This is a genomic window from Pseudoclavibacter sp. 13-3 (genome assembly GCF_021168475.1).
Lineage (GTDB): Bacteria > Actinomycetota > Actinomycetes > Actinomycetales > Microbacteriaceae > Pseudoclavibacter_A.
The window spans coordinates 115344-230686 of sequence record NZ_JAJOZT010000004.1; the positions used below are offsets into that span (position 1 = coordinate 115344).

Annotated in this window: 104 protein-coding genes, 2 tRNA genes and 3 pseudogenes (2 of these 109 cut by a window edge); 19 read left to right on the forward strand and 90 right to left on the reverse strand. The window is 66.2% G+C overall.

The genetic code is table 11. The annotated features are described in order from the left end of the window. The 42 genes and pseudogenes from trpB to LRX77_RS08245 all read right to left on the reverse strand — a co-directional run. Positions 1-556, reverse strand: the 5' portion of a protein-coding gene (trpB, locus tag LRX77_RS08035; RefSeq protein ID WP_231832392.1) for a tryptophan synthase subunit beta. Its footprint begins 716 nt before the window's first position; the window shows 556 of its 1272 coding nt (coding positions 1-556); it begins with the start codon at positions 554-556; its stop codon lies off the left edge, out of view. A 173-nt stretch (positions 557-729) separates the two neighbouring features. After that, positions 730-1500 carry an indole-3-glycerol phosphate synthase TrpC gene (locus LRX77_RS08040; RefSeq protein ID WP_442961626.1) on the reverse strand — a complete coding sequence of 257 codons (771 nt, stop codon included), beginning with the start codon at positions 1498-1500 and terminating at the stop codon, positions 730-732. A gap of 10 nt (positions 1501-1510) precedes the next feature. Further along, positions 1511-1750 carry a DUF6704 family protein gene (locus LRX77_RS08045; protein ID WP_231832394.1) on the reverse strand — a complete coding sequence of 80 codons (240 nt, stop codon included), beginning with the start codon at positions 1748-1750 and terminating at the stop codon, positions 1511-1513. Next, positions 1747-2490 (reverse strand): Trp biosynthesis-associated membrane protein, encoded by a 744-nt coding sequence (locus LRX77_RS08050; protein ID WP_231832395.1) that lies wholly within the window; start codon positions 2488-2490, stop codon positions 1747-1749. The genes LRX77_RS08045 and LRX77_RS08050 overlap by 4 nt, the downstream gene beginning before the upstream one ends. Continuing rightward, positions 2487-4055 carry an anthranilate synthase component I gene (gene trpE / locus LRX77_RS08055; RefSeq protein WP_231832396.1) on the reverse strand — a complete coding sequence of 523 codons (1569 nt, stop codon included), beginning with the start codon at positions 4053-4055 and terminating at the stop codon, positions 2487-2489. The genes LRX77_RS08050 and trpE overlap by 4 nt, the downstream gene beginning before the upstream one ends. Then, positions 4052-4393 carry a phosphoribosyl-AMP cyclohydrolase gene (gene hisI / locus LRX77_RS08060; protein ID WP_231832397.1) on the reverse strand — a complete coding sequence of 114 codons (342 nt, stop codon included), beginning with the start codon at positions 4391-4393 and terminating at the stop codon, positions 4052-4054. The genes trpE and hisI overlap by 4 nt, the downstream gene beginning before the upstream one ends. 2 nt (positions 4394-4395) lie before the next feature. Further along, positions 4396-5238, reverse strand: a complete 843-nt coding sequence (hisF, locus tag LRX77_RS08065; RefSeq protein ID WP_269453786.1) for an imidazole glycerol phosphate synthase subunit HisF — start codon at positions 5236-5238, stop codon at positions 4396-4398. Further along, positions 5239-6096 (reverse strand): ATP phosphoribosyltransferase, encoded by an 858-nt coding sequence (hisG, locus tag LRX77_RS08070; protein WP_231832398.1) that lies wholly within the window; start codon positions 6094-6096, stop codon positions 5239-5241. A gap of 151 nt (positions 6097-6247) precedes the next feature. Then, positions 6248-6511, reverse strand: a complete 264-nt coding sequence (locus LRX77_RS08075) for a phosphoribosyl-ATP diphosphatase (RefSeq protein ID WP_158031560.1) — start codon at positions 6509-6511, stop codon at positions 6248-6250. Positions 6512-6575: 64 nt separating this feature from the next. After that, positions 6576-7259: a ribulose-phosphate 3-epimerase gene (gene rpe, locus LRX77_RS08080; protein WP_231832399.1), complete on the reverse strand. Its 684-nt coding sequence runs from the start codon at positions 7257-7259 to the stop codon at positions 6576-6578. Positions 7260-7321: 62 nt separating this feature from the next. Continuing rightward, complete coding sequence (locus LRX77_RS08085; RefSeq protein ID WP_231832536.1) at positions 7322-8704, reverse strand: sugar porter family MFS transporter; 1383 nt, start codon at positions 8702-8704, stop codon at positions 7322-7324. Between the two features lie 106 nt (positions 8705-8810). After that, on the reverse strand, positions 8811-9806 hold the full coding sequence (rarD, locus tag LRX77_RS08090) for an EamA family transporter RarD (protein ID WP_231832400.1): 996 nt from the start codon (positions 9804-9806) through the stop codon (positions 8811-8813). Next, the gene (locus tag LRX77_RS08095; RefSeq protein ID WP_231832401.1) at positions 9806-11341 is read right to left on the reverse strand and encodes an RsmB/NOP family class I SAM-dependent RNA methyltransferase; all 1536 of its coding nucleotides are present in this window, start codon (positions 11339-11341) and stop codon (positions 9806-9808) included. Before LRX77_RS08095 ends, rarD begins: the two co-directional genes overlap by 1 nt. Next, entirely contained in the window at positions 11338-12294 is a 957-nt protein-coding gene (fmt, locus tag LRX77_RS08100) for a methionyl-tRNA formyltransferase (RefSeq protein ID WP_231832402.1), read from the reverse strand. Before fmt ends, LRX77_RS08095 begins: the two co-directional genes overlap by 4 nt. A gap of 102 nt (positions 12295-12396) precedes the next feature. Next, positions 12397-13542: a baeRF3 domain-containing protein gene (locus LRX77_RS08105; RefSeq protein WP_231832403.1), complete on the reverse strand. Its 1146-nt coding sequence runs from the start codon at positions 13540-13542 to the stop codon at positions 12397-12399. Between the two features lie 135 nt (positions 13543-13677). Beyond that, a complete protein-coding gene (locus LRX77_RS08110) occupies positions 13678-15531 on the reverse strand; it encodes a hypothetical protein (protein ID WP_231832404.1) in 1854 nt (617 codons plus the stop codon). 70 nt (positions 15532-15601) lie between these two features. Then, positions 15602-16804: a methionine adenosyltransferase gene (gene metK, locus LRX77_RS08115; protein WP_231832405.1), complete on the reverse strand. Its 1203-nt coding sequence runs from the start codon at positions 16802-16804 to the stop codon at positions 15602-15604. Positions 16805-17021: 217 nt separating this feature from the next. Then, a complete protein-coding gene (gene coaBC / locus LRX77_RS08120; protein WP_231832406.1) occupies positions 17022-18206 on the reverse strand; it encodes a bifunctional phosphopantothenoylcysteine decarboxylase/phosphopantothenate--cysteine ligase CoaBC in 1185 nt (394 codons plus the stop codon). A 134-nt stretch (positions 18207-18340) separates the two neighbouring features. After that, positions 18341-18592, reverse strand: a pseudogene (rpoZ, locus tag LRX77_RS08125) (DNA-directed RNA polymerase subunit omega); the annotation flags it as partial. A gap of 2 nt (positions 18593-18594) precedes the next feature. Beyond that, a pseudogene (gmk, locus tag LRX77_RS08130) lies at positions 18595-19161 on the reverse strand (guanylate kinase); the annotation flags it as partial. 29 nt (positions 19162-19190) lie between these two features. After that, entirely contained in the window at positions 19191-20087 is an 897-nt protein-coding gene (pyrF, locus tag LRX77_RS08135) for an orotidine-5'-phosphate decarboxylase (RefSeq protein ID WP_231832407.1), read from the reverse strand. Further along, positions 20084-23386, reverse strand: a complete 3303-nt coding sequence (gene carB / locus LRX77_RS08140) for a carbamoyl-phosphate synthase large subunit (RefSeq protein ID WP_231832408.1) — start codon at positions 23384-23386, stop codon at positions 20084-20086. The genes pyrF and carB overlap by 4 nt, the downstream gene beginning before the upstream one ends. Then, entirely contained in the window at positions 23386-24558 is a 1173-nt protein-coding gene (carA, locus tag LRX77_RS08145) for a glutamine-hydrolyzing carbamoyl-phosphate synthase small subunit (RefSeq protein WP_231832409.1), read from the reverse strand. Before carA ends, carB begins: the two co-directional genes overlap by 1 nt. Positions 24559-24677: 119 nt before the next feature. After that, complete coding sequence (locus tag LRX77_RS08150; RefSeq protein ID WP_231832410.1) at positions 24678-25220, reverse strand: PH-like domain-containing protein; 543 nt, start codon at positions 25218-25220, stop codon at positions 24678-24680. Further along, positions 25211-26560: a dihydroorotase gene (locus LRX77_RS08155; protein ID WP_231832411.1), complete on the reverse strand. Its 1350-nt coding sequence runs from the start codon at positions 26558-26560 to the stop codon at positions 25211-25213. The genes LRX77_RS08150 and LRX77_RS08155 overlap by 10 nt, the downstream gene beginning before the upstream one ends. Then, positions 26557-27525, reverse strand: coding sequence for an aspartate carbamoyltransferase catalytic subunit (locus LRX77_RS08160; protein WP_231832412.1), 969 nt, complete (start codon positions 27523-27525; stop codon positions 26557-26559). Before LRX77_RS08160 ends, LRX77_RS08155 begins: the two co-directional genes overlap by 4 nt. Continuing rightward, on the reverse strand, positions 27522-28040 hold the full coding sequence (gene pyrR, locus LRX77_RS08165; protein ID WP_231832537.1) for a bifunctional pyr operon transcriptional regulator/uracil phosphoribosyltransferase PyrR: 519 nt from the start codon (positions 28038-28040) through the stop codon (positions 27522-27524). The genes LRX77_RS08160 and pyrR overlap by 4 nt, the downstream gene beginning before the upstream one ends. A 35-nt stretch (positions 28041-28075) precedes the next feature. Then, on the reverse strand, positions 28076-28483 hold the full coding sequence (locus LRX77_RS08170; RefSeq protein WP_231832413.1) for a hypothetical protein: 408 nt from the start codon (positions 28481-28483) through the stop codon (positions 28076-28078). Between the two features lie 324 nt (positions 28484-28807). Then, positions 28808-30043 (reverse strand): 23S rRNA (adenine(2503)-C(2))-methyltransferase RlmN, encoded by a 1236-nt coding sequence (gene rlmN / locus LRX77_RS08175; RefSeq protein WP_442961624.1) that lies wholly within the window; start codon positions 30041-30043, stop codon positions 28808-28810. Continuing rightward, positions 30040-30555, reverse strand: coding sequence for a transcription antitermination factor NusB (nusB, locus tag LRX77_RS08180; RefSeq protein ID WP_231832414.1), 516 nt, complete (start codon positions 30553-30555; stop codon positions 30040-30042). Before nusB ends, rlmN begins: the two co-directional genes overlap by 4 nt. Continuing rightward, positions 30555-31118: an elongation factor P gene (efp, locus tag LRX77_RS08185; RefSeq protein WP_158031577.1), complete on the reverse strand. Its 564-nt coding sequence runs from the start codon at positions 31116-31118 to the stop codon at positions 30555-30557. The genes nusB and efp overlap by 1 nt, the downstream gene beginning before the upstream one ends. Positions 31119-31277: 159 nt before the next feature. Beyond that, positions 31278-31751 (reverse strand): type II 3-dehydroquinate dehydratase, encoded by a 474-nt coding sequence (locus LRX77_RS08190; protein WP_231832415.1) that lies wholly within the window; start codon positions 31749-31751, stop codon positions 31278-31280. Next, positions 31748-33409 carry a 3-dehydroquinate synthase gene (gene aroB / locus LRX77_RS08195; protein ID WP_269453787.1) on the reverse strand — a complete coding sequence of 554 codons (1662 nt, stop codon included), beginning with the start codon at positions 33407-33409 and terminating at the stop codon, positions 31748-31750. The genes LRX77_RS08190 and aroB overlap by 4 nt, the downstream gene beginning before the upstream one ends. Further along, positions 33403-34623, reverse strand: coding sequence for a chorismate synthase (gene aroC, locus LRX77_RS08205; RefSeq protein ID WP_231832416.1), 1221 nt, complete (start codon positions 34621-34623; stop codon positions 33403-33405). Before aroC ends, aroB begins: the two co-directional genes overlap by 7 nt. An 82-nt stretch (positions 34624-34705) precedes the next feature. After that, on the reverse strand, positions 34706-35596 hold the full coding sequence (locus tag LRX77_RS08210; protein ID WP_231832417.1) for a shikimate dehydrogenase: 891 nt from the start codon (positions 35594-35596) through the stop codon (positions 34706-34708). Next, the gene (gene mltG / locus LRX77_RS08215; protein ID WP_231832418.1) at positions 35596-36681 is read right to left on the reverse strand and encodes an endolytic transglycosylase MltG; all 1086 of its coding nucleotides are present in this window, start codon (positions 36679-36681) and stop codon (positions 35596-35598) included. Before mltG ends, LRX77_RS08210 begins: the two co-directional genes overlap by 1 nt. Further along, on the reverse strand, positions 36678-37157 hold the full coding sequence (gene ruvX, locus LRX77_RS08220; RefSeq protein WP_231832419.1) for a Holliday junction resolvase RuvX: 480 nt from the start codon (positions 37155-37157) through the stop codon (positions 36678-36680). The genes mltG and ruvX overlap by 4 nt, the downstream gene beginning before the upstream one ends. Next, a complete protein-coding gene (alaS, locus tag LRX77_RS08225) occupies positions 37154-39817 on the reverse strand; it encodes an alanine--tRNA ligase (RefSeq protein ID WP_231832420.1) in 2664 nt (887 codons plus the stop codon). Before alaS ends, ruvX begins: the two co-directional genes overlap by 4 nt. A gap of 114 nt (positions 39818-39931) precedes the next feature. Then, positions 39932-40141, reverse strand: coding sequence for a hypothetical protein (locus LRX77_RS08230; RefSeq protein ID WP_231832421.1), 210 nt, complete (start codon positions 40139-40141; stop codon positions 39932-39934). Between the two features lie 6 nt (positions 40142-40147). Further along, positions 40148-40525 carry a DUF948 domain-containing protein gene (locus LRX77_RS08235; protein WP_231832422.1) on the reverse strand — a complete coding sequence of 126 codons (378 nt, stop codon included), beginning with the start codon at positions 40523-40525 and terminating at the stop codon, positions 40148-40150. 45 nt (positions 40526-40570) lie between these two features. Then, entirely contained in the window at positions 40571-41200 is a 630-nt protein-coding gene (gene rpsD, locus LRX77_RS08240; RefSeq protein ID WP_158031588.1) for a 30S ribosomal protein S4, read from the reverse strand. Between the two features lie 159 nt (positions 41201-41359). Next, on the reverse strand, positions 41360-42823 hold the full coding sequence (locus LRX77_RS08245; protein ID WP_231832423.1) for a replication-associated recombination protein A: 1464 nt from the start codon (positions 42821-42823) through the stop codon (positions 41360-41362). A 126-nt stretch (positions 42824-42949) separates the two neighbouring features. On the opposite strand from LRX77_RS08245, the gene LRX77_RS08250 reads away from it, so the two are divergent. Next, entirely contained in the window at positions 42950-44185 is a 1236-nt protein-coding gene (locus LRX77_RS08250; protein WP_231832424.1) for a DUF349 domain-containing protein, read from the forward strand. Positions 44186-44307: 122 nt separating this feature from the next. After that, the gene (locus LRX77_RS08255) at positions 44308-44922 is read left to right on the forward strand and encodes a hypothetical protein (protein WP_231832425.1); all 615 of its coding nucleotides are present in this window, start codon (positions 44308-44310) and stop codon (positions 44920-44922) included. On the opposite strand, the gene LRX77_RS08260 is transcribed toward LRX77_RS08255, so the two are convergent. The 9 genes from LRX77_RS08260 to thrS form a co-directional block, all read right to left on the reverse strand. Continuing rightward, positions 44912-47179: a RelA/SpoT family protein gene (locus LRX77_RS08260; RefSeq protein ID WP_231832426.1), complete on the reverse strand. Its 2268-nt coding sequence runs from the start codon at positions 47177-47179 to the stop codon at positions 44912-44914. The two genes, LRX77_RS08255 and LRX77_RS08260, sit on opposite strands and share 11 nt — an antisense overlap. Before the next feature lie 41 nt (positions 47180-47220). Continuing rightward, positions 47221-48288: a protein translocase subunit SecF gene (gene secF, locus LRX77_RS08265; RefSeq protein ID WP_231832427.1), complete on the reverse strand. Its 1068-nt coding sequence runs from the start codon at positions 48286-48288 to the stop codon at positions 47221-47223. After that, positions 48288-50207, reverse strand: a complete 1920-nt coding sequence (secD, locus tag LRX77_RS08270) for a protein translocase subunit SecD (protein WP_231832428.1) — start codon at positions 50205-50207, stop codon at positions 48288-48290. The genes secF and secD overlap by 1 nt, the downstream gene beginning before the upstream one ends. 156 nt (positions 50208-50363) lie before the next feature. Continuing rightward, entirely contained in the window at positions 50364-50822 is a 459-nt protein-coding gene (gene yajC / locus LRX77_RS08275; RefSeq protein ID WP_231832429.1) for a preprotein translocase subunit YajC, read from the reverse strand. 78 nt (positions 50823-50900) lie between these two features. After that, positions 50901-52007: a Holliday junction branch migration DNA helicase RuvB gene (ruvB, locus tag LRX77_RS08280; RefSeq protein ID WP_231832430.1), complete on the reverse strand. Its 1107-nt coding sequence runs from the start codon at positions 52005-52007 to the stop codon at positions 50901-50903. Further along, positions 52004-52603 carry a Holliday junction branch migration protein RuvA gene (gene ruvA, locus LRX77_RS08285; protein ID WP_231832431.1) on the reverse strand — a complete coding sequence of 200 codons (600 nt, stop codon included), beginning with the start codon at positions 52601-52603 and terminating at the stop codon, positions 52004-52006. Before ruvA ends, ruvB begins: the two co-directional genes overlap by 4 nt. Then, entirely contained in the window at positions 52600-53220 is a 621-nt protein-coding gene (ruvC, locus tag LRX77_RS08290) for a crossover junction endodeoxyribonuclease RuvC (RefSeq protein ID WP_231832432.1), read from the reverse strand. The genes ruvA and ruvC overlap by 4 nt, the downstream gene beginning before the upstream one ends. A 1-nt stretch (position 53221) precedes the next feature. After that, a complete protein-coding gene (locus LRX77_RS08295; protein WP_231832433.1) occupies positions 53222-53983 on the reverse strand; it encodes a YebC/PmpR family DNA-binding transcriptional regulator in 762 nt (253 codons plus the stop codon). 144 nt (positions 53984-54127) lie between these two features. Further along, positions 54128-56230, reverse strand: coding sequence for a threonine--tRNA ligase (thrS, locus tag LRX77_RS08300; protein WP_231832434.1), 2103 nt, complete (start codon positions 56228-56230; stop codon positions 54128-54130). A 181-nt stretch (positions 56231-56411) separates the two neighbouring features. On the opposite strand from thrS, the gene LRX77_RS08305 reads away from it, so the two are divergent. Both LRX77_RS08305 and LRX77_RS08310 read left to right on the forward strand, forming a co-directional pair. Further along, positions 56412-56485 (forward strand) — tRNA-Val (locus LRX77_RS08305). Positions 56486-56820: 335 nt separating this feature from the next. Further along, a complete protein-coding gene (locus tag LRX77_RS08310) occupies positions 56821-57210 on the forward strand; it encodes a hypothetical protein (RefSeq protein ID WP_231832435.1) in 390 nt (129 codons plus the stop codon). A gap of 84 nt (positions 57211-57294) precedes the next feature. Here the strand turns inward: LRX77_RS08310 and ctaF are convergent, their stop codons facing one another. The 4 genes from ctaF to LRX77_RS08330 all read right to left on the reverse strand — a co-directional run bounded on the left by ctaF (position 57295) and on the right by LRX77_RS08330 (position 61049). Then, positions 57295-57741 carry an aa3-type cytochrome oxidase subunit IV gene (ctaF, locus tag LRX77_RS08315; RefSeq protein ID WP_231832436.1) on the reverse strand — a complete coding sequence of 149 codons (447 nt, stop codon included), beginning with the start codon at positions 57739-57741 and terminating at the stop codon, positions 57295-57297. 2 nt (positions 57742-57743) lie between these two features. After that, entirely contained in the window at positions 57744-59471 is a 1728-nt protein-coding gene (gene ctaD, locus LRX77_RS08320; protein WP_231832437.1) for an aa3-type cytochrome oxidase subunit I, read from the reverse strand. A gap of 13 nt (positions 59472-59484) precedes the next feature. After that, complete coding sequence (ctaC, locus tag LRX77_RS08325; RefSeq protein WP_269453789.1) at positions 59485-60402, reverse strand: aa3-type cytochrome oxidase subunit II; 918 nt, start codon at positions 60400-60402, stop codon at positions 59485-59487. 296 nt (positions 60403-60698) lie between these two features. Continuing rightward, on the reverse strand, positions 60699-61049 hold the full coding sequence (locus LRX77_RS08330; RefSeq protein WP_318655640.1) for a HesB/IscA family protein: 351 nt from the start codon (positions 61047-61049) through the stop codon (positions 60699-60701). Positions 61050-61313: 264 nt separating this feature from the next. On the opposite strand from LRX77_RS08330, the gene LRX77_RS08335 reads away from it, so the two are divergent. Further along, positions 61314-61898 carry a DUF3043 domain-containing protein gene (locus LRX77_RS08335; RefSeq protein ID WP_231832440.1) on the forward strand — a complete coding sequence of 195 codons (585 nt, stop codon included), beginning with the start codon at positions 61314-61316 and terminating at the stop codon, positions 61896-61898. Position 61899: 1 nt separating this feature from the next. Here the strand turns inward: LRX77_RS08335 and LRX77_RS08340 are convergent, their stop codons facing one another. The 24 genes from LRX77_RS08340 to LRX77_RS08455 form a co-directional block, all read right to left on the reverse strand. After that, complete coding sequence (locus LRX77_RS08340; RefSeq protein ID WP_231832540.1) at positions 61900-62973, reverse strand: quinone-dependent dihydroorotate dehydrogenase; 1074 nt, start codon at positions 62971-62973, stop codon at positions 61900-61902. Further along, a complete protein-coding gene (nrdR, locus tag LRX77_RS08345) occupies positions 62973-63485 on the reverse strand; it encodes a transcriptional regulator NrdR (RefSeq protein ID WP_231832441.1) in 513 nt (170 codons plus the stop codon). Before nrdR ends, LRX77_RS08340 begins: the two co-directional genes overlap by 1 nt. A gap of 7 nt (positions 63486-63492) precedes the next feature. Beyond that, complete coding sequence (gene hisD, locus LRX77_RS08350; RefSeq protein WP_231832541.1) at positions 63493-64803, reverse strand: histidinol dehydrogenase; 1311 nt, start codon at positions 64801-64803, stop codon at positions 63493-63495. Positions 64804-64870: 67 nt separating this feature from the next. Beyond that, complete coding sequence (gene dnaE, locus LRX77_RS08355; protein WP_269453791.1) at positions 64871-68398, reverse strand: DNA polymerase III subunit alpha; 3528 nt, start codon at positions 68396-68398, stop codon at positions 64871-64873. A 46-nt stretch (positions 68399-68444) separates the two neighbouring features. Next, the gene (locus LRX77_RS08360; RefSeq protein ID WP_231832442.1) at positions 68445-69371 is read right to left on the reverse strand and encodes an RluA family pseudouridine synthase; all 927 of its coding nucleotides are present in this window, start codon (positions 69369-69371) and stop codon (positions 68445-68447) included. Then, positions 69361-69954, reverse strand: a complete 594-nt coding sequence (lspA, locus tag LRX77_RS08365) for a signal peptidase II (RefSeq protein WP_231832443.1) — start codon at positions 69952-69954, stop codon at positions 69361-69363. Before lspA ends, LRX77_RS08360 begins: the two co-directional genes overlap by 11 nt. A gap of 8 nt (positions 69955-69962) precedes the next feature. Beyond that, complete coding sequence (locus LRX77_RS08370) at positions 69963-70631, reverse strand: DivIVA domain-containing protein (RefSeq protein WP_231832444.1); 669 nt, start codon at positions 70629-70631, stop codon at positions 69963-69965. Positions 70632-70695: 64 nt separating this feature from the next. Beyond that, the gene (locus tag LRX77_RS08375; protein WP_231832445.1) at positions 70696-70983 is read right to left on the reverse strand and encodes a YggT family protein; all 288 of its coding nucleotides are present in this window, start codon (positions 70981-70983) and stop codon (positions 70696-70698) included. A 19-nt stretch (positions 70984-71002) separates the two neighbouring features. Next, a complete protein-coding gene (locus tag LRX77_RS08380) occupies positions 71003-71488 on the reverse strand; it encodes a cell division protein SepF (RefSeq protein WP_231832446.1) in 486 nt (161 codons plus the stop codon). Positions 71489-71517: 29 nt separating this feature from the next. Next, entirely contained in the window at positions 71518-72291 is a 774-nt protein-coding gene (locus LRX77_RS08385; protein ID WP_231832447.1) for a YggS family pyridoxal phosphate-dependent enzyme, read from the reverse strand. Continuing rightward, positions 72288-73502: a cell division protein FtsZ gene (ftsZ, locus tag LRX77_RS08390; RefSeq protein ID WP_231832448.1), complete on the reverse strand. Its 1215-nt coding sequence runs from the start codon at positions 73500-73502 to the stop codon at positions 72288-72290. The genes LRX77_RS08385 and ftsZ overlap by 4 nt, the downstream gene beginning before the upstream one ends. A gap of 166 nt (positions 73503-73668) precedes the next feature. Then, positions 73669-74727 carry an FtsQ-type POTRA domain-containing protein gene (locus LRX77_RS10540; protein ID WP_231832449.1) on the reverse strand — a complete coding sequence of 353 codons (1059 nt, stop codon included), beginning with the start codon at positions 74725-74727 and terminating at the stop codon, positions 73669-73671. After that, positions 74717-76129: a UDP-N-acetylmuramate--L-alanine ligase gene (gene murC / locus LRX77_RS08400; RefSeq protein ID WP_231832450.1), complete on the reverse strand. Its 1413-nt coding sequence runs from the start codon at positions 76127-76129 to the stop codon at positions 74717-74719. The genes LRX77_RS10540 and murC overlap by 11 nt, the downstream gene beginning before the upstream one ends. 10 nt (positions 76130-76139) lie before the next feature. After that, on the reverse strand, positions 76140-77237 hold the full coding sequence (locus tag LRX77_RS08405) for a UDP-N-acetylglucosamine--N-acetylmuramyl-(pentapeptide) pyrophosphoryl-undecaprenol N-acetylglucosamine transferase (protein WP_231832451.1): 1098 nt from the start codon (positions 77235-77237) through the stop codon (positions 76140-76142). After that, a complete protein-coding gene (gene ftsW, locus LRX77_RS08410) occupies positions 77234-78385 on the reverse strand; it encodes a putative lipid II flippase FtsW (protein ID WP_231832452.1) in 1152 nt (383 codons plus the stop codon). The genes LRX77_RS08405 and ftsW overlap by 4 nt, the downstream gene beginning before the upstream one ends. Continuing rightward, positions 78385-79881, reverse strand: coding sequence for a UDP-N-acetylmuramoyl-L-alanine--D-glutamate ligase (gene murD / locus LRX77_RS08415; RefSeq protein ID WP_231832453.1), 1497 nt, complete (start codon positions 79879-79881; stop codon positions 78385-78387). Before murD ends, ftsW begins: the two co-directional genes overlap by 1 nt. After that, positions 79878-80972 carry a phospho-N-acetylmuramoyl-pentapeptide-transferase gene (mraY, locus tag LRX77_RS08420; RefSeq protein WP_231832454.1) on the reverse strand — a complete coding sequence of 365 codons (1095 nt, stop codon included), beginning with the start codon at positions 80970-80972 and terminating at the stop codon, positions 79878-79880. Before mraY ends, murD begins: the two co-directional genes overlap by 4 nt. Next, the gene (locus tag LRX77_RS08425; RefSeq protein ID WP_231832455.1) at positions 80969-82378 is read right to left on the reverse strand and encodes a UDP-N-acetylmuramoyl-tripeptide--D-alanyl-D-alanine ligase; all 1410 of its coding nucleotides are present in this window, start codon (positions 82376-82378) and stop codon (positions 80969-80971) included. Before LRX77_RS08425 ends, mraY begins: the two co-directional genes overlap by 4 nt. Continuing rightward, on the reverse strand, positions 82375-84054 hold the full coding sequence (locus LRX77_RS08430; RefSeq protein WP_231832456.1) for a Mur ligase family protein: 1680 nt from the start codon (positions 84052-84054) through the stop codon (positions 82375-82377). The genes LRX77_RS08425 and LRX77_RS08430 overlap by 4 nt, the downstream gene beginning before the upstream one ends. An 18-nt stretch (positions 84055-84072) precedes the next feature. Then, positions 84073-85833, reverse strand: a complete 1761-nt coding sequence (locus LRX77_RS08435) for a peptidoglycan D,D-transpeptidase FtsI family protein (RefSeq protein ID WP_231832457.1) — start codon at positions 85831-85833, stop codon at positions 84073-84075. 48 nt (positions 85834-85881) lie between these two features. Then, entirely contained in the window at positions 85882-86460 is a 579-nt protein-coding gene (locus LRX77_RS08440; protein WP_231832458.1) for a septum formation initiator family protein, read from the reverse strand. Then, positions 86457-87446, reverse strand: a complete 990-nt coding sequence (rsmH, locus tag LRX77_RS08445; protein ID WP_331716150.1) for a 16S rRNA (cytosine(1402)-N(4))-methyltransferase RsmH — start codon at positions 87444-87446, stop codon at positions 86457-86459. The genes LRX77_RS08440 and rsmH overlap by 4 nt, the downstream gene beginning before the upstream one ends. Then, positions 87436-87867 (reverse strand): division/cell wall cluster transcriptional repressor MraZ, encoded by a 432-nt coding sequence (gene mraZ / locus LRX77_RS08450; RefSeq protein ID WP_231832459.1) that lies wholly within the window; start codon positions 87865-87867, stop codon positions 87436-87438. Before mraZ ends, rsmH begins: the two co-directional genes overlap by 11 nt. Positions 87868-88192: 325 nt before the next feature. Beyond that, positions 88193-88579, reverse strand: coding sequence for a DUF3040 domain-containing protein (locus tag LRX77_RS08455; RefSeq protein WP_231832460.1), 387 nt, complete (start codon positions 88577-88579; stop codon positions 88193-88195). Positions 88580-88666: 87 nt separating this feature from the next. Between LRX77_RS08455 and LRX77_RS08460 the strand changes: the two genes are divergently transcribed. Both LRX77_RS08460 and LRX77_RS08465 read left to right on the forward strand, forming a co-directional pair. Then, positions 88667-89770, forward strand: coding sequence for a polyprenyl synthetase family protein (locus LRX77_RS08460; protein WP_231832461.1), 1104 nt, complete (start codon positions 88667-88669; stop codon positions 89768-89770). 36 nt (positions 89771-89806) lie between these two features. After that, complete coding sequence (locus LRX77_RS08465) at positions 89807-91993, forward strand: protein kinase domain-containing protein (RefSeq protein ID WP_442961625.1); 2187 nt, start codon at positions 89807-89809, stop codon at positions 91991-91993. A 94-nt stretch (positions 91994-92087) separates the two neighbouring features. On the opposite strand, the gene LRX77_RS08470 is transcribed toward LRX77_RS08465, so the two are convergent. Beyond that, positions 92088-93425, reverse strand: a complete 1338-nt coding sequence (locus tag LRX77_RS08470; protein ID WP_231832545.1) for a class II 3-deoxy-7-phosphoheptulonate synthase — start codon at positions 93423-93425, stop codon at positions 92088-92090. 133 nt (positions 93426-93558) lie between these two features. Then, positions 93559-94248, reverse strand: coding sequence for a lysophospholipid acyltransferase family protein (locus LRX77_RS08475; RefSeq protein ID WP_231832546.1), 690 nt, complete (start codon positions 94246-94248; stop codon positions 93559-93561). A 161-nt stretch (positions 94249-94409) separates the two neighbouring features. Between LRX77_RS08475 and LRX77_RS08480 the strand changes: the two genes are divergently transcribed. Next, positions 94410-95903, forward strand: coding sequence for an LssY C-terminal domain-containing protein (locus tag LRX77_RS08480; RefSeq protein WP_231832462.1), 1494 nt, complete (start codon positions 94410-94412; stop codon positions 95901-95903). Between the two features lie 61 nt (positions 95904-95964). Here the strand turns inward: LRX77_RS08480 and def are convergent, their stop codons facing one another. Further along, entirely contained in the window at positions 95965-96456 is a 492-nt protein-coding gene (gene def / locus LRX77_RS08485; RefSeq protein WP_231832463.1) for a peptide deformylase, read from the reverse strand. 1 nt (position 96457) lies between these two features. Continuing rightward, complete coding sequence (locus LRX77_RS08490; protein ID WP_231832464.1) at positions 96458-99889, reverse strand: pyruvate carboxylase; 3432 nt, start codon at positions 99887-99889, stop codon at positions 96458-96460. A gap of 130 nt (positions 99890-100019) precedes the next feature. On the opposite strand from LRX77_RS08490, the gene LRX77_RS08495 reads away from it, so the two are divergent. Beyond that, positions 100020-100871, forward strand: a complete 852-nt coding sequence (locus LRX77_RS08495) for a ParA family protein (RefSeq protein ID WP_231832465.1) — start codon at positions 100020-100022, stop codon at positions 100869-100871. 71 nt (positions 100872-100942) lie between these two features. On the opposite strand, the gene LRX77_RS08500 is transcribed toward LRX77_RS08495, so the two are convergent. The 3 genes from LRX77_RS08500 to LRX77_RS08510 all read right to left on the reverse strand — a co-directional run bounded on the left by LRX77_RS08500 (position 100943) and on the right by LRX77_RS08510 (position 102938). After that, a complete protein-coding gene (locus LRX77_RS08500; RefSeq protein WP_158031866.1) occupies positions 100943-101494 on the reverse strand; it encodes a MerR family transcriptional regulator in 552 nt (183 codons plus the stop codon). A gap of 167 nt (positions 101495-101661) precedes the next feature. Then, the gene (ftsR, locus tag LRX77_RS08505) at positions 101662-102399 is read right to left on the reverse strand and encodes a transcriptional regulator FtsR (protein WP_231832466.1); all 738 of its coding nucleotides are present in this window, start codon (positions 102397-102399) and stop codon (positions 101662-101664) included. After that, positions 102399-102938 (reverse strand): FHA domain-containing protein, encoded by a 540-nt coding sequence (locus tag LRX77_RS08510; RefSeq protein ID WP_269453794.1) that lies wholly within the window; start codon positions 102936-102938, stop codon positions 102399-102401. Before LRX77_RS08510 ends, ftsR begins: the two co-directional genes overlap by 1 nt. 158 nt (positions 102939-103096) lie before the next feature. Between LRX77_RS08510 and LRX77_RS08515 the strand changes: the two genes are divergently transcribed. Continuing rightward, positions 103097-103170 (forward strand) — tRNA-Pro (locus LRX77_RS08515). A gap of 281 nt (positions 103171-103451) precedes the next feature. Here LRX77_RS08515 and LRX77_RS08520 read toward each other — a convergent pair. Beyond that, positions 103452-104608: pseudogene (locus tag LRX77_RS08520) on the reverse strand (IS3 family transposase). Between LRX77_RS08520 and LRX77_RS08525 the strand changes: the two are divergent. The 3 genes from LRX77_RS08525 (at position 104580) to LRX77_RS08535 (ending at position 108441) form a co-directional block, all read left to right on the forward strand. After that, positions 104580-104924, forward strand: a complete 345-nt coding sequence (locus LRX77_RS08525) for a site-specific integrase (RefSeq protein WP_231832467.1) — start codon at positions 104580-104582, stop codon at positions 104922-104924. The pseudogene LRX77_RS08520 and the gene LRX77_RS08525 sit on opposite strands and share 29 nt — an antisense overlap. Before the next feature lie 174 nt (positions 104925-105098). Further along, a complete protein-coding gene (locus tag LRX77_RS08530) occupies positions 105099-105974 on the forward strand; it encodes a hypothetical protein (protein ID WP_231832468.1) in 876 nt (291 codons plus the stop codon). Further along, on the forward strand, positions 105958-108441 hold the full coding sequence (locus tag LRX77_RS08535) for a DEAD/DEAH box helicase (protein ID WP_231832469.1): 2484 nt from the start codon (positions 105958-105960) through the stop codon (positions 108439-108441). Before LRX77_RS08530 ends, LRX77_RS08535 begins: the two co-directional genes overlap by 17 nt. 1451 nt (positions 108442-109892) lie before the next feature. Here the strand turns inward: LRX77_RS08535 and LRX77_RS08540 are convergent. Continuing rightward, positions 109893-110144, reverse strand: a complete 252-nt coding sequence (locus LRX77_RS08540; RefSeq protein ID WP_231832470.1) for a hypothetical protein — start codon at positions 110142-110144, stop codon at positions 109893-109895. Between the two features lie 105 nt (positions 110145-110249). Between LRX77_RS08540 and LRX77_RS10615 the strand changes: the two genes are divergently transcribed. Together LRX77_RS10615 and LRX77_RS08545 are read left to right on the forward strand one after the other, a co-directional pair. Beyond that, on the forward strand, positions 110250-110411 hold the full coding sequence (locus LRX77_RS10615; RefSeq protein WP_442961627.1) for a TetR family transcriptional regulator: 162 nt from the start codon (positions 110250-110252) through the stop codon (positions 110409-110411). After that, entirely contained in the window at positions 110408-110782 is a 375-nt protein-coding gene (locus LRX77_RS08545) for a hypothetical protein (RefSeq protein ID WP_231832471.1), read from the forward strand. The genes LRX77_RS10615 and LRX77_RS08545 overlap by 4 nt, the downstream gene beginning before the upstream one ends. On the opposite strand, the gene LRX77_RS08550 is transcribed toward LRX77_RS08545, so the two are convergent. Continuing rightward, positions 110783-111340, reverse strand: a complete 558-nt coding sequence (locus tag LRX77_RS08550; RefSeq protein WP_231832472.1) for a helix-turn-helix domain-containing protein — start codon at positions 111338-111340, stop codon at positions 110783-110785. 44 nt (positions 111341-111384) lie between these two features. Between LRX77_RS08550 and LRX77_RS08555 the strand changes: the two genes are divergently transcribed. The 3 genes from LRX77_RS08555 (at position 111385) to LRX77_RS08565 (ending at position 113766) form a co-directional block, all read left to right on the forward strand. Then, positions 111385-111744 (forward strand): hypothetical protein, encoded by a 360-nt coding sequence (locus LRX77_RS08555; protein ID WP_231832473.1) that lies wholly within the window; start codon positions 111385-111387, stop codon positions 111742-111744. An 85-nt stretch (positions 111745-111829) separates the two neighbouring features. Further along, positions 111830-112558 carry an NUDIX hydrolase gene (locus LRX77_RS08560; protein ID WP_231832474.1) on the forward strand — a complete coding sequence of 243 codons (729 nt, stop codon included), beginning with the start codon at positions 111830-111832 and terminating at the stop codon, positions 112556-112558. A gap of 161 nt (positions 112559-112719) precedes the next feature. Next, positions 112720-113766 carry a hypothetical protein gene (locus tag LRX77_RS08565; RefSeq protein ID WP_231832475.1) on the forward strand — a complete coding sequence of 349 codons (1047 nt, stop codon included), beginning with the start codon at positions 112720-112722 and terminating at the stop codon, positions 113764-113766. 7 nt (positions 113767-113773) lie between these two features. Here LRX77_RS08565 and LRX77_RS08570 read toward each other — a convergent pair whose 3' ends face one another. Further along, positions 113774-114628 carry a carbon-nitrogen hydrolase family protein gene (locus LRX77_RS08570; protein ID WP_231832476.1) on the reverse strand — a complete coding sequence of 285 codons (855 nt, stop codon included), beginning with the start codon at positions 114626-114628 and terminating at the stop codon, positions 113774-113776. Positions 114629-114758: 130 nt separating this feature from the next. Here LRX77_RS08570 and LRX77_RS08575 point away from each other — a divergent pair, with 130 nt between their 5' ends. Then, positions 114759-115343, forward strand: partial view of a class I adenylate-forming enzyme family protein gene (locus LRX77_RS08575; RefSeq protein ID WP_231832477.1) — the start only. Its footprint extends 954 nt past the window's final position; 585 of the gene's 1539 nt are visible here — the first part of the coding sequence; it begins with the start codon at positions 114759-114761; its stop codon lies off the right edge, out of view.

Sequence of the window (115343 nt, forward strand, 5' to 3'; positions counted from 1 at the left end):
CGAGGTTGGCGACCCAGTCGCGCAGCCCCTCGTTGATGGCGTCTTTGAGTGTGCGAGAACCGGTGCGCGCGGGTACCACCTCAGCGCCCAGCAGCTCCATGCGAGCCACGTTGAGCGCCTGGCGCTCGATGTCGACCTCACCCATGTAGATCTGGCATTCGAAGCCGAACACGGCCGCGGCGGTCGCTGTGGCGACGCCATGCTGGCCCGCCCCGGTCTCGGCGATCAGGCGGGTCTTGCCCATGCGCTTGGCGAGCAGAGCCTGCCCGAGCACGTTGTTGATCTTGTGGGCGCCGGTGTGGTTGAGGTCTTCACGCTTGAGCCAGATCTTCGCGCCGCCGGCGAGCTCGCTGAGCCGCGGGGCGAAGGTGAGCAGCGACGGTCGACCGGTGTAGTCACGGGCGAGCCGATCGATCTCGGCCTGGAACTCGGGGTCGGCCTGCGCCTCGTGCCAGGTGCGGTCGAGCTCGTCGAGTGCGGTGATGAGCGGCTCGGGCACGAACCTGCCGCCAAAGGCGCCGAAGTATGGTCCTGTCGTCTCGCTGAGCTTCGTCATGTGTTCCTTCCACACTGTTCGGTCACCCACACGATTGTCCTCTGTGTGCGGGTGTGTCACAAGAATCTGTTCGACCCGGTCGGTCTCACGCCCGGTCGGTCGCCCGGAGACCGTTCGATCGGCTGCCCCTCGACGTCTGGTGCGAGTGCACGGCCGGCCCGGTCGACTCGAGGTCAGACTCCGATGAACTGCGGCAGCAGTTCAGCCGGGTCTCCGGTGACCAGCGCCTGACCCACCAGCACGGCATCTGCGCCTGCGGCACGATAGCCGCGCACGTCGTCGACGGTGCGCACCGCCGATTCGGCGACCTTCACGACGTCGTCGGGAATCTGCGCGGCGAGGGCCGAGAACCGCGACGGGTCTTCGGCGAAGTCTGTGAGATCACGCGCGTTGACGCCGATGATGCGCGCACCGCTGGCCACGGCTGCCCGCACTTCGTCGTCGTTGTGGGTCTCGACCAGCGCATGCATGCCCAGCGACTCGGCCAGCTCGCGCAGCGCACGCAGCTGATGCTCGGTGAGACCGGCGACGATGAGCAGCACCAGGTCGGCACCCGCGGCACGGGCCTCGACGATCTGGTATTCGGTGGCGATGAAGTCTTTGCGCAGCACCGGCACGTGCACTCGCTCGCGCACCACGCGCAGGTCGTCGAGCGACCCCTTGAACCGGGTGCGCTCGGTGAGCACCGAGATGACCGAGGCACCGTTCGCGGCGTAGGTCTCGGCGAGCAGCGCCGCATCGGGAATGGCGGCAAGATCGCCGCGCGAGGGGCTGGCGCGCTTCACCTCGGCGATCACGTGGATGTGATCGCCTGTGTTCAGCGCCGCATAGGCATCGCGAGCCGGCGGCTGCGCCGCGGCCTGCACCAAGACCTCGGCGAGCGGCGTCTGCGCCTCACGCACAGCGGCGTCGCCCAGCGCAGCCTCGTACAGGCTGTCAAGAATGGTCATCGAGTCAGTGCGACTTGTGCGCATACCGCGGGCTGTGCGCGCCGAGCCCCATCTTCGAGAGCACCACACCGACGATCACACCCACCGCAGCGACGATCGCAGCGATCAGCACACCCACCGGTTGACCTGCGACGAACGTGATGGTGCCGATGACGAACGCCGCCAGCACGATGATCACCGCCGTCCATGCGGCCGGCGAGTTGCCGTGGCCGGGGTTGATGATTTCTTCGCTGATCTCGCTCATTGCTCTCCTCGAGGTCTCGGATTCTGTTCAAGTGTACCCGGATCGCCCGGGCTGCCGTTCCGCCCGCGCAGGCTGCGGTCGATCCCGTCATCGATGTCGCCGTCGTTCTCGGTCGGATCGATTCCCACCGAGAAGGCGTCCCAGGTCTGGGCCGACTCTGCCGCATCCACCGGGCTCGGGCCCGAGACCGACGCGGCGGTCGGCTTCTGAAAGCGACGCACTGTTCGCTTCCAGCGCCCGGCGACCACGAAGACCCACACCGCGTGCACCACGATCAGCGCCGCTGCAGCCACCGCCGCCCAGACCCAGCCGGTCGTCGACGACTCGCTCACCAAGGTGGCCAGGGTTCGGGGCCCGGAGACCCCGGTCGCCTCGGCGAGCTGGTTGAGGCTGACGGCCAGCGGATCGCTCCACACCGTCTGCACCGACCAGAGCGCAGTCGCTCCGAGCGCGGCCTCGATAACTGCGAGCACGCGGGTGAACACGACGCCGCTGAGCCCCATCACCGCGGTGACGGCGAGCACTGTGAGCCCGTAGGCCTGCACGGCTCCGACGGCCTGCTGCCCGGTGACATGGACGGCACCATGAGCCGACCCGATCGACCAGTCGAGCCAGGGCTGCGACGCCGAGAGGGTCAGCACGCCGGCGAGAAGCAGTCCGAGGACGACGGCTCCGCCACGACTGCTCCCCCGTGACGCGGTCGGCTGCGCCGCGTCGGCCTCGCCAGGATGCTGGCTCATGCCTGATCCGTTCGCTCTCGTCGATCGGCTGCCGGTCGCACGGTGGAGGCGATGGCCACCGCCCGCAGCGGAGCGGCGGCCTTGTTGCGCGACTCCTGGTACTCGCTCTCGGGCACCGAGTCGGCGACGATGCCGGCCCCGGCCTGGACGGTGGCTCGGCCGCCGCTCAGCACGGCGGTGCGGATGGCGATGGCCAGGTCGGCGTTGCCGGCGAAGTCGAAGTAGCCGACCACTCCTCCGTAGACGCCACGACCGACGGGTTCGAGGTCTTCGATGATCTCGAGCGCCCTCGGTTTGGGGGCGCCGCTGAGCGTCCCGGCTGGGAACGTCGCCGCCAGCACGTCGACGGCGTCGACGCCGGCACGGGTCACGCCCTCGACCGACGAGCTGATGTGCATGATGTGACTGAAGCGCTCGATGATCATGAACTCGCTGACCCGCACGCTCTGCGGCTCGCAGACTTTGAGCAGATCGTTGCGGGCGAGGTCGACGAGCATGAGGTGCTCCGAGCGCTCCTTCTCATCGGAGAGCAGCTCCTCGGCCAGGCGCGCGTCGCGCTCCGGGGTGGTTCCGCGAGGCCGCGAGCCGGCGATCGGATGCGACACGACTGCTCCGTCGGTCACCTTGACCAGTGCCTCGGGCGATGATCCGACCACGTGCAGCAGTTCGCCATCTGTGCCGCGGTGCGTCTGCAGGTACATGTAGGGACTGGGGTTCAGCGTGCGCAGCACGCGATAGACGTCGAGTGGGTCGGCCTGCGTCTCGAGGTCGAAACGCTGGCTGATCACCACCTGGAAGATGTCGCCGGCGACGATGTGCTGTTTGGACTGCGCGACAGCAGAGAGAAAGTCGTCTGCGTCGGTACGGTGGTCAGCCTGCGCCTCGACGTCGAAGTCGACGTCGTCGATCGTGGCCGGGGACGGCTTCGCGAGATCGTCGATCAGCGAGCCCAGGGCATCCTGCGCCTCGTGCCACAGCGCGTCGATGTCGCTGTCGGCGTCGACCAGCGCATTGTGCACCAGCCAGATCGTGCCGTAGCGGTGATCGATCGCGACGAGATCGCGCACGAACGACAGGCTCACCACCGGGGCGTTCGTCTCAGGCGGGTTACGACGGTCGATGTGCTCCAGCTCGCGGATGGCATCCCACGCGACGAACCCGACCAGACCGCTGGTCAGCGGCGGCACACCGGGTACGGGTGCCGTGCGCCAGCGGCGCACGATGGTCTGAATCGCGTCGAACGCACGCTCGGGCGTGCCGCCGCCGAAGGCCCGCTCTGCACTCAGCGACTCGGCGTTCCACCCCGGGCGGCCTGCGGCATCCGTCGTCAGCGTGCCATAGGACGACGCGCCGACGAACGAGAACCGGCCCCACTCGCCGGCGCTGTCTGCCGATTCCAGCAGGAACGTGCCCGGCCGCGCGTCGGCCAGCTTGCGGTAGACGCCCATCGGGGTCTCGGAGTCGCCCAGCACGCGACGCACCACCGGCACGATCGAGTGGCTCTGGGCGAGTTCGCTAAACCGCTCGCGCGTGGTGGCGGCCGAACCGAATGCGGTAGACATCATGACTCCTCGATCTCGCCCCACAGGCGACGGCCGGTGAAGCAGGTTCGCGTGCCGGTGTGGCAGGCCGCGCCGACCTGGTCGACCCGTGCGAGCAGCGTGTCGCCGTCGCAGTCGGCGTCGAGGGTGACGAGGCGCTGGGTGTGGCCGCTGGTCTCGCCCTTGCGCCAGATCTGCTGCCGCGACCGCGACCAGAACACGGTGCGCCCCTCGGCCATGGTGAGTCGCACGGTCTCGGCGTTCATCCATGCCATCATGAGCACCTCACCTGTGTCATGCTGCTGCACGACGACCGGCACCAGGCCCTGGTCGTTGTAGCGGATGTCGTCGAGCGTGGTCATGGTCAGTCCTGGTTCTGGGATGCTGCTGCAGCCGAGTCTGCGGCGAAATCGGTGGTGCCCAGCCCGTCACGGGGGTCGGGCACGGCCCGGACCTCGAAGCCGGCGTCGGCCAGGGCCTGTTTGACATCGGGGATGGCGACCTGCTGGCGGTGGAAGACGCTTGCGGCGAGCACGGCGTCTGCTCCTGCCCGGGCGGCTTCGACGAAGTGCACGACGGTGCCCGCGCCGCCGGAGGCGATGATGGGTGCGGCGACCAGATCGCGCAGTCGTGTGATCAGATCGAGGTCGAAGCCGTTCTGAGTGCCGTCTGCGTCGATCGAGTTGACCAGCAGCTCGCCGGCTCCCAGGTCGACGGCGCGCTGTGCCCAGTCGAGTGCGTCGATGTCGGTCTCGGTGCGACCGCCGTGGGTCGTCACGACGAAGCCGGATGCGGTGCACGAGCTGCGCTTGATGTCGAGTGAGAGCACGGTCACCTGCGCTCCGAACCGGTCGGCGATCTCGGTGAGCACCTCGGGTCGGGCGATGGCTGCGGAGTTGATGCCGATCTTGTCGGCGCCGGAGGCCAGCAGCCGGGCGACCTGATCGACGCCGCGCACGCCGCCGCCCACGGTGAGCGGGATGAACACCTGTTCGGCGGTGCGCTGCACGACGTCGTACATCGTGGCGCGGTTCTCGACCGTCGCGGTGACATCGAGGAAGGTCACCTCGTCGGCGCCTTCGTGGTAGTAGCGGGCGGCCAGTTCGACGGGGTCGCCCTCGTCACGCAGATTCTTGAAGTTGACGCCCTTGACCACGCGGCCGTCGGCGACGTCGAGGCATGGAATGACTCGGATCGCGAGAGCCATCTAGATTCTCGCCGTGTTCAGGGTGCTGACCAGAATGGCTCGGGCACCGATCCGGTAGAGCTCGTCGACCGCGTCGTTGATGTGCTCGCGCGGAGCCATCGCCCGCACGGCCACCCAGTCTGCGCGCGCCAACGGAGAGACCGTCGGTGACTCGAGCCCCGGGGTGAGCCGAATGGCGGCGTCGAGATCGGTCTTCGGCACGTCGTAGTCGAGCAGTACGTACTCGCGTGCCACCCGCACGCCCTGCAGACGCTCGCTGAGCACGCGGGCTTCGTCTTTGAGACGGCCGTCGGTCAGCGACTGCGGCGCCCCGATGAGCACGGCAGACGAGGCCAGAATGATCGGGCCGAAGACCTGCAGCCCCGCGTAGCGCAGCGTCGTGCCGGTCTCGACCACGTCGGCGACGACATCGGCCACACCGAGGCGGATGGCATTCTCGACGGCACCGTCCAGGTGCACGAGCTTCACCGCGATGCCGCGCGGGGCCAGGTAGTCGGCCAGCAGCTTCGGGTAGCTCGTGGCGACGCGCAGCCCGTCGATGTCTTCGAGTGCGCTGAACCTGCCCTGCGGCCCGGCCAGACGAAACTTCGAGCGACCGAACTGCAGATTGTCGACCTCGGTGGCCTCGGTGTCGGAGTCGAGCAGGAAGTCACGACCGGTGATGCCCACGTCGAGCGCGCCGGCACCGACGTACGTGGCGATGTCGCGGGGGCGCAGGTAGAAGAACTCGACGCCGTTGTGCTCGTCGAGCACGTAGAGGTCTTTGGTGTCGCGGCGGGTGGCGTACCCGGCCTGTTTCAGCATGTCGAGCGCTGCCTGGCTCAGCACGCCCTTGTTCGGAATCGCTACACGCAGCACGTTCGGTCTTTCTCGTGGGACGAGGCACCGGCTCGGGCGGAGCGAGCCGCGGGCCTCTGATCAGGTTGTGAGGGTGTGAGATCTGGGCTGGTGCCGATCACACCGAAGACGATGCGACCCGGCTCCGCCGTATCGTGTTCGAACGCTCGGCTCAGAGTTCGCGGTAGACGTCTTCGAGGCTGATGCCCTTCTTGATGAGCATCACCTGCAGATGGTAGATCAGCTGGCTGGCCTCCATCGCGAGCGCCTGGTCGGTCTCATGCTCGGCGGCGAGCCATACCTCGGCGGCCTCTTCGACGATCTTCTTGCCAATGGCGTGCACGCCCGCGTCGAGTTCGACGACGGTCTTCGACCCCTCGGGGCGAGTGGCGGCCTTCTCGGTCAGTTCGCTGAACAGCTCTTCAAACGTCTTCATCGTGTTCAAGCCTACCGCGTGAATCCCTCCTGCGTGCATGCGGCGCGCACCGCGCCGGGTGCGGTCAGCGAACGCGAGCGCTCTCGGCGGCCGCGCGCAGGTCGGCGATCGCAGCCTGAGCATCCGCCGTCCTGAAGACGCTGGAGCCGGCGACCAGAGAATCTGCACCGGCCGACACCGCGATCGCGCCGGTGTGCGCGTTGACTCCCCCGTCGACCTGCAGCACGAGCTCGTCGAGTCCCTGCTGCTCGGCGCGTTCGCGCAGCAGCCGCAGCTTTCTCGTCGTGCCCGCCTCGATGTAGGACTGCCCGCCGAAGCCCGGCTCGACGGTCATCACCAGCACGCGGTCGAAGTATTCGAGCAGGTCGATGATCGTCTCGACCGGCGTGGCCGGCTTCAGCGCGATGCCGGCCTGCGCGCCGAGCGACCGCAGCGTGCGCGCCACGCTCAGCGGCGAGGTCGCGGCCTCGAGGTGGAAGGTCACGGCGTGCGCGCCGAGTTCGGCATAGGCCGGCGCCCACCGGTCGGGATCATCGATCATCAGATGCACATCGAGCGGAATCGGCGAGTACTGCTGGATGAACTGCACGACTGGCGCGCCGAAGGTGAGGTTCGGCACGAAGTGGTTGTCCATCACGTCGATGTGCGCGGTGTCTGCCGTGATGATCTGCTGCAGCGTGCCCTTCAGGTCACCGAGGTCTGCGTTGAGGATGCTGGGGCTGATCTGCACGGGGCGGGTGGCGGTCATATGGTCAAGTCTAGGCTGCTGCAGCCCGACCCAGCCTTCGCGCCGGTGCAGACGCAGGCCTGTCACCGCTGTGCTGATCTGCCAGGCCGCGCGGCCACACCGCGAGCGAAGATCGCCTCGGTCTGCTCGAGCGCAGCGCCCTTCGTCTCCGGAATGCGCCGCAGCACGAAGAAGAACGAGAACAGTGCGACCAGCGCGTAGATTCCGTAGGTGGTCGGCAGCGACCACGCACCCATCGAGGGAAACGACACCGTCACCAAGAAGTTCGCCACCCACTGCGCCGCGGCAGCGAGGCCGAGCGCCCGACCGCGAATGCGGCTCGGGAAGATCTCGCCGAGCAGCACCCACACCAGCGGCCCCCACGAGGCCCCGAACCCGATCACGAAGAGGTTGGCTGCGACGAGCGCGATGACGCCCCACGGTGCCGGCAGGCTGGGTGCGCCGTTCACGTCGACCGCGAACGAGAAGCTCAGCGCCATGGCCCCCAGCGACACCGCCATCAGCACCGAACCGCTCAGCAGAATCGGCCGCCGCCCGACGCGGTCCACCAGCACGATCGCGATGATCGTCACCAGCACATTCGTCACCGAGGTGATCACACTGATCGTCAGCGAGTCGCTCTCGGTGAACCCGACTGCCTTCCACAGCGTGGTCGAGTAGTAGAAGATCACGTTGATGCCGACGAACTGCTGCAGCACCGACAGCACGATGCCGATCCACACGATCGGCTGCAGCCCGAGCCGGGGCCCGCGCAGCGACGCCTTCGACTGGCTGCGATCGGTGGCGATGGCCGCCTCGAGCTCGCCGATCGTGCCCTCCAGCGAACGACTCGGGGTCAGCTGCGCCAGCACCGCTCGCGCAGCCTGCTCACGACCCACCGCCACCAGATAGCGCGGCGACTCCGGCAGCACCACCGCGAGCACGCCGTAGACGGCGGCCGGAATCACGCCGACCAGCAGCATCCACCGCCAGGCCGGCATGCCGAGCCACAGCGCCTGCGACGCGCCTCCCGCCCCATGGGCCAGCAGCGAGTCAGAGAGCAGCGCCGCGAAGATGCCGAGCGTGACCGCGAGCTGCTGCAGCGACCCCAGGCCGCCGCGAATGCGCTGCGGAGCGATCTCGGCGATGTACGCCGGCGCCACCACCGATGCGATGCCCACACCGACGCCGCTCATCACGCGCCACAGAATCAGGTCGGGTACGCTCACCGTGAAGGCGGCGCCGATCGAGCTGACGAAGAACATGATCGCGCCGATGCGCATCACCCAGAGCCGCCCCCAGCGGTCGGCGAGGGCGCCCGCGAACATCGCTCCCGCGGCCGATCCGAGCAGCGCGACGGCGACCACGAATCCGGTCAGCGCCTCGCCCAGGGCGAAGTGATGGTTGACCGAGTCGACCGCACCGTTGATCACCGACGAGTCGAATCCGAAGAGAAAGCCGCCCATCGCCGCGGCCGACGCGAGCACGACGGCCCGTCGGCGAAAGCGCGGCTCGAGGGTCGCCTCGCTCTGTCTCTGGCTCTGGTTCTCGGGCCGCGGGCTCACTGGTCTGTCAGGCACGGGCACCGAGTCTAGCAATGCGGTGGCGACGCCCCTGCACGAGCCCGTCGACGATCAGCAGGGCAATCGACGCCCAGATCAGCACGAAGCCGATGAGGCGGCTCGCCGGCATCGGCTCGTGCAGCACGGCGACGCCGATGATGAACTGCAGCGTCGGGCCCAGGTACTGCAGAAAGCCGATCCAGCTGAGCGGCAGTCGACGCGATGCCGCGGCGAACGTGATCAGCGGCACCGCGGTGACCACACCGGCAGACGCCAGCAGCAGCGAGTGGCCGAGGCCGGTGCGCCCGAAGGTGAGGCCCGCTCCGGCGAACTCCACCACCACCAGCACCACCACGGCGATCGGCAGCAGCAGTGCGGTCTCGATGGTGAGCCCGCTGAGCGCGTCGACGCGCTCGCCGACCTGCGACTTGATCAGACCGTAGAAGCCGAAGCTGAACGCCAGGCCGAGCCCGATCCAGGGCATCTGCCCGTAGGCCACCACGAGCACGACGACAGCGACCGCACCCAGTGCGACAGCAGTCCACTGCATGCGCCCGAGCCGGTCGTGCTGCACGAACACCGCGAGCAGAATCGTCACGATCGGGTTGATGAAGTAGCCGAGCGACGCCTCGAGCACGTGCTCGGTGGTCACGGCGATCACGTAGAGCTGCCAGTTGGCATAGATCAGCAGAGCGGCGGCGGTGAGCGTCAGCAGCACCCGCGTGTCTCGGAACAGCGCGACCAGATGGCGCCACTGCCGGGTCACGGTCACCAGCAGCGCGCAGAACACCGCTGAGAAGACCACTCGCGCGGCCACGAGCTCGAACGGCCCGGTCGGTGCCATCAGCATGAAGTAGAGCGGCAGCGACCCCCAGATCAGATAGGTGCCGATGCCGAGCATCAGGCCACTGCGGCGCGGCTGTCGCGAGAACTGCCGTGACCTGTCGGCTCCCTCGGGCAGTGCGATGGGCCCGGTCGCCATCTCTGGCGAGCTGTGCGGGGCCATCAGCGCCGCCTCAGCACCGAGACGAACATGCCGTCGCTCGCATGCACGTGGGGCCAGAGCTGCAGCCCGGGAGCACCGGAGCCGACCAGGGGCCTGTCACTCGCACCGAGGCCCAAGGCGTCGTCGAGGCGCGTTGCCGCGCCGGGAGCGAGCCCCGCGCCCGCATCGATGAGGATGCCGGCGGTGTCGAGCACGTCGAGCGCGCCCGCCTGCCGCGACAGCAGCCCGTCGATCTGTCTGCGGGTCTCGGCCAGATGCGGCGAGCAGGTCACATAGGCGATCAGCGCCCCGGAGCGCGCCGAGGCGACGGCCGAGTCGAGCAGCCGCTGCTGCAGCGCGGTGAGATCGCGCAGATCGGTCGGCTGTTTGCGCCAGCGAGACTCGGGCCGACGTCGCAGCGCTCCCAGCCCGGTGCACGGTGCGTCGATCAGCAGCCGCTGCCACTGACCTGACACCCGTTCGAGCTCGGTGGCGCCGTCGTGCTGGTCGACGGTGACGGCTCCGAACCCGGATTCCTCCAGAGCACGCCGCACCAGATCGGCACGGTGCGGCACAGGTTCGTTCGCGCGCAGCGCCGCCCGCGGGTCGCGCTGAGCGGCGAGAGCGGCGAGCAGGGCGGTCTTGCCGCCGGGCCCGGCGCACAGGTCGAGCCAGCGTTCGCCATGATCGTGGGCGGATGCACCGGCCCCGTCGCCGGAGTCGGGCGCAGCCGCGATCGCGACGGCAGCCAGTTGCGAGCCGACGTCCTGCACTCGCACGCCGGGGCGGCACAGCTCGATCGGATCGCCGTGTTCGAGCACCGCGCCGAACGGCGACAGCGGGCTGGGCGTCGTGCCCGGGATGTCGCCGCGATCGGCGACACCGGGCAGCGCGACGAGGTTGACGGCCGGCGCCGCGTTGTCGGCGGCCAGCAGCGCTTCGAGGTCTCCGTCGCGTCCGTCGGCGGCGAGCGACTTGCGCAGTGCGCGCACGATCCACTCGGGGTGCGACCAGCGCACGCTGAGGTATCGGTCGGCAGGCAGGTCGGCCTGCAGCACGATGACCCACTCGTCGAGGCTGCGCTCGGTGAGTCGGCGCATGACGGCGTTGATCAGGCCGGCGGCCTTCGCCTCGCGCACACGCTTCGCCAACGACACCGTCTCGTTGACCGCGGCGTGGCCGGGCACCCGCATGTGCAGCGCCTGGTGTGCGCCGAGGCGCAGGATGTCACGCACGCGTCGGTCGAGCCCGCTCGCGTCGCGTCGTGCGGCGCGGCTGATCAGCTCGTCGTAGAGCCCTCGCCAGCGCAGGGTGCCGTAGACGAGTTCGGTGACGAAGCCTCGATCGCGCGGTTCGAGACCGCTGTCGGCCAGGCGGGCTGGCAGCAGCAGGTTCGCGTAGGCGTCGTTGGCATCGACCTCTTCGAGCACGCCGAGCGCGAGTCGCCGCGGGTCGGCGCGACGTGACTGGGGGCGCTCGGTGCGACGCTCATGACGCTCGGAATCGTGCCGGCGGCGACTCGGCGACCGATCTGATCGGCGATCGTTCTGGCTCATGCGAACACCGCCAGAGTCTGGTCGGCCGCGGCGCCCTGCTGGCGCAGACCGTTCGCCCAGTCATGGGCGGCCATCCCCCGTTTGCCGGCAGGCTGCACCACGAGCAGTTCGAGCCAGCCGTCTGCGGCTGCGACGAGCACGCGGCGCTGCCACAGCATGACGCTGCCGGCCACGCGGAGGGGCGGCATCAGGGCGGTGGGATCTGTTCTGCCGAGCCGCAGGATCTTGCAGGTGTCACCGTCGATCGTCGTCCATGCGCCGGGTTCGGGCGTCGCCGCGCGCCAGCGGTCGAACACCTTGGCGGCAGGCTGGGCCCATGCCAGGCGGCCGAACTCCCGATCGAGTTTTGCGGCCACTGTCACCTCCCCGCTCTGCGGAACAGGCTGTGTGGTGCCGGCGGCCAGTGCATCCGCCACGGCCACGACCCTGTCGGCGCCCTCGACGCCCATGCGCTGCAGCACCTCGCCAGCCGTCGCATCGTCGAGGCCCGGCACCGCCTGCTGCTCGTAGACGTCACCGGCGTCGAGCTCGCTCGTCACACCGATGACCGAGAAGCCGAGCGGGGCGTCCCCCGCTGCGATCGCCCGCTGCACGGGGGCGGCGCCGCGCCAGCGCGGCAGCAGCGAGACGTGCAGGTTGATCCAGCCGTGCGTCGGCAGGTCGAGCAGGTCATCGGGCAGGATCGCACCGTAGGCGACGACAACGCCGAGATCGACCGAGCCGGCGGTCGCGCGGATCTCGGCGAGCGCCTCGGCCGTGATGCGCGTGGTGCGGACGACGGGCAGCCCCTCGGCTTCGGCCAGTGCGGCAACGGGGCTCGGCGTCAGTCGTCGTCGGCGTCCCAGCGGAGCGTCAGGGCGGGTCACCACGGCGGCGACCTCGTGAGGCGAGTCGATGAGTCGGCGCAGCACGGTGGCTGCGATCTCGGGGGTTCCGGCAAAGATGATGCGCACCGAACCAGTGTACGTGGCGCGGTGCGCATCGGGTCATGCGCGCAGCGGATGCGCACCGGCGGCCTGGTCGCAGACGCCTGCGCCGCGATCAGCGACCGTCGGTCAGGCGGGGAAGCGACGCAGGGCGACGACCGGTCCCGTCCAGTAGTCCTGGTCGAGCACGGCCCCCCGCACGGCGGACACCGCGCCGCCGAGGCGCAGCACGGTCAGCGCGATCTCGCCGAGCACGTCGTCGGAGCCTTGGTCCAGGGTCAGCTCGCCGGTCTCACCGTCGTAGTTGCCGTGCACGTGACTGGTGATGTCGTAGTAGAGCGTGTCGATCGCTCCCTGGGCTGCCGCCCGGCCCACGGCGGCAAGATCGCGTTCGACGCGCGACCCGTCGCCCTCACCGAGGCTGCGCAGCCCCGCATCGACGGTCTCGATGTTGTAGCGGGCGAGAAAGTGGCGGATGCGCTCGTCGACGGCAGCGGCCTGCAGATGATCTGCCGCCTGTTCGATGACGGTGACGTCGCGCCCCGTGCTGTCGCTCGCCGCGAAGTGCTGCGGGAACAGCTCGGCCAGCGGGCTCACCGCGAAGACCACGAGCGGCACCCGGCCTCTGGCGTCGACGCGCTGCAGCTCGGCTGCAGTGGCACGGGCCACCTCGCGGGCGTAGGCCGCGTAGTAGAGCGAGCGGTGGTTCTCGATCTTGCTCGGCCGGCTCGCCCGATCTTTGCCGCCATCGAGATCGGGGCTGCCGTTCGCCTCTTCGGCATCGGCCGGCCAGTCGCCCTCGGGCACGATCCGCTCGGCCCGGGTCTCCGGCGTAGCATGCCACAGCGACCAGCCCTTGGCCGAGAGCGTCAGCGCGTAGGCCTCCTGCAGCTGGCTGACCGCACGCAGCAGCGGCCCGACGGCGAATCGATTGCTCACGAAGACGGCGTCGTCGATGCGACTGGGCAGCACGAAGACGTCGCTGAAATCGGGCGAGACGAAGATGGCGAGCGATCGTGCGAGGTCAGCCCAGACGTCGTTCTCGGCGAGCACTTCGTCACGGCGGGCGTGAATCGCGTCGATGACGCTCTGGGGCTCACCGGCCACTTTCAGCTGCGACACGGCTTCGTCGAAGAGACTCTTCACGGCAGTCTGCGCGCGCTCGCGTTCGGTCACCGTCGGCTGGGCGTCGACATAGACCGTGACCGCTGCCGGGTGCTCGCCGGCGAGCTCCTGCAGAATCTCTGTGGTGGGAAGGGTGTACCGAATGGTCATGATCGCAACCTTTCACGCTGCGCAGAGCAGCGATGTTGGACGACGACGGCCGATCACAGGTTTGCGCTGGCCGCGCATCGTGTGTGCTCACCTCCATGGTACCGGTCAGCAGGTCGGCCGCCAGCGACGATCTGATCAGCTCGTGCGCAGCATGCGCTCGTCGTCGGCGTGCACGCGCAGGCGGTGCTGCTGACGCACCGGCCCGGTGGTCGCCCGCACCACCGCGGCCTTCAACGCCTGCGCGGTGCGGGCTCCGACTGAGAACGGCACCCGCAGCAGCGTCACCTCTTCGAGCGCCGGTTCGCCCTCGCCCGGTTCGCCGGGCAGCAGCTGCGTCTGAATCACTTCGACGCCCTCGGGCAGGTGTGCGTCTTCAAGAGCCGCCTGTGTGCCCCCCTGCGCCGTCGAGATCGAGAAGAAGCGGACGGCAGGCGGAAACCCCAGTGCGACGCGCTGAGCCAGTTCGTCTTGGGCGAACCGTCCGGCATCCCACTGCACCAGGGCATCGGCGAGCCTGCCCTGCACGCCGGTGAGCACGACTGTGGCGTCGGGGCGAGCCAGTGCGGCTGCGGCGAACCAGTGCCGCATGGCGTCTTCGCTGGCCGTCAGCCCTTCTCGCGAGACGATGGAAAGCGCATCGAGCAGCAGGACCGCACCATACCCGCTCGGACACCGCGGCTCGCTGCCAGCGGTTGCCACGACCAGCGCGGGGCTCGCCCCCACCTGTTCGCGAGGCTGCTCGGCGGTGGCCACGACGACCGGCACCCCGCTGAATGCCCGACCGAGTTCATCGGCCGTGCGCCCGGCACCGGCCAACGACCGCGTGCCCTCGTCGGTGGCGACCTCGCGCTGGTAGCCGGCACGAGCCACCTGCACGAGCACCGGCCCGCTGGCCAACGCCTGACGGGCAATCGTGTACGCGATCTGCGGCACGCGCGCGAGCTGCAGCATCGGGTCGTCGCCCCAGATCGCTGCAGCCGGAATCACCCGAGGGTGCACCACCGGTGCGCCCGGCTCGACATAGTCGATGTCGATCAGACGCTGCACGGCGACCGATCGCGACGACGAGAGGAACACCAGACGGCAGCCGCTCTGCTGCTGCCGGATCAGAGCCACGTCGCGCAGATGCGCATAGGGAGCGTGTGGTTCGACATACGAGGGGTCGCCGTCGTCGACCACGATCAGCTGCCCCAAGTGCTGCGCCGGTGCGTAGACCGCCGAGCGCGTGGCGACGACGATGCGTGCGACGCCGCCGAGCACATCGAGAAACGACCGGTACCGGGCATCGTCGTCGACCCCTCCGTCGAGTCTGGCGACGGTCTCGTCAGGAAACCGTTCGACGAGCGCCCCGTGCACCTGACCGACGTCGCGCTGGTCGGGCACCGCGACGATCGTCGACTCGTCACGCGTGAGTGCTTCGCGAACCAGACCGACCACGTCGGTCACCCAGGCCGAGACCACGCGATTGTTCGAGATGAGGTCACAGCCCACATGCGGCTGCTGATGCACACGTGGATGCTCCCAGGTTGCCGCGAGCTCGGTCGCATCGTGCGCAGAGCCGTCAGAATCTGGCCGAGGCTCGGCGACGAGACGTGCAGCGGCTTCAGCATGCTGCGTCAGCCAGGTGCGTTCGGCCCGCGCATGACGTGGCGGCACCGCGAGTCGCAGCACATCGGCAGCGGTGCCTGCCTGCCGGTCGGCCACTGCACGGGTCAGGGCCCAGACGTCAGGATCGAGCGGCGGAATCCTGCCGACCACCTTGCGGATCGGCTGCAGCTGCCCGTCGTAAGAGGCGACGGCAGTGAGCGCGGTCACCCAGCCGTCGAGCTGACGGCGGTGCCCGAACGGCACTTTCACCCGGCTGCCGACGCGAATCTGGCCGATGAGGTCGGTGGGAACCGCATACTCGAAGTCACGATCGAGATGCGGCAGCGGCGAGTCGATGCAGACGTGCGCGATGCGGGGCGTCGACGTCGCGTCTGAGATCATGCTGTCACACTACTCGACCCTTCCGACACGCCCCGGCCGAACAGCCGAGAGACCGCACCGGCGGTCGTCGTCAGAGGCCGGCGACCTCGCGCAGCCGGTCGACTCTGTCGAGACGTTCCCAGGTGAACCCGGGCTCGTCACGGCCGAAGTGCCCGTAGGCGGCCGTGCGCTGATACACCGGCTGACGCAGTTCGAGATTCTCGAGAATCGCCTCGGGGCGCAGGTCGAACACGTCGAGCAGCACCTCGGCGATGCGTCGATCGCTGCCGAGCGTGCCCGTGCCGAACGAATCGGCGTAGAGGCCCACCGGACGCGCCTTGCCGATCGCATAGGCCACCTGAATCTCCAGACGCTTCGCCAGGCCGGCGGCCACCGCGTTCTTCGCGGCATGACGCAGCGCGTAGGCCGCCGAGCGGTCGACCTTGGAGGGATCCTTGCCGCTGAACGCACCGCCGCCATGGTGTGCGGCTCCGCCATACGTGTCGACGATGATCTTGCGGCCGGTCAGCCCCGCGTCGGAGCCCGGGCCGCCTTCGATGAAACTGCCAGACGGGTTGATGTACGCGGTCATTCCCGCTGCGTCGAGCCCGCTCTCGGCCAGTACCGGGTCGATCACGTGACGACGCACGGCCTCGTGAATCTCGGCCGTCGTGCGGTCGGGATCATGCTGGGTCGAGACGACCACCGCATCCACCGTGCGCGGCACGGCGCCCTCATAGCCGAGGGTGACCTGGGCCTTGCCGTCTGGGCGCAGCCAGGGCAGCTCGCCGGTGTGCCGCAGCTCGGCCAGCCGGCGGGTGAGTTTGTGCGCCATCGCGATCGGGGCCGGCATGTACTCAGGCGTCTCGTCGGTGGCGTAGCCGAACATGATGCCCTGATCACCGGCACCCTGACGGTCGAAGGGATCGGTCGAGCCGAGCTCGCGCACCTCATACGAGGTGAGCACGCCGTCGCGTATCTCCTGCGACTGCTGCCCGATCGACAGCGAGACCCCGCAGCTGCGACCGTCGAAGCCGACGTCGCTCGAGGTGTAGCCGATGCCGGTGATGACGTCTCGCACGATCTGCGGAATCTCGACGTATCCCTCGGTCTTGATCTCGCCGACGACGTGCACGAGCCCCCGGGTCGCCACAGTCTCGATGGCCGTCAGCGACTCTTCGTCGACCTCGAGCAGTGCGTCGAGAATCGCGTCGGAGACCTGGTCGCAGACCTTGTCGGGGTGCCCCTCGGTGACCGACTCGCTGCTGATCAGTCGCAGTTCACTCTCACTCATGCGTCGTCCTCTACATCCGTTCGTCTTGCTCAGGTTCTCGTGTGCCCGTCCGTGCTCGGGTGCGGGCAGGCGTCGCCGATGGCCACCGTCAGGTCGGTGCTTCGTCGCGACATCGTCGGCGGGTGATCGTCACAGGCGACTCTGTCACCGGGATCGGGCACACCGTCAACCAGTGTGCGACACCGCGCCCGAGAAAGCCAGCGTGTGACGCCGCGGGTCAGATTGCCAGGGCGACCTGGTCGATCAGCACCTCGGCGACTTCGCGCTTGGGGCCGTTCACCTCGGCGACGATCTGCCCCTCGGCATCGAGGATGGTCACATCGGTGTCGTCGAAGCCGAAGGTCTTGCCCTCGCCGACCTCGTTGACCACCAGCAGGTCACAGCCCTTGCGCGCGATCTTTGCCCGACCCAGTTCGAGCAGCTCGTCGCCGGAGGCGGTCTCGGCGGCGAAGCCGACGATGAGATTGCTGCGGCCCGAGCGGTGCGAGATCTCGGCGAGGATGTCGGGGTTGGCGATCAGCCGCAGGTTCAGCTCGCTGCCCTCCTGCGATTTCTTCAGCTTCGCGCTGGCCGGGTCGGCAGGTCGGTAGTCGGCGATGGCGGCGGCCATGATGATGCAGTCGGCCTCGTCGGCGAGAGACTCGATCGCCTGCCGCATCGACTCGGTGTAACGGGCCTTGATGACCTCGGCCCCGCGCGGGGTGTGCACGTCGAGATGCCCGGCCACGATGATGACCTCGGCGCCCCGGGCGAGCGCCTCTTCGGCGATGGCCACGCCCTGCTTGCCCGACGAGTCATTACCCAGGAATCGCACCGGATCGACGCGCTCGCGGGTGCCGCCGGCGCTGATCACGATCGTGCGACCGACCAGGTCTTTGGGGCGCAGACTGCGCTCGACCGCCTCGGCGATGATCTCGGGCTCGACCATGCGGCCGATGCCCTGATCGTCGCCGGTCAGCTGACCGACGTCTGGCCCGAGAATGCTCACTCCCCGATCGCGCAGCGTCTGGATGTTGGCCTGCGTCGCCGGGTGCCGCCACATCTGAGAGTGCATGGCCGGAACGAAGATGACCGGCGCCTCTGCGACCAGCAGCGACGAGGTGAGCAGGTCGTCCGCCTGCCCCTGCACCGCGCGAGCGATGACGTCTGCTGTCGCCGGGGCGACCACGACCAGATCGGCCTGTTCGCCGATCGAGACGTGCCGCACCCGCGAGACCTCGTCGAACAGCTCGGTCGAGACCGGATTGCGCGAGATGGCCTCCCACGTCGGCAGCCCGACGAACCGCAGCGCATTCGCCGTGGGCACGACGTGCACGTCATGACCGGCCTTGACCAGCAGACGAACGGCCTGCACGGCCTTGTACGCGGCGATGCCGCCGGCCACGCCGAAGAGGATGCGCACGAGGATTAGTCCGTGGTGGTTTCGGCAGCAGCCGAGTCGGCGGAGTCAGCCGGGATGTCGCCCGCCTCGCCGGCCACCGCGTCGGCGGCTGCGGCGTCGAGGGCGGCCTGCTTGGCTGCTGCCTCTTCGGCCGGATCGATCTTGGTGAGCTCGAGCTTGTCTTCGGCGATCTCGCGCAGGGCGATCGACAGCGACTCGTCTTCGACGTTCGCGTCGACCAGCGGGCCGACGTTGTTGAACAGGCTGCCGTCATGCAGGTCGGAGTAGTAGTCGTTGATCTGGCGCGCCCGCTTCGAGGCGAAGATCACCAGCCCGAACTTCGAGTCGACGCGCTTCAGCAGCTCGTCGATGGGCGGGTTGATGATGCCTTCGTACGTGTTGGCCATATTCAGCGGGTCTCCTTCTGGGGATGAATTCCCATCAAGTGTACGACTTCGTTCGCGGCACGTGCCACGGAGTCGTTCACAACTTCGTCATCGAACTCGCTTCGTGCGGCGAGTTCGACCTTTGCGGTCTCAAGTCTGCGCTGCTGCTCTTCGGCGGTCTCGGTGCCGCGGCCGGCCAGGCGTCGCACCAGCTCGGCCCACGAGGGCGGCGAGAGAAAGACGAGACGCGCATCAGGCGCGTTCGCGCGCACCTGACGTGCACCCTGCAGGTCGATCTCGAGCAGCACGGGTCGGCCTTCGGCGAGGGCCTTGCGCACCGGAGCCTCTGGCGTGCCGTAGCGGTACGAGTTGTGCACCGTGGCGTATTCGAGCAGCTCATGCTGTGCGATCATGCGATTGAACTCGGCGTCGTCGACGAAGTAGTAGTGCACTCCGTCGATCTCGCCCGGCCGCGGCCTGCGGGTGGTCGCCGACACCGACAGGCACACCTGCGGGCAGTGCTCGCGAATGTAGGCGGCGACGGTGCCCTTGCCGACGGCGGTGGGGCCGGCGAGCACGGTCAGTCGTGCAGGGGTGATCTCGGATTCTGCGGCGGTCGTCATGCCTGCAATTCTCCCACAGCCTCGGCGATGCGATCGGTCAGCCCCTCAGCGCCGCCACGCAGCACCGACCGCGAGACGTTCGCGACGACCCGGTGGCGGGCGCTGGGAAACAGCGTGTCGAGCTCGCCGAGCTGCGCCCCCTGCGCCCCGAAACCGGGCACCAGCAGCGGCAGCGTGCCCGGAGTCTCGCGGATGTCGAGCCCGCGTGACACCGGAGCGTGCGTCGCGCCGAACACGATGCCGAACGAGCCGAGCTCAGACGCAGGGCCGCAGTCTCCGGCGGCGTTCCAGCCTGCCACGGCATCCGCCACCGACTCGGCCGCGGTGCGCTCACGCTGCGCGTCGCCGACCGCTCCTCCGGCGACGATCGCCGACTGCAGCGCCTCGGCCTCGGGATTGCTCGTCGCGGCGAGCACGAACAGACCGGCGCTCTCGGCGCGCGCCACATCGACCAGCGGTGCCAGCGCATCCACACCCAGATAGGGCGAGATGGTCAGCGCGTCACTGGCCAGCGGCGCCTCGGCGGCCAGCCAGGCCGCGGCATAGCCCGCATTCGTCGAACCGATGTCGCCGCGTTTCGCGTCGGCGATCACGAGCAGACCGGCCGACCGGGCCGCGGCGATCACACGCTCCAGCGCAGCGAGACCGCTCGATCCGAAACGCTCGAAGAGCGCGACCTGCGGTTTGACGATGCCGACGCGGCCCGCCGCCGCGTCGACCACGGTCAGGCCGAAGCGCTCGAGCGAGGCCGCACTGTCGGTGAGCCCCCACTGCTCGACGAGCGCGGGGTGCGGGTCGATGCCCACGCACAGCCCGCCGAGACGCGTGATGGTCTCGGCGAGCCGTGCGCCGAAGGGGCGCCGACCGGCGCCCGACTGGTCTGCCCCGGTCACCGTGCTGCGGCCTCGGTACGCAGCTGATCGAACTCCTGCAGCGAGTGCACGTCGAACGGCCCGTCGACGACCTCCAGCGAGGTCACCAGCGCGTTGAGCGCGGCGATCGTCGTGAACACGGGCACGCCATGGGCGGTCGCCGCAGCACGAATCTCGTAGCCGTCGGTGCGACCGGTGCGGCCCTCGGGCGTGTTGATCACCAGTGCGATCCTGCCGGCGGTGATCAGGTCGACGATGTCTTCCTTCTCATCGTTCAGCTTGTGCACCAGAGAGGCCTCGATGCCGTTGCGGCGCAGCACCTGCAGGGTGCCCGCGGTCGCGACGATGTCGTAGCCCATGGTCTGCAGGCGCAGCACCGGCAGCACCACGTTGCGCTTGTCGTCGTCGGCGACCGAGACGAACACGGTGCCGCTGCGCGGCAGCGGGCCGTTGCTCGCGGTCTCGGCCTTGGCGAAGGCGACCGGGAAGTTCCAGTCGATGCCCATGACCTCACCGGTCGAGCGCATCTCGGGGCCGAGCAGCGAGTCGACCACCTTGCCCTCGGGCGTGGTGAAGCGGTTGAAGGGCAACACGGCTTCTTTCACCGAGATCGGCGACGAGGCGGGCACGAAGGTGCTGTCCTGCTCGGGCAGCACGCCCTGCTCGCGCAGGTCGGCGATCGACTGACCGGCCATGATGAGGCTGGCCGCCTTCGCCAGCGGCAGACCCAGCGCCTTCGACACGAACGGCACCGTGCGGCTGGCGCGGGGGTTCGCCTCGATCACGTAGAGCACGCCTGCGGCGATCGCGTACTGCACGTTCAGCAGCCCGTCGACGCCGATGCCTCGGGCGATGCCCAGGGTCGCCTGGCGCACGGCCCGCAGGTGCGACTCGCCGAGGCTGACCGCCGGCAGCGAGCAGCTCGAGTCGCCCGAATGGATGCCGGCCTCTTCGATGTGCTCCATGATGCCGCCGATGAAGAGCTCTTCGCCGTCGTACAGCGCATCGACGTCGAGCTCGACTGCGTCGTCCAGAAAGCGATCGACGAGCAGCGGGTTCTCGGCGCTGACCAGGGCCTGGTCGCCGATGCGCTCGAAGTAGTCGATGATCGACTCCCGGTCGTAGACGATCTCCATGCCGCGGCCGCCGAGCACGAACGACGGGCGCACGAGCACGGGAAAACCGATGTGCTCGGCGACCGAGAGTGCCTCCTCGACGTTCGTCGCGATGCCGTTGCGAGGTGCCAGCAGGTTCGCCTGCTCGAGGATCTCGGCGAACAGGCCGCGCTCCTCGGCCAGGTCGATCGCCTCTGGCGTCGTGCCGAGAATCGGCACGCCAGCCGCCTTCAGCCCCTTCGCCAGGCCCAGCGGAGTCTGACCGCCGAGCTGCACGATCACGCCGACGAGCTCGCCGGCCTCGCTCTCGGCATGGATGACCTCGAGCACGTCTTCAAGCGTGAGCGGCTCGAAGTACAGACGGTCAGAGGTGTCGTAGTCGGTCGACACGGTCTCGGGGTTGCAGTTGACCATGATGGTCTCGTAGCCCGCGTCGTGCAGTGCGAACGAGGCGTGCACGCACGAGAAGTCGAACTCGACGCCCTGACCGATGCGGTTCGGGCCCGAACCGAGAATCACGATGCGCTTCTTGCCCGACTTCGCGACCTCGGTCTCCTGCTCATAGGTCGAGTAGTGATAGGGCGTTCGTGCGGGGAACTCACCGGCGCAGGTGTCGACCGTCTTGTAGACCGGGCGCAGCCCGAAGCCGTGCCTGGCATCGCGCACCTGCTGCTCGGTCAGGCCGCGCAGCTGCGCGATCTGCACGTCGCTGAAGCCCTCCTCTTTGGCGATGCGCAGCACGTGCTCGTCGAGCTCGACCGCCTCGGCGATCCAGTCGGCGGTCTCGTTGATGTGCTGGATCTGCTCGAGGTACCACGGATCGATACCGGTCGCCTCGTGGGCCTGCTCGATCGACGCACCCGCGCGCATCGCCTGCTGCAGCGTCACGATGCGGCCATCGGTCGGGCGCTTCGCGATGCGCAGCAGCTCGTCGGCAGTGCTGGGCTGCCCGTCGGCGTCGGTCGGCAGCTCGCCCCAGTGGAAGGTCGAGCCCTTCTTCTCGACCGAGCGCAGCGCCTTCTGCAGCGCCTGCGTGAAGGTGCGGCCGATGGCCATGGCCTCGCCGACCGACTTCATGGTCGTGGTGAGCGTGTCGTCCGCAGCCGGGAACTTCTCGAACGCGAAGCGGGGCACCTTGACGACGACGTAGTCGAGCGTCGGCTCGAAGCTCGCCGGCGTCACCTGTGTGATGTCGTTGGGAATCTCGTCGAGACGGTAGCCGATGGCCAGCTTGGCGGCGATCTTGGCGATCGGGAAGCCGGTCGCCTTCGAGGCCAGCGCCGACGAGCGCGAGACACGGGGGTTCATCTCGATCACGATGATGCGCCCGGTCTCGGGGTTGATCGCGAACTGGATGTTGCAGCCGCCGGTGTCCACGCCGACGGCGCGGATGATGTCGATGCCGATGTCGCGCATCTTCTGGTATTCGACGTCGGTGAGCGTCAGCGACGGGGCGACCGTGATCGAATCGCCGGTGTGCACGCCGACCGGGTCGAAGTTCTCGATCGAGCAGACCACCACCGTGTTGTCGGCGTTGTCGCGCATCAGCTCGAGCTCGTATTCCTTCCAGCCCAGAATCGACTCTTCGAGCAGCACCTCGGCCGTCGGCGAGTAGTCGAGGCCGGCGCCGGCGATGCGGCGCAGGTCGTCTTCGTCGTAGGCGAAGCCCGAGCCGAGCCCCCCCATGGTGAACGAGGGGCGCACGACGACCGGGTAGTGCAGGTCTTCGACGGCCTCGAGGCAGTCTTCCAGCGTGTGGCAGATGTGCGAACGGGCCACGTCTGCACCGCATTCGACGACGAGCTCTTTGAAGATCTCTCGGTTCTCACCGCGCTCGATGGCGTCGACCTTCGCTCCGATCAGCTCGACGTCGTACTTCTCGAGAATGCCTGCCTTGTCGAGTTGGATGGCCGCGTTGAGCGCCGTCTGACCGCCCAGCGTGGGCAGAATCGCGTCGGGCTTCTCTTTCGCGATGACGGTCTCGAGCACCTCGGTGGTGATCGGCTCGATGTAGGTCGCGTCGGCGAAGTCGGGATCGGTCATGATCGTGGCCGGGTTCGAGTTCACGAGGATGACGCGGATGCCCTCGGCGCGCAGCACACGGCACGCCTGGGTGCCGGAGTAGTCGAACTCGCAGGCCTGGCCGATGACGATCGGGCCCGAGCCGATGACGAGCACACTGTTGATGTCTGTTCTGCGTGGCATTACTTGTCGTCTCCTTCCAGGCCCGAAGCCTGAACGTCTGTGGCGGTGCCCTGCCCGTTGAGCACCAGCTCGCGGAAGCGGTCGAAGAGGTAGCTCGCGTCGTGCGGGCCGGCGGTGGCCTCGGGGTGGTACTGCACCGAGAACGCCGGGATGTCGAGGCAGCGCAGCCCTTCGACGACCTGGTCGTTCAGACCGATGTGGCTGACCTCGACGCGGCCGAAGCCCTCGGGCGAGTCGATGACGCCCTCGGTCTCGGCCTGCACCGCGAAGCCGTGGTTCTGCGCGGTGATCTCGACGCGACCTGTGGCCTTGTCGAGCACCGGCTGGTTGATGCCACGGTGACCGAACGGCAGCTTGTACGTGCCGAGGCCGAGCGCGCGGCCGAGCAGCTGGTTGCCGAAGCAGATGCCGAAGAAGGGGATGCGATGGCCCAGCACCTCGCGCAGCGTGCCGATGACGTCGTCGCTGGCTGCGGGGTCGCCCGGGCCGTTCGAGAAGAAGACGCCGACCGGCTCGAGCCGCTGGATGTCTGCGAAGGTCGCCGTGTAGGGCAGCACGTGCACGTCGAAGCCCTGTGCGGCGATCTTGCGCACCGTCGCGCGCTTGACCCCGAGATCGATGATCGCGATGCTGCCATGCGACTGGCCGACGGCGGGCTCGACATAGGCCTCAGGAGTGGTCACCTGGGCCGAGAGATTCTGCCCGGCCATGTGCGGCGAGGCCAGCACCTGTCTCAGCTGCTCGTCCGCGGTCAGCGAGGCGGCGTCTCCCGAGAAGATGCCGGCGCGCATCGCGCCCTTGTCGCGCAGGTGACGAGTGAGCGCACGCGTGTCGATGTGCGAGATGCCGATGATGCTCTGGCGCACGAGCTCGTCGTCCAGGCTCGAGGTGGCGCGCCAGTTCGACACGATGCGGCTGGGCTCGCGCACGGCGTAGCCGGCGACCCAGATTCGACGCGACTCGTTGTCTTCGTCGTTCACGCCGGTGTTGCCGATCTGGGGCGCCGTCTGAACGACGATCTGCCCCGCGTACGACGGGTCGGTGAGGGTCTCTTGATAGCCGGTCATGCCGGTGGCGAAGACCGCCTCGCCGAAGGTGGTGCCCTGTGCTCCGTAGGCGCGCCCGGTGTAGCGGGTGCCGTCTTCGAGCACGAGAATTGCTGGTTCAAACACTGGTGAGTGCTCCTTGCTCTGAATGGTCTCTGTGACGTTCGTGACGTCGTCGGTCTGATGGATGCTGGTGCAGGGGGCTGCGGATGTGCCGAAGCGCTGCGGTCTCGGTCTGCGTCTGATCAGAACATGAGATCGCGAGCCCTCCGAGCGGCAGACTGCGGTGGGGCGATGGTCCGGACGGCCGTGATGATGGCAGGGCCGTCCTTGGGTCGTCGCATGCGGAAGAACGAGGTGACCTCACGGTCGCCCCAACGCCAGTCGATGCCGGTCAGGCCGCCCTTCTCAACGCCCTTGTCGACCGCGTAGTTCTCAAGCCCGGCCCCGTCGAGGCTCTGCTTCGAGATGAACAGTGGCTGCGCGCCGTCGCGTTCGACGACGACGCCCTGGGCATGGACGCGCACGGTCGCGTGTGCGCGGAACCCCAGGTCGCCCGCGGTGATGCGGTTCAACGGGTCGTCAGCCTCAGTCGTCGCGACATAGAGCGCGTGGCCCGCGGCCATCGGATCGCCCAGCTGGTCGACCGCTGGCATCGGCTCGAGCCCGGGCAGCTGCGCCTCCTGCCGGCGTGTGCGCCGCCGCCAGCCGACCCACATGCCGGTGAACGCTGCGATCACCAGCAGCAGCGTCACGACAGTGGGGATGACTTTGGGATCTAGATCCACGTGCACACCGCCTCTGGCGCGCACAGTGCACCGTCGAGCACGGTCGGCACGCCACGGCTGATCGTCGCCACGACGCGTCCCGGCAGCTGCTTCCCCAGACAGGGCGAGTTCCACGACAGACTCGCGATGTCGTCGCGCTGCAGCGTGGTGCTGCCCAGAGGATCGATCAGCACGAGGTTGGCGATCGCTTCGGCGGTGAGCTGCTGTCCCTGTTCGGCGTCGCCGGCGATCGCGGCCGGCGCGCTGCTCAGCACGCGGGCGAGATCGCCCCAGCTCAGCACGCCGGTGTCGACCAGCGCAGCCTGTGCGACGTGCAGGGCGGTCTGCAGCCCGAGCATCCCCGGTTCGGCGTGCGCCCATTCGCACTCTTTCGCCTCAGGCGGCTGCGGCGCGTGATCGGTCGCGATCGCATCGATGGTCCCGTCGGCCAGGCCCTCGCGCAGCGCCTCGACGTCGGCCTGGGCGCGCAGCGGCGGGTTGACCTTGTAACGCGGGTCGTAGCCGGCGATGAGTTCTTCGGTCAGAGCGAGGTGATGCGGGGTGACGTCTGCGGTCACGTCGATGCCGCGCTGTTTGGCCCAGCGCAGCACGTCGACGCTGCCTTTCGCCGAGACGTGCCGAACGTGCAGTCGGGCTCCGACGTGGTCGGCCAGCAGCACGTCGCGCGCGATGACCGCGGCCTCGGCGACGGCCGGCCAGCCGTGCAGCCCGAGACGGCTCGACAGCTCGCCCTCGTTCATCTCGGCGTCTGTGGTCAGCACGGGATCTTGCGCATGCTGTGCGATCACCCCGTCGAAGGGCTTGACGTACTCGAGCGCGCGGCGCAGCAGCAGCGAGTCGGTGATGCCCGTCTCGCTGTCGCTGAACACCCGCACCTGTGCGGCGGAGTGCGCCATCGCGCCGATCTCGGCGAGGCGTTCGCCGCGCATGCCGACCGTGACGGCGCCGATCGGGCGCACGTCGACATAACCGGCGTCCAGACCCAGCCGGTGCACGAGTTCGACGTTGCCGGCCGTGTCTGCGACCGGGTCGGTGTCGGGCAGGGCGTGCACCGCGGTGAACCCGCCGAGCGCGGCCGCCTGCGAAGCCGAGGCCACGGTCTCGACCTGTTCGAGGCCGGGCTGGCGCAGGTGGGCGCCGAGGTCGACCAGACCGGGCAGCGCGATGAGTCCCGAGCCGTCGATGACGAGGACGGCGTCATGACCGCTGTCGTGATCGGCGGCGGATGCCATGGTCGCGCCCGTCGGCTCGACCGAGACGATCCGTCGGCCCGAGATGCAGATGTCGACGGCGTCGCGGCCGAGCAGACGCACATTGGTGATGACGATGTCGCGACTCATGCGAGGCCTCCATTCGTATCGCCGAGGCCGGCGGTGCCGAGCAGCGAGTACAAGACGGCCATGCGCACCGAGACGCCGTTGGCGACCTGCTCGCGCACGGTGGCCTGCGCCGAATCCGCGGCGAACGAGCTGATCTCGAGACCGCGGTTCATCGGGCCCGGGTGCATGACCAGCGCCTGTTCGCCGAGACGGCGCAGGCGCTGCTCGCCGAGCCCCCAGAGCCGGGTGTACTCCTCGCTGGTGGGGAAGAACGCGTCGTGCATGCGCTCCAGCTGGATGCGCAGCATGATCACAACGTCGAACCCGGCGGCGATCGCCTCGTCGAAGTCGTCGTACACACGAACCGGCCAGCTGTCGATGCCGAAGGGGATCAGCGTGGGCGGCCCGGCGAAGGCGACCTCGGCTCCCAGCGTCGTGAGCAGCCAGAGATCGCTGCGCGCGACGCGGGAGTGGTCGATGTCGCCGACGATGAGCACGCGCACGCCGTCCAGAGCGCGACCGCGCGAGGCGTCGCCGTGCAGGCGTTTGCGGATCGTGAAGGCGTCGAGCAGCGCCTGAGTGGGGTGCTCGTGCGTGCCGTCGCCCGCGTTCACGACGCTGGCGTCGATCCAGTCGGTCTGCGCGAGGCGGTGAGCGGCACCGTCGGCGCTGTGCCTGATGACCACGCCGTCGGCGCCGATGGCGGTGAGCGTCTGGGCCGTGTCTTTGAGCGACTCTCCCTTGGTGACGCTCGAGCCCTTGGCCGTGAAATTGATCACATCGGCCGAGAGACGTTTCGCAGCGGCCTCGAACGAGATGCGGGTGCGCGTCGAGTTCTCGTAGAAGAGGTTGACCACAGTGCGACCGCGCAGCGTCGGGAGCTTCTTGATCTCGCGGCGGTTGACCGCGTCCATGTCTTCGGCGATGTCGAGCAGGCCGACGGCAGTCGACTGGTCGAGGTCGCGTGTGCTGAGCAGATGCTTCACGAGATCACCACCTCGTCGGTGGCGTCGAGCGGCTCGAGATGCACCTGCACCTGCTCGCTGCGCGAGGTCGGCAGGTTCTTGCCGACGAAGTCGGCGCGAATCGGCAGCTGACGATGCCCGCGATCGACCAGCACCGCGAGGCGGACGACCTCGGGCCGCCCCAGCTCGCCCAGCGCATCCAGCGCCGCGCGCACGCTGCGGCCGGAGTAGAGCACGTCGTCGACCAGCACCACGGTCTTGCCGTCGATGCCGCTGAGCGGCACCTGTGTCGGCTGCGGATGCTTCAGCGGTTTGGCGCGAAGATCGTCGCGATACATGGTGATGTCGATCGAGCCGACGAGCGCGTCGGGATCGGCAAGCGACTCGGTCTTCGCGATCTTGGCGGCGAGTCGCCGGGCCAAGGGCACTCCCCTGCTCGGAATGCCGAGCAGCACCAGATTGTCTGAGCCTTTGTTGCCCTCGAGAATCTCGAAGGCAATGCGTGTCAGGGCGCGATCGATGTCGCCCGCCTGCATCACAGTTGTTGCCACGGGTGTCTTCCTTTCCCGCCTCACAGGACGGTCGTTAAAGGATGTTCAACCGAGTGTACCACTGGCATCGGACCGGCAGCCTGCCCGGTCTCTCGTGTGGCTGATTCGCTGAGAATCGGGCTCGCAGCGCGGCTACTGAATTGGGCTGACGAAGCCTGCGCGTAAGTCGCATCCATGTCGACGAGCCAGCTGCCGTCGGTCTGCCGGGCGAGCATCAGGTTGCGCGGGTTCCCCCGATAGGTGATCGGCACCGTCGCGGCGTCGCCGTCGATCGTCTCGGCACCGTACGATACGGCGGCCGCGTCGAGGCCTGCACCCTCGCCGTCTGTGCACTCAGAGGAGTCGAGAGACGTCGAGTCGGGAACTACAGCGCTGCGGACCGCGGCGCAGTCGCCGTTCTCGAGGGCCTGGACGAATCGCTGTGCCACTTGCGTCGGCGAGTCAACGGTCGCCGACGCCTGCTACTCCGACGAGTCAGCGGGCACTCCGGACTGACCTGTGGTGGAGTCTGATGACTGACCGGTGCAGCCGGTCAGTGTGCAGACAGTGACGACAGCGAGCGCGAGCAGCCCTCTACGCATATGAGTTGCCCCTGAATACAGTATCTCTCTGGAAGAGACGCGAATTGACCGCATCAGTCTACATGTCTGCAGGCACGGTGCTGTCACCCACACCCAGGGTCGGCGCTGCCGCGCCCCGGCGGGCACGGTCGGCATCCGTCATCGCGAACGGCCGGCGGGGCTGAACCGCGACTACTCCGCGGCGGCCAGCTGACCGCAGGCTCCGTCGATCTCTTTGCCGCGGGTGTCGCGCAGCGAGGCCGCGACGCCGGCGGCTTCGAGGCGGCGGATGAACTCTCTGGTGGCGGCAGGCGTCGATGCCGTCCAGACTGAGCCCGGCGTGGGATTCAGCGGGATCGGATTCACATGCGCCCACCCCTGCCCGCGCTCGTTGAGCTTCTCGGCGAGCAGATCGGCTCGCCAGCCGTGGTCGTTCATGTCTTTGATCAGCGCATACTCGATCGACACTCGCCGACCGGTCGCCTCGTAGTAGTGGTAGGCGGCGTCGAGAGCCTCGTCCACCTTCCAGCGGCTGTTCACCGGGATCAGTTCGTCGCGCAGCTCGTCGTCCGGCGCGTGCAGCGAGAGCGCGAAGGTCACCGGAATGCCCTCGTCGGCGAGCTTGCGGATGGCCGGGGCGAGCCCGACCGACGACACCGTGATCTGGCGTGCAGCCATGTTCATGCCCTCGGGTTCGGGATCGACCATGCGGTGCACGGCCCCCATCACCCGCTTGTAGTTGGCGAGGGGCTCGCCCATGCCCATGAACACGACGTTGCTCACGCGCTCGTCGTCACGCGTTCCGCCCTTGAGCGCCCCGCTGGCGATGACGGCGTTGGCCGCGACGATCTGGGCGACGATCTCGGCCGTCGAGAGGTTGCGGGTGAGCCCTGCCTGGCCGGTGGCGCAGAACGGGCAGTTCATGCCGCAGCCCGCCTCGCTCGAGACACAGAGGGTGATTCGCCCCGGGTACCGCATGAGCACAGACTCGACGAGCGCGCCGTCGAAGAGCTTCCAGAGAAACTTGATCGTGTCACCGCGGTCGGTGATCAGGCGGCGCTCTTCGGTGAGCAGCTGTGGCAGCACTGCGGCCACCAGCTCGTCACGCCCCTCTTTGGGCAGATCGCTCATCTTCGCCGGGTCGGCGGTATGGTGCACGAACCAGTGCTTCGACAGCTGCTTCGCCCGAAAGCCCGGCACGCCGAGTTCGGTGAGCCACGCTTTGCGCTCGGCCAGAGTGAGGTCGGCAAGGTGCTGCGGCGGCTTCTGCACCCGCGGCTTGGTGGCGAACTGCAGCACCGGGCGGCCGTCGGCCGCCACCTGCTGAGTCCAGCCTTCGGTGCGCGGGCGCACCTGTCGGTGCGCACGACGCGATTCGGCGTCGGCATGTGCACGTTCGCCGCGAGCCGCAGGCCGCTGCTCGGTCACTCTGCCTCGGCAATCGCGTGCAGCACGCCGCTCACGAACCGCGGGGAGCTGTCGGTGCTGAGCTCTGCGGCGAGCTTCGACGCCTCTGAGATAGCGACCACTGCCGGCACCTCGTCGTTGTAGAGCACTTCCCACACGCCGACGCGCAGAATCGCGAGGTCGACCTTGGGCAGGCGCGCCAGCGTCCAGTCTTTGGCATAGCTCTCGATGAGCTCGTCGATGCTCGACTGATGATCACCCACGCCCGAGGCGATCTGTCGTGCGTAGGTATAGGTGTCGAGATGGTCAAGCTCACGCTCGGCCTCGAGCTGCCGCAGCCCTGCCGACTCGCTCTGCGGGCGGCTGTTCGCGAGATTGTCTCTCGCGTTGCTCAGCCAGGCCTCGATCGCCTCGGCGACGGACTGCCCGCGCAGGTCGGCGGCGTACAGCACATCGACGGCACGCTGACGAGCCAGCGTGCGCCCGCTGAACGGGCGCCGCGTGCTGTCTTCGGTCTGGTCGCTGACGGCCATCAGTCGGTCACGCGGCCGAGATACTCGCTGGTGCGGGTGTCGACCTTCACCTTGGTGCCGGTCTCGAGGAACAGCGGCACCTGAATCTCATAGCCGGTCTCGAGGGTGGCGGCCTTCGTGCCGGCGCTCGAGCGATCGCCCTGCAGGCCGGGCTCGGTGTAGGTGACCTCGAGGGTCACCGAAGCGGGCAGCTCGACGTAGAGCGGCGAGCCCTCGTGGAACGCCACGGTGGCCTCCTGGTTCTCGAGCAGGAAGTGCTCTGCGTCGCCGACGACGTTGGCCGGCAGCGTGATGAGCTCGTAGTCCGAGTTGTCCATGAACACGAAATCTTCGCCGTCTTTGTACGAGAACTGCATGTCGCGCTTGTCGACGGTCGCAGTCTCGACCTTGGTGCCCGCGTTGAAGGTGCGATCGACCACTTTGCCGGTGAGCACGTTCTTCAGCTTGGTGCGCACGAACGCCCCGCCCTTGCCCGGCTTCACATGCTGAAACTCGATGACGGTCCAGAGTTGGCCGTCGATCTTCAGCACGAGTCCATTCTTCAGGTCGTTGGTGGTTGCCACAGTCTTCCGTTCGTTCAGTCGTCTTCGTTCACGCGACGGGGATGCTGCGCTCACTCGCGCCGCGTCGACATCCGTCGCGCCGGTGCCACTCGTCCGAAGAGCAGACACACTCGCCCAGTCTACTCCCTCGCCTGCAGATGCGGCGAGTGGTGCGGCGGGTCAGCGACGCTGCAGCCGCGCGATCGCGTCGAGCGCGAGCACGTACGAGTCGAAGCCGAAACCGGCGATCGTTCCGGTCGCGACGGCTGAGATCACGCTGCGGTGCCGAAACCGCTCACGCCCTGCAGGATTCGAGATGTGCACCTCGACCAGCGGCAGGCCGGCCTCGGGAACCTGCACCGCAGCATCCGCCAGCGCATACGAGTAGTGCGTGAACGCGGCCGGGTTGAGCACGACCGGGCAGCGCCGTTCGATGGCTTCGAACAGCCAGCCGATCAGCTCGGCCTCATCGTCGCTCTGGCGCACATCGACCTGCAGGTCGAGTCGTGCGCCCGCGGTGCGGAGTTCGCGGGTCAGGTCGTCGAGGGATGCAGTGCCGTAGACCTCGGGCGTCCGGGCTCCCAGCCGCCCAAGGTTCGGTCCGTTGAGCACCAGCACAGTCGGTGCGGCGCTCGCCTGCTCGGCGGCGGTCATTCGCCGATCTCCTGGTACGCGGTGAAGAGCAGATCCGGTTCGGGCCCGGTGAGCACGATCGGGCGGCCGATTCCGTCGAGAATGATGAATCGCAGCACGTCGCCCCTCGCCTTCTTGTCGCGGTGCATCGCCACCAGCAGCTGCTCCCAGGCTCCGCGACGGTAGGTCGTCGGCAGCCCCAGCGACTGCAGCACGGTGTAGTGCCGGTCGAGGTCGGCGTCGCTGAGATGGCCGGTGAGGTGCGAGAGGTGCGCGGCGAAGACCATGCCGACCGACACCGCCGCGCCATGCCGCCACTGGTAGCGCTCGGCATACTCGATCGCGTGCCCGAGCGTGTGACCGTAGTTGAGGATCTCGCGTCGACCGGACTCGCGCAGGTCTCCCGCGACGACATCGGCCTTGAGCGACACGGCCTGCCTCAGCGCGTCGAGGAACACCGGCGAGGCGGGGTCGACCGCCTGCTCGACATGCTGCTCGATCAGGTCGAGAATCGAGTTCTGACCGATGAACCCGCACTTGGCGACCTCGGCGTAGCCGGTGAGCAGCTCGTTGCGCGGCAGCGTCGCGAGCGTCGTCGTGTCGGCGAACACGGCCGCAGGCGTGTGGAACGCACCGGCGAGGTTCTTGCCCTCGTTGGTGTTGATGCCGGTCTTGCCGCCGACGGCCGCGTCAGCCATGCCGAGCACCGACGTGGGCACCTGGATGACTTTGATGCCGCGCAGCCAGGTCGCCGCGGCGAATCCGGCGATGTCGGTGACGGCTCCCCCGCCCACCCCGATGATCAGATCGGTGCGGGTGAAGTCGGCCTTGCCGAGCACCTGCCAGAGAAAGCCGATCACTTCGAGCCGTTTGCCCTCTTCGGCGTCGGGCACCTCGGCGGTCATCGCCTGCACCCGGCCGCCGAGCTGGTCGCGCAGCCGTTCGGCGAGCGCCTGCCCAGTCGGCTGGTGCACGATCAGCACTCGCGTGACCCGGTCGTCGACGGCGTCGGCGATCCGGTCGAGCACGTTCTCACCGATGAACACGTCATACGGGCGTTCTCCGCCCACGTGCACCGTGCAGGGCTCGAGCCCGTCGATCTGCGCCGTGGTCTCGTCTGACTGCTGCATTTCTCTCCTCTGTGCGATCGCGCGCTCGACCTCGTCGGCCACCGCGTCACGATCGAGATCGCGAGTGTCGACGGTGTGGTCGGCCAGACCGGCATAGGTGTCGAGTCGCTGGTCGTAGAGTCGCTGCCAGGCGTCGAGGCCACCGGCCAGCAGCGGTCGAACGGCGGGCCGGTCGTCTGCGGCGGATGCGATGTCGGTCTGCGAGGGCAGGCTGCCGTCGATGCGCTCGCCGACGTGCGCGGCGTCGACGTCGAGAAAGACCACGAAGTGGTCGGCGAGCAGGCGTTGGGTGGCCGCTGCGAGCGGAGCCCCGCCGCCCAGGGCGACCACGGCATCCGCCTCATCAGCGGCGAGTGCCTGCGCGACCGTGCGCTGCTCTTTGCGCCGGAACTCGGCCTCGCCGTCGTGCAGAAAGATCTCGGGGATCGGCCCGTACTGCTGCGAGATGAGCGCGTCGCTGTCGACGAAGGGAACACCCAGACGGGCGGCCACGGCTCGGCCGATGCTCGACTTGCCGACCCCGGGAGGGCCGATCAGCACGGTCACCATGCGGGGTTCACCTCGTGGCTGGTGCGCAGTGCATCGGGCACGCCGGCCTGGAAGCTCTGCAGGTTGCGCCGCGTCTCGGAGATCGAGTCGCCGCCGAACTTCTCGAGCACGGCCTCGGCGAGCACGAGCGCGACCATCGCCTCGGCGACGACTCCGGCTGCCGGCACCGCACACACGTCGGAGCGCTGGTGGTGCGCGCGAGCCGGCTCGCCAGTGCTCACGTCGACTGTGCGCAGCGCATGCGGCACGGTCGCGATCGGCTTCATCGCGGCGCGCACCCACAGCGGCAGCCCGGTCGACATGCCGCCTTCGAGACCGCCGGCGCGATTCGATGCGCGAGTGATGCGCTGCCCGCCGGGCGTCGCGGTGGCGCCGATCTCGTCGTGCGCCTGCGAACCGGGCACCGCTGCGAGGCCGAAGCCCTGGCCGCATTCGACACCTTTGATGGCCTGAATGCCCATCAGGGCCTGCGCGAGACGGCCGTCCAGGCGGCGGTCCCACTGAATGTGCGAGCCGAGGCCGACCGGAAGCCCGTAAGCCACCACCTCGACGACGCCGCCGAGGGTGTCGCCGTCTTTGTGAGCCTGGTCGATGCGCTCCACGATGCGCTTCGAAGTCTCGGGGTCGAAGCAGCGAACCGGGTCGGCGTCAAGTCGCTCGACGTCTTCGGGCGTCGGGTGCGGCTCGTCATCGGGTGCGGCGACCCCGCCGATGGCCGTCGTATGGCTGACCAGTCGGATGCCGAGCTCGCCGAGGAACGCCCGGGCGACCGCGCCGAGGGCGACGCGTGCCGCAGTCTCACGGGCACTGGCGCGCTCCAGGATCGGCCGTGCCTCGTCGAAGCCGTATTTCTGCATGCCGACCAGATCGGCATGGCCGGGCCGAGGCCGGGTGAGCGGCGCGGCTCGACCGCCGGTGAGCGTCTGGGGGTCGACCGGGTCGGGCGTCATGACCTCCTGCCATTTCGGCCACTCCGTGTTGCCGATGCGCAGCGCGATGGGAGAGCCGATGGTGCGCCCGTGCAGAATGCCGGCCGACAGGGTGATGGCGTCCTGCTCGAACTTCATGCGCGCGCCGCGGCCATACCCCAGCCGTCGCCGGGCGAGGTCGGCAGAGATCTGGTCTCTCGTGATCGGAACGCCCGACGGAAGGCCCTCGATGAGGGCGATCAGCTCGGGTCCGTGGGACTCGCCTGCAGTCAGCCAACGCAACATGTGCTCCATCTTTCCATAGGGTCATAGGGACGAGGGTCGGATTCGTCTCGGTGCCGAAGCCGCGGCGTCAGGGTCGCGGCGATCACGACGCCACGACGTTCGGCGGCAGCGCCGCCCGCATCGCGCGCACGATCGCAGGTTCGTCGGGCAGCTCGCTCGTGTCGTCTGCGGTGACGAAGAAGCGCACCTGTGCGACCGCCTGCCAGAGCAGCATGTCGATGCCCGAGACGACCGTGCCGCCTGCGGCCTGCCAGCGGGTCGCCAGTGCCGACGGCCACGGGTCGTAGGCGACGTCTAACAGCACGCCGGTCGACGTGCCGAGTCGCGGTTCGATGGCGTCTGCGGCATGCGCAGGCAGCGTCGAGACGACGGCCGGGGCGTGCAGCGCGAGGTCTCCTGCAGTCAGTGCCATGACATCCACCGTGACGCCCCAGGCCGCGGCGTGTTCGACCAGTTCTTCGGCGTGCGCGGGCGTGCGCGCGTGCAGGCGGATGCGACGGGCGCCGAGATCGGCGAGCGCACGCAGCGAGCTCAGTGCGGTCGCTCCCGACCCGATCACCTCGGCGGTCTCGAGTCGTTCGACGCCCGCTCCGCGCAGCGCCTGCTCGATGCCCCAGACGTCGGTGTTCGCTCCCTGCAGCACACGGGTGCTCGATCCCTCGACCGAGGCGAAACGCAGCGTGTTGGCCACCTGCAGGTCATCGACCAGCGGAGTCAGCTCGTCGAGATGCGCGACGACCTCGCGCTTCAGCGGCATGGTCAGGCTGAGCCCGAGCCAGTCACGGTCGAGACCGTGCAGAAAGGGCAGCAGCTCGCCGCTGCCGACCTCGGCCCGGTCGTACTGCCAGGGCAGCCCGAGCGCAGTGTAGGCGGCGTTGTGCAGCAGCGGAGACAATGAGTGCTCGATCGGGCTGCCCAGCACGGCGAGACGCCGTTGCGGCTGCTCGGTCGCACCAGAGCGATCGACAGTCACTACTGAATGCCCTTCTGCTGCTTCCAGGCGTTGTAGCGGTCGACCGCCGCCTGGTGCTCCTGCAGCGTCGTCGAGAACACCGTCTCACCGGTGTCGAGATTGACCGTCACGAAGTACAGCCAGTCGCCGGGCGTCGGGTTGATCGACGCCTGGATGGCGTCGTCTCCCGGGTTGCCGATCGGACCGACCGGCAGGCCCTTGTTGGCATAGGTGTTGTACTTGTTGCTCGCGTCGTCGCGCTCCTGTTTGTCCGGCTCGACGATGTCGGTGCGCCCCGACCCGTAGGTCACCGTCGAGTCCATCTGCAGCGGCATGCTCTGGTCGAGCCTGTTGTCGATGACTCGAGCGACCTTGCCCATGTCGGCGGTGCTGCCCGACTCGGCCTGCACGACCGAGGCCTTCGTCATCACTTCGTAGCGTGCCGCGTCGCCCTGCACCCCGGCGTTGTCGAGCGCAGTGTTGGCGCGGTCGACCATCTGCTTGATGATGTCCTTCGGCTCGGCCTCCGGGTCGATCGTGTAGGTCGCGGGGAAGAGGAACCCCTCCAGCGACTGGTGGTCCTTCGCCTGCTGCGGTACGTCATAGGCGTTCACGTCGTGCGCGGCGGCCTGCAGCTTCTCGAGCGGCAGATCGACCACGTCCGAGATGCGGGCCAGAATCTGCGACTGGCGATACCCCTCGGGAATGACGACCTTGAGGTCGACGCGGTTCGACGGGTCGCTCAGCACGTCGATGACTGCGGACGACGGCGACTCCTTCTGCAGCTTGTACGCGCCCGGCTGGAACACGGGTTCAGGAGACCGTTTGTGGTATTCGTCCAGAAAGCCCTTGTACGTCTTGATGACGCCGACGTCGACCAGGTTCTCGGCGATGTCGGTGCCCGACTCGCCATCGCGGATCACGAACGTCACGTCGTCGGTGCCCGGCCCCGGGTAGTCGATGACCTCGCCGATGCCCATCTCACGCATGAGCGAACGCCCGGCGAAGAGCAGCGCAGAGATGAAGACGACGACCAGCACCGTCACGACGATCCAGGTGATCGTGCGTTTGCGCCGTGTGCGGCGTCTGCCTGCGTGTCTGCTCATGCCTCGTTCCTTTCGACAGGGATCCCCGGCAGCTGCCCGGTGTGCTGCTCGATCTCCAGCGCCTGCTGCAGAATGGCGACCGCGGCCGCCTGATCGATGACCGATCGCTGCTTTCCGCGTTTGCGACCGCTCGGCCGCAGCTGGCGCGCAGCGACATTGGTGGTCAGCCGTTCGTCGACGAGGTGGGCGGCGATGCCGGTTCGCTCGACCAGCTGCCGGCAGACGTCCCGTGCATCGGCAGTCGACTGCGTGTCGCCGCCGCGCAGGTTGATCGGCAGGCCGCAGACCAGTGCCACAGCGCCGTACTCCTCGGCGATCGCCGCGATGCGCGCCACCCAGGAGTCGTCGGCGGTGCGCTGTACCGTCTCGACCGGGTAGGCCAGGAGATGGTCGGCATCGCAGGCGGCCACCCCGATGCGGGCTCGGCCCACATCGATGCCGAGCAGAACGCCCCGACGCTCACCCGCTGCTGTCACCGGTCGCGCACCTGCACGCGCACCGCCTCGAGTGCGGCGTCGACGCCGCTGGCGTCGGTGCCGCCGCCCTGTGCGAAATCGGGTTTGCCGCCGCCTCCACCGCCAAGGCGGGTCGCCGCGGCTTTCACCAGAGCGCCGGCCTTGATGCCGAGATCTCGGGCACCCGGATTCGTGGCGACGACCACGGTCGGCCGTTCGCCGACGACCGCGACCAGGGCCACGACGGCTGCGTCTGCTCCCAGGGCGGAGCGCACCTGCATGCCCAGCTCGCGCAGGGCATCCGCATCGCTCACCTCGACGCGTGCGACGACCGAGCGCACGCCCGACAGGTCTTCAGCACGCCCCACCAGGGTGGGAACCTGCGCGCCCAGCTTGGCTCTCGTCAGGTCTTTGACCTGCTTCTGAGCCGCATGCAGCTCTTCGACCAGGGCCGAGATCCGCTGCTCGAGCTGGTCGGGCTTCGTCTTGAGCTGTGCTGCGAGCGAGGCGATCAGCTGCTGCTGCGTGATGCCGTGTTGCACAGCGTCCATGCCGACCAGCGCCTCGAGGCGACGAGCGCCCGAGCCCACTGATGTCTCGCTGATCAGGTTGACGACGCCGATCTGCGAGCTGTGCGCGACGTGAGTGCCCGCGCAGAGCTCTCGCGACCACGGGCCGCCGATCTCGACGACACGCACCTCTCGACCGTACTTCTCGCCGAAGAGAGCCATCGCGCCAGTGGCCTTGGCAGACTCGAGATCCATGATCGTGGCGCTCACCGGCAGGTCGTTGCGCACGGCCTGGTTGCAGATCTCGTTGATCTCGGTCACCGTCTCGGGGCTCAGCCGGTTGTTCCAGGCGAAGTCGAGGCGCATGTAGCCGGGGCGGTTGAGCGAGCCGGACTGCACCGCGGTGCGGCCCAGAGTCTGACGCAGTGCGGCGTGCACGAGGTGCGTGGCCGAGTGCGCCTGGCTGGCCTCGAGACGATGCAGGGCGTCGGCGTGCACCTGCACGCGGTCGTCGACCGCCAAGGTGCCCTTCGAGACCTGCACCGAGTGCACGGTCAGGCCTTTCACCGGCGCCTGCGCATCGACGATGCGACCCGTGAAGTTTGCTCCGACGAGTGTGCCGTGGTCTGCGGTCTGGCCGCCGCCTTCGGCGTAGATCGGCGTCTCGTCGAGGATCACGTCGACCGACTCGCCCTCGGTGGCCGCCGCAACCGGCTGGCCGTCGCGGATCAGCCCCAGCACACGCGCCTCGGCCGACAACGCGTCGTATCCCAGAAACTTCGTGGCACCCAGCGCGCGCAGGTCACGGTAGACCGCGAGATCGACGTTGCCGGTCTTCTTCGACTTGGCATCGGCTTTGGCGCGTTCGCGCTGTTCGGTCATGAGCTTGGCGAACTCGTCGCGGTCGACGTCGAGGCCCGCCTCCTGGGCGATCTCGACGGTGAGGTCGATCGGGAATCCGTAGGTGTCGTGCAGGGCGAAGGCGGTGTCGCCCGAGAGCGACGTGCTCTTCGCCTCTTTGGTGTTCTCGATCGCAAGGTCGAGGATCGTGGTGCCGGCGCCCAGCGTGCGAAGGAAGGAGTCCTCTTCGTTGTAGGTGATGTTCGAGATGCGCTCGAACCCGGTCTCGAGCTCGGGGTACGAGGCCTTCATGGCGTCTTTCGACACCGGCAGCAGGTCGGGCATGACCGGCCGGTCGACACCCATCAGGCGCATCGCGCGCACGGCACGACGAATCAGACGACGCAGCACGTAGCCGCGGCCGTCGTTCGACGGGCTGACGCCGTCGCTGATCAGCATCATCGCGCTGCGCACGTGATCGGCGACGATGCGCAGTCGCACGTCGTCGTCGTGGCTCTCGGTGCCGCCGTAGCGAATGCCGGCCAGCTCCGATGCTCGGTCGAGCACCGGTCGAACCTGGTCGATCTCGTACATGTTCTCGACGCCCTGTTTGACGAAGGCGACGCGCTCGAGCCCCATGCCGGTGTCGATGTTCTTGTGCGGCAGCTCGCCGACGATGTCGAACTCGGTCTTCGAGCGCACGTTGTTGATCTCGTACTGCATGAACACCAGGTTCCAGATCTCGAGGAATCTGGAGTCGTCCACGGCAGGCCCGCCGTCACGGCCGTACTTGGGGCCGCGATCGTAGTAGATCTCGGAGCAGGGACCGGCGGGGCCGGGCTGACCGGTCGACCAGTAGTTGTCCTCTCGACCCAGACGTTGGATGCGCTGCTCGGGCAGGCCGGCGATGCGACGCCACAGCTCGTGCGCCTCGTCGTCATCTTCGTAGACGGTGACCCAGAGGTCTTTCTCGTCGAATCCGTAGCCGCCGTCGGTCTCGGACGAGGTCAGCAGATCCCAGGCATAGGTGATCGCGCCCTCTTTGAAGTAGTCGCCGAACGACCAGTTGCCGAGCATCTGGAAGAAGGTGCCGTGGCGGGCCGTCTTGCCCACCTCTTCGATGTCATTGGTGCGGATGCACTTCTGACAGTCGGCCGCCCTCGGATACGGAGCGGGCACGGAGCCCGTCAGGTACGGGATGAACGGCACCATGCCGGCGACGGTGAAGAGCAGGGACGGATCATCCGAGATCAGCGATGCCGAGGGAACGATGGTGTGATCTTTGCTGGCGAAGTAGTCGAGCCAGCGCTGTCGGATATCCGCAGTGTACATATGCCTTCACAGACGTTTCGTCGTTGGGAAACGGGTGCCTGGTGCGAATGTCTCCGCACCATGGCACCCGCCCGGTGAATCGATCACCGTGAGAAGTTGTGGGTTCGTCGCAGATCAGTGCTGCGCGGCGTCGCGCAGTTCGTCCTGCAGATCGTCGATCGCGTCCCGAACCTCCGTCGTGCGTTCCTGAAAGCTGCGCACCACGGTGTCGGCGAAGTCGTTCACTTCGTCGAAGAAGGCCCGACCTCGCTCTGTCTTCGACACTTTGTGAGCCACGAGGAATCCCGTGCCGACGCCGATGATGAACCAGAATGCCTTGCCCATATGCGCCTACTTTCGCTTCGCGGTGGTCTTGGCCTGCTTCGCCGTCGTGCGACGGCTCCTGCCGAACGACGCCGCGATGCTCGCGATGCGTCCGAGCGGCGAGTTGACGACCGAGGTGACCGTCGTGACGATGCCGCTGACGTTGTCGGCAACCTTCGTCAGGTTGGTCGTGATGCCGTCGACCTTGACCAGCTGGCGATTGGCCTCGGCCACGGTCGCCGTGCTCTCTTCGATCAAGGGGGCGACGTTGTCGGTGAGATCGCGCACACTCTCGCGTGCCTCATCGAGCAGATGGCCGAGCTTCCAGAGCGGCACGATCAGCACCGCGACCAGAACGACGAAGGCGATCGCAGCGATCAGCGCTGCAATGTCCCCTCCAGTCATGACCGTTCTCCTCTCTCCCACCGACAACGTCGGGTGGGTCAGTGATCAGCGCGCAGCGTAGTACTCGACGACGAGCTGAACTTCACAGGTGACGGGCACCTCGGCGCGCTTCGGGCGACGCGTCAGCGTGGCCTCGAGCTTGTCGAGCGTGACGTCGAGGTACTCCGGCACGGCCGGCAGAACCTCTGCGTGGGCGCCTTCTGCGGCGACCTGGAAGACGTCGAGCTTCTCGCTCTTCTCGTGCACGTGGATGAGCTGACCCGGCTTCACGCGGAACGACGGACGGTCGACGCGTTCGCCGTCGACCATGATGTGACGGTGCACGACCAGCTGACGAGCCTGCTGGATGCTGCGGGCGAAACCGGCGCGCAGCACCAGCGCGTCGAGGCGCTGCTCGAGCAGCTCGACCAGGTTCTCACCGGTCAGGCCCTCCTGCTTGCGAGCCTCGCTGAACACGCGGCGCAGCTGTGCCTCGCGGATGCCATACTGGGCGCGCAGACGCTGCTTCTCACGCAGACGCACCGCGTAGTCGGAGTCGGTGCGGCGCTTCGTGCGGCCGTGCTGACCCGGGGGGAACGGACGGTTCTCCATCAGTCGGGCAGCCTTGGGGGTCAGTGCCACGCCCAGGGCGCGGGACAGACGGGTTTTGCTATGAGTACGCGACTTCGTCGCCATTGTTTCCTCTCGATGACGCTAAATACAATCAATCAGTGAGCCGGGGCAACGCTCGGCTACAGAGCGCCACCATTCACTCCGCGGGCGCAGCCGCTCGCCGTGCAGAGTTCAGGCCGAATAACACTACCACGCTCCCCGTTCGCGGCGCCCGCCGCACCGTCAGTTCTTCTCGGGCCCGCGGTCGGCATCCGCCGTCTTCTCGGCTGACGGGTCACCACTCTCCTCGGCGACCGGTGCAGCGGGCGTCTTCGCCGTGCGCTGCATCGTCAGACCGGCGAGCAGTCGGCGCACCTGGTCGAGGCGGCGGCCGATCGTGGAGTCGAATCCATGGCCGGTCGGCTCGTAGTAGCGGCGTCCCCGCAGCGTGTCGGGCAGGTACTGCTGGGCGCTCACGCCGCTGGGCTCGTCGTGCGGGTACTGATAGCCGATGCCGTGCCCCAGGGCGCGCGCACCCCTGTAGTGCGCGTCGCGCAGATGAGCCGGCACCTCGCCGGCGTCACCGGCACGGATGTCTGCGATCGCGCGGTCGACGGCCAGGTACGCCGCGTTCGACTTCGGGGCCGAGGCCAGATAGACCGTGGCCTCAGACAGGGGGATGCGCCCCTCGGGCATGCCCACCATCGCGACTGTCTGCGCGGCGGCCACGGCGATGCTCAAGGCCTGCGGGTCTGCGGTGCCGATGTCTTCGGCGGCCGAGATCATGAGACGACGCGCGATGAACCGGGGGTCTTCGCCGCCCTCGATCATGCGGGCGAGATAGTGCACCGCCGCGTCGACGTCTGATCCGCGGATCGATTTGATGAACGCGCTCACCACGTCGTAGTGCTGATCGCCGTTCTGGTCGTAGCGCACCAGCGCCCGGTCTGCCACGACGGCGACCACGGCGGCGGTGATGCGCGGAGGCTCAGCCTCTTCAGGCGGCTCGCCGTCTGTCTCGGCGGCCGCTCTGTCTGCGTCTGCCTGCCCCGCGGCCGCCTCGAGCAGAGTGAGCGCGCGACGCGCGTCGCCCGAGGCGAGCTCGACGATCGCCGTTCGGGCCTCATCATCGATCGTGACCGCCGCGTGGAGGCCTCGTTCGTCGACGACGGCGCGATCGATGAGGGCGAGCAGGTCGTCATCAGAGAGCGACGTCAGACGCAGCAGCAGCGACCGGCTGAGCAACGGCGAGATGACGGAGAACGAGGGGTTCTCTGTGGTGGCCGCCACCAGAGTGACGACGCCGTCTTCGACCCCGGGCAGCAGGCTGTCCTGCTGCGCCTTGGTGAAACGGTGGATCTCGTCGAGAAAGAGCACCGTCTGGGTGCCATAGAGGTCACGGTCTGCCTGCGCCTGCTCCATCACCCGTCGGACGTCTTTGACGCCCGCGCTGATCGCCGAGAGTTCGATGAATCGGCGCTGCCCTTCGGTGGCGATCACATGAGCCAGCGTCGTCTTGCCGGTTCCCGGTGGGCCGAAGAGGATGACCGATGCCGGGGTGCGCTCACCTTCGGTCGGGTGGCACAGCCGCCACAACGGCGTGCCCGGGCGACGCAGCTCGTTCTGGCCGACGACTTCGTCAAGCGTTCGCGGTCGCATGCGCGCCGCCAACGGACGACTGGCTCGGGCACCTTGCAGAGACGTCATGCCGACAGCGTAGCGCCACCCGACGACACCGCTGGCAGGACGGACGCCACCAGCGCGTCACGTGCACGGCAGCCGTTTGTCACCGGCTAGACTGGTGCAGCATCGAAGCGGGATTTGAGGAGAGTCGTGAGCGAGACACACCAGCAGCAGTTCGGCCGCGCCGACGGCGAGGGCAACGTCTACCTGATCACAGGTGACGGCGAACGCTGGGTCGGGCAGGTCACCGGAGCCACCGCCGAGGAGGCGCTGGCCTTCTACAGCCGCAAGTTCCAAGACCTCGTCGGCCAGGTCACCCTGGCCGAGCAGCGGGCGCGCACCGGCGCGAAGGCACGAGACGTTCGCAAGAGCGTCGCGGCACTCGACGAGGCGCTGAAAGAGCCGGCGGTCGTGGGCGATCTCGATGCGCTGCGCACGCGAGTCGATGCGCTGCGCACACAGGTCGACGCGTTGGAGAGCAAGCAGCAGGAGCAGTCGGCGCAGGCCGTCGCCGAAGCGGCAGCGCAGCGCGAGGCCATCGTCGAGAAAATCGAGCAGCTGGCCGCCACACCGGTCGCCAACATTCGCTGGAAGGACGTGCACGGCCAGGTCGAGCAGATCTTCGGCGAGTGGAAGGAGCACCAGCGCACCACGGCCCGTCTGCCCAAGCAGCAGGCCGATGCCCTGTGGGCGCGGTTCAAGCAGTCTCGTCGCAAGCTCGAAGACGGACGACGCGCGTTCTTCGCCGGCCTCGACGAGCAGCATCGCACGGCCAAGCAGACGAAGCAGCAGCTGGTCGAAGAGGCGCAGAAGTTGGCCGAGCAGGCCGAGCCCCGCGTGAACGACTACCGCGCACTGCTCGACCGCTGGAAGGCCGCCGGACGTGCCGGGGCCAAGGTGGACGACCGCCTCTGGGAGCAGTTCAAGGCCGCCGGCGACGTCATCTTTGCGAAGAAGCAGGAGCACGACGCTGTCACCGACGCCGAGTACGCAGAGAATCTGCAGAAGAAAGAGGGCGTGCTGACACGCGCCGAGGCGCTGCTGCCGGTCACTGACTGGAAGGCCGCTCGTTCGGCGCTGCGCCGTCTGCAAGACGAATGGGATGAGATCGGCCGAGTGCCTCGTGCCAGCATGCGTTCGGTCGAGGCCCGACTGCACGCCGTCGAGACCGCGGTCAAAGAGGCCGAAGACGCGCACTGGTCCAAGCGCAACAGTGAGAAGAGCGATCGCGCCACGGGTCTGGCCGCGCAGCTGCAGCAGAGCATCGCCGATCTCGAGACCGAGCTCGCCGACGCTCAGGCAGCCGGAGACGACAAGAAGGCGGCCGAGGTCTCTGCAGCGCTCGAGACGCAGCGCAGCTGGCTGAAGGCCACCGGCATCGCCTGACCCGTCATCCGTCCGGCAGGCCCGGGAGACACTCCTTTCCACAGAGGCGTCTCCCGGGCTTTTCCGTCCACATCGACGGATTCTCCCACCTGCTCTGCCGGCGACTGTGATCGGCTGAGATCATGATCGATTCCGCTGCCGACGCACGACGCATGACGAAGACTCCGACCTCTGCTCCCGAGCAGATGTCCGAGAGCTTCGCCCTGACGGCGTTCTTCTCGCCTGAAGAAAGACGGCGACTGACGCTCGACGGACTGCTGAACGATCTCGGCGGCGCGCACCTCCCCTGGTTCGCCGCCAGCACGCCGAGAGCACGGGCGACGTCGCTGCCCTCACTGCCCGAGCACTTGGTCTGGGCTGGTCGAACCGCTGCGTGGGTATGGACAGGGTCACGTCGTCGCCCGTTCTACGAGGCGATGACGGCGCCCGGCCGCCGCTGGGACGTGCGCAGAGACGCCCTCGGCCGCGGAGTGATCTGCAGGATTCGCCATATGCGCCTGCTGCGATCGCACGTGAGCGTACTCGATCGCGCTCTGGTCACCGATCCGGCTCGCACGGCGAGAGACCTTGCCATGACGCTGGAGCACCCAGACGACTGCGTGCTGCTCGCCGCCCTCGCCGCACAGCACCGCCCAGACGTCGAACGCGCGCTGTCGATGCTGCCCGCTGGAGATCAGGCTCAAGCATCATCGCGCGCCCGGCGGCTGCTGCAGCAGGCCCTCGCGCTCACCCGTTGACGCGGTAGACGTCATAGACGGCGTCGATGCGTCGCACCGCGTTCAGAATGCGATCGAGATGCACGGTGTCACCCATTTCGAAGACGAACCGAGAGAGCGCGAGACGATCGTCAGAGGTCTTGACCGAGGCAGAGAGAATGTTGACGTGGTGCTCCGAGAGCACACGGGTGACGTCCGAGAGCAGCCCGGAGCGGTCCAGGGCCTCGACCTGGATGTTCACCAGGAACACGCTCTTGTGCGTCGGCGCCCAAGACACCTCGACCATGCGATCGTGCTGCTTCTCGTTGAGATCGGTCACGTTGCGGCAGTCCGCACGGTGCACCGACACGCCCGCGCCACGGGTGATGAAGCCCACGATGTCATCACCGGGCACCGGCGTGCAGCACTTCGCCAGTTTGACCATGACACCGGACTGCCCACGGACCAAGACCCCGGAGTCGCTGGAGCCCGAACGCTGATGCGTCGTCGGGTGCGGATGCGCCATGATCGGCAGTTCGCCGGTGGTCTCGTCGAACTCGTCGAGTTCGATGCGTTCGATGACCGACTGGGTCGAGACGTGGCCCTCGCCGAGCGCCGCGTACAGCGCACCGATGTTGGGGTAGCCGAGGCCCGATGCCACGCGCGTGAACGCCTGCTGGTCGCCGATGACGCGCAGCGGCACCCGATTCTTGCGCAGAGCCCGTTGCAGGGCCTCTTTGCCTGCCTCGATCGACTCGTCGCGACGCTCCTTGCTGAACCACTGTCGAATCTTCGCTCGGGCTCGCGGGCTGGTCACGAACGAGAGCCAGTCTTTGCTCGGCCCTGCATCGGCAGACCGCGAAGTCAGAATCTCGACCACTTCACCGCTGGCGAGTCTGGTGTCGAGCGGCACCAGACGCCCGTTCACCTTGGCGCCCATCGCACGATGCCCGACTTCGGTGTGCACTGCATACGCGAAGTCGATCGGCGTCGCCCCGCCGGGCAGACCGACGACCTTGCCCTGCGGGGTGAAGACGTAGACCTCTTTGGCCCCGATCTCGAATCGCAGCGAGTCGAGGAACTCCCCCGGGTCTTTAGTCTCGGACTGCCAGTCAGAGAGGTGCTGCAGCCAGATCAGCTCCTGGTTGATGCCCTGCTCGGCGGCCTGATTCATCATCGGCTTCGCCCCGCTGGCCTTGTAGAGCCAGTGCGCGGCGACGCCGTACTCTGCCCGCTGATGCATCTCGTACGTGCGAATCTGAATCTCGACGGGGCGTCCGTCCGGGCCGATCACCGAGGTGTGCAGCGACTGGTACAGGTTGAACTTCGGAATCGCGATGTAGTCTTTGAAACGCCCCGGGATCGGGCTCCAGCGAGCGTGGATCGCACCGAGGGCGGCATAGCAATCACGGATCGAATTCACCAGAATGCGGATGCCCACGAGGTCGTAGATCTCGTCGAACTCCCGCCCGCGAACCACCATTTTCTGGTACACGGAGTAGTAGTCTTTCGATCGTCCGACGACCTCTGCCTTAATGCGCTGACGGCGCAGATCATCGTCGACCATCGAGATCACACGCTTGACGTATGACTCGCGTGCCGGTGTGCGCTCTTTCACCAGACGCACGATCTCGTCGTACACCTTCGGGTACAGCGCCTTGAACGAACGGTCTTCGAGTTCGTGCTGCAGCGCGCTCAGACCGAGTCGATGAGCGAGCGGCGCGTAGATCTCGAGCGTCTCTTTGGCCTTGCGCGCCGCTTTCTCAGGCGGCACGAAGCCCCACGTGCGCGCGTTGTGCAGACGATCGGCCAGCTTGATGACGATCACCCGCACGTCACGGGCCATGGCGACGACCATCTTGCGCACGGTCTCAGCCTGGGCGTTCGCCCCATACTTGACTTTGTCGAGCTTCGTGACCCCGTCGACCAGCATGGCGATCTCGGCACCATAGTCTGCGGTGAGCTGGTCAAGCGTGTATGCGGTGTCTTCGACGGTGTCATGCAGCAGTGCGGCGGCCACGACCTGGGCGGTCACGCCCAGATCGGCCAGAATCTGCGCCACCGCGATCGGGTGCGTGATGTACGGTTCGCCGCTCTGACGCAGCTGCCCGTCGTGGGCGGCATAGGCCGTCGCATACGCCCGCCTGACCAGCGCGAGGTCTTCTTTCGGATGGTGGTGCCGAACCGTCTGCACCAGCTGCGAGACCTGAGCGTCCAGCCCGGTCGCGGGGCGCTGAAAGAGGCGGGGCAGTCCGAGGCGTCGCGGAGCCGACGGTGTTGACTGCTGCTGCTCAGGCATGGTGTCGCCCCTTGCTCGGTCGTGCTTGGTCGTGCTCCTGACTACTTCAGATTACTCGGTTCGTCTGCAGACTTCGCATCGGCTGCCGCGGCTTCCTCGGTCTCTCCCACCTTCGGCTCAACCGTTTCGAGCCCGACACGGTGCTCGGCGACGGCTGCGTCATGCTTCACGATCTTCGGCTCTCTGCTGCGCAGCAGCGCATACGTGGGAGCCGCCAAGAAGATCGTCGAGTACGCCCCGACCAAGATGCCGATGAAGAGTGCCGTCGAGATGTCGCGCAGAGTGCCTGCTCCGAGAAGCCCGCCGATGAACAGAATCGAGGCGACCGGCAGTAGGGCCACTACCGTCGTGTTGATCGATCGGATCAGCGTCTGGTTGACCGCGAGGTTGACCAGTTCGCCGAACGTGCGGGACTTCTGTTCCTCGAAGCCGCGCGTGTTCTCGCGAATCTTGTCGAACACGACGACGGTGTCATACAGCGAGTAGCCGAGAATTGTCAGAAAGCCGATCATCGCCGAGGGGGTGACCTCGATGCCGACCGCACCGTAGATGCCGGCGGTGACGACGAGGTCGTGGAAGAGGCTGAGCATCGCCGCCAGCGACATCTTCCACGTTCGGAAGTAGATCGCCATCAGCACCGAGGCCAGCACCAGGAAGATGACCAGACCGCGCAGCGCCTGCGCGCCGACGTCAGCTCCCCAGCTCGGGTTGATGTACGAGACCGCCACGTCGTCGGTCGGCACCTGATACGTCTGTGCCAGAGCCGATGAGATCTGCTTCGACTCGTCTTCGCTGACCTGGTAAGTCTGCACACGAATGGTGTCGTCGCCGATGACCGCGATGCGCGGCTCGGTCTCGCTGTTCTGCAGCACCGATTCGACGGCGTCTCGGGCCGGCTGTTCCTGTGGGTCTGCCACGTGCGTCACGCGGAACTCACTGCCGCCGCGGAACTCGATGCCGAGGTTGAAGCCGCCTCGAGCGATCGGCAGGATCACCGAGAGCAGGATGAGCACGGCGGCGATGAGGTACCAGAGCTTCCACCGGCCGGTGAAATTGATCGAACGCTTGCCTGAATGCAGGTCGAAGCCCAGCTGCGAGAAGGCGGCCATCAGCGCTGCTCCCCCTTCTTCTCATCGGCTGCCGAGTCTGTCTGGGCAGCACTCTTCGGTGTGTCGTTCGTCGGGTCCGACTCGGCCGGGTCAACGACGTCATGCGGATGCGGTTCGAAGCCCGCTGCGCGAGCCTTGCGTTCGGCGATGGTCAGTCGTCGTTCGGCCTCCCCGGCCGCTCGGCGCGACTTCTTGGCTTTGCGGCTGCCTGGTTCTGCTGATTCGGCCGCACGAGCCGCGAAGTCCAGATTGAGTCGCCCGCGATACGCGTTGCCGAGCATCTGCGGGTTGAGTCCCGAGAAATGATGTCCCTCGCCGAAGAAGCGTGTGGTCGAGAGCAGCTGCATCATCGGGTGAGTGAAGAGCATCACGACCACGAGGTCGACGATGGTGGTCAGGCCCAGCGTAAAGGCGAAGCCCTGCACTCCGCCCACAGCCAGCAGGTAGAGCACGGCGGCTGCGAGGAAGTTCACCGTGTCTGATGCCAGAATGGTGCGCAGAGCCCGCTTCCAGCCGATCTCGACCGCCGGGATCAGGGTCGACCCGTCTCTGAGCTCGTCGCGTATTCGTTCGAAGTAGACGATGAAGGAGTCGGCGGTGATGCCGATCGCCACGATCAGACCTGCGATGCCGGCCAGCGACAGTCGGTATCCCTCTGACCACGACATCAGGGTGACGAGCAGGTAGGTGATGGCCGAGGCGAGCACCAGCGACACGATCGTGACCAGACCGAGCGCACGGTACTGGAAGAGCGAGTAGACCACGACGGCCAGCAGACCGATCGCTCCGGCGATGAGTCCGTAGACCAGCTGCTGAGAGCCGAGTGTCGGAGTGATCTTGTTCTGGCTCTGCACATCGAAGCTGATCGGCAGCGCGCCGTACTTGAGCTGGTCGGCGAGCGTCTGCGAGCTCTCTTGGGTGAACTGGCCGCTGATCTGCGCGCGACCATCGGTGATGATGGCGTTCGACGTCGGGGCCACGATGACCTGCCCGTCGAGCACGACGGCGAAACGGTTGGCCGGCTCGGTCTGGCTGGTGAGATCGCTGGTGACCTTGTGGAACATGTCGGTGCCGATGTCGTTGAACTCGATGTTCACGACCCAGTTGTTGGTGACGGTGCCGTTCTGGCCGGCCTGCTGGCCCGCCTTGGCGTCGCTCAGCTGCTCGCCGTCGAGCAGCGCCCCATCGGCCTTCTCGTCCTGACGGTCGACGGGCGAGAGCAGGAGCTTCTCGCCGTTGGCGCTGCAGGCGATCTTCGGCAGATCCGCGCTGCTGACGCTGGTGCCGTCGGCGTCGACCGAGGTGCGGTTGGGCACGGGGTCGGCCATCTTGTACTGCTGCTGCGATGCGTCGTCTCCGCTCGCTGCAGCCGACCCGTCCACGGGGACCACGCAGCTGTACGCGTCGAACTGCGCGATGATGTCGTTCGACGCTGTCGTGCGAGCCGCGGTCACAGCGGGATCCTCACCGTCGAGGGTGGGCACCTTCTCGGTGGCGCCCGCGGTGGTCGGCGTCGTCGAGGTGGCACTCGCAGAGCGCCAGACCCGACGGAACTCGAGCTTCGCAGACGACCGGATGCGCTGCAGCTGCTCATCGGTGGGGTCTCCGGGAAGACTGATGACGATGTTGCGGCCACCCTGCGTCGTGATCTCGGCTTCGGACACACCGCCCGCATCGACGCGCTGACGCATGATGCTCTGTGCCTGCTTCATCTGGTCGGCGCTCGGGTCGCTGCCGTCCTCGGTCTGTGCGGCCAAGACGATCTCGGTGCCGCCCTGCAGATCGAGTGCCAGCTTCGGCGTCGCGGAGGCTCCGCCCCAGAGGATGCCGCCGCCCAGGGTCGCCGCGAGAGCGACGATCACCACCCCGAGCCAGATCAGAGACTTGCGTGCCTGTCGCACCGGACCGCTTGCTGCCACTGTGTCGTTCTTCCTCGTCATCAAGAGCACATGACCAGTCGGTCAGCGCACCGAACCGAGCGGTCGTTCCCCCCGGCTGTGTGGTCGTCTCGTCGAGACCTGACCACTCACGCGAATGAGCCGATGCGCATGGGCACCGGCTCATTCGTGTGTCATCTAGTTGTTTTTGGGCTTGTCGTCATCCTGCGACGACGCGTCAGCATGATCAGCGGTCGTGTCATAGTTCGAACCGCCGTTGTAACGGTCGTTCTCATCGCTGCGCAGGCCGTACTTCGGCGAGCCGTCTTCGGCGGTGAGCGGCTCGGCGGCCGATGTCGAGTCTGGCGTCACGGCAGCGGCCTGGGCGTCGTCGGCCGGTGATGACTCGACCTTGGTGATGGTCTGGCGGTGCACGCGCACGAAGGTCCCGGGTGTCGACTCGAGCGTCACAGTGTTGTTGGCCTCGTCGATGTCACGGATCGTTCCGAACAGGCCGAAGCTGGTCATGACCTGGGCGCCGACGACGGCCTTGTCCTGAGTCTGCTTCGCCTCCCGCTGCCGTTTCTTGTTGTTGCGGAACGTCACGAAGATCAGCACGACGAATACCGCCAGCAGAATCAGAAGCATTGGATCCATGGAATAAATCTCCACTCTCATCGTCGGTTGCGGTCATCGGGCACGCAGAGACGCCCCGATCCAAGTGACTAGGCTACCCTAATCGTCCAGAAGCGTGGGCTGTGCGTTCTCTGCGGATCCAAGTTTCGCCTCCGGCGGAATCAGGCCCAGATGGAGCCAGGCCTGTCTCGACGCGACCCTGCCCCGCGGCGTCCGCAGAACAAGACCGCTGCGCACCAGGTATGGTTCGACGACCGACTCCAGAGTGTCGGTCTCTTCGCCGACGCTCATCGCCAACGGCCCCAGACCGACCGGCCCTCCAGAGAACTGACGGACCAGCACGCCGAGCACGTCCCGATCCAGCCGATCGAGGCCGAGTGCATCGACCTCGTAGAGCGAGAGCGTCGACGAGACGGCCTGCAGCGGCCCTTCGTCGGGATGCACGATGAGATAGTCGCGAACGCGGCGCAGCAGTCGATTCGCAATGCGCGGTGTGCCTCGGGAGCGAGAGGCGATCTCGACGATCGCGTCTTCGCTGAGTTCGATCTCGAGCAGTCCGGCCGTTCTGTGCAGCAGCTGGGCGAGTTCCTCGGGCGGGTAGAACTCCATGTTCGCGGTGAACCCGAAACGGTCGCGCAGCGGCGCCGGCAGGGCTCCGGCGCGCGTCGTCGCACCGACCAGCGTGAACGGCGCCAGTTCGAGGGGAATCGATGTCGCCCCCGGGCCCTTGCCCACCATGACATCGACGCGGAAGTCCTCCATCGCGAGGTAGAGCATCTCTGCCGCCGGCTTCGCGATGCGATGGATCTCGTCGATGAAGAGCACCTCGCCCTCGGTGAGCGAGCTGAGAATCGCCGCGAGATCGCCTGCGTGGGTGATGGTCGGGCCGCTGGTCAGGCGCAGCGGTCGGCCCAAGTCGTGTGCGACGATCATGGCCAGCGTGGTCTTGCCGAGCCCAGGAGGCCCGGCCAGCAGAATGTGATCAGCTGCGCGCTCTCGCACTCTGGCGGCCTGCAGCACGAGATCGAGCTGTTCGCGCACGCGACGCTGCCCGACGAACTCGTCGAGATGCTGCGGTCGAAATGCGACGTCATTGGCCGAGTCACGGTCGTCGAGCGGCGTCGGCGAGACGATGCTCTCGGCGGCGGTCTCACCGTGCGGCGCGTCGTCGCCCGTCGAGGCGCCGGAGCGACGTGTCGCGCTCATCGGGCACCGCCGAGCAGGGCCAGTGCGGCACGAAGCAGCGCGTCATCGCCTTTCGCACCCACCTCGACGGCTCGGACGACCGCCTGCTGTGCGTCGCGCTCGGCCCAGCCGAGTCCGACCAGAGCGGCGACCACGTTGACCGATGCCGCGGCGGATGCCGGAGAGGCCGACTGCGTGGGCGCCGGTGGTGCGATGCGCCCGGCGAGCTGTACGGTGATCAGCTTCGCCGTCTTGGCCCCGATGCCCGAGATGGTCTGAAAGGTCTTGGCATCCTCATCGGCGACCGCCTGAGCGATGCGCTGCGGCGACAAGCCGCTCAGCACGGCGAGGGCGAGCTTCGGCCCCACCCCGCTCACCGTGCGCAGCACGTCGAAGAGCCCTTTCTCTTCGGGAGTACGGAATCCGAACAGCGTGACGGCGTCTTCTCGCACGATCATGACGGTGAGCACGCTGACCTCATCGCCCTCACGCAGACTCCGGGCCTGCTCGGCGGTGACCGAGACCAGGTAGCCGACGCCGTTGACGTCGATCAGCAGCTGGTCTGCCCCGGCGCTCACGACCGCGCTGGCGACGGTGCCCCTCAGTGATCCGATCATCCTCGCCTCATCTTCCACTGCCCCATCTTGGCCGCCTCGCTCGCGGTGACCCTCGGGGTCGCCCCGCCTCGCTCGCGACCCAGCCGCCACTGCCGCTGCGCCGCGGTCTCACCGGCCGGTGACGCATCCCTCGCATCGCTCGCCGTCGGCTTGAACGACTCGCAGATCGCCACAGCCAGCGCGTCGGCCGCATCGGGCGGCCCGTCGACGTGGTCGATGCCGAGCAGTCTCGCGACCATTTGCTGCACCTGCGGCTTGTCTGCTCGTCCGCTGCCGGTGACCGCGGCCTTCACCTCGCTGGGAGTGTGCAGCACCAGCGGGATTCCGGCTTCGCCGGCGAGGTGCATCACCGCACCGATGATATGGGCAACGCCCATCACCGACGGCAGATTCTGCTGTGCGAAGACGCGTTCGACCGATACGGCCTGAGGCCGGTGTCGCCGCATGAGCCGGTCGATCTCATGCGAGATGCGATGCACACGCACCGCGATGTCGATGCCCGGGTCTGAGCGGATCACGCCCACATCGACCAGCGACACGCGTCGCCCCGGGTGCGACTCCACGATGCCGAACCCGCAGCGGGTCAGGCCGGGGTCGACGCCCAGGATGACTGACATGTCAGTCTTCTTCGGCCAGCGTCTCGACGATCTCGTCGCTCACATCGAAGTTGCCGAACACGTTCTGCACGTCGTCGCTGTCTTCGAGCGAGTCGATGATGCGGAACAGCTTGCGCGCGGTGTCGATGTCGACGTCGATCTGCAGGCCGGCCACGAACTCGTTCTCTGCCGAGTCGTAGTCGATGTTCGCGGCGACGAGTGCCTGGCGCACGGCTACCAGGTCGTTCGGCTCGCTGAGCACGCGGAATTCGTCGCCGTTGTCGATCACCTCTTCGGCGCCGGCGTCGAGCACGGCCTCGAGAATGGAATCCTCGGTGACCCCGTCAGCCTTGGCGACGGTGACGACGCCCTTGCGACTGAAGTTGTATGAGACCGATCCGGGGTCGGCCAGTGTGCCGCCGTTGCGCGTCAGCGCGGTGCGCACGTCGGCCGCTGCACGGTTCTTGTTGTCGGTGAGGCACTCGACCAGCAGTGCGACGCCGCCCGGAGCGTACGCCTCGTACATGATGGTCTCGTACTTCGCACCGCCGTCAACCTCGCCCGAGCCGCGCTTGACTGCGCGGGTGATGTTGTCGGCGGGCACCGAGTTCTTCTTCGCCTTCTGAATGGCGTCGAAGAGGGTCGGGTTGCCCTCAGGGTCGCCGCCGCCCAGGCGTGCGGCCACCTCGATGCCCTTGATGTACTTCGCGAAGGCCTTGGCGCGCTTCGCGTCGATCGCGGCCTTCTTGTGCTTCGTGGTCGCCCATTTGGAGTGGCCTGACATGTGACTCCTTGTTCGTGATCTCTCGATGAATCTTACTCGTGATGATGGTTCGGTCTCGGCTGGCCCGCTGGGCCGAGTCGACCTGCGACCATCGACGGATGCCGTGCGCCGCAGCAGCATGCGGCGCCGGCCCGTCTCGAATCGCTACTCGGCTGCGGCTGCGGCTTTCGCCTGCTGCTCGACGACCTCATTCTGCGCGACGACCGGCACCTCGACGCCAGGAACAGCCGTGGCATCCACCGCGCTGCTGACCTGTACCCGGGCTTCGGCGAGCCCGCGCAGCCAGGTGATCGCCTCGGCGACGGGCACCCCGTTGCACTGCGAACCGTCACGGAAGCGGAAGCTCACCGTGCCCGAGGAGCGGTCGTCCTCGCCGGCGATCAGCATGACCGGCACCTTCTGCTTCGAGTGCGTGCGGATCTTCTTGGGCATGCGGTCATCAGACGTGTCGACGCTGGCGCGCAGCCCGACGGCACGCAGCTGCGCCGCGACATCCTCGAGATACGGAGCGTACTCGTCTGCCACCGGAATGCCGACGACCTGCTCGGGAGCCAGCCACAGCGGGAACGCACCGGCGTAGTGCTCGGTGAGCACGCCGAAGAAGCGCTCGATCGAGCCGAAGAGCGCGCGATGGATCATCACCGGGCGCTGCAGCGAGCCGTCGGGTGCGGTGTACTCGAGGCCGAAGCGCTCAGGCAGGTTGAAGTCGAGCTGCAGCGTGCTCATCTGCCAGGTGCGACCGATGGCGTCGCGCGCCTGAACCGAGATCTTTGGGCCGTAGAATGCGGCGCCCTCGGGATCGGGCACCAGTTCGAGGCCGCTGGCCTCGGCCACCTCCTGGAGCGTGCGGGTCGCCTCTTCCCAGACCGCGTCGTCACCGACGTACTTCTTCGGGTCTTTGGTCGAGAGCTCCAGGTAGAAGTCGTCGAGGCCATAGTCTTTCAGCAGGTCGAGCACGAACTGCAGCACGCTGGTGAGCTCGTCTTTCATCTGCTCGCGAGTCGTGTAGATGTGCGCGTCGTCCTGGGTGAACCCGCGGGCACGAGTCAGACCGTGGATCACACCGCTCTTCTCGTACCGGTAGACGGTGCCGAACTCGAAAAGCCGCAGCGGCAGATCACGGTAGCTGTGCGCCTTGCTCGAGTAGATCAGGTTGTGCATCGGGCAGTTCATCGGCTTCAGGTAGTAGAACTGCCCCTGACGCCTGACGTTGCCCTCGGCATCGAGCTCTTCGTCGACGTGCAGCGGGGGGAACATCCCGTCGCTGTACCAGTCGAGGTGACCGCTCACCTCGTACAGATGGGATTTGGTGATGTGCGGCGTGTAGACGAACTGGTAGCCGGCCTCTTCGTGACGCTGGCGCGAGTAGTCTTCCATCACCTTGCGGATGATGCCGCCCTTGGGATGGAAGACCGGCAGCCCTGACCCGATCTCATCGGGAAAGCTGAACAGGTCGAGCTCGACGCCGAGCTTGCGGTGGTCGCGCTTCGCCGCCTCGGCGAGGCGATGCTCATAGGCTTTGAGCTCGTCTTTGGTCGGCCACGCCGTGCCGTAGATGCGCTGCAGCTGTGCGTTCGCCTGATCACCGCGCCAGTAGGCCGCCGAGGTGCGCAGCAAATCGAAGCCGTTGCCGATCAGGCGGGTATTCGGCAGATGGGGCCCGCGGCACAGGTCGCACCAGATCGTCTCGCCGCTCTTCGGATCGACATTGTCGTACATGGTGAGGCCGCTGCCGCCGACCTCGACCGACTCCTCGTCGTCACCGGCGTTGCCTTTGAGCCCGATCAGCTCGAGCTTGTACGGCTCGTTCGCCTCTTCGAGACGGGCGTCGGCCTCTGAGACGGGACGACGCACGAAGCGCTGCCCCTGCTTGACGATGCGCTGCATCACCTTCTTGATCTGCTTGAGATCTTCGGGGGTGAAGGGCTCCGCGACGTCGAAGTCGTAGTAGAAGCCGTCGGTGATGAACGGGCCGATGCCCAGTTTCGCGTCGGGGCGCACCTGCTGCACAGCCTGCGCCAGCACGTGCGTTGTCGAGTGACGAAGAATGTTGAGCCCGTCTGCACTGTCGATCGTCACAGACTCGATGGTCTCGCCCTGGTCGACTGCGCCGGCAAGATCGCGAAGCTCCCCGTCGACTCTCTGGGCGACGACGTCGCGGTGGTCGGCGAAGAGATCGGCGCCGGTCGTCCCAGCTGCCACCTCCCTGTGCTCGCCGTTGACAGTGATGGTGATGGGTGACGACACCGGAGCTCCTTGAGCATGGCCGCGCCGACCGATACGAAGCGGTCCGCGCGTGAGTGATTGCTGTTGACCTGACCATCCTACCGCAGGGTGTGCACGGCCTCGAAAAAGTACGCTATACTTGTCGAGTTGCCTGCACGGATGACGCATCACAGCGTCGTGACACATGTGTGGCCACGCACATGGGCGATTGGCGCAGTTGGTTAGCGCGCTTCCTTCACACGGAAGAGGTCGCTGGTTCGAGTCCAGTATCGCCCACAGGCCGACAGCCCCGGAACCACGCGGATCGCGTGGCACCGGGGCTGTTTCCGTCTCACCCCATGGAAAGCAGACGAGAAACAGGACTGAGTCCGCTCCGCACTCCCCCGCCCTCCTGCCTCATGCACTCTCCCCGGTCTCCAGGCGCACCCCGCCGTCAGGCACCTCAGCTGCCGCCGAGGTCTGCCACCGTCAGCTGATCAATCATATTTGCTCTCAGCCAGGATGCGGAGTTCTCAGCGCAACCCTCCTAGAATGCGAACCACCTGGTGATGTGCCAGGGCCTGTCAGACGCAATGGGGCGTCGACGAGCCGAGAAACAAGGAGGCCTCAGCATGTTCACGAAACGCGTCAGCCCGGTCGTCATCGACGGGCAGCGGTACTTTCCGCTTGAGAAGCCGGAGCAGCTGCCTCGCGAGTTCGGCAGTGTCGAGCTCTTCGTGCGCAACGAGGTTCCGGTTCGATTCACGCGAGTAGCCGACAACACTTGGGTCGTGCACCGTGCCGATCGCCCCGGCTCGACCGGTGTGCTCGTAGACGACCCGGCGGGTGACGCAGAGTCGGAGACCGGCGTCGGGGTGGAAGGTCGAACGGACCGCCTTCATCTCCGTTTCATCTACTCCGCGGCGGCGGCCGCTGAGGTCGGTCTTCCCGACTGGCGAATCCCGCTGCAGCGCGTCTCGTGGGATGACTTCCTGAAGTTCTTCGCATCGCGCTCGGTCTGATCTCGCACCAAGACGACAAAGAGCAGCGGCCCCGCATCTGTTAAAGAAGATGCGGGGCCGCTGCTCTGCTTGGTCAGCAGGCGCTCAGTGCGCCAGCCGATTGCGGTGGTTCTCGAACGAGAAGCCGATCACTGCGACGATCAGCAGAACGCCTCCGATGATCGTCATCCAGGTTCCGACTGCCAGTCCCAGGAAGATCACTCCAGCTGCCAGCGAGAGCGCGAAAGGCCACCAGCTCCACGGGCTGTACCAGCCGTAGTCGGGATCGGCGTCTTCGATCTTCGCCTCGAGGTTGTCCTCGGGAAGAGTTCCACCGGCGTTCTTCGACGCCTTGTAGAAGTAGAAGGCGGGAAACCACGCCATTCCGATAGCCAGAGCCAGCACCGTCGCGCCTGCGGGCTCGATCGGCACAGCCGGATTGAACAGTCCGACGCCGTCGTTGACGAAGGCGAGACTGCACACGAAGTATGCGACCAGCCCGACCAGGAAGAACAGGCCGATGCCGAAGAAGATATGTGCTGCGGTCTTCATTCTCAGTTCTCCTTCTTGCCGCCGGCGCGCACAGCCGGCACGTCTGCGAGAGCCTCATGGCGATCGGCCTGCTCGGTCTGCTTCGCCGTCGCGTGTGCGAGCTCGGGATGGTGCAGATCGAAGGCCGGCCGCTCGGAGCGGATGCGCGGGATCGCCGTGAAATTGTGACGCGGAGGCGGGCAGCTGGTGGCCCACTCGAGCGATCCCCCGAATCCCCACGGATCATCCACGGTGACTTTCTTGCCGTAGCGAGTGGTCATGTAGACGTTCCAGAAGAACGGCAGGAACGAGATGGCCAGAATCGCGGCCCCGATGGTCGACACCTGGTTCAGCACGGTGAAGCCGTCCTGCGGCAGGTAGGTGTAGTAACGACGGGGCATGCCCATCGCGCCGAGCCAGTGCTGCACGAGGAACGTCGTGTGAAAGCCGATGAACAGGAGCCAGAAGTGCACCTTTCCCAGCGTCTCGTTGAGCATCTTGCCCGTGAACTTCGGCCACCAGAAGTAGAGCCCGGCGAACATGGCGAACACGACGGTTCCGAACAGCGTGTAGTGGAAGTGGGCCACAACGAAGTAGGTGTCAGACACCTGGAAGTCGAGAGCCGGGCTGGCCAGGATCACACCGGTGAGTCCGCCGAAGCAGAAGGTGATCAAGAAGCCGACCGACCAGAGCATCGGCGTCTCGAAGGTCAACGACCCCCGCCACATCGTGCCTATCCAGTCGAAGAACTTGACACCGGTCGGAATGGCGATGGCCATCGTCATCAGCGAGAAGAACGGAAGCAGCACCTGACCGGTCACGTACATGTGGTGAGCCCAGACCGTCGCCGAGAGCGCTGCGATCGAGATGGTCGCCAGCACCAGCGTGCGGTAGCCGAAGATCGGCTTGCGGCTGAAGACGGGAATGATCTCAGACACGATGCCGAAGAACGGAAGAGCGATGACGTAGACCTCGGGGTGCCCGAAGAACCAGAACACATGCTGGAAGAGCATGGCCCCACCGGTCTCTGGATCGAAGATGTGCGTGCCGAACTTGCGGTCGGCGAACAGCGCGAAGAGAGCCGCTGCGAACGGGGGGAACGCCATGATGATCAGAATGCTCGTGACCAGGGTGTTCCAGGTGAAGATCGGCATGCGCCACATCGTCATGCCCGGAGCACGCAGCGAGACGATCGTCGCGATGAAGTTCACCGCACCCATGATCGTGCCGAAACCCGACATGGCGAGACCGATGACCCAGAGGTCTCCGCCCATACCGGGCGAGTACGTCGACGTCGACAGCGGAACGTATGCCGTCCATCCGAAGGATGCCGCGCCCTGCGGGGTGAGGAACCCGGCGACCGCGATCAGCGAGCCGACGGTGTACGTCCAGAAGCCCAGTGCGTTGAGTCTCGGGAAGGCGACATCGGGCGCGCCGATCTGCAGGGGCACCAGAACGTTGGCGAAACCGGCAAACAGCGGTGTCGCGAACATCAGCAGCATGATGATGCCGTGCATGGTGAACAGCTGGTTGTACTGCTCTTTGGTCGGGATCAGCTGGAGGCCGGGCTCGAACAGCTGAGCACGGATGAGCAGGGCCAGGACGCCTGCGAACAGGAACCACACGAACGACTGGACGATGTACAGGTATCCAAGCGTCTTGTGGTCGGTCGTCGTCAGGAATCTGACGATCGAGTGACCTTTCTTACCCAGCTTGGGCGAGTAGCCCGCGACTGCTGTTGCGGAAGTCATTGTTCTCTTCCTCTCAATTCTCTGTCACGGCGGCCGCGCTGTGCGTCTGCTCGGCATCGGTGGAGTTGTACTTCAGATCTTGGCGGCGGTCGAGCTCATGGCCGAGCGCACCGGTGTTGCCACGCTCGCGGAGCTCGGTGACGTGCGCCTGGTATTCGCTGTCAGAGACGACCTTCACGTTCATGAGCATCATGGAGTGGTACTCGCCGCAGAGCTCGGCGCACTTGACCGGGAACGTTCCCTCTTTCTCAGGGGTGAACGTCCAGTAGTTGTTGTGCACGCCCGGGAGCAGGTCTTTCTTGTACAGGAACTGCGGCACCCAGAACGAGTGCGCGACGTCGCGCGCGTCGAGTTTGATCTTGACCTCTTTGTCGACCGGAAGGTACAGCGTCGGCAGCTTCGACTCGTCGAATGTCGGACCGGTCACGTAGTCGGCCTGGACACCAGCGTCTTCGTGAACATCAGGAGCACCGTCGTTGGTGAGGTAGTTGATGTCCCAGCTCCACTGTTTGCCGACGATCTGCACCTGAACGTCTGCTCCGTCATAGGCAGGCGTCGCCTTCGCCTCTGTCGCCGACTGCACGTGCACGGTCGCGATGAAGAATCCGATGATCAGGACGAACGGCACAGCGGTGTAGAGAACTTCGATCGGCAGATTGTATCGAGTCTGCGCCGGCACGCCGGTGTCACCCTTGCGACGCCGGTAGACGACGACGCACCAGACGACCAGGCCCCAGACGACCAGGCCTACGCCCAAGAGCACGACCCATGAATGAACCCACAGATCAGTGATCTGCTGAGTGTGGTCAGTGGTGTCTGACGCGGGGAGGAACCCTCGCTTCGCGTCATCCGAACACCCGCTCAACGCCAGGGCCGCGATGCCCAAGACGCCGCTTGCAGCGACGGCTCTCTTCACTCTCGAACGCACCATTGTTCCTATCGGTAGCTTCTGAACGCAGCATCGACACAAATCGACGCACTACCCATATTACCCGCTCCGAGTCGTCTCTCTGACCATATGCACATCCAAAGGTCGATTTTTCCGTGCATCGGCTGTGAAACCCACATCATGATCAGCGCGCGCTCTGGCCTCGCCCCGGACAAGCCGCAGGCGGCGGGGGGGGGGGGGGGGGGGGGGGGGGGCCCCCCCCCCCCCCCCCCCCCCCCGCCCCCCCCCCCCCCCCCCCCCCCCCCCCCCCCCCCCCGCCGCCTGACGATGCTGCCGGATCAGTGGAACGAGTCGCCGCACGCGCATGAGCCCTGCGCGTTCGGGTTGTCGATCGTGAAGCCCTGCTTCTGAATCGAGTCTTCGAAATCGATGGTCGCACCGTCGAGATATGGCGCGCTCATCTTGTCGACGACGACTTCGACACCTTCGGCGAACTCGGCGAGCAGATCGTCATCGAGAAGCCGCTCGTCGAAGTAGAGCTGGTAGATAAGGCCTGAGCAGCCCCCGGGCTGAACGGCCACACGCAGCCGAAGGTCTTCGCGGCCCTCCTGCGTGAGCAGAGCGTGCACCTTCTCTGCGGCAGAATCGGTGAGCGCGACGTTGTGCTTCTCAATGGTGTCGGTTGCCACGATGGTCTCCTTCTTCAGCTGGACCGCACGTCGGCGACGCCCGGCGATCTCTGCAAGCATCCTACGTCGTTTGCAACGCCGTCGCGCACTTCGATGTTCCCGCTGCCCTCGGAGCGCTCGAAGACCTCACCAGCACATCGGCTGCGACTCATCGGCGCCCCGACATCCTGCACCGGATAGACTGGAGCAGTGCGCCGGAGACGGCGCTCGACGGTCGGCGCTCCGCGTCGATCCGGCAGACCTCGATTTCCAGGAGCAGCACGCGTGAGCAGCAGGAACCACGATTCCGCACAGGGCAACGACCACAACGAGTCGGCTGACGAGACGGCGAGTCAGGGCAAGGGACGCCCCACCCCGAAGCGGCGCGAGGCTGAGGCACGAAACCAGCGCCCCCTGATCCCGAACGATCGCAAGGAGGCGAAGGCGCGTGCCCGCTCTGACCGAGAGAAGGCGCGCCTCGGCATGGCCGCTGGCGACGACCGATACCTTCCGGCGAAAGAGAAAGGTCCGCAGAAGCGCCTGATCCGCGACTACGTTGACGCCCGCTGGTCATTGGGCGAGTTCATGCTTCCCGTGATGATCGTCGTCATCGTGCTGACCTTCATCCGCCAGCCGATGATCGTCACGATCTACACCGTCGGCCTCTGGGTCTTCGTCGCCGCTCTGCTCGTCGACTCGTTCGTGATCGGGCGCAAGGCCCGGAAGATCGCTGCCGACCGCTTCGGCAAAGACGAGGTCGAGAAGGGGCTCGGCGTCTATGCGGCGATGCGAGCCATTCAGATGCGCGGCATGCGCCTGCCGAAGCCTGCGGTCAAGCGTGGCGAGTTCGACCCGAGTCGTCGCCTCTGACTCACTGGTAGGCGGCTGCGGTCAGCTCGGCGAACGATGAGAACCGACTGCGCTGCAGCCGCTTCTTCAGCTCTCGGTTGATCTGTCGGGCCCATCCCGGACCGGCATAGATGAACTCGGAGTACCCCTGCACGAGAGTCGCGCCGAGCTCGAGACGCGCCCACACGTCGTCTGCGTCGCGAACGCCGCCCACCGAGACGATCGGCAGTCGGGCATCGTTGTGCGCGGCGAGCAGTCGCAGCACCTCGAGCGAACGGTCGTGCAGAGGTCGTCCCGAGAGACCGCCGGCGCCCATCCGCTCGACGTCTGCGGGTGAAGCGGTCAGGCCCTCCCGAGTCACAGTCGTATTGGTGACGATGATTCCGGCGAGCCCCAGATCAGTCGCCATGTCCAGAATGGCGATGAGCTCGTCATCGCTCATGTCCGGCGCGATCTTGACCAGCACCGGCGTTCTCCCAGCGACTTCGCGGATTCCGCTGAGCAGGGGCTGCAGCGTCTCGACGTGCTGCAGCGAGCGCAGCCCTGGTGTGTTCGGGCTGCTCACGTTGACGGCGAGGTAGTCAGCGAGCGTCGCCAGCTCAGCGGCGGAGCGCTGGTAGCTCTCGAGCGCCTCATCAAGCGGAACCATCTTGTTCTTGCCGATGTTGACGCCGACTCGCAGCGGTGATCGCGGGTCACGTGCACGAAGTCGGACCGCAGCTGCCGATGCTCCCTTGTTGTTGAAGCCCATGCGGTTGATGAGCGCCCGATCGGCCGGCAGCCGGAACAGGCGAGGCCGAGGGTTGCCCGGCTGCGGATCGGCGGTGATGGTTCCGACCTCCACGTGACCAAACCCGAGGTCGCCGAGCGCCTCGAACATGACCGCGTTCTTGTCCAGCCCCGCAGCGATGCCGAACGGCGTGGGAAAGCGCTGACCGAACGCTTCGACTTCGAGAACCTGGTCTGGACGAGTGCATGCTCTCGCGACCGCACCGACTCCCATGGCATGAGCGATGCGCAGCAGCGCGACCGTGAGAACATGTGCCTTCTCAGGATCGATACGCGTGAGCACATTGTCGAACAGCAGCCGGTAGATCATGCGTCGCCCCTCTGGGTGCCCTTCGCGGGCGAAGCCTTTTGGTCGTTCTCGGTCGTGTGTGCGGCTGCTCGGTCGCGCAGTCGCTTCACCGCCTCTTCGAAGTCGTCGATCGACGAGAAACTGCGGTAGACGCTCGCGAAGCGCAGATATGCCACCTCGTCGAGTTCGAGCAGCGGCTCGAGAATGGCGAGCCCGACGTCATGCGATTTGACCTCGCTGGCTCCGCTCTGCCTGATCGTCTCTTCGACCCGCTGAGCGAGCAGAGCGAGATCGCTGTCGCTGACCGGTCGCCCCTGGCAGGCTTTGCGCACCCCGGCGATGATCTTGTCGCGGCGAAAGGGTTCGAGCACTCCCCCGCTCTTGACCACCGACAGTGACGCCGTCTCGATCGTGCTGAAGCGGCGACCGCAGGCCGGGCACTGACGACGGCGGCGAATCGACGTGCCGTCGTCTGAGGTACGGGAGTCGACGACTCGCGAGTCTGGGTGACGGCAGAAAGGACAATGCATCTGCGGGTCAGGCCTTGCTCTCGAATCGTGCGGCGATGCACTCGGCGTGCGCGTTGAGCTTCTCGGCCTCGGCGAAGCGCTCGATGGGCTCAGCGATCTCGGCCAGGCCGTCGCGTGTGTACTCGATGACCTGCTGCGGGCGCAGGAAGGTGTACGCGCCCAGTGCCGGGCTGAATCGCGCACGTCCGCTGGTCGGCAGTACGTGATTCGAACCCGCCATGTAGTCGCCCAGCGGCACCGGCGAATACGGGCCGACGAAGATCGCGCCGGCGTTGCGCACACGATCGGCCAAGTGCTCGGCGTTCTCGGTGACGATCTCGAGGTGCTCGGGTGCGTAGGCGTCGCTCACCGCGAGCGCGGCATCCATGTCATCCACCAGAACCACGGCCGACTGCTCCCCGTGCAGGGCCACCGACGCCCGTTCACGGTTGGGCGTGCGGTCCAGCCGATCGCTCAGCCGCGTACGAACTCGATCGGCGAACGTCTCGGAGTCGGTCACCAAGACCGAGGAGGCATCCTCATCGTGCTCGGCCTGGCTCAGCAGGTCAGCCGCGACCAGATCGGCGTCAGCGTGCGCATCGGCGATGACCAGGATCTCAGTGGGGCCGGCGACCGAGTCGATCGCGACGTCGCGTGAGACGGCGAGCTTCGCCGCCGCGACGAAGGCGTTGCCGGGCCCGCTGATCACGTCGACGGGATCCAGGCCGATCTCAGGAACGCCGTAGGCCAGGGCCGCGATCGCGCCGGCTCCGCCGAGCGCGTAGATCTCGTCGAGGCCGAGCAGGCCGGCGGTTGCCAGGGTCAGCGGATGCACGGCACCGCCGAAGGCCTGCTGCGCCGGAGAGACGAGCGCCAGCCGCTCCACGCCTGCGACCTGTGCGGGCACGACGTTCATGATCACGCTCGACGGGTAGACTGCCTTGCCACCGGGCACATAGAGCCCAGCAGCCTGCACCGGCGCCCATCGCTGCGTGATGCGCGACCCACCGGGGAACGTCGTGACGACCGGATCGCGCAGCTGCGCCTCCGTCGCCCGGCGCACGCGCTCGATGGCAATCTCGAGCGAGTGGCGGATGGTCGGGTCGAGTTCGCGAACGGCGGCGTCGATGTCTGCCTGACCGACTCGGAACTCCTCGATCTGCACATGGTCGAAACGCCGAGCCTGATCGATCAGCGCCGCGCGACCGTTCGCCCGCACGTCGGCGATGAGCTGCTGAGCAGCCTGCTCTGCGGCGGCGACGTCGTGGTGCGGGCGGGGAAGCTGGTCTCTCAGAGAGAGGGAGTGGACGTTCTGCTCGCGAAAATCGATAGTGTGCATCACGCTCAACAGTCTACTCTGCGCCCCGTGTCGACGCTGCCTCGGCGGATGAGATGCGAATCCGGCCTCAATCGATGCAGCCGGCGCCGAGCAGCGCTTTGAGCTCGCTGTAGAGAGCGGCGGTCACGCTGACCCGATAGGGAATCTCGAAGACCCGCTCCGCGCCGGGCGTGACCAGTTTGAGCAGCACTTCGGTGTCACCGGTGTGACGCACCAGGATCGACGACAGGTCTTCGACGATCTCAGGTGTCGCCGACATCTCGGGGATGCTCAGCATCAGCGGCAGGCCGGCTCCCCCGGCACCCTTGATCTCGGGTGTGAAGATCGAGTACGCGTGCAGCGTCGCGCCGTCGTCGCGCTCGTTGATGCGACCGCGCACCACGACGATGGAGTCGGCCACCAGCGCGGGTGAGAACTCCTGGAACGTCTTGCCCATGAAGAGGGCCGACATTTCACCGGTGAAGTCTTCGACCTCGATGATCGCGTACTCGTTGCCGCTGTTGCGGGCGATGCGCTTCTGCACGCTCGTGATGAGCCCGGCGATGGCCACCTTGTCGCCGTCGTGGAACCGCTCGCCGCCGGTGATGTCGACGATGTTCGCATCAGCGTGCCGAGACAGCTCGCGTTCGAGCCCGTGCAGCGGATGGTCGGACACATAGAGACCGAGCATCTCGCGCTCGAAAGAGAGCTTGATGTGTTTGTCCCACTCGGGTCGATCGGGCACTTCGGCGCCCGGCTGCTCGTCGAGATCGAACATGCCGGCGAACAGGTCGACCTGCCCATGAGCCTCGTTGCGCTTGAGCTTGGCGGCCTCGTCGACGGCCTGCTCGTGAATCTCGATCAGGGCACGGCGCGTGCTGCCGAGCGAATCGAAGGCACCCGCCTTGATCAGCGATTCGATGGTGCGCTTGTTGCAGACCGTGAGCGGCACTTTGCGCAGAAAATCGTGAAAGCTGGTGAACGGATCTTCAGCCTCACGCGTCTTCACGATGGCCTCGACGACGTTCGCGCCGACGTTGCGCACCGCGCCCAGCCCGAAGCGGATGTCTTTGTCGACCGCCGAGAACCCGAGGAACGACGAGTTCACGTCGGGCGGCAGCACCGAGATTCCCATGTGCCGGCACTCGTTGAGATACATCGCGAGTTTGTCTTTGGAATCGCCCACGCTGGTGAGCAGGGCTGACATGTACTCGGCCGGGTAGTTCGCCTTGAGGAACGCCGTCCAGTACGAGACGACCCCATAGCCGACCGAGTGCGCCTTGTTGAAGGCATAGCCGGCGAAGGGCAGCAGGGTGTCCCACAGAGCCTTGACCGCCTCTTCGGAATATCCGCGATCGACCATGCCCTGGTGATAGTTGGCATACTGCTTGTCCAGCTCGGACTTCTTCTTCTTGCCCATCGCACGACGAAGCATGTCGGCCTGACCGAGAGTGAAGCCGGCCACTTTCTGGGCGACGCCCATGACCTGCTCCTGATAGACGATCAGACCATACGTCTCGCCCAGAATGTCTTTCAGCGGCTCTTCGAGCTCGGGATGAATGGGCTGAATCGGCTGCAGGCCGTTCTTGCGCAGCGCATAGTTCGTGTGCGAGTTCATGCCCATGGGCCCTGGGCGGTACAGCGCGATCACGGCCGAGATGTCGGCGAAGCTGTCTGGCTTCATCTGTTTGAGCAGTGTGCGCATCGGCCCGCCGTCGAGCTGGAACACGCCGAGCGTGTCGCCCCGGGAGAGCAGGTCATACGTCGGCTTGTCGTCGAGCGCGATCTCTTGCAGATTGAGCGTCTCGCCGCGGTTCTGCTTGATCGAGTCGACCGCATCGCCCATCACGGTCAGGTTGCGCAGACCGAGGAAGTCCATCTTGAGCAGCCCCAGGTTCTCGCACGCCGGGTACGGGTACTGCGTGATGATCGCGCCGTCTTCTTCGCGCTTCATGATGGGGATGTTGTCGATCAGAGCCTCCTGGCTCATGATCACGCCGGCCGCGTGCACGCCCCACTGGCGCTTCAGCCCCTCGATGCCTCGCGCTGTCTCTAGGATCTTCTGCGAGACCTCGTCGTCTTCGACGACCTCGCGGAACTCGGCGCCCTCCTGGTAGCGTTTCGCGTCGGGGTCGTACATCTCTTCGAGAGTCATCTCTTTGCCCATGACGGCAGGCGGGAACGCCTTCGTGAGCTTCTCGCCGGCCGAATACGGCAGACCGAGGATGCGTGAGGAGTCTTTCAGAGCCTGCTTCGCCTTGATCGACCCGTAGGTGACGATCTGGCAGACCCGGTCGTAGCCGTATTTCTCGGTGACGTATTTGATCACGTCGGTGCGACGACGGTCGTCGAAGTCGACGTCGACGTCGGGCATCGACACGCGTTCGGGGTTCAGGAATCGCTCGAACATGAGGCCGTGCTCGAGCGGATCGACCTCAGTGATGTGCATCGCATAAGCGACCATTGATCCGGCGGCCGACCCTCGCCCGGGACCGACGCGCACGCCGTTGCCCTTCGCCCACTGGATGAAGTCGGCGACCACGAGAAAGTAGCCCGGGAACCCCATCTGCTCGATGATGCCCATCTCGTAGTTCGCGCGCTCGCGAACCGGATCGGGAACAGTCTCACCGTATCGGGAGTGCAGACCGGTCTCGACCTCCGATTTGAACCATGAGAGCTCGGTCTCGCCCTCAGGCACGTCGAACTTCGGCGTCAGGTCGCGCTTGACGAACTCCACCTCACAGCGTTCCGCGATGCGCAGCGTGTTGTCGCAGGCCTCGGGATAATCGCGGAAGAGCTCGCGCATCTGCTTCGGAGTCTTCAGATAGAACTCATCGCTGCCGAAGCGGAATCGCTTGGGATCGTCAAGAGTCGAGGCTGACTGCACGCAGAGCAGCGCAGCGTGCGCATGAGCATCCTCGGCATGCGTGTAATGCAGGTCGTTGCTCGCCACCAGCGGCAGGTGCAGGTCTTTGGCGAGATCGAGCAGATCGCTCATCACACGGCGCTCGATGTCGATCCCATGATCCATGATCTCGCAGTAGTAGTTCTCGGGTCCGAAGATGTCTCGGTAGCGCGCCACCGCCTCGCGCGCCTCTTTGTACTGCCCGAGGCGCAGGCGGGTCTGGATCTCGCCGCTGGCGCAGCCCGTGGTCGCGATGATGCCCTTGGCGTACTGCTGCAGCAGCTCGAGATCCATGCGGGGCTTGAAGTAGAAGCCCTCGATCGACGACAGCGACGCCAGTCGGAAGAGGTTGTGCATACCCTCTGTCGTCTCGGCGAGCATGGTCGCGTGCGTGTACGAACCTCCGCCCGAGACGTCGTCTTCGCCGCCGCTGCCCCACCGCACGCGGGAGCGCTCCTGGCGTTTGGTGCCGGGGGTCAGATAGGCCTCGAGACCGATGATCGGTTTGATCCCGGCGGCCTGACACGCATAGTAGAACTCGTACGTGCCGAACATGTTGCCGTGGTCGGTGATGGCCAGCGCAGGCATCTCGAGCCGGGCGGCCTCGGCGATGAGCGGCTTGATCTTCGCGGCACCGTCCAGCATGGAGTACTCGCTGTGCACATGCAGGTGCACGAAGCTGTCGGAGACGGTGCTCGATGATGCAGCCAAGAACGATCGCCTTTCGCAGACGTGACTCAGGGGAACTCGGCCCAGTCTACGCCTGTGGGTCGCGCAGCAGCGAGAGGGCGTGCCGCAGATCTTCCGGGGGTTCGCAGTCGACGATCACGTGCTCGCCGGTCACCGGATGGGCGAAGTCGAGGCGCACCGCATGCAGCCACTGCCGGGTGAGACCGAGACGCTCGGCCAGCGCCGGATCGCCGCCGTAGAGCGGATCGCCCATCAGCGGATGATGCCGTGCCGACATGTGCACGCGAATCTGGTGGGTGCGGCCAGTCTCGAGGTGAATCTCGAGCAGCGAGCCGCGGGCGAACGCCTCGAGCGTGCGGTAGTGCGTCACCGACGGGCGGCCGCCGGCGACCACGCCGAACTTCCAGTCCGCACGTGGCAGACGCCCGATCGGTGCGTCGATCGTTCCGCTGCTGGGATCAGGATGCCCGTGCACGACCGCCTGATAGGTCTTGTGCACCGTGTGGTCGCGAAAGGCCTGTTTGAGCGCACTGTAGGCCGGCTCGCTGCGCGCCACCATCATCAGGCCGCTGGTGCCGACGTCCAAGCGCTGCACGATGCCCTGTCGTTCGGGCGGCCCGCCCTGAGCCACGCTGATGCCTCGCGCGGCGAGCACGCCCAGCACGGTGGGGCCCGTCCAGCTGGTCGCCGGATGTGCAACGACTCCCACGGGCTTGTTCACGATGACGATGTCATCGTCGAGGTAGGCGATCTCGAGATCGGGAACGTCAAGAGGACGCACCGCGAGACGGTCTTCTTCTTCCCAGTAGACCGTGACGAGACCGTGATCTTCGAGTCGGTCGGATTTGTGCAGCGGTCGACCCCCCTGAGTGACGTCTCCCGAGGTCATCAGCGACTGGATGCGGGCGCGAGACAAGCCGGTCAGCTCTGCCAGGCCGGTGTCAGCCCGCTGACCGATCAGCTCGGGCGGAACCGAGACGAGCTTACTGGGCATGTTCGTCTGCTCGCGCGGCCGAGGATTCTTCGTGCACCTCAGGCTCCCCCTTCGCGGCCGCCGACACCTCTTCGAACTGGCGAGGGCGGAAGAGCATGATGAGCACCAGCCCGGCCACCGCGCAGGTGAGCATGATGTCGGCGAGATTCACGATCGCGAACCCTTTGAGCTGCAGGAAGTCGACCACGTGCCCCCGCGCGAAGGCAGGCGGGCGGACCAGACGATCGACCAGGTTTCCGACCACACCCCCCAAGAACACGCCGAAGAGCACGATCAGCGGCGCCGATCGCAGCGACCGGGCGAACCACACCAGCACGCCGGAGACGACCACGGCGAGCACTGTGAAGATCCAGGTCATCTCTTCCCCCATAGAGAAGGCCGCACCAGGGTTGAACACGAGACGCAGCTGCACCAAGTCGCCGATCACCGAGACCGGCTGCCCCGGCGTCAGCGCGGCAATCGCCCAGATCTTGACGATCTGGTCGAGCAACACTGCCACGCATGCGATGCCCAGCACAGACAGAATCGAGCGGCGGGCCGAGGCCCGCCGCTCGATGTCGTGCGAGGCTGAGGAGTCAGCCACGCGTCACGCTACTTTCGGCCGTTGTTGCTGCCGTGCACCGACTTCGTGGTGCTCTCGGCGAGCGACCCCGATGACTCGAGGTCTTTGAGCTGACCGCTGATGAACGACTTGAGCGACGTACGGTACTGCCGCTCGAACGTCTCGAGATCTTTGATGTCGGCTTCGAGCGTCGTCTTGCGCTGGGTGAGGTCGTTGAGCTCTTTCGCCTTGCGATCCTGCACCTCGGTGAGGATGCGACGAGCCTCGACGCGAGCCTCCGAGATGGTCTTCTCTTTGGTCTCTTCGCCTTCGCGAACGTGCTGGTCGTGCAGCGTGCGCGCCAGCTGCAGGAGCGAGGTGGCCTCGTCGGACTCGTTGCGCGGTTCGGTGGCTGTCGAGGTGGCGTTCGCCGCCGGTGCTGCGGCTGCGGGAGCCGTCGCCGCGACTGCGGCCGGAGCGGCCTCTGTGCCACGGCTCTGACGCAGCATCTTGATCTCTGCCTCAGCGCGAGCCAGCTTCGACTTCAGCTCGTCGGCTTCCTGAGCCTTCGCCTTGAGCGACTCGTTCTCTTCGCTCAGTCGGCGGAACTCGACGACGACCTCATCAAGGAAGTCATCGACTTCGTCCTGCTCATAGCCGTCGCGGAACTTCGTCGTCTGGAAGCGCTTGTTCAGAACGTCATCGGGCGTTAAGGCCATTACTTACTCCTAATTCGTGTGTAGTTTCGCTCTCGACTTGAGCTTGAGCCAAACCCCATCAGACTCATCTTAGACCATTGAACACGGCACCCAAGGTGCTGAAGACAAAAATGGAGAGGAAGATGCCGAAGTCGAGACTGACCTGGCCGACTCGCAGTGGAGGAAGGAGTCGTCGCGCCAGCCGCACCGGAGGATCCGTGATCGTGAAGAGGACCTCAGCGAGAACGGTGATCAGTCGCGGCAGCCGTGCCGATCTGCGCAGGCCTAGGACCAGCTCGACGAGAAACCTCAGAAAGAGAATGGACGAGTAGGTCTGACAGAGCCAGCCGAAGATGCCGAAGAGGATGCTCAAGACGAGTCGCCGTCAGAGACTACTGCTCGGTGAAGAACCCGACCTGGCTGGGATCTTCGTCATCCTGCTGCTGTGCCCCGCTCACCAGCACGTTCTGCGGAGAGAGCAGGAACACCTTCGGCGTCACTCGTTCGATCTTGCCCAAGAGCCCCTGCGCCAGCCCCGATGCGAAATCGATCAGACGGCGCGCGTCTGGCTCGGTCATCTGGCTCAGGTTGATGATGACGGGAACGCCGCCGCGGAACCCCTCGGCGATCATCTGCACATCAGCGTATTTCTTGGGATGGACGGTCAGAATCTCGTTCAATTCACCTGCCTGGGTCTGTGCTGGCGTGCGTCGCAGCGGCGTGACGTTGCTGCGCTGCTGCTGGGCGTGTGTGGGTGCCGCCTGTGCGGCGGCTGCCGCAGGACGCTCGGCTGCTGGCGCTGCCGGAGTCTCATCGAGGTACTGGTCGTCATCGACGAGTCCGAGGTATTCAAGTGTCTTACGCAGTGGGTTTCCCATGGGGCATCCTCCAATGTCTCTGTCACAGATTAGCGGGCCGAGACCGGTTTTCCGGTGATTGCGGTTCCGATTCGCAGGTGTGTCGCACCGTGTCGCAGCGCAGCCTGCCAGTCTCCGCTCATTCCGGCCGAGATGCTGTCCGCCTCGGGCGCGACGCGCCGGATGCGCGCCGAGAGCTCCTGCAGCCGTTCGAAAGCCGGATCGGCGTCGGCACCGAGCGGCGCGACGGCCATCAGTCCCTTGAGCCGCAGATGCGGCGAGGCGAGCACCCGCTCGACCAGAGCGTCCATCTGCTCGATCAGCACTCCCCCTCGATCGGGCTGACCGTCGAGTGAGACCTGCACGAACGCGTCGACCGCGTGATCCAGCTCGACTCGATCGATGCGATCGACCAGCTCTGTGCGGTCGATCGAGTGAATGGCCCAGGCCAGCCGCGCAACCTGACCGGCCTTCTTGCGCTGCAGCTGGCCGATGAAATGCCACCGGGCCGACTCCAGAGCAGAGCCTCCTGCCTCGAGCTTCGCATGCAGCCCCTGCAGTGTGTTCTCGCCGAAGTCTCGCTGACCGGCGGCATACAGCACCTCGGCCAGCTCCGGGGTGTGGTACTTCGTGACCACGATCACATGGACCTCTTCACGGCGACGGCCGCAGAGGCTCAGCTGTGCCTCGAGATCGCTCTCGAACGCGTGCAGGCGGTCGACCACACCCGCCTCCACCCCGGCGAGCCGGGCCGGCGTCGGCGCCGAAGGCGCCCCTCTGGGCGGTTCGCCGTGGGCGGGCACAGGCTCGAACTCCGCAGTCACTTCAAGAAGTCAGGAACGTCGAGCTCCTGATCGTCGAGCCGTTCGAAGGGATACGACCGGGCGGCGTACGGATCCGCGACGCCCGTGTCGACCGACGACTCAGCCCCGTCGGCGTCGCTGCCGGATGCCGTCGCGGCGGCGTCTGCGGCGTTCGAGGCAGCTGCCTCATCAGGCTCGCCTCCGGCCGGGGCGGCAGCAGGACGCTCCGCTGCAGCCGAGGCGCCGTGACCGCGCTCGTCGCGTCCACGACGCAGATTGCGCAGTTCGTCCTCTTCGTCGAAGCCCGCTGCGATCACAGTGACGCGCACCTCGTCACCCAGAGCGTCGTCGAGCACGGTGCCGAAGATGATGTTCGCCTCGGCGTGCACGACTTCTTGCACCAGCTGCACAGCATCGTTGATCTCGAAGATGCCCAGGTCTGATCCGCCCTGCACCGAGATCAGCACTCCGTGAGCGCCGTCGATCGTCGACTCCAGCAGCGGTGACGAGATGGCGAGCTCTGCCGCCTTGATCGCACGATCTGCGCCGCGTGCCGAGCCGATGCCCATCAAGGCCGTGCCGGCTCCCTGCATCACCGACTGCACATCGGCGAAGTCGAGGTTGATCAGCCCCGGCGTCGTGATCAGGTCGCTGATGCCCTGCACACCGGCGAGCAGCACCTGATCGGCGATCGAGAACGCCTCGAGCATGGTGATGCCGCGATCGCTGATCTCGAGCAGTCGATCGTTCGGCACGGTGATCAGCGTGTCGACCTCGGCCCGCAGAGCCTGAACGCCCGACTCGGCCTGCGACATGCGACGCTTGCCCTCGAACGAGAACGGCTTGGTGACCACACCGATCGTCAGAGCGCCGATCGACTTGGCGATCTTGGCGACGACCGGCGCACCTCCGGTGCCTGTGCCGCCACCCTCGCCGGCGGTGACGAAGACCATATCGGCGCCGCGCAGCGTCTCTTCGATCTCGTCTGCATGCTCTTCGGCCGCACGTCGCCCGACCTCGGGATCGGCACCGGCGCCGAGCCCTCGAGTCGACTCGCGACCGACGTCGAGCTTGACGTCGGCGTCACTCAGCAGCAGTGCCTGAGCGTCCGTGTTGATGGCGATGAACTCGACGCCTTTGAGCCCGCGCTCGATCATGCGGTTCACCGCATTGACGCCACCGCCGCCGATGCCGACCACTTTGATCACGGCGAGGTAGTTCTGGTTCGACATATTGGACCGGCCTTCCGTCAACCTTCAACTTCAACTGGAGCGTTAAAGTTATACTGCGTATACGTTTGATCTCTGAGAAAGTATCCACGCCCGCGCACCAAAACACGACGGCTCATGCGGTGTGTCGCGACTTGGGTGCGCGATTGGCTCGCGACAGGCGTCCTGGTCATGAGACCACGGGCAGCGACGGCGAAGACACGTCGATGTGCTGGGCATCCGGCCGGTCGCCCACCAGCGCGCGCAGCACGCGCGCCTTGAGCGCCGTCTCACTGCCGTCTCCCCAGACGACGGTCGTCCCGCTGCGAAGCGTGAGCTGCACGTCGTCCTGCGTGGTCGCCTGTGCCGACGCCACCTGCCCCAGGAGGTCGCCGTCAAGGCTGCGCAGCACCGAAGCGACCGATGCGAACGCCGGCGACTGAGGATCCGTCGAGGCGATCTGCAGGGTGGGATAGCCGTCCTCTGGCTGATCCGCGGTCTGCACGACGACGCCGGCCGCATCCACCAGCAAGTATGAGTCGCCCTTCTTGAAGACGCCGATGGGCGCTCGCTCGGTCACGGTGACGATCAGTGTGCCCGGCAGTTCGGCTCGGATGCTGTACGACTCGACGGCGCTGAACTGCTGCAGCTCGCGTTCGATCTGCGCGCCGGAGAGCCCGATGATCGGACGCCCCACCTGGTCGTCCAACGCGGAGCTCAGCTCGGCCGCCGAGGTGCGCTGTGTTCCCCGCACCTCGATGTGCTGCACCGAGAGCCACGGCGAGAAGACCAGCCCGATGGTGACGGCGACGACGACGGCGAGGCCGATGATGAGAAAGCGCCCGAGGTGCAGGTTCTGAAACAGCGCGCCGATGGATGCCCTGGTCGCCGCCGTCGCACCGCTCGCCTGGGCTCCCCACGGCTGCTCTCTGGCAGAGCCTCCGGAACGATCGAGGCGGGCAGCGGCGCGCAGATCCTCGCGTTCGCGAGCACGACGCCGATGCACCGTCGCACGCAGCTGTGCGCGCGCGGCTCGACCCGTTCGGGCATCCTGCCAACGAGCGCTCAGCCGCGATCGCCAGCCGGTCGACTCCCCGTCACCGAGCGGCGTTGTGACCTCGCGAGGCCGTGTCGCGCCGCGATCTCTGCTCTTTCGACCGGCTGCGCTCCCCGAGCGGGCTCGCGAGGCTGGTCTGTCGTCGCTCTGAGTGCGCAGGTGCGGTCGCCGGATGCGATCGTCATCGGTCACGCAGACGCTCCAGCAGTCGAGGCAGGATCGGGTAGAGGCCCACGCCCAGTGTCAGCACGATGTCGCCCGGCCGCGCGCGACGCACAATCTGCTCGACGGCGTCATCCCAAGTGGGGCTGTAATGGCCGAGATCCGGGTGCGGGAGTCTGCTGACCAGCCAGGCCGAGTCGATGCCCGGGATCGGGTCTTCTCGAGCGCCGCGCAGGGTCAGCACGTCGACGAAGTCGGCCCAGCGGTCGAAGACCTGGGCGAACTCGTCGGCGTGATCGCGGGTGCGGCTGTAGAGGTGCGGCTCGAAGATCACCAGCACACGGCCCTCGCCGGCCAGCTCATGGGCGGCGGTGAGCACCGCAGCCACCTCGGTCGGGTGATGCGCGTAGTCGTCGACGACGGTCACTCCGTCGACGACGCCCTGACGATCGAACCGGCGAGCGGTTCCCCGGTAGTGGCCCGCAGCGCGGAGCGCATCCGCCAGCGGATACCCCAGCTGACGCAGCACCGCGGCGACGCCCAAGGCGTTCAGCGCATTGTGGTGGCCGAGCAGGTCGCTGCGAAAACGGATGGTGCCCTCAGGCTGTGCGGTCACGGCGATGTCGGTCTCCCATCCCTGCGGCGTCACCTCGGTCAGCTCGAGTTCGTTGCCGTCGCCGGCCTCGCCGAAGGTGATCAGGTGCTCTGCACCGCCCAGTCGCGGCAGAATCGTCCTGGTCAGACGGTCGCTGCCGTTGACCACAGAGAACTCCGCAGCACTGCTGATGAACTGCACGAAGGCGTCTTCGATGCCCTGAGCGGTGCCGTAGTGGTCCAGGTGCTCGGTGTCGATGTTGGTCACGAGCACGCCGGCGGTCTCGTACCGCAGGAACGAGCCGTCCGACTCGTCGGCCTCCAGTATGAACAGGTCGGATTCGCCCCAGCCGGCGTTCGTGCCGAGCTCCTTGATGATCGCGCCGTTGACGAAGCTCGGGTCGGCGCCGAGCTCTCGCAGAGCGGTGATCAGCATGCCGGTGCTCGTGCTCTTGCCGTGCGCTCCGGCGACCGCGATCACCCGGCTGCCTCGGGTCAGCCATTCCAAGGCCTGCGAGCGGTGGACGATGCGCAGGCCCGCGGCGCGGGCTGCGGCCAGCTCCGGGTTGCTTTCGTGCACTGCCGACGAGATCACGACGGTGTCGACGCCCTGCACATGGTCGGCGGAGTGCCCGACGGCGACGGTGACGCCGAGCTCGCGAAGGGCATGCACATTGGCGCCGTCCGCCTGGTCGGAGCCGGTGACCGGCAGCCCCTTCGTCGCCATCATGTGCGCGATGCCGCTCATGCCGGCACCGCCGATGCCGATGAAGTGGATGCGCCCCAGATCGTCGGGCAGGATGGTCGACGCGTCACGGGGTGTCGTCGTTTCGTTCATTTCGTCCTCCTCAGTGCTTCTGCTCTGCAACGCTTCGGGCCATCTCGGCGAGCCGCTGCGCCGCATCGACGATGCCGATGCCGACCGCGGCATCGCGCATGGCGTCGAGACGGCCGCGGTCGGCCAGCAGGGGCAGCAGCACCTGCAGCACCCAGGTCGCATCGAGGTCTTCGTCTCGGGCCAGCAGCGCCGCGCCGGCGGAGATCGCCGGGCGCGCGTTCAGCTCCTGCTCCCCGTTGCCGTGCGGGTACGGCACATACACTGCGGGCACGGCCAAAGCCGTGAGCTCGCAGACCGTCGAGGCCCCCGATCTGGAGACCGCCAGCGACGCGACCGCGAGGGCGTCCTGCATGTGGTGGCAGTACTCCATGAAGTGATACCCGTCGACTTCGGGGTCGGCCGCGTCGTTGCGCGCGCCTGCAACGTGCAGCACCTGCCAGCCGGCATCGACGATCTGCTGCGCCCCGGCGACGAGCACCTCGTTGATGTGCTTCGCGCCCAGCGAGCCGCCGGTCACGAGCAGCACCGGGCGCTCGTCGAGCCCCAAGCCTGATCGCGCCGCAGAGACGAGCTGCTCATCGCTGCCGGCAGCGCGGGCATGCGCGATCTCGGCGATCTCGGGTCGCAGCGGCATTCCGACCACCTCGGCGCCCGTCAGCGGTGTGTCGGGAAAGGCGACCGCCACGTGCGCCGCGCGCTTCGCGCCCAGACGATTGGCCAGACCGGGCCGAGCGTTCGCCTCGTGCACGAGGTAGGCGACGCCTTCGCGCCTGGCCGCGAGATAGGCCGGCGCCGAGGCGTAGCCGCCGAAGCCGATCACGGCGTCGACTCCCCGGCTCACGATGATGGAGCGCACCTGCCGCACCAGCGAGCCGAGACGCTTCGGAAACGCCAGCGCCTGTGCGTTCGGCCGACGCGGAAACGGCAGCTTGGCGATGGTGAGCAGCTCGTAGCCGCGGGCCGGCACCAGCTCGGCTTCGAGCCCCTCGGCAGTGCCGAGCACCAGGATGCGAGCCGCGGGATCGCTCTCTCGCAGAGCATCGGCCGTCGCGAGCAGCGGGTTGACATGGCCGGCGGTCCCGCCGCCGGCCAGCAGATAGGTCGTCACGAAGAAGTCCTTTCGGTATTGGCGATGCCGAGCACCACGCCGAGCATGAGCAGATTGGCCACCAGAGATGATCCACCGTAGGACACCAATGGCAGAGGCACTCCGAGCACAGGCAGCAGACCGAGCACGACCGCGATGTTGATGAAGGCCTGGCCGACAGTCCAGGTGAGGGCGCCCGCGACCACGATCTGCTCGAACGGCCGCTCGGCCAGACGCCCGATCAGCCGCACCATCAGAATCGCGAGCAGCACATAGAGCCCGATGAGCGCGATCAGGCCGATCAGCCCGAGCTCTTCGCCGATGATGGCGAAGATGAAGTCGTTCTCGGCCTCGGGCAGCCAGGCCCACTTCGATTTCGAGTTGCCCAGTCCGACGCCGAAGATGCCGCCCGCGGCCAGCGCCCACGTGCCGTGGGTGGTCTGCCAGCAGGTGCCGCTGTAGTCGGTGCAGCCCGATGACCCGGCCCAACTGGCGATACGGCTCAGACGGTTGGCGCTGCCGATCGCGAAGATCCCCGCGATGACTCCCCCGGCCACGGCCAGCGTGCCCAGGAACCGCAGCGGCACCCGCCCCACGAAGAAGCAGCCGAACACGATGATCAGCATCACCATCGCCGTGCCGAGATCGCGACCGGCCATGACCAGCCCGACCGCGGCGGCGACCCAGACCAGCACGTGTTTGCCGAAGACTTTGAGACTCGTCAGCTCGTCGCGTCGCTCGCTGAGCACGCGGCCGAGCCAGATCACCAGCGCCAGCTTCATGAACTCGCTCGGCTGCACGCTGAACCCGCCGATGTTCAGCCAGTTTCGGTTGCCGCCGCCGGCAGATCCGAGCGAGGTGCTCACCACCAGCAGCTGCACCAGCATGGTCGCGATGAGCAGCGCCTTCGACCAGCGCCTCAGCACCTCCATGGGGATGCGAGAGACGAGCAGCATGGCGGGGAAGGCCAGCAGAGCGATCAGGCCCTGTTTCATGAACAGGCTGAAGAACGAATTCGAAGCAGAGTACGAATCGATCGATGACGCCGAGAGCACCATGGTGAGCCCGAGCAGCAGCAGCAGCGTGATGACGCCGAGCAGCTGACCGAACGACTTCGTGATGTGGCGTTGCCCGCCGAGCAGCCGGATGCGCGTGTTGTTCGCGCCCATCACGCGCTTTCCCGGAGCCCCTGCACTGCTGCGGCGAAGAGGTCGCCGCGCTGGGCGTAGCTGACGAACTGATCCCACGAGGCCGAGGCCGGCGCCAGCAGCACGACGTCGTCGGGGCGAGCCATCTGCGCTGCGGCCGCGACCGTCTGCCGCATCACCTCGGCGCCGGCTTCGACGTCACCGGGTTCGGCGACCACCTCGATCTCGTGCGTCTCGACCTCGGGCGCGAGTCGGGCGAACAGATCGCGCACCGTCGACCGATCGGCACCGACGATCACGGCGCCGCGCAGCCGTCTGTGCTCCCGCTCGATGAGCGGCGCGAGATCGATGCCCTTGAGCATGCCCCCGACGATCCAGACCACCGAGTCGAACGACTCGATCGCCACACGAGCCGCGTGAGGGTTCGTCGCCTTCGAGTCGTCGATCCAGACGACGCCGTCGATCTCGGCCACCGGCGTGATGCGGTGGCCATCAGTGTGAAACTCGTCGAGCGCCTGGGCGATCGCAGCCGGCTCGACCCCGGCGGAACGGACCAGAGCGATCGCCGCCAGCGCGTCGAGCACCAGATGGCGCAGGCCGAGACCGTGTGCCTGCAGACGCGACACCGTGGTGATCTCCTGCGCGTGCGTCTCGCGGTTCGGGATGAAGGCGCGATCGGCGATCACGTCGTCGACGATGCCGATCTGACCGACTGACGGTGCCACCGGGCCGACGCCGATCGCACGGGCCCCTGCCACGACATCCGCCTGCTCGACGATGTGCGTGATCTGCTCATCGCCGATCGGATACACGCATGCCGTCTGCACGTTCTCATAGACGCGAGCCTTGGCCGCCGCGTACGCCTCGACACTGCCGTGCCAGTCGACGTGGTCGGAGTCTATGTTCAGGCAGACGCTCGCCCACGGGCTGACGTGGTTGATGTAGTGCAGCTGGAAGCTGGAGAGCTCGACCACGATCGCGTCGTAGGCCACCGGCTCGCGAATCAGATCGAGAATAGGCACGCCGATGTTGCCGCATGCGGCGGCGCGCAGACCCCCCGCGACGAGCATGTCGGTCGCCATCTCGACGGTCGTGGTCTTGCCATTGGTGCCTGTGACGCAGAGCCACTTCGTGTCATGGCCGCGCTGGCGCTGCAGGTGCCAGGCGAGGTCGATGTCGGTCAGCAGCGGCACCTGCTGCTCACACGCCCACTGCACTGCGGGATGATGCGGCGAGAAGCCCGGCGAGACCACGATGGCCTCGGGTGCGAACTCCTGCAGCACCGGGACTTCGTCGCCGTCGTGGGCTATCGGCCGCCACTGCGCCCCCAGCACGCCGAGCAGGTCGATGTGCTCGGCAGACGCGCTGCGCCCCATGGCCAGCACGTTCGCACCCAGTTCGACGAGGGTGTCTGCCACGGAGAATCCGGTCACGCTCATGCCGAGCACGGCGACCCGTCGGCCTGCGAAGGTCTGGTCGTCGTGCGTGCTGCCGAAGAAATCGGTCTTGTCAGTCATCGTGTCGTACTCACCCACTGCACATAGAAGATCGCGAGCCCGGCGACCGCGCAGAGGCCGGCCAGCACCCAGAAGCGCACGACGACGGTGACCTGTGCCCAGCCTTTGAGCTCGAAGTGATGGTGCAGCGGCGCCATCAGGAACACTCGCCTGCCTCCGCTGATCTTGAAGAAGCCGATCTGGATGAGCGACGAGAGCAGCGCGACGACGAACATGCCGCCGATCAGCACAGAGAGCACCTCGGTGCGGGTGACCATCGCGACCGCCGCGAACGCGCCGCCGAGCGCGAGCGAACCGGTGTCGCCCATGAAGATCTGAGCCGGTGACGTGTTCCACCACAGAAACCCGATCAGCGCTGCCATGATCGACGTGACGATGATCAGCACGTCGAGTGGATCGCGCACCTCATAGCACTGCCCGAACGAGACGCCGGAGGCTCGTTCGCAGTCCTGGTTGAACTGCCAGAAGGCCAGCGCGCCGTAGGCGCCAAAGGCGAGGATGCCGATGCCGGCGGCGAGGCCGTCGAGGCCGTCGGTCAGATTCACGGCGTTCGAGAAGCCGGCCACGATGCCATAGACCCAGATGAAGAAGATGACGGCCCCCGGAATGACTCCCCAGGCGAAGAGGTCGATCGGGGTGTCGCGCAGCACAGAAACGTGCGTCGACACTGGGGTGAGACCGTTCTGATCGGGGAACTGCAGCACTCCCCAGGCGAAGAGACCCGTGATCGCCAATTGCGCGATCAGCTTGGCCGCAGGTGTCAGCCCGAGCGAACGATGGTTGCGCACCTTGATGTAGTCGTCGGCGAACCCGACGAGTCCCATGCCGACGGTCAGTCCGAGTACCAGCAGACCGGTCGCCGTCACGCCGGTGCCGGTCACCAGAGCCGACACGAAGTAGCCGACGAGCACGGCGACGAGGATGACGATGCCGCCCATCGTGGGCGTTCCCCGTTTGGTGAGGTGGGTGCGCGGGCCGTCCTCTCGGATGAATTGTCCCCATTCGAGACGATGAGCCAGCCTGATGAACAGAGGCATGCCGAAGATCGAGATGACCAACGACACCGCAGATGCGACGAGTACGCTGATCATGCTCTGGCGGCATCCTCGTACAGGCGGTCTCCCAGGAATCTGAGCCCCGCGGCGTTCGACGACTTCACCAGGACGACATCTCCTTCTCGCAGTCGTGGCGCCAGCCAGTCATGCGCTTCATCCGCGTTCTCGCAGTAGACTGCTTCGCCGCCCCAAGAGCCCTCCTGCTCTGCAGCAAGGAAGATGCGGCGGGCATCGGTTCCGACGACGACGAGCTGATCGATGTTCAGCCGCACGACGTCTTGGCCGATCTTATCGTGCTCGGTGCCGCTGGCCTCGCCCAACTCGCCCATGGCACCGAGAACGGCGATGGTTCGATGTCCGGTTCGGCGGATGCCGGCGAGCGTTCGCAGGGCTGCCGACATCGATCCCGGGCTGGCGTTGTAGCCGTCGTTGATCACCGTGACGCCGTCAGTGCGATGCAGCGCCTGCATGCGCCAGCGCTCACCCGACGGAAGGCTCTCGAGACCGGCGACGATCTGCGCACGGCTGAGGCCCATATGCAGTGCCGCAGCCGCCGCCGCCGCGATGTTCCAGGCATTGTGCTCACCGAGCAGTGCGACGCTCGGCTCGACCGTCTCGCCGTTGAACGTCAGTTCGACGCGAAGACGCTCTCCATCCGGCTCGACGGCGCCGATGCGCACGGCGGCGTCGCTGCGGGCTCCGAACCAGACGACCTGGGCCCGCGTGTGCTCGGCCATGCGACAGACGTTGGCGTCATCGGCGTTGAGCACGGCGGCGCCGGTCTCGGGCAGGGATTCGACGAGTTCCTGCTTCGCGATGCGGATGTTGTCGACTGAGCCGAACTCTCCCACGTGGGCCAGACCGACCTGCAGCTCGACGCCGAGGTCTGGATGGGCGATGCCGGAGAGGTAGCGCAGGTCGCCGATGTGGCTGGCCCCCATCTCGACGACAACGAACCGGGTCTGCAGCGTCGTCTGCAGCATGGTGATCGGGGCACCGACCTCGTTGTTGAACGACCCCTGTGGAAACACCGTCTCACCCGCCTGCGACAGCAGGTGCGCGAGGATGCGCTTCGTGGTGGTCTTGCCCGCCGAGCCCGTGATGCCGATGACGTGCTCGAGCCGGCCGTCGGAGCGGGCCTGAAGCAGCACGGCCTCGGCGAGCAGTCCGAGCGCACGGGTGGCGTCGGCGACCACGATCTGCGCCAGCGTCGCCTCGGGTACGGGATGCTCGACGATCGCCGCGGTCGCCCCCTGCCGCTGGGCGGTGACGACATAGTCGTGCCCGTCACCGCTCTCGCCTCGGCGAGCGACGAAGAGGTCGCCGGCAGACACCTCGCGGGAATCAGTGCGCACAGCGCCGGTCACCAGGCTGGCATCGGTCGGGTTGACCAGTGTTCCGCCGACGGCATCAGCGATCCAGAGAACATCTGCGGTGATCATGCCTGCTCCTTCATGGTCTCGGCGTCGTCTGACTCGGCAGCTGCGAGGTCGCCGAGGCGCACGCCGTCGGCCGGGTCCTGGCCTCCGCGGCGCGAGTGGTTCGGCTCGAACCCTGCCTCGCGCAGGGCTTCGCGAGCCGCCCCACGAGAAGAATAGGGCAGCTTCACGCCGCGCACCTCGTGGTAGTCCTCGTCGCCCGGACCGCACACGATGATCGTGTCGTCATCGTCGGCGAGACGGATCGCCGTGCGGATGGCCGCCGACGGATCGCCCACGTCATAGACCTCGGCCGGATGATCCACGGCACGAGCCGCATCGACGAGCACCGACCTGATCGCATCGGGATCCTCGAACCGGGGATTGATGTCGTTGACCACGAGCACGTCGCTGAGTTCGCTGGCGACGCGACCCATCGCCGGGCGCTTGTACGGATCACGGCCGCCGTCTGCGCCCAGGATGAGCACGATGCGACCCTTTGTCTGTTTGCGCACCGCCACCAGCGTGCGCTCCAGTGCATCCTCGGTATGCGCATAGTCGACGAAGAACGTCGGCCCGGTGGCGCCAGAGACACGTTCCAGGCGACCGGGCAGGTACACCCCTGCCAGCACATGGGCGTCGAGACCCGACTCGATCTGCTGCGCATCGATGATGCCTGATTCCACAAGCATCACAACCGCGAGCACGGCGTTGACGTCCATGTGCACGCCGGGCACTGACAGCACGATCGGCCAGCGCTGCCCGTCGGGTCCGACGAGTGTGCCGGTCGATCCGTCCGGGCGATCAGCCTGATCGACCAGCTGCCAGTCGCATTCGTCGTCGGTGCCGACCGTGGTGACCGGAAGCTCGGTCTCCCGAGCGAGTCTCCTGCCCCATTCGCTCTCGAGCGAGATCACCGCACGATCGGCTCGATCCGCGGTGAACAGAGCGCGTTTCGCGGCGAAATAGTGTTCCATGTCGCCGTACTCGTCCAGGTGCTCTGGGCTCAGGTTGGTGAAGCCGACCACGGCGAAGCGCACTCCGTCGATGCGGTGTCTGGTGACGGCCTGGGCCGAGACCTCGACCAGCAGAGCCTTGGCACCGAGCTCCCGCATGCTGGCCAGCAGGCCGTGCAGCTCGCTGGCCTCCGGAGTCGTCAGAGCGCTGCCCAGCACGTGTTCGCCCACGTGCCGTTCGACGGTCGTGCTCAGTCCGGTGCGCACGCCGGCATGACTGAGCAGGGCCTCCATGAAGTATGTGGTCGACGTCTTGCCGTTCGTGCCGGTGACGCCCAGCGTGGGCAGGCGATGCGTGTCGTTCGCGTAGATGTGCTCGGCGACCTCGCCGAGCACCAGCCGAGGCTCCGGCACGATCAGCAGCGGCAGATCCTTCGCCGAGCCGGCGGCGACATGGGCGCGTCCCGCCTCGTCGGTCAGCACGGCCAGCGCCCCGAGGCGTTTGGCCTCTTCGGCGTACTTGGCGCCATGGGTGTGTTGTCCCGGCATGCCGACATAGAGGTCACCAGGTCGCACGTCACTGCTGGTGAGCGTCACCCCGCTGATCACGAGGTCGGCTGCGGCCCCGGCCGCGGGCCCGCCCGCCGAGGTGGTGATCGGCACTCCGAGCAGATCGGCGACAGTCGCCAGGGTCAGATCGGCCGAGTGCTGGGGACGGATATGGGGTGCGGTTCGCGAAGACATCAGTACATTCTCCCACTCTCACCACGTCGGTGCGTAGTCGGGCAGCTCTCCGGTGGCCGGCGGAACGTTGTTCGTGATCAGCGTCTGCGCCATGATGTCGTGAAACAGCGACATCGTGTTGTCCGAGGTCTTGTCTGTCGCCGGGTTGTAGATCGTGATGCCGACGACATAACGAGGGTCTCCGGCGGGCGCCATGGCCGCCAGCGAGTTCACATACTGGTTGGGCAGATAGCCGCCGTTGGTTCCGGCGATCTGCGAGGTGCCCGTCTTTCCCGCCAGGCTGTAGCCCGCGATCTGCGCCGACTTTCCCACGTACTGGGTGAAGAGCGGCTCGAGCATCCCGCGCAGTTTTCGCGCGGTCTCGGGCTGGATGACCTGTTCAGGCTGCGCCGACGGGTTCTCGGTCGTCGTGCCGTCAGCGCTCGTGCAGCTCTTGATCAGCCGGGGCGAGATGCGCACGCCGTTGTTGGCCACCGCCTGATAGGCGCTGGCGACCTGTATCGGCGTCGCTGCGATGCCCTGACCGAACATGGTCGTGTAGTGCGAGATCTTGTCCCATTTGTCGACTGGGGCCAGCGTTCCGCTCGACTCGGCCGGAAAATCGACCGCCGACTTCTCACCGATGCCGAAGCGCTTGAGGTAGCTGTATCGTGTGGCGTCGTCGACCTTGTCGCCGACCTGCATGATGCCCGTGTTCGACGACTTCATCAGGATGCCGGTGCTGGTCAGGTTCAAGGTGTCGTGATCCCACGCGTCTTTGATGGTGTGCGATGTACCGGGAACCGCGATCGAGCCCGGTGCCTGGAACTGGCTCTCGGGCCCCACGTCGCTGTGCTCCATCGCGGCGGCCATGGTGATCGTCTTGATCGGCGATCCCGGCTCGTAGGTGCTCTGGAAGATGCGCGATCCGCGATCCTGCTCCTTCGACGCGCCGACGTCGTTCGGGTCGAGACTCGGAGTCTCCGCGGCCACGAGGATGTCCCCGGTCTTCGCGTCGAGCACCGTCGCCGAGATCCACTGCGCGCCGAGCTCGCTCTGTCGCTCGGTGATCTTCTGCTGCACGTACCACTGCAGGTCGCGATCGATGGTCAGCTCGACCGTGCCGCCGTCGGTCACCTGCTGCTCGGTGACCGTGGTGCCCGGGATGCGGATGCCGTCGGCACCGCGTTCGTAGCTCTCTTTGCCGTCTGTGCCGGCGAGGCAGCTGTCGGCCAGCACTTCGACACCGGCCTGAGGCTGCTGATCGGAGCTGATGAATCCCAACAGGTTTCCGGCCACTGCACCCGAAGGATATGTGCGGTGCGGAACGGCTTCGATCGCCAGCCATTTGATGTCGAGCGCCCGCAGCTCCTGATACTGATCGGCGTTCAGGTCCTGAGCCACGATCGAGTACTGACTGGTGCCCTCCAACGCGGTCTTGATGCGGGCCGGATCCTTCTTCGTGATCTCCGCAAGCCGATCGATGATCTGCTGCAGCGTCCACTTCTGACCCTTGCCGTCGACCTGCACGATCGAGTCTCCGGCAAGTGTCTGATCAGCCGCGACTCGGTATCGCTGCACACTCTGCGACAGCACGTTTCCCGAGCGATCGGTGATCGTGCCCCGCACCGCCTGCAGCGTGAGGGGCACCGACCGGTTGCCTTCGGCCTGTGCGTTGAGGCCGGGGGCGTCGACGATCTGTATGAACACCAGTCGCACGACGAAGACGAGCGCGACGGCCAAGACCGCGGCCAGAACCACGATCAGACGATGCCGACGATTGCCGAGAGACGGGGCCATTTCAGCATCCCCCGTCGATGGCTGCGTGACGCAGCGAACGCTGAGCCGTCATCGAAGCGTCACCTGCGGCAGGCGCGATCCGTCGTTCTGCGCGGAGTCGGTCGACGTGGTGTCGCCGGCAGTGTTCGACGAGGAGTTCGAGGTGCTCGCATCCGCGGTCGCTCCAGCCTGGAGCTCCTGCTGACTCACCTGCTGCGGCACCTTGGTCTGGTCGCTCTGAGAGGACTTCGACGTGGCATCCGACGTGTTCAGCGTCGCGAGCATGCGATTGTTCACGAGTCCCTTCTGCGAGGCGATCTGCGCTCCCCTGCTGTCGGCCGAGCCGATGGTCTGGCCATCGGCGAGACGCAGGAAGGTCACCTGCGTCGACGGCTCCATGCCCAGGTCTTTGGCACGCTCAGAGAGGTACTGCGGAGACTGCAGCGCCGAGATCTGCTCGCTGAGGCTCTGCCGCTCGCGTTTGACCTGGTTCTGGTCCTGCTGCAGCTGGTTGATCTGGTACCCGCCGTCGGCCAGACCGATGCTGAGCATCAGCTGGGCCGCCAAGGCGACGGCGATGACGGTCGCCAGAATGCCACCGTGAACGATCCGCGTGCGCACGCGAGACGACATCTGCGTCATGGTCATCGGCCCCTCCGAACTCTCTGCACGGCTCGGAGACGAACCGAACGCGCTCTGGGATTCTGCTGCTGCTCGTGATCTGCGGCCTGTTCCGCCCCCCGTGTGAGCGAGACGAAACGGGGCGCGTGCTCTTCGAGTTCGACGGGCAGTCCGCTCGGCGTGCTCGAGGTCGTCGCGCCGCGCATGATGCGTTTCACGATGCGATCTTCGAGCGACTGAAAGCTCATCACCACGACTCGGCCGTCGACGCCGATTCGGTCGAGGGCTTTGGGCAGGGCCTCTTCCAACCCGCGCAGCTCTTGGTTGACTTCAATGCGGATCGCCTGGAAGACCCGCTTCGCGGGGTGGCCGCGGTGGTCGGTCGCCTGCGTCGCGGTGCGTACCGCTTCGACCAGGTCGGCGGTCGTGCTGAGCGGATGCTGTGCTCGCATCTCGCCGATGCGCTCGGCGATGCGTCGGGCGTGCTTCTCTTCGCCGTAGCGTCGCATGATGGTCCAGAGTCGACTCACGTCATAGGTGTTCACGACGTCTGCGGCGGTGAGCCCCTGTGATGGATCCATGCGCATGTCGAGGGGCGCGTCTGCCCGGTATGAGAATCCGCGTTCGAGATCGTCGAGCTGCAGCGACGAGACTCCGAGATCGAAGAGCACCGCCTGTGCGGCTTCGACGCCGCACTGATCCAGCGCCTGATCGATGTGGTCGTACGAGGTGTGCACGAAGCGCACCCGATCGCCGAAGCGCTGCAGGCGCCTGGCAGCCAGGGCGATGGCGTTCTCGTCTCGATCGATGCAGATCGCCTGCGCGTTCTCACATCTGTCGAGCACGGCCTCTGTGTGCCCACCCATGCCCGTCGTGGCGTCGACATAGATGCTGTCAGGCGCGCTGAGCGCCGGTGCCAGCAGGTCGACGCAGCGGTCTCTCATCACAGAGACGTGCAGGGCGCTGGGATCTGCATCGCTGCTCAGATGGGAATAGGTCTCGTCAGAAGACACCGGGAATCACCTCTTCGGCAGTCTCGGAGAACGGCTCTTCGTTGGCGTTCAGATACTGCTGCCACGCGGCGGCGTCCCAGATCTCGGCTCGGTTGCCTGTGCCGATCACGGTCAGGTCGCGAGTGAGCCCGGCGTAGCGTCGAAGGTCGGCCGGCACGCTGATGCGCCCCTGTTTGTCGGGCACCTGATCGCTGGCGCCAGAGAGGAAGAGTCGCAGAAAGTCTCGTGCCTGCTTCGACGTCATGGGCGCCTGGCGAATCGACTGGTGGATGTTCTCGAACTCGCCTGCGCCGAACACGTAGACACAGTGCTCCTGACCACGCGTCAGCACGACGCCGTCGGCCAGCTCGTCTCGAAACTTCGCCGGCAGCACGAGCCGTCCTTTGTCATCCAGCCGAGGCGAATGCGTGCCGAGAAACATGCCGCACTCCTTCCCCGAGCTGGTTGGCCTGCAATGGTCACCACTTTACCCCACTTCCCTCCACCACAGTCCACCAGCTCCGTGGAAAACGCTGCATTCTCAGCGTTTCGATACCTGATGGGTCAGCGCGTGTGGTCGCCTCCCTGACGAATGGCACGCGCAGAGGCCCGGGATGCCGGGGGAGAGCGAGGTCATCGTGAGTGCGAGAGCACAGATGTGGAGGAGAGTGGGGCGTTTTCGTCACGCTGAGACGCAGAGAAGCCCGCCCCTTGCGGGACGGGCTTCTCTGCTGACCGGTTCGGCGGTCAGAACGTCGTGTGGTCGATCACCGGAATCGGCGGTTCCAGCGATCTTCGATGCGCTGCCCCATCGAATCGCCCTTCGCAGACTTCGCCTGATTCGAGCTGTGCGATGCGTCATGCCGGTCGGGATCGGATGAAGTTGACTGCGTCGAGACCGGCCTGGGGCGCATCGCCCAGATGATACTGGCGACGATGAGCACGAAGCCGATCACCCCGACGACGATGAGTTTGGCCGACACCGCCCACAGCAGCAGTGCCAGACCGATCACGGCACCGATCACGCCGAGCACGACGGCCATGCGATTCAGCGAGCGCGGAACCTGATCGGTCGAGACTTCGTCAGACTCGGCCTGGTAGAGGTTGCGCTCCATTTCTTCGAGCAGCTTCTGCTCGTGGTCTGAAAGCGGCATGAGCACCTCCGTTCTCTCACTCGATGACTGCGGTGCAGTCTTGATCTGCGCTCATTCTAAGGGCAAGCGAGGCATTAGGCTAGACAGGTGACCGCCCATTCCACTCTGCTGCAACTGGTTCAGGATCGCATCGACGCATCTCTCAGCCGAGAATCCGCACACCTGCGTCGCATCTCCCCACTCGCCGCTCCGCTCACCGACGAGCTCACCGGTCTGCTGCACGGAGGCAAGCGGTTTCGCTCCCTGTTCTGCTATTGGGGCTGGCGGGCTGCAGAGACCGACGTCAGCGAAGAGCAGTCTCGCGTGCAGCTCGAGTCTGTGCTGCAGCTGAGCGCCGCCATCGAGCTCTTTCATGCGGCCGCGCTCGTGCACGACGATGTGATCGACAACTCCGACACCCGACGCGGTCGCCCGGCTGCCCACGTGAGCTTCGCCGAGCTGCACCGCTCGGGCCGCTGGAGGGGCAACGCCGACCAGTTCGGTTCGTCAGCCGCCATCGTCTTGGGCGACCTGCTGCTCGGCTGGTCTCAGCGCGGTTTCACCGACGCCGTCGACCTGCTGCCTGACGCCGGCATCCGCAGACAGCTGCGTGGGCTCATCGCCGACATGACGACCGAGGTGATGGTCGGTCAGTACCTGGACATCCTCGGTGAGCACGCCTGGCCGGTGCTTCCCGACGACGAGGCCCTCGAACGCTCCGAGACCGTCATGCTCTACAAGTCGGCGAAATACTCGATCGAGCAGCCGCTGCTGATCGGCGCCTGTGTCGCCGGTGCCGACGTCGAGCAGACGAGGGCGCTGTCGGCGTTCGGCGTGCACGCGGGGCTGGCCTTCCAGCTGCGCGACGATGTGCTCGGAGTCTTCGGCGACCCGGCGCAGACGGGCAAGCCGGCGGGCGATGACCTGCGCGAGGGCAAACGCACGGTGCTCGTCGCGCTCACTCGATCGATGGTGCCCGCGACCGTGCGTCACGTCGTCGACGACCTGCTGGGCGACCCCGCACTCACCGGCGACCAGGTCCAGATGCTGCAGGAGACCATCGTCGACTCCGGCGCACTCGCCGCGACGGAGCGTCTCATCGACGATCACTCGGCGCAGGCGGATGCCGCGCTGCAGGCCGCCGCGATCGTCGAGCCCGCCCGTCGAACGCTGGGCGATCTGGCCCGCCAGGCCGCTCAGCGCACCTGCTGATCCGGCCTGAGACAGACCGCCGTCTAGGATGGTGCCGTGACCGACGACTACACGCCTCCCGCAGATCCCCTCATCGGGATGCTGCTCGACGGCCGGTATCGGGTGACCGAGCGCATCGCGCGCGGCGGCATGGCGACCGTCTACCGGGCTCAGGACGAACGCCTCGATCGCGTGGTCGCCGTCAAGGTGCTGCACCTGCATCTGGCCGAAGACGCGTCGTTCCGCAACCGCTTCACGCACGAGGCGTTGGCCGCAGCACGACTGTCGCATCCCAACGTCGTGAACGTGTACGACCAGGGGCAGCAGGCCGGGGTCTGCTACCTCGTGCTCGAGTACGTGCCCGGGCAGACCCTGCGCCATCTGCTGCATCAGCAGGGCCGACTCACTCCGCAGGTCGCGCTCGAAGTGCTCGCACAGGTGCTCGAGGGACTCGCCGCCGCACACCAGGCCGGGCTCATGCATCGCGATCTCAAGCCCGAGAACATCCTGATCAGCCCGGACGGCCGGGTGAAGATCGCGGACTTCGGGCTGGCCCGAGCCGTGGAGAGCTCGACCTCGGCCACCTCGGCCCTCATCGGCACCGTGGCGTATCTCTCGCCAGAGCTGCTGCGCCGCGGCACCGCCGACGAACGTTCGGACATCTACGCGCTCGGCATCATGCTCTTCGAGATGCTCACCGGCGAACAACCCTTCACCGGGTCGGCTCCGGCTCAGGTCGCCTTCCAGCATGCCAACGACGAAGTGCCGCTGCCCAGCTCGATCGTGCACACGCTGCCGTCCGAGCTCGACGATTTAGTGGTCTGGGCGACCCGTACCGATCCGCAGGATCGCCCCGCCAACGCCACCGACCTCTTCGAAGAGACCCGTCGCGTGCAGTCCGAACTCGATCTGCCGGTCGGCTCCTACCGCGCACTGCGCGCCCTGCTCGGCCATGCCGCAGCCGGTGACCGCTCGCTGAACGCCACCGAGGTGCTGCGCCCGACCATGGTCGCGCCGGCGGTTCCGCTCACTCCCCCGTCTCCGGCATCCGCCGTCGCCCGTCTGCCCACAGTGGCCCCGCCGCTGCCCGTCACCGGAGCAGACGGTTTCGACGCCGGCGACGGCCGAGACGCCGACACGACGAGCACCGAAGACCCCGATGCACCAGTTGGCGATGCGGTCGCCCCAGACGAGCGGCCGTCGGTCGAGTCGTCGGATTCGACTGCAGCGACCGACCGCGACCGCAGACCCGATGACCGAGACTCCGCCGGCGATGCGGTGGACGCCGTGCTCACCCGGGTGCACACTCGGCGTCGACGAGGGTGGTCGATCACGGCCGTCGTCGTTGCGGTCACCGTGCTTCTGGCTGCGGCCGGATGGTTTCTCGGCGATGGCCCCGGGGCGCGTCTGACCGTGCCCGATGTGGCCGGCGCGACGCTCGCAGACGCCCAGCGCGTGCTCGCGGATGCCGGCATCGACTCGACGTCGGCCGAGGCGAACAGTCTCGATGTGCCGGCCGGTCAGGTGATCGGAACCGATCCCTCAGCCGGCACACGGGTGCCCAAGGACGCATCGATCTCGGTGGTCGTCTCGCTGGGGCCTCGCATGATCGCGCTTCCCGACGTGGTCGGTTCGAAGGCGGATCTCGCCGACGACGCGCTCGCCCAGGCGGGGTTCGTGGTGTCAGAAGACCGCGCAGAGCAGTTCGACGACAGAGTCGATTCGGGATCGGTCATCGGGGTCACCGGCAGTGACGGCAACACGGTCAAGGCCGCGACCGAGCTGGCCGAGCGTACGCAGCTCGGGCTGGTCGTGTCACTCGGTGCGGTGCCGTCGGTTTCGGGGCAGTCGCTCGCTGACGCGACGACGCACCTGCAGGACGTCGGGCTCAACGTCAGTTCGTCAGAGGCCTTCCACGACACCGTGCCTGCCGGGTCGGTCATCTCGGCGACGCCGGATCAGAAGCCCGTGCGCAGGGGCGACACCATTCGCCTGGTGGTCTCGAAGGGCCCTGAGATGGTGACCGTGCCGGATGTCAGCGGGCAGACCCTGAACGACGCACGGGCGACGCTGCGCGCAGCGGGCCTCAACGGGTCGTCGAACTTTCCCGAGCAGGCGATCCCGCTGAGCACGAGGAGCTACTGGGACGTCGTCACGGTGTCAGGCACCGATCCGGCAGCGGGCACGTCGGTGCGAAAAGGCAGCACCGTGACCATGAAGGGATCGCTCTTCGACGCCTTCTGATCGGCGGCGAGAGCGTGATCGGCGCAGAAGCGCCGCCGCAGGCAGACCTGCGCTGAGGGGGCGACGCTCACCGGGTCGCACCCCTCAGCGTCAGTCAGCCGAGGTGCGACTTCTTGAGCTCCTCAGCCACCAGGAACGCGAGTTCCAGAGACTGCCGGTGGTTCAACCGCGGATCGCAGAGCGACTCGTAGCGCGTGGCCAGCCCGGCTTCGTCGATCTGCTCGACGCCGCCGAGACACTCGGTCACGTCATCGCCGGTGAGCTCCACGTGAACGCCGCCGGGAATCGTTCCCACAGCCGCGTGCGCCTCGAAGAAGCCGCGCACCTCGTCGACCACGTCGTCGAACCGACGAGTCTTGTAGCCGGTCTCGGTGGTGATGCCGTTGCCGTGCATCGGATCCGTGATCCACAGCGGCTGGGCGCCGCTGGCCTTGACGGCCTCGAGCAGAGGCGGAAGTGCCTCGCGAATGCGCCCTGCCCCCATACGAGTGATGAAGGTCAGACGCCCGGGGATGCGATCCGGGTCGAGACGGTCGATCAGTCGAAGTGCGTCATCGGGGTCGGTCGTCGGGCCGAGCTTGACGCCGATCGGGTTGTGAATCTTCGAGAAGTACTCGATGTGCGCTTCGTCGAGACCTCGGGTGCGCTCCCCGATCCACTGGAAGTGCGCCGAGGTGTCGTAGACCAGCCCGGTGCGCGAGTCGATGCGAGTGAGCGGGCGCTCGTAGTCGAAGAGCAGCCCCTCGTGACCGACGTAGAAGTCGACACGCTTGAGGTCGTCGAAATCTGCACCGCAGGCGGCCATGAACTTGATGGCCCGATCGATCTCCTGCGCCATCTCGTCGTAGCGGGAGTTGGCGGGGTTGCGCGCGAAGCCCTGGTTCCAGCGATGCACCTCGCGCAGGTCGGCGAAGCCGCCCTGCGTGAACGCCCGGATCAGGTTCAGCGTCGATGCCGAGGTGTGGTAGGCCTGCACCAATCGCTGCGGGTCTGCCTCACGCGACTCCGGAGTGAAGTCGTAGCCGTTGACGATCTCACCGCGGAACGCCGGCAGGGTGACGTCGCCACGCGTCTCACTGTCTTTCGAGCGCGGCTTCGCGAACTGACCGGCCATACGTCCCATCTTCACGACGGGCACGGACGCACCGTAGGTCAGGATGATCGCCATCTGCAGGATCGTCTTGACCCGATCTTTGATCTTGTCAGCGGTCGCACCCTCGAAGGTCTCGGCGCAGTCACCGCCCTGCAGCACGAAGGCCTCTCCCCGGGCTGCCGCTCCCAGACGCTCGCGCAGGTCATCGGCCTCACCGGCGAAGACCAGCGGGGGCAGTGCGCTCAGCGTCGCCCGGGCATCCGCGAGCGCGGCCGAATCCGGCCACGACGGCTGCTGCTTCGCGGGCAGCTGCTCGGCTGCGTCCAGCTCGGCGAGCAGCGACTGCGCGACTGTATCGCTGACAACCAGCTGCTGGTCGGTGATGTTGGCATTCACTTGGCGTTCCCCAATCATTTGGTGCTGTCGGCTCGACGCAGGCGCATCGGGTCGGCGGTTCCGTGTTGCCACGGGCTCACTGCTGAGCTGCGGCGAGACGGTGACGCACGCTGGACGCGTACACGTCGCGATACTCCTGCTCGCTGATCATCTGCAGCTCGTGCATTATCTCATCTGTGATCGATCTCAACACGAACCGGTCGCCTTCCATTCCGGCGAAGCGGGTGAAGTCGAGCGCTGGCCCCGCGATGACCGCCAGCGGCACACGCTTCGGCCATTTGGAGCCGATCGGCATCATCTTGTCGGTGTTGCGCACTGCGACGGGCACGACGGGGCAGCCGGCGGCGAGAATCGTGCGCGCAGCACCCGTGCGCCCGCGGTAGAGGTAGCCGTCCGGGCTTCTCGTGCCCTCGGGATAGAGCGCCAGCACGTGGCCGGCAGAGAGCACGCGCAGGCCGGTGTTGAGCGAGGCCTCGCTCGCCTTGCCGCCACTGCGGTCGATGGGCAGCTGACCGGTGCCCTTCATCATGACCCGGGTGAACCACCCCTTGATGCCCTTGCCGCTGAAGTACTCACTCTTCGCCAAGAAGCGCACCGGGCGCTTCACGAAGAGCGGCATGATGATCGAATCGATGAACGACAGGTGGTTGCCCACCAGCACGACGGGTCCGTCGGCGGGTATGTTCTCGAGTCCGCGCCTCTCGGTGCGGAAGAACAGTCGCAGCCAGGGGCCGATGAAGACCCATTTGAGCAGCCAGTAGAGCACGGTCAAACCTCCGGTGAACCAGTCTACCGGGATAGTCTGGAGGTCCGGGCGCAACACGACGCACGGCACGACACCCGTCAACGACGTCTGTGCTCCGAACGGCCCGGCGCGACGCGACTGCACTGCTGTGCACGGTTCGTGCAGAGGGCCGAAAGAGGAACATGAACGAGCACGCATTCCACACGCGCACGACCGCACAGGTGCGCAACCGCACCAGAGTCGCCAGGCTGCTCGACGGGTTCTTCTTCGTCTTCGCCGCCGTCGCCGCGTTCTGGCTCGCGTTCACGCTCTTCACCGACTCGCTCGACACCGGCTGGTGGGGTGCGCTGGTCGCGATCGTGTTCTGGGCGCTGATCGCGTACCTCGCGCTGCCCCGGCTGCATCGCATCCTCACGTCGATCTACGTGCCCGACTACTTCATCGGGCGCACCCGCACCAGCGACGGTCTGCTCGGCGACCCGGTGAATCTGGCACTTCTGGGCGACGAGCAGCGACTGCACCAGGTCATGGACGCGGCAGGCTGGACGCGCGCCGACGACCTCGGGCTGCGCTCGAGCATCCGCATCGTGACCTCGACCCTCTCGCGACGCAGCTATCGCGAGGCGCCGGTGAGCCCGTTGTTCCTCTTCGGGCGGCAGCAGGACTTCGCCTATCAGCAGGAGGTTGCCGGCAACCCCGCCAAGCGACACCACGTGCGGTTCTGGCGCTGCCCGCCCCACTGGCTGCTGCCCGGCGGGCACCGCGTCGACTGGCTCGCGGCAGGCACTTTCGACCGCGCGGTCGGACTCTCGCTGTTCACACTGCAGGTCACGCACAAGATCGACGAGAACACAGACATCGAGCGCGATCACATCGTGGCGAGCGTGCTGGCTGCCGACGACGACGTCACCGTGCATGTGCTGCGCGACTTCTCGACCGGCTATCACTCGCGCAACGGCGGCGGCGACTCGATTCGCACCGACGGCGACCTGCCGATCGTCGACCTGCGTGACGAGGGAGCCGCCTCGTACGCGGCGCGCAGAGTCGTCGAGGCCTCTGATGCGGCGGCCTGGCTGCCCGGTGCGCGTCATGACGGCTCGGCGGATGCCATGCTCGCGTCATCAGCGCACGCTGCGGCCGGCCAGAAGCGGCCTGCGTTCGAGCTGCTCGACGGTGACTCGGCCGAGCGGTCGACCCTCGAAGAGATTCGGCGTCACGGTCGGCCCGTGACGACCACGTTCGGTGCGGCGGTGCTGATGCTGCGCGCGCTGACCTCCCTGGCGCTGATGGCCAGCGGAGCCCTGCTGCCCGACGCCGATGTGCACGAGCTCGTCGCCGCCGTCGGCGCGGCGACGCTGCCCCAGGCGTTCGACGCGCGCTGCGCGCTGGTGCTGATGGGGCTGGTCAGCGCGGTCGGGACCTCGCTGCTGGCGCTCTTGGTGCTGCGGGGCTCTGACCTCGCGCGCATGATCGTGCTGGTCTTCGCCACACTGTCGACGCTGATCGCCTTCGCGAGTCATGCGGCGGGGCTCCCTCTGCTGCCAGACTTCTCGACACTGGTCACGGTGACGCTGAACATCCTGATTCTGATGGCCCTGAGCGGTCGACCGGCGCGTGCCTATGCGACGACGCGGCGCGAACGGCGCAGCGCACGCACCGCATCCACAGCTGGCTGAGGCTGCAGCACGGCTGCAGTCTTCAGCAGCATGCCGCATCGCAAGAGTGCCGGGATCACTGTCAGAACCAGGGCTGCGCCCGCACCTCGCGCATAGCCGCACGACGGGTGTCGCCCTGCAGCCGGTGCAGGTAGACGGTTCCGCCGAGATGGTCGATCTCATGCTGCAGCGCCTGGGCCATCAGGCCGTCACCCTCCAAGGTCACCGCGTTGCCGTCGAGATCGATGCCCTCTGCGCGCACCCAGCTGTAGCGAGGAGTGTCGAACCACAGGCCGGGCACCGACAGGCAGCCCTCTTGAATCTCGACAATCGGCTCGCGGCGTTCGACGATGCGAGGGTTCAGCAGGTAGCCGATCTGACCGTCGACGTTGTAGCTGAACGCCGCCAGGCTCACGCCGATCTGCGGCGCTGCCACGCCGGCCCGCCCGGGCAGCTGGACCGTGTCGATGAGATCCTGCACCAGCTGGCGCACGTGATCGTCGATGTGCTCGATCTGCTCGGTGGGCTGACGCAGCACCGGATCGCCGTAGAGGCGAATGTCGCGAACCGTCACGTCACTCCCCTGCCACAGCGGTGACCGTGCTCGGGGTGATCACCAGCAGCAGGTCACCGGGCTCGACCTGACGCGACCCGTCGAAGACGACGCGCTCGACGACGCCGTCGGCACCGGCGGCGATGTTCGCCTCCATCTTCATGGCCTCGATGCTGGCCACCGGCTCGCCGACCGAGACGGTGTCGCCCGGCTTCACCTTGAGCGTCACGACGCCCGCGAATGGCGCAGCCACCTGGTTCGGGTTGCTGACGTCGGCGCGCTCGGCCTCTTCGGTCTGCACCTTGATCGACTCGTCACGCACGGTGACCGGTCGCAGCTGGCCGTTCAGCACGCCCATGACGGTGCGCTCGCCCTTGTCGTTCGCCGGGCCGATCGCCGAGAGCGCGGTGTAGAGGCGCAGGCCCTTGTCGAGCTGCGCCGCGTGCTCTTTGTTCGCCTCGAAGCCGTACAGATAGTCTTCGGTGTCGAGCGTCGACAGATCGCCGTAATCCTCGCGGAACTTCTCGAAGTCGTCGGCCGGCCCGGGGAACAGCAAGTGGTTCAGCTGACGGCGACGTGATGCGGAGTCACCCTCGAGCGCGCGCTCCTGGTCTTCGGTGAGCTCGGTCTCGGTGAGGTGCACCTCACGCCCGGCGAGCACCTTCGAGCGGAAGGGCTCGGGCCAGCCGCCCGGCAGGTCGCCGAGCTCGCCGGCCATGAACTTCACGACCGAGTCGGGCACGTCGTACTTCTCAGGATGCGCCTCGAAGTCGTCGGGATCGGCCCCGACGGCGGCGAGGTGCAGTGCGAGGTCGCCGACCACCTTCGACGAGGGGGTCACCTTCGGCGGGCGTCCGAGGATTCGGTTGGCCGCAGCGTAGTTGTCTTCGATGACCTCGAACTTGGTGCTCAGGCCGAGAGCGATGGCCTGCTGGCGCAGGTTCGTCAGCTGTCCGCCGGGAATCTGATGGCGGTAGATGCGGCCGGTCGGTGCGTCGAGCCCCGACTCGAACGGGCGGTACAGGTGCCGCACGGCCTCCCAGTACGGCTCCAGATCGCTGATCGCGTCAAGATCGAACCCGGTGTCGCGCTCGGTATGGCTCAGCGCGGCGACCAGGGCCGAGAACGACGGCTGACTGGTCGTTCCGGCGAGCGGCGCTGCGGCGGCGTCCACCGCATCCACACCGGCCTCGCTGGCGGCCAGCAGCGTCGCCAGCTGACCACCGGGCGTGTCATGCGTGTGCAGGTGCACGGGCAGGTCGAACTCGCGGCGCAGCGCGGTGACCAGCCGGCGTGCGGCTTCGGGACGAAGCAGGCCCGCCATGTCTTTGATGCCGATCACGTGAGCGCCCGACTGCACGATCTGCTCGGCGAGCCGCAGGTAGTAGTCGATCGTGTAGAGGTCTTCGCGCGGGTCGAGCAGGTCGGCGGTGTAGCACAGCGCGCCTTCGGCCACCGCGGTGCCGGTCGCCAGCACCGACTCGATCGCCGGTCGCATCTGGTTGATGTCGTTGAGCGCGTCGAAGATGCGGAACACATCGACGCCGCCCACGACCGCCTCTTCGATGAACGCGTCGGTGACCTTGGTCGGGTACGGCGTGTAGCCGACCGTGTTGCGACCGCGCAGCAGCATCTGCAGCGGAATGTTGGGCAGTGCGACGCGCAGCTTGTCGAGACGCTCCCAGGGGTCTTCGCCCAAGAAGCGCAGCGCGACGTCATACGTGGCGCCGCCCCAGGCCTCGACAGACCACAGGCCGGGCGCTGCGGCGGCCACGTACGGCGCCGCTTCGAGCAGGTCTTTGGTGCGCACGCGAGTCGCCAGCAGCGACTGGTGAGCATCGCGGAACGTCGTGTCGGTGACGCGCAGCTGAGTGTCGTTGCGCAGCGCCTCGGCGAAGGCCCGCGGCCCGACCCGATCGAGCAGCTGCTTCGCTCCGTCGGGCACGACCTTGGTGTCGATGGTGTGCGGCAGCTTCTGCGTCGGGTCGACCAGCCCGGCGGGGCGCTCACCCCATGGTTTGTTGACCGTCACGTCGGCCAGCCAGGTGATCAGCTTCGTGCCGCGGTCTTTCGACTTGCGCATGTCGAACAGCTCGGGCCGCTCGTCGATGAAGTGCGTGCTGAGGTCACCGGCGATGAAGTCGGGCTCGGAGAGCACATTCAGCAGGAACGGGATGTTCGTCGAGACGCCGCGGATGCGGAACTCCGCGAGTGCGCGGCGAGCGCGACGCACGGCCGACGGAAAGTCGCGGGCGCGGCAGGTGAGTTTGGCGAGCATCGAGTCGAAGTACGGGCTGACCTGCGCGCCGGCCGCAGTGGTGCCGCCGTCGATGCGCACGCCGGCACCGCCCGGCGAGCGGTAGGTGCTGATGCGACCGGTGTCTGGGCGAAAGTTCTCGGCCGGGTTCTCGGTCGTGATTCGAGTCTGCAGCGCCGCCCCGTGGATGCTGATGCGGTCTTGCGAGAGACCGAGCTCTGGCAGCGTGGCGCCGGCCGCGATGAGCATCTGGCTCTGCACGAGATCGACGTCGGTGACCTCTTCGGTCACGGTGTGCTCGACCTGGATGCGAGGGTTCATCTCGATGAAGACCGGCGTGCCGGCGCGGTCGCCGACGGTCTCGACCAGAAACTCGCAGGTGCCCGCGTTGACATAGCCGATCTCTTTGGCGAAGCGGATGGCCGCTGTGGTCAGCTGCTCGCGCAGCTCAGCGGTGATGTTCGGCGCCGGAGCGATCTCGACGACTTTCTGGTTGCGGCGCTGCACCGAGCAGTCGCGCTCGAAGAGGTGCACCGTGTAGCCGGTATGGTCGGCGAGCACCTGCACCTCGATGTGGCGCGGGCGCAGCACTGCCTGTTCGAGGAACATGCGCGAGTCGCCGAACGCGTTGCCGGCCTCGCTCATGGCCTGTTCGAGTGCGGGCTTCAGCTCTTCGGGTGTGTCGACCTTGCGGATGCCGCGACCGCCGCCACCAGCCAGAGCCTTGGCGTACAGAGGAAAGCCGATCTCTTCTGCCAGCGCGACCAGTTCATCCGGACTGCTGCTGGCGTGCGTCGATGCGAGCACCGGCACACCCGCACGAATCGCCGCCTCTTTGGCGTTGACCTTGTCGCCGGCCAGCTCCAGTGCATCTGCACCGGGCCCGATGAACGTGATGCCGTTCTCGGCGGCGGCGCGGGCCAGCCCGGGGTTCTCAGAGAGAAAGCCGTAGCCCGGGTAGATCGCGTCGGCGCCCGATTCGAGAGCGACGCGAATGATCTCGTCGATGTCGAGGTAGGCCTTCACCGGTCGCCCCGCCTCGCCGATCTGGTAGGCCTCATCGGCCTTCAGCCGGTGAATGGAGTGTCGGTCTTCGTAGGGGAAGACCGCGACCGTTTTGGCACCGAGCTCGAATGCGGCCCGGAATGCGCGAACGGCGATCTCTCCACGATTGGCCACCAGGATCTTCTTGAACAATTGGTCTCCCCACATCGCGAGTCGTTTGCACGATTGTACCGTGCTGCGGCGCCGCTCTCACATGCTCAGCCGACGGTCAGAACCGAGACGGTTGTGCAGAGTCGCGCTCTACCGGGTAGCGTAGATGGTCGTGGACGTACTCAGTGTGAGCTCTCTTAAAGGCGGGGTCGGAAAGACCACCGTCGCCCTCGGTCTTGCCTCAGCGGCCCTGGCGCGCGGAAAGCGCACCCTGGTCGTCGACATCGACCCGCAGACGGATCTGACGACCGGTCTGGCCGTCGACCCCGGGTCGGCACTGACCATGGCAGACGTGATCAAGAACCCGTCGCCCGATGTCGTGCGGCGCGCGATCGTGTCGAGTGCCTGGACCGAAGACCGCACACTGTCAGTCGACGTCATGGTCGGCTCGCCGCGCACGATCGAGTTCGACGTGCCCGCCCCTCGCCCGCGCGATCTGTGGAAGCTCGACGAGGCACTCGCCCTGCTCGAAGACGCCTATGACGTGGTCATCATCGACTGCCCGCCGTCGCTGAACTCGCTCACGCGCAACGCCTGGCTCGCCAGCGATCGGGTGCTGCTCATCGCCGAGCCGAGCCTCTTCGCCGTGTCGGCCGTGGGCCGCGCGCTCAAAGCCATGGAAGAGCTCAGCCTCGATCAGCAGGTGCCGGTGAAGCCGCTCGGCGTGCTCGTCAACCGCTTTCGCAAGCAGTCGATCGAACATGAGTTTCGCATCTCAGAGCTCGAACAGCTCTACCCCCGCCAGCTGCTCGACGTGCGTCTGCCCGAGCGCGCCAGCCTGCAGCAGGCTCAGGGCTCGGCCCGCCCGGTGCATTCCTGGCCCAGCGAGTCGGGCAAGAAGATGGCCGCACAGTTCGATCAGGTGTTCGACGTGTTCGAGCAGGCCGTCGACGGTCACCCGCAGGCCCGTGGGCATGCCGGTCGCAAGGCCGCGGCGAAGGCCGCTGAGAAGAAGGCTCGCTGACCCGCAGCGGTCAGCACAGACTGCTCGCGTCGGCTTCGAGTCGGCTTCGCCGATTGCGGGGATGCGCCGGCTCAGCTGGCCGAGCGGCGGCGATGGCGGCGTTCAGCCAGCTCGTCGACGTGCGTCTCGGTCGCCCCGATCGTCACCAGGTTGTCTTCGACTTCGCGCAGCACCTTGCCGACGGCGATGCCGAACACGCCCTGCCCCCGACTCACCAAGTCGATGACCTCGTCGTTCGAGGTGCAGAGATAGACGCCACCGCCGTCGCTCATCAGGGTGATCTGCGTCATGTCTTGAATACCCGCGTCTCGCAGCTGTTCGACGGCGACGCGAATCTGCTGCAGCGAGATGCCCGTGTCGAGCAGACGCTTCACCAGCTTGAGGGTGAGGATGTCGCGAAAACCGTACAGACGCTGTGTGCCAGACCCATGCGCGCCCCGAATCGTAGGCTTCACCAGACCGGTGCGCGCCCAGTAGTCGAGCTGCCGATAGCTGATGCCGGCGGCGTTCGCCGCAACGGCACCACGATAGCCTCGGTCTCGGTCGAGCCCGGGAATGCCATCGGTGAACAGCACGTCAGAGAGCTCGGGGTCGTCGACTGACGAAAGCTGCGCATCCGGCATTTCTGGGTGCTGTTCGTCAGTCATGAACGACTCCTTCGAGGGGGTGGTGACGACCGCAGCTTGTGTGCGATCTGTGAGTCACACTACCAGTCACTCCGCGTGGCGAGACTGAAGCTGGAGGTTTCCCGTCGGCGTGTCGAAGTCTCAACGTTCACGTGAGACTTGAATCAGCTGTCGAGCTGCTGAACCGCCCGTTCAAGCAGCGTGCGCTTCAGATCGACGAGCGCCTCGACCACCTCGGCGGTGACGTTCGCCGCCTGAGCACGAGCCTCGGGATCATCACGACGGAAGCCGCTGATGACCCCCTCGACCAGCCCGATCTCGCGGTCGGTCGATGCCTTCACACCGCGCAGGTGCCGAGGTTCGATGCCGCGCTCTTTGAGCGAGACCAGCAGCGACAGTACCTCGCGGGCCTTCTGGTCGAAGCGCGAGCCCGTCGGCAGCAGACCGACCGAGACCGCGTCGCGCACCAGCTGTGCGTCAGCGTGGGTGATTTCGATGAGTTCAGCCCGCGAGTACGCCTGCTGGTCGACCTGGTGGTCGAGTGCGCTGAGCGGATGCGCGATGCCCGGAAGCATCGGAGACTCCCCCGCGTCGATCTCGTCGACGTACTGACGGATGACTTTGAGCGGCAGGTAGTGGTCGCGCTGCAGGCTCAGCACCAGGCGCAGACGGTCGACGTCTGCGGGGCCGAACTTGCGGTAGCCGGACTCGGTTCGCTGCGGAGAGACCAGCCCGCGCTCTTCGAGAAAGCGGATCTTCGACGGCGTGACGTCAGGAAAATCGGTGACCAGCCGAGTGAGTACCTGGCCGATGCTCAGCAGCTTCTGGGCGTCATCGATCGATTCGGTCGCCGGCTGCGAAGCTGCCGAGTGGTCGATGTGCCTGCGTGCAGCCTGCCCCATCAGCCGTTCTCGCCTGTGAGCAGATCGCGACGCGACGGATAGTACGTGAGCCGGAACTTGCCGATCTGCACTTCTGCGCCGTCTTCGAGATGGGCGCTCTCGATGCGAGTGCCGTTGAGATACGTGCCGTTCAGTGATCCCAGATCGACGACGTCGTAGCCGACGGCTGCCCCCGTGCCCGTGCGACGGAACTCCGCATGGCGACGGGATACCGTCACATCATCGAGGAAGATGTCGGCGTGCGGGTGGCGACCGACCGTGACCACATCGGAGTCGAGCAGAAAACGCGACCCGACGTTGGGGCCTTGACGCACGATCAGGAGTGCCGACCCGACCGGCAACGAGGCGATGGCCTCGAGTTCTTCGGTGCCCACGCCGATCTGGATCGCCCCTGTGGCAAGCAACTTCTGCGCGAACGTGCCGGTGAATGTCAGGGTCTCATCTTCGGTCGAGAGATTCACGACCGGCTGCACACGCGTGGCCGGCTCTTGGGGATCATTCTCGGGATGCTGCTGCCCCAGATCTTGTTCTGCGCTCATTCATCCCTCCTCTCAACACAATCTGCTGACCACTTTAGTCGATCAGGCTCAGGCGTGGGCACGGCGTGTCGCACCGATTCACACGCCCCGCGGCCTCTGTGTGTCGATGTGTCTGCGCGCTTGTGTATTATGGGTGAGGTTGTCCACGAAACGGACGACGGGCTGTGGCGCAGTTTGGTAGCGCACTTGACTGGGGGTCAAGGGGTCGCAGGTTCAAATCCTGTCAGCCCGACAGAAAAGCCCAGGTGAGAGCAGATTCCTCACCTGGGCTTCGTCGTTTCTGTTGTCCTTTTCGGAGGGGTTTATGGAAGCATCCGACCGCGGGTGCTGACGCCTTCCGGGACGCCTCGATTGCGGCCATTGCGACGAGCCGGGACCTGGCCGGGACCTGGAGCCCGTTTTGGGCCGCGATCGGCAGCCTTTTCATCGCCGAGGTGCCGTCGCTCGACTGGACGCTGCGGGGCTCTCACGCTCGGGGTTCGGGTCTGCTGTGGGTCTGGTTGACTGTTTTCCTTATGCTGCTTGTGCAGTTGGTTGATAAGTTATCTCATATTCCAGCGGGGTCAACTTCCCGAGGGCTTTTTGTCTGCGCCGTCTGTTGTAGGTGCCGTTGATCCAGCGGACGAGCGCGAGGCGGAGTTCGTGTCTGGTGGCCCATTTCTTCCGATCGAGGACGTTGGTCTGGACGAGGTTGAAGAACGATTCCATGGCGGCGTTATCCGCGCAGGTACCCACCGCGCCCATTGACTGGACCAGCTCGTGCGCTGCGAGTGCGCGACGGTACTTGCGTGAACGAAACTGGCTGCCCCTGTCGCTGTGGACCACCAACCCCGGTGCTGGCTTGCGCCGGTTGATCGCATCCTGGAGGGCTGCGACGGCCAGGCTGGCCTTCATGCAGTCGCTGATCGAGTAGCCGACGATCCGCCCCTCGAACACATCTTTGAGCGCGCAGAGATACAGCTTGCCCTCGCGCGTCCAGTGCTCGGTGATGTCGGTCAACCACAACAGATCCGGGGCGTCAGCGGTGAAGTCTCGGCGTACCTGATCCTCGGCCGTCGGTGGCCCCACGAGCCCTTGCGCCTGCCGGTGCCGACGATGACCGAGCGGATCCCGTTCTCGGAGCACACCCGCCAGATCCGCCGCTCTGACGCGGTGGTCGCACCGGTGGCCTGCAGCTCCCAGGCGATCTGCCGATACCCGTACTCCGGGTCCTCCTGGTGCATATCGAAAGCTTGATTCGCCAGATGAGCATCGTCCCAATCACGCTGCGACACTCCTACAGCCAGCCATTTGAAGTAGCCCTGCTTCGTGATCTTCAACACCCGGCACGTCACCGCGACCAGCTCCTGGACGAGCGGGCCAGCGCTGATTCAGCACAGGCATTTTGGGAACTTCAGATTCGCCTGCGACAGATACGCCGCCGCGCGACGCAGCACCTCGTTCTCCATCACCAGCTCACGAATGCGTATCAACGCCTGCGCGGACGCTCTCATCGTCTCAGCGTCCCCACTCGTCGGCAGCCCGTGCTTCGCGTACTGAGCCTTCGCGACCCAGGCCTGCAGGGCAGACTTCGAGACCCCCAGGTCAGCACACACCTACTTCTGAGCGATCCCGGACTCCACCAGCCCGACAGCATCCTTCTTGAACTCGTCCGTGTACTTCTTCGGCATGATCAACATCCTCCCGCACGACCCGAAAGCCATGCAATCTCAGAGTCAACCAAACCTGCAGCACACCCCAACGAACAACATCCGCAGGCAGCTCCGTGACGTGATGGAGCAGGCAGGAGTGCCCGACGTTACCCCGCACAGGTTCCGCCGCACCGCAGCGACCGCGATCAACGAGATCGGGGGACTACAGCTCGCCTCCGAACTCCTCGGACACAGTGACCCATCGATCACGCGCGAGCACTACATCCGCCGCAACGAGACGGTGAACCCTGCGACCGCAGAGTTCCTCGAGTGCGCGTTCGGGCGCGCGGTATGAAGGAGAAGCCACGGGTCTGCCAGAGAGTGCTCGCCACGAGCACTATGGCAAGGCTCTGTGCATCCTATGAGAGTATGCGAGAGAATATGAATGTGGTTGCAACCGCCCGGACTGGGCGGTGAAGTGGTCGTAGGGCTGAGCTTCTAGCCATACGTGGAGTGATGGAGCCCCTCTATGAAGCCTGCTAATGAAGGCAGCGAACAGCCGCGAAGCTTGCCGGCGAACGGCCTCCCAAGTCTTGGCGGAATCGAGGGGTTATCCCTCCAGTCCGACGGAAATACTGCATTGGTTGTCATTGAATCAATCTCGGACACCTTCAAAGAGCATCTCCAAAAGAGGCTCGCTGCCTTCTGCTACGGAGCTCAGACTGCTGCAGAGGACTCAAGCTACTACTCTTTCGAAAACACAATTCGTGAGTTCCTTGACCGGTATGAGAAAAAGCCTGAGAGCACGAAAATCGGAATGGCCGGGGAACTAATTGTCCACGTTCTTATGCCGCATACTCATGCGCGTCTTTCAAGCACCGCCGTCTTCTTCAATAAAGAAGAACGGAGCATCAAAAAGGGATTTGACCTCACCTTTCACGGAGTCGACGGCAATGCCCTCTGGTATGGCGAGGTTAAGTCTGGCCGGGTCAACGAGAGCCAGACGGCTGACGAGAAGTCCGCTGATCTACTCAAGAAAGCGGCAAGTGACATCGCGGATAAACTTGGTCCCGGCGCGGAACGATCGCGCTGGGACTCTGCCATCATTGACGCAGGCATTACGCTCCAATCGCCGCAAGCGGCTACTGCGAAGGCACTCCTACGAAGCGATGTCAGCTCTGCGGTAGCTGGTAGTGATTTTGAAAAGAACGTCGTACTCGCATCAACTGTCATACATGCGCTTGATCATTGCCAGCTAAGCAGCGAAAAGCTTATCGAGACAGTCCGCGGCCTAAAGAAGTCGAGCAAATTCTCCTCAATGTGCGTACTATCGGTTCAACAAGAAGAGATTGAGTCAGTTATTTCATTCCTTCGGGAGGTGGTAACCGATGCCGACGCCAATTGACCTCACGGTAGGGCAGATTCGCCGGACCTCAAATCTTGAAGGATCAGTCTTCTTTGACCTCTATTCACGCCTGACGAAGGCCGAGCCGCTAACCGACAATGAGCTCATCAACATACTGAGGTTTGCGGTTCTCTTCCTGAGGTCAACTGATGACGTTGTATCGAGGCTAGGGTACCGGGTTGTCTTGCAATACGGAGAGGTAACGGGAGACTACGAACCGCTCCATGCCGTTGCCCAAGCGCGAGAACTCATCCCCGTAGTAGCCGCCGCAGAACGTCTTAATCCCGAGCTTGCTCAGTCAGACTCTCTAGAGAGCGCACTTTTCGCCGCCCACAGTACAAACTTTGCAACGTTTGATCACGGGAGAACCGTATTCCGCACACGTGGACAGATGGAGCTCCGAACGTTCAACGCGCGCGAGAATGACGCGATTGTCGTAGCGCCCACCTCCTACGGCAAGTCCGAAATGCTCATCGACAAGATTGCGCAAAACCTCAACGCCAAGATCTGCGTACTAGTTCCAAGCCGAGCACTTATCGCACAGACAAGGGCACTCGTCATCAACGATGTGCGGGTGAGAGAGTCGCAAACTCGCGTGATCACACATCCCGACGCATACACAGACGAAACGCAATTTATTGCGGTCATGACTCAAGAACGTTTGCACCGCCTGCTCATTGACAATCCGTCAGTTTACCTCGATCAACTCCTTGTAGATGAGGCTCATAACCTACTTGACGGAGATAACCGCGCAATCGAGTTGTCGCAAGTTGTGCTCACGTCCCGTGCAAGAAACCGCGAACTCGCCCTTACCTACTACACGCCATTCATGTCCGACCCTGGCAGTTTGAAGCATGTCAACGATGCTGACGCGCGAACGCGCACGCGCTCTATCAATGAGCATGTCAAGGCGGAACGCATAGTAATTGCGGAGCCCGGTGGAACCACCAGACTTTACGATCAGTTCCTTAATCGAACCATCGACCTCGGCGTTTCTGTTCCCAGTGACGAGCTAAGCGCTATTCGCAATCTGATGCGAAACCGCACGCTTGTCTACGTTAATCGCCCAAAAGATGCACAGGATCTTGCGGGGCGACTAGCGGGGCGGAGTAGGGAGGTCGACCTCTCGATCGAAGCGCAGCGAGCTATAACTGCAATCGCAGACCTTATCGATCCAAACTACAGCCTCATACAAGCGATAAGGGCAGGGGTGCTGTTCCATCACGGTCAGGTCCCCGACGTCCTGAGACAGTACATCGAGCATCTGTTTCGAGAAGACTCCTCGAGCGATCCCAGGGTCCTTGTCACAACGTCGACTCTTCTCGAAGGCGTCAATACTCCCGCTGATTGTTTGATCATGATGACACCCAGCCGGGGCCCGAAATACCTCACACGATCAGCGTTCCGCAACCTTATAGGCCGCGTGGCCCGATTTAAAGAGGTATTCGACCCGGCTCGCACCGATCTAGACCTCCTCCAGCCTCGAATCTACCTGGTCCCCAGCAGCTATTCACGGGACGGCTGGAACGTGGATACCTTTCTCACCAACACCGCCAATCTTGCAAAGACAGTCGAAGATGAGGTTAAGAACCCACTGCTTGACCGGGCAGGGGAATCTGAGGAACGACAGAAGGCTCTTGAATACCTAGAGAATATCGAGCCGGGCACCTCTCAACTCATGAATCCGCGTGTAGCTGCCACCAAAGTAGGAAGACTTTGTTTCCAAAACGGTGTACGCGACTTCGATATCTTCCAGAATGAGGTGAGAATTCAGGCGCGCATCGATGACGAACGCTCACGTGGCATGATCTTGACCGACGTCGCTGAAGTGATCGATGCTATCTGCTCCTTCTTCTTTGAGAACATCGATCTCATCGATTCTGACGACCTTGAACGCATACGAGACACAAGGGGTGCTCGCCGCTTTTACGCTCGCTTCCTGGGATGGAGAGCCAAGAATGAACCCTTTAAGCTTCTCGTTTCTCATTTCCTGAGCTATTGGACGCAGCTAGAAGAAGAACTTGTGTATGTAGGCTCTCGATGGGGCGAGGAAACCTATGGCGAGAACGGCGTACGCAAGCTGTACGTGAGGATGCGGGCAAAGACCCGCGTTGAGTTGATCAATCTGGCTGTTGTGAAAATCAAGGAAGAACAAGACTTCGTTGACTTTCGAATTATCAAGTACATAGAGATCATGAATTCCCTCGGGATGTTGGAGCAGGATCTCTACTACAAAATAAAGTTCGGAACTTCTGACCCGTTCCTAATATGCCTGCTCAGAAACGGTTTCTCGCCCGAGCTTGCGCGGCTGGTCAAAGAAAAGTACTCAGATTTCGTTCAGGCCAATCTGGCGGAAAGCAGCGTTGACGTAATGCCAGAACTCGCAAGCGAAATGTCCGCTCAAGACGAGAACGACGTTCTCGTCTACGAAGCAAGCACGCTCTCCAGGGCACGGGTGGTTTCCTGATTCTGCTGCGGGCACAGCGGGTCACGTACGGCAGTGAAGTCGGTCCGCGCGAGCAGCCCGGTTTTAGTCGCTATCGATGATCCAACCGACTCGGTGCCCAGGGAGGTACTGCATATCGGAGCGGTACGCGGTAAAGGAGTAGGTACCAGTCTCAGATCTAGTAGACGGACCGTCCAACTCGCTACAGGTAACGCCTAAGTGTCGGGAGTTGGGAGTTGGTCAGCGCGCTGAACCGGCCGAGAATGTTGACGGTCGGCCTCAGTTCGATTGTCATGTTCCCAGTATGATCACGTGACATGAGCGTGTTGTCTCCGTCGGCGGCGATTCGGAGCGCACCTGCGCGATCTTTCGTGCATGTCAACCGACTCCCGGGTACTGCAACCACCGCGCGGCAAGCCGCGTCACGGGCCGCACGGAGTGGCGAGATCCTTCCTATCCGCCGGGGCCTCTACTACCGGGGAGCGAAGACCCGGTACGGCATGACGCGTCCCCGCCTCGATGAGATCGCCTGGGAAGTGCTCGGTGAGACGGGTAGCGGACCGGCGGGCTACTCGGCTGCACGGGAGTGGGGCGTGACGACTCAGGTCCCGGCCTCTTTTCATGTGGCGACCCTCTGGCCGACGGACACGATCGTAGGAGTGACGCAGCATTCAAGACGGAACAGAGAACGGGCGATGCTCAACCCGAAAGAGATCGCCCTCCTCGAACTGCTACGAGCACCGGACATCTACATCGAAGGTGGCTGGGATGCGCTGGTCGGGCGAGTCCGCGACGCAATCGCTCGAAACGAAGTCCGTGAGAAAGTCCTCCGCGCCACTGCCGCCGGGGGAGCGAAACGTCACCACACGGGAGAGCTTGGACAAGCTCGTCATCGATCTGGCGCTCGAGTGAGGAGCGGGTTCGGAGGAGGAGCGCCCGCTCCATGAAACAACTCGATTACGAAAAGCTCGCCGAGGTGGACGCTCACGTCGGGAGAGCGCTCGACGCCCGTGGTGTCCTGTCGGGAGTAAGGCTGTCGCCGCGTACCTGATAGGAGCGGAGTCAGCGTGCAACCCTTACATAAACCCCACGTAAACCCCCGCCGAAGGTGACCAAGAGCCGGGACCTGGCCGGGACCTGATGCATGCAAGCCATGCAAGCCATGCAAGCCATGACGTGAAAGGGCCCATTTGAGGGGCAGAGATGCCCGGAAAATCAAGGATCTGGGTTGAACCGTCTACCTGGGGGTCAAGGGGTCGCAGGTTCAAATCCTGTCAGCCCGACAAAAAGCCCTGGTGAGAAGCAATTTTCACCAGGGCTTCGTCGTATCCAGACCGGGTCATCGGTGATCTTTTGCCTCGGCACGACCAATCTGATCGTTCGCACACCTGCGCGCATCCGTCACGCTCCGGCCTCCGAGCTTTCAGCGAGCATGATCCCAGATGTGCTCCCTTCACCACAGCCCCCCCACCTCACTTCTGAGCGTAGGCATCGGCGTACTCCTCACTCGGCGTCGTGGGCTGGATGATATCGAGCAGCACCCCATCTGGCGCCGTCACGATGAAGTGCCGCTGCCCGAAGGCCTCATCGCGCAGAGGCAGCACAACCACGACGCCCGCCGCACCGCTCGGCCGCTCGTGCACGGCGTCGACATCATCGACTTCGAGATTGACGATCACCCCTGCGGAAGCGCGCGGTAGCCGACGGCACGGTCGGGTGTTCATAGGCCAGGATCGCGAGCTCGAACGCCCCGAAGACTGACATACCAGTCAGATTCAAACGTCGTCTCGAACGCGAGCAGATCGTGATAAAAGAATGCCGCGACGAAGCTGCTCACCGCTCGCGGCTTCGCAGAGACATCTCTCAACGACATTGGGCACGCCGCCCGTGTCACATGTGGAGCCGTCCACCACCACTATCAGAACAAGCCCCGGGGCTTCTCTCTGCCGTCACCGCACAGCTGCAGGAATCCGCCGCAAAGACCGTCGTGACAGCAGCGACGAATGCCGGCTCCGACGCACGCGACCAGCTGCGAGCAGGCTCACATGCCTTTCTCTACGCCGTCACCGACATTTCAGCCATCCGCATTCTGTTTGTCGACGCCCCCGCGGCCCTGGGCTGGCAGGAGTGGCGCCGACTCGACGAAGAGAACGCTGCGACACACCTGCGCAGCGCACTGCACGATCTCGGCGTCGCCGATGACCTGCTGGATGCCTCCACCGCACAGCTCTCTGGCGCGATGAACGAGGCCGCACTGTGGATCGCTCAGCAGGAGAACATTGAGGCCGCCAGAATGCAGTCGCACGCCGCGCTGGACCGACTGTTCACCGCCTATCTGCTCACCGCCTATATTCCGGCATGATCACTCTGATGACACGTCGGGCAGCAGAATCGTCGTCAAGCTGACCCGCTCCCGCCCGTCACCCCGCTCTGTCAGATAGGGTGCCAGCAGCTCCCCCAGACCCGCTTGGATCGTGGCTAGATCTTCGGTGCTCACGTACAGCGGCACCCGAGCGAACCCGACCCGGTCTCTCGACTGCGCCGAGTCTGCGAGAAAGCGATCGAATTCAGCAACGACGTCGCCGACGAAGGTGAGAAACGCAGACCGGAGCTGTGCCGCATCCATCGAACGCAGCTCGTCATGATCGACCGGCGCCATTCGCCCCCCGAGAGCCAGCGTGCGCTCGACAGCGCCACGAGAACGACGTTTGCCGACAACCGTCACGATGCCCGCGTCGATCAGCGCACCGACATGCCGGTAGAGCGTCGCCTGCGCGACATCGGGGAGCGCCTCGCGCAGCTGCGCAGTCGTTCGCTCACGGCCGCCCAGCTGCTGAATGATGCGCAGCCGCACAGGATGCAGCACGACATCGGCCAGCGCAGATCCGTCGGGCACGTCTTCCTCCTTCATTATCATCATGATAATATTCTCAATACCACTTACATTCTAGTGAGGAGGACACCATGACGAACATCACATCCAATGACACCGGTGTGCACATCCGCTTTCCGGGGTGGGAGGCGATCATGGCCGGGCGAGCAAGCCTCAACGTGCCGCGAGCAGCTGTTCTCAGCGTCTCCGCCGAACCCGGCTGGACGTCAGAGATCCTCGGCGCGCGATCGGGCCTCGTCATCTCAGGCTTCCGCAAGCTGGGGGTGTTCACACATCCCCGGGGAACGCGGCGCCTGGTGTCGATGAAGCGCGGACTCCCCCTGCTGCGCCTGACCGTCGACCGAACCCAAGTCGGGTTCGACGAGATCCTTCTGAGCACTCCCGACGCAGACCGCATCGCGGTATCCGTGCGATCGGAGAGGCGCGCATGACCGCGGTGACCCATCCTTGTCTCTGACGACGCGCTCACTTGGTGCGACACCGTCATGCTCGCCGCCGGCCTTTTAAAGTGTCATCATGACCACATTGGCGCAGCAGGCGCGACACCAGCTCGAGGCGCAGTTCGGGCCCGGCTATCGCATCCCCTTCGTCGCGCAGGGCACCGCTGCCTCGCCGGCCGACGCACGCCGCTCGGCCGTGCTCATTCTCTTCGGGCAGCTCGATGAAGTGCTCGCCACGGCCACTGCGACTGCCGCGGTCGACGCCGCGGGCCATACCGCAGACGCGCGCGCCGTGGTGCCCGAGCTCGACGTGCTGCTCACCCGTCGGTCGAGCACGATGCGCGCGCACGCGGGCCAGATCGCCTTTCCCGGCGGCGGCGCAGAGCCTGGCGATGCGTCACCAGCCGCGACCGCACTGCGCGAGGCTCACGAAGAGACCGGCCTCGACCCGACCGGCGTCGACGTGTTGGGCACGCTGCCAGACATCTACATCCCAGTCAGCAACAATCTGGTCACGCCGGTGATCGGCTGGTGGCGCCGCCCGAGCGAGATCGCGGCCGACAACACCGAGTCGACAGAGGTGTTCCGCGTGCCCGTCGCCGAGCTGATCGACCCGACGCATCGTGGCACGTCGGTGCTGCGGGTCGGCCACCAGACGTACCACGGCCCGGCGTTCCGGCTCGCGTCGCACTTCGGCGGGCATCTGGTCTGGGGCTTCACCGCGATGCTGCTCGCCGGCGTGTTCGACTCGCTCGGGTGGGCGGTTGCGTGGGATGCCGACCGCCGATTCGAGGTCGCCACCTGACCGTGCATGGTGGCCGTCGATCGACAGCTCCGGTGTCACGAAGCGGCAAGCATGGAGTCCGCTGACCGCAGCCGAGTATCGCTGCGCGCACCAGCCGACTAAACTCGGTGGTCGTGACTGTGTCGCACGCAGTGCCGAGCCGAGAACAGGAACCACAGAACATGGCCCAAGCCGCCAGGAGCAGAAGCCACGCACACGGCGGTTGGTGGGTCGCCAGCGTGCTGATCGTCGTCGCGCTCGTCTGCGGAGCAGGCTATCTCTGGTACCGAAGCGGCGGCAGCCTCGATCAGCTGAGCACAGGTGCAGGCAGCGATGAGGGCCGCTGTTCCGCGGCCACCGCTGCCCTCACCGAAGCGCAGCAGACGCTCGCCAGTGCGGGCACGAAGGCGAAAGCCGCGCTGAACGACGCCGACGCCGACGCCGAGGCCGCGAGTCGCCGCCCCGCCGAGACCGCCGACGAAGAGGGCCCCGCGTACGCCGCGACTCCCGACGGCACGGCACTCATCGCACAGCTGCGGCCGGCGGCGAGCAGTGCCATCGCAGCCCCGATTCCCTCCTGCAGCACGCGATCAGATGCCGAGGCGATCGACTCCCACGCCGACGAGCTGAAGGCGCAGGCCGACGCTCTCACGAAGAGCACGACGACGCTGCGGCAGGGTATGACCCAAGCGCAGCTGGATCACGCCGCAGCCGCCGCCCCCGCGGTGCTGAGCGCCGCCGACCAGGCGCTGGCCGACGCCCACGCCACCGACGAGTACGCGACCAGCGACGTGGGGCGCACGCTGATTCCCGACGTCGAGAGCCGCCGCGACGCTCTGCGCAGACTGACGCAGAACGACACCAAGAACGTCGACGCCGCTCTGTTCGACAAGACGGTGGATGCGGCACGCTCCGGCGCGACGGCCCTGACCGTCGACCTCGCCGAGTGGAAGCAGGCCCGCGCAGACGAGGCGACGGCGGTCTCGCAGAAGTCGCTGGCGCAGGCCGCCTTCGACACCTCGCACGAGGCCGAGCACTCCGACGAGGGGCAGGATGCCGAGCGCTCCTCCGACGCCCCGAGCACCGCTTCCGACTCGTCTGCGGGCGGCGAAGACATCTGGCTGCACGCCTTCTGCAAAGCGCAGAACGGCTACATCACCTATCGTGCGTCGAACGGCTGGAGCCGCATCACGGCCAACCAGGATTACCTGCAGCGTCAGTGCGACTGACCGCCGGTCAGCGCTGCTGAGGCTCGTCGGCGACAGTCACGGCGAACCGCCGGCCCTGCAGCGCCGGATTGGTGGCGCGCACCTGCGCGATGCGCTGCAGGCTGATCTCGGTGTGCACCAGGGCGTCTTCGGCACCGGTGGCCGAGAGCACCACCCCCATCGGGTCGACGATCAGCGACCGGCCGATGCCGTCGGGCACCGACTGCCCGGCGGCCAGCACATAGACGGTGTTCTCGATCGCGCGCGCCTGCACCAGCGTGCGCCAGTGCAGCTCTTTCAACGAGCCGCCGACCCACTGCGACGGCACTGCCACCAGCTCGGCGCCGGCGTCGACGATGCGTCGGGTGATCTCGGGAAAGCGCAGATCGTACCCGGCCTGCAGCCCGACGACGATGCCCTCGACCTCGAAGGTCTGCGGGTCGTCGAGGGGCCCCGGCCGCACATACCGCGACTCATGGTGCCCGAAGGTGTCGAAGAGGTGCACCTTGCGATAGATTCCCTCGATCTCACCCTTGGGCGATACCGCGACCACGGTGTTCCACAGCCGCTGGTCGTCGCGATCGTCGACCTCGCCGAAGCCGGCGACCACATGGATGCCGTGCACCGCCGCGATCTCGGCCAGCTGACAGACGAAGGGCCCGTCGAGCGGCTGGGCATGGGCGACGAAGTCTGCTCCGAGACGACCGTTGAAGTACGAGGCGTACTCAGGAAAGACGACGAGGGATGCTCGCCGCCGGGCCGCCTCGGCGACGCACTTCTCGATCATGCGCAGGTTCTCGGCCTCGTCGGGCCCCGGAGAGATCTGTGCGGCCACCACCGTCACGGTCTTGTTCAGCCAGAGGGAGTCTTCGGGAGTCGCCATGACGTCATCTTCTCACAGCGCAGACACCGAGACGGCGCACGACTCTCGGCCAGAGCCGCCCGGTGGGGTAAGGTGTGCCTCATCGAGGCAGAATGCCGCCCGTCTCAGCGCACCTTTCGAGGAGAAGACCGTGCCCATCACCCAGTCGATGCTGCAGGTCGCGGCCTCGCACCCCGATCGCCTCGCAATCGTCGGCGACCGTCTGCGCCTGACCTACCGCCAGCTCGTCGACGACGGCTCCCGCGTGCAGGCCGCCGTCGAACACCTGGTGGGCCCCGACCGCGCGGCGGCGACGACGACAAGCATCCCCGAGGCGCAGGGGCGCCCCATCGTGGGCATCTGTCTGACCGACGCCGCACAGACCGGGCGTCTCATCGCCGGGCTCGCCGGATTCGGTGCGATCTCAGCGACCATCGACCCGCGCTGGCCGGTCGACCATCAGCTGCACGTCATCCGCTGCACGCAGATGGCCGTCGTCATCACCGACTCGACCATGCTGCGACAGCGGCTGCACAGCTGGCCCGGCACCGTGATCACATCGGCGGCCTTCGACGATCTCACCCGCCGGCTGCCCCCGGCGAGCGCACCCACGGTGCGAGACGGCGACGAGCCCTTTCTGCTGCTGTTCTCGTCTGGCACGACCAGCGCGCCGAAGGGCTTCATCCGCACCCGCCGCGAGTACCGATACAACATCGCTGTCTCGAGCCGCTACCTC

Coding starts and splice junctions, on each gene's coding strand:
- LRX77_RS08045 (WP_231832394.1), bottom strand. CDS start 1,750: ATGAGCGAGATCAGCGAAGAAATCATCAACCCCGGCCACGGCAACTCG.
- LRX77_RS08050 (WP_231832395.1), bottom strand. CDS start 2,490: ATGAGCCAGCATCCTGGCGAGGCCGACGCGGCGCAGCCGACCGCGTCA.
- trpE (WP_231832396.1), bottom strand. CDS start 4,055: ATGATGTCTACCGCATTCGGTTCGGCCGCCACCACGCGCGAGCGGTTT.
- hisI (WP_231832397.1), bottom strand. CDS start 4,393: ATGACCACGCTCGACGACATCCGCTACAACGACCAGGGCCTGGTGCCG.
- hisF (WP_269453786.1), bottom strand. CDS start 5,238: ATGGCTCTCGCGATCCGAGTCATTCCATGCCTCGACGTCGCCGACGGC.
- LRX77_RS08075 (WP_158031560.1), bottom strand. CDS start 6,511: ATGAAGACGTTTGAAGAGCTGTTCAGCGAACTGACCGAGAAGGCCGCC.
- rpe (WP_231832399.1), bottom strand. CDS start 7,259: ATGACCGCCACCCGCCCCGTGCAGATCAGCCCCAGCATCCTCAACGCA.
- LRX77_RS08085 (WP_231832536.1), bottom strand. CDS start 8,704: ATGGGCGGCTTTCTCTTCGGATTCGACTCGTCGGTGATCAACGGTGCG.
- rarD (WP_231832400.1), bottom strand. CDS start 9,806: ATGGCCCCGCACAGCTCGCCAGAGATGGCGACCGGGCCCATCGCACTG.
- LRX77_RS08095 (WP_231832401.1), bottom strand. CDS start 11,341: ATGAGCCAGAACGATCGCCGATCAGATCGGTCGCCGAGTCGCCGCCGG.
- LRX77_RS08105 (WP_231832403.1), bottom strand. CDS start 13,542: ATGACCATTCGGTACACCCTTCCCACCACAGAGATTCTGCAGGAGCTC.
- LRX77_RS08110 (WP_231832404.1), bottom strand. CDS start 15,531: ATGATCTCAGACGCGACGTCGACGCCCCGCATCGCGCACGTCTGCATC.
- metK (WP_231832405.1), bottom strand. CDS start 16,804: ATGAGTGAGAGTGAACTGCGACTGATCAGCAGCGAGTCGGTCACCGAG.
- carB (WP_231832408.1), bottom strand. CDS start 23,386: ATGCCACGCAGAACAGACATCAACAGTGTGCTCGTCATCGGCTCGGGC.
- LRX77_RS08155 (WP_231832411.1), bottom strand. CDS start 26,560: ATGAGTCGCGACATCGTCATCACCAATGTGCGTCTGCTCGGCCGCGAC.
- pyrR (WP_231832537.1), bottom strand. CDS start 28,040: ATGCAGGCGGGCGACATCGATCGCGCCCTGACACGCATTGCCTTCGAG.
- nusB (WP_231832414.1), bottom strand. CDS start 30,555: ATGGCCGTCAGCGACCAGACCGAAGACAGCACGCGGCGCCCGTTCAGC.
- LRX77_RS08190 (WP_231832415.1), bottom strand. CDS start 31,751: ATGACCGCCGCCGAGCAGGCGAGCGCCGCACCGACTGTGCTGGTGCTC.
- aroB (WP_269453787.1), bottom strand. CDS start 33,409: ATGGTGACCGTGCTGATCGGCCCTCCCGGGGTCGGCAAGTCGAGCATC.
- aroC (WP_231832416.1), bottom strand. CDS start 34,623: ATGTTGCGTTGGCTGACTGCAGGCGAGTCCCACGGACCCGAGCTGATC.
- mltG (WP_231832418.1), bottom strand. CDS start 36,681: ATGAGCAGACACGCAGGCAGACGCCGCACACGGCGCAAACGCACGATC.
- alaS (WP_231832420.1), bottom strand. CDS start 39,817: ATGTACACTGCGGATATCCGACAGCGCTGGCTCGACTACTTCGCCAGC.
- LRX77_RS08230 (WP_231832421.1), bottom strand. CDS start 40,141: ATGGGCAAGGCATTCTGGTTCATCATCGGCGTCGGCACGGGATTCCTC.
- LRX77_RS08235 (WP_231832422.1), bottom strand. CDS start 40,525: ATGACTGGAGGGGACATTGCAGCGCTGATCGCTGCGATCGCCTTCGTC.
- rpsD (WP_158031588.1), bottom strand. CDS start 41,200: ATGGCGACGAAGTCGCGTACTCATAGCAAAACCCGTCTGTCCCGCGCC.
- LRX77_RS08245 (WP_231832423.1), bottom strand. CDS start 42,823: ATGACGTCTCTGCAAGGTGCCCGAGCCAGTCGTCCGTTGGCGGCGCGC.
- LRX77_RS08255 (WP_231832425.1), top strand. CDS start 44,308: ATGATCGATTCCGCTGCCGACGCACGACGCATGACGAAGACTCCGACC.
- LRX77_RS08260 (WP_231832426.1), bottom strand. CDS start 47,179: ATGCCTGAGCAGCAGCAGTCAACACCGTCGGCTCCGCGACGCCTCGGA.
- secF (WP_231832427.1), bottom strand. CDS start 48,288: ATGGCCGCCTTCTCGCAGCTGGGCTTCGACCTGCATTCAGGCAAGCGT.
- yajC (WP_231832429.1), bottom strand. CDS start 50,822: ATGGATCCAATGCTTCTGATTCTGCTGGCGGTATTCGTCGTGCTGATC.
- ruvB (WP_231832430.1), bottom strand. CDS start 52,007: ATGAGCGCGACACGTCGCTCCGGCGCCTCGACGGGCGACGACGCGCCG.
- ruvA (WP_231832431.1), bottom strand. CDS start 52,603: ATGATCGGATCACTGAGGGGCACCGTCGCCAGCGCGGTCGTGAGCGCC.
- ruvC (WP_231832432.1), bottom strand. CDS start 53,220: ATGTCAGTCATCCTGGGCGTCGACCCCGGCCTGACCCGCTGCGGGTTC.
- LRX77_RS08295 (WP_231832433.1), bottom strand. CDS start 53,983: ATGTCAGGCCACTCCAAATGGGCGACCACGAAGCACAAGAAGGCCGCG.
- LRX77_RS08310 (WP_231832435.1), top strand. CDS start 56,821: ATGTTCACGAAACGCGTCAGCCCGGTCGTCATCGACGGGCAGCGGTAC.
- ctaF (WP_231832436.1), bottom strand. CDS start 57,741: ATGAAGACCGCAGCACATATCTTCTTCGGCATCGGCCTGTTCTTCCTG.
- ctaD (WP_231832437.1), bottom strand. CDS start 59,471: ATGACTTCCGCAACAGCAGTCGCGGGCTACTCGCCCAAGCTGGGTAAG.
- ctaC (WP_269453789.1), bottom strand. CDS start 60,402: ATGGTGCGTTCGAGAGTGAAGAGAGCCGTCGCTGCAAGCGGCGTCTTG.
- nrdR (WP_231832441.1), bottom strand. CDS start 63,485: ATGCATTGTCCTTTCTGCCGTCACCCAGACTCGCGAGTCGTCGACTCC.
- hisD (WP_231832541.1), bottom strand. CDS start 64,803: ATGCACACTATCGATTTTCGCGAGCAGAACGTCCACTCCCTCTCTCTG.
- LRX77_RS08360 (WP_231832442.1), bottom strand. CDS start 69,371: ATGCCCAGTAAGCTCGTCTCGGTTCCGCCCGAGCTGATCGGTCAGCGG.
- LRX77_RS08370 (WP_231832444.1), bottom strand. CDS start 70,631: ATGGCCTTAACGCCCGATGACGTTCTGAACAAGCGCTTCCAGACGACG.
- LRX77_RS08380 (WP_231832446.1), bottom strand. CDS start 71,488: ATGGGAAACCCACTGCGTAAGACACTTGAATACCTCGGACTCGTCGAT.
- ftsZ (WP_231832448.1), bottom strand. CDS start 73,502: ATGTCGAACCAGAACTACCTCGCCGTGATCAAAGTGGTCGGCATCGGC.
- murC (WP_231832450.1), bottom strand. CDS start 76,129: ATGAACGAAACGACGACACCCCGTGACGCGTCGACCATCCTGCCCGAC.
- ftsW (WP_231832452.1), bottom strand. CDS start 78,385: ATGGGCGCGAACAACACGCGCATCCGGCTGCTCGGCGGGCAACGCCAC.
- murD (WP_231832453.1), bottom strand. CDS start 79,881: ATGACTGACAAGACCGATTTCTTCGGCAGCACGCACGACGACCAGACC.
- mraY (WP_231832454.1), bottom strand. CDS start 80,972: ATGATCAGCGTACTCGTCGCATCTGCGGTGTCGTTGGTCATCTCGATC.
- LRX77_RS08425 (WP_231832455.1), bottom strand. CDS start 82,378: ATGATCACCGCAGATGTTCTCTGGATCGCTGATGCCGTCGGCGGAACA.
- LRX77_RS08430 (WP_231832456.1), bottom strand. CDS start 84,054: ATGTCTTCGCGAACCGCACCCCATATCCGTCCCCAGCACTCGGCCGAT.
- LRX77_RS08435 (WP_231832457.1), bottom strand. CDS start 85,833: ATGGCCCCGTCTCTCGGCAATCGTCGGCATCGTCTGATCGTGGTTCTG.
- LRX77_RS08440 (WP_231832458.1), bottom strand. CDS start 86,460: ATGACCATGACGCAGATGTCGTCTCGCGTGCGCACGCGGATCGTTCAC.
- mraZ (WP_231832459.1), bottom strand. CDS start 87,867: ATGTTTCTCGGCACGCATTCGCCTCGGCTGGATGACAAAGGACGGCTC.
- LRX77_RS08455 (WP_231832460.1), bottom strand. CDS start 88,579: ATGCCGCTTTCAGACCACGAGCAGAAGCTGCTCGAAGAAATGGAGCGC.
- LRX77_RS08480 (WP_231832462.1), top strand. CDS start 94,410: ATGAACGAGCACGCATTCCACACGCGCACGACCGCACAGGTGCGCAAC.
- LRX77_RS08500 (WP_158031866.1), bottom strand. CDS start 101,494: ATGCCGGATGCGCAGCTTTCGTCAGTCGACGACCCCGAGCTCTCTGAC.
- ftsR (WP_231832466.1), bottom strand. CDS start 102,399: ATGGGGCAGGCTGCACGCAGGCACATCGACCACTCGGCAGCTTCGCAG.
- LRX77_RS08510 (WP_269453794.1), bottom strand. CDS start 102,938: ATGAGCGCAGAACAAGATCTGGGGCAGCAGCATCCCGAGAATGATCCC.
- LRX77_RS08530 (WP_231832468.1), top strand. CDS start 105,099: ATGAAGCCTGCTAATGAAGGCAGCGAACAGCCGCGAAGCTTGCCGGCG.
- LRX77_RS08535 (WP_231832469.1), top strand. CDS start 105,958: ATGCCGACGCCAATTGACCTCACGGTAGGGCAGATTCGCCGGACCTCA.
- LRX77_RS08540 (WP_231832470.1), bottom strand. CDS start 110,144: ATGAACACCCGACCGTGCCGTCGGCTACCGCGCGCTTCCGCAGGGGTG.
- LRX77_RS08550 (WP_231832472.1), bottom strand. CDS start 111,340: ATGATGATAATGAAGGAGGAAGACGTGCCCGACGGATCTGCGCTGGCC.
- LRX77_RS08555 (WP_231832473.1), top strand. CDS start 111,385: ATGACGAACATCACATCCAATGACACCGGTGTGCACATCCGCTTTCCG.
- LRX77_RS08560 (WP_231832474.1), top strand. CDS start 111,830: ATGACCACATTGGCGCAGCAGGCGCGACACCAGCTCGAGGCGCAGTTC.
- LRX77_RS08565 (WP_231832475.1), top strand. CDS start 112,720: ATGGCCCAAGCCGCCAGGAGCAGAAGCCACGCACACGGCGGTTGGTGG.
- LRX77_RS08570 (WP_231832476.1), bottom strand. CDS start 114,628: ATGGCGACTCCCGAAGACTCCCTCTGGCTGAACAAGACCGTGACGGTG.